102 protein-coding genes (1 of these 102 running past the window's edge) are annotated in these 115,343 nt (G+C 54.6%); 55 read left to right on the top strand and 47 right to left on the bottom strand.

The window, feature by feature from the left end; translation table 11 throughout:
• From lpxC to mutT, 4 genes are all read left to right on the top strand, one after another.
• Window positions 1–460, top strand: the 3' portion of a protein-coding gene (lpxC, locus tag L579_RS13240; RefSeq protein ID WP_021184733.1) for a UDP-3-O-acyl-N-acetylglucosamine deacetylase. It extends 458 nt beyond the left edge of the window; only the last 460 of its 918 coding nucleotides appear in the window; its start codon lies off the left edge, out of view; its stop codon occupies window positions 458–460.
• Window positions 461–728: 268 nt separating this feature from the next.
• The gene (gene secM / locus L579_RS13235; protein ID WP_021184732.1) at window positions 729–1,235 is read left to right on the top strand and encodes a secA translation cis-regulator SecM; all 507 of its coding nucleotides are present in this window, start codon (window positions 729–731) and stop codon (window positions 1,233–1,235) included.
• Between the two features lie 69 nt (window positions 1,236–1,304).
• Window positions 1,305–4,010: a preprotein translocase subunit SecA gene (gene secA, locus L579_RS13230; protein WP_021184731.1), complete on the top strand. Its 2,706-nt coding sequence runs from the start codon at window positions 1,305–1,307 to the stop codon at window positions 4,008–4,010.
• Window positions 4,011–4,107: 97 nt separating this feature from the next.
• Complete coding sequence (mutT, locus tag L579_RS13225) at window positions 4,108–4,503, top strand: 8-oxo-dGTP diphosphatase MutT (RefSeq protein WP_021184730.1); 396 nt, start codon at window positions 4,108–4,110, stop codon at window positions 4,501–4,503.
• Window positions 4,504–4,527: 24 nt separating this feature from the next.
• Here the strand turns inward: mutT and yacG are convergent, their stop codons facing one another.
• Genes yacG through coaE form a run of 3 tightly spaced genes read right to left on the bottom strand, consistent with a single transcriptional unit; the run spans window position 4,528 to window position 6,090 of the window.
• Window positions 4,528–4,725, bottom strand: a complete 198-nt coding sequence (gene yacG, locus L579_RS13220) for a DNA gyrase inhibitor YacG (protein ID WP_021184729.1) — start codon at window positions 4,723–4,725, stop codon at window positions 4,528–4,530.
• Between the two features lie 8 nt (window positions 4,726–4,733).
• Window positions 4,734–5,477, bottom strand: a complete 744-nt coding sequence (zapD, locus tag L579_RS13215; RefSeq protein WP_021184728.1) for a cell division protein ZapD — start codon at window positions 5,475–5,477, stop codon at window positions 4,734–4,736.
• Window positions 5,478–5,481: 4 nt separating this feature from the next.
• On the bottom strand, window positions 5,482–6,090 hold the full coding sequence (coaE, locus tag L579_RS13210; RefSeq protein WP_021184727.1) for a dephospho-CoA kinase: 609 nt from the start codon (window positions 6,088–6,090) through the stop codon (window positions 5,482–5,484).
• A gap of 229 nt (window positions 6,091–6,319) precedes the next feature.
• Between coaE and L579_RS13205 the strand changes: the two genes are divergently transcribed.
• Window positions 6,320–7,360 carry a GMP reductase gene (locus L579_RS13205; RefSeq protein ID WP_021184726.1) on the top strand — a complete coding sequence of 347 codons (1,041 nt, stop codon included), beginning with the start codon at window positions 6,320–6,322 and terminating at the stop codon, window positions 7,358–7,360.
• 98 nt (window positions 7,361–7,458) lie between these two features.
• Here L579_RS13205 and hofC read toward each other — a convergent pair whose 3' ends face one another.
• The 4 genes from hofC to nadC all read right to left on the bottom strand — a co-directional run bounded on the left by hofC (window position 7,459) and on the right by nadC (window position 11,552).
• Window positions 7,459–8,658 carry a protein transport protein HofC gene (gene hofC, locus L579_RS13200; RefSeq protein ID WP_021184725.1) on the bottom strand — a complete coding sequence of 400 codons (1,200 nt, stop codon included), beginning with the start codon at window positions 8,656–8,658 and terminating at the stop codon, window positions 7,459–7,461.
• Entirely contained in the window at window positions 8,651–10,039 is a 1,389-nt protein-coding gene (gene gspE / locus L579_RS13195; RefSeq protein WP_021184724.1) for a type II secretion system protein GspE, read from the bottom strand. The genes hofC and gspE overlap by 8 nt, the downstream gene beginning before the upstream one ends.
• The gene (ppdD, locus tag L579_RS13190) at window positions 10,026–10,481 is read right to left on the bottom strand and encodes a prepilin peptidase-dependent pilin (RefSeq protein ID WP_021184723.1); all 456 of its coding nucleotides are present in this window, start codon (window positions 10,479–10,481) and stop codon (window positions 10,026–10,028) included. Before ppdD ends, gspE begins: the two co-directional genes overlap by 14 nt.
• Before the next feature lie 174 nt (window positions 10,482–10,655).
• The gene (nadC, locus tag L579_RS13185) at window positions 10,656–11,552 is read right to left on the bottom strand and encodes a carboxylating nicotinate-nucleotide diphosphorylase (protein ID WP_021184722.1); all 897 of its coding nucleotides are present in this window, start codon (window positions 11,550–11,552) and stop codon (window positions 10,656–10,658) included.
• 182 nt (window positions 11,553–11,734) lie between these two features.
• On the opposite strand from nadC, the gene ampD reads away from it, so the two are divergent.
• Window positions 11,735–12,286: a 1,6-anhydro-N-acetylmuramyl-L-alanine amidase AmpD gene (gene ampD / locus L579_RS13180; protein WP_021184721.1), complete on the top strand. Its 552-nt coding sequence runs from the start codon at window positions 11,735–11,737 to the stop codon at window positions 12,284–12,286.
• 16 nt (window positions 12,287–12,302) lie between these two features.
• Window positions 12,303–13,157 carry a beta-lactamase regulator AmpE gene (ampE, locus tag L579_RS13175; RefSeq protein ID WP_021184720.1) on the top strand — a complete coding sequence of 285 codons (855 nt, stop codon included), beginning with the start codon at window positions 12,303–12,305 and terminating at the stop codon, window positions 13,155–13,157.
• Here ampE and L579_RS13170 read toward each other — a convergent pair.
• The 3 genes from L579_RS13170 to aroP form a co-directional block, all read right to left on the bottom strand.
• Entirely contained in the window at window positions 13,139–14,098 is a 960-nt protein-coding gene (locus tag L579_RS13170; RefSeq protein ID WP_021184719.1) for a glycoside hydrolase family 43 protein, read from the bottom strand. The two genes, ampE and L579_RS13170, sit on opposite strands and share 19 nt — an antisense overlap.
• Window positions 14,095–15,507: a glycoside-pentoside-hexuronide (GPH):cation symporter gene (locus L579_RS13165; RefSeq protein WP_021184718.1), complete on the bottom strand. Its 1,413-nt coding sequence runs from the start codon at window positions 15,505–15,507 to the stop codon at window positions 14,095–14,097. The genes L579_RS13170 and L579_RS13165 overlap by 4 nt, the downstream gene beginning before the upstream one ends.
• 172 nt (window positions 15,508–15,679) lie before the next feature.
• Window positions 15,680–17,035: an aromatic amino acid transporter AroP gene (aroP, locus tag L579_RS13160; RefSeq protein WP_021184717.1), complete on the bottom strand. Its 1,356-nt coding sequence runs from the start codon at window positions 17,033–17,035 to the stop codon at window positions 15,680–15,682.
• 504 nt (window positions 17,036–17,539) lie between these two features.
• On the opposite strand from aroP, the gene pdhR reads away from it, so the two are divergent.
• The 4 genes from pdhR to lpdA all read left to right on the top strand — a co-directional run bounded on the left by pdhR (window position 17,540) and on the right by lpdA (window position 24,604).
• Window positions 17,540–18,304 (top strand): pyruvate dehydrogenase complex transcriptional repressor PdhR, encoded by a 765-nt coding sequence (pdhR, locus tag L579_RS13155; protein WP_021184716.1) that lies wholly within the window; start codon window positions 17,540–17,542, stop codon window positions 18,302–18,304.
• 127 nt (window positions 18,305–18,431) lie between these two features.
• Complete coding sequence (gene aceE, locus L579_RS13150) at window positions 18,432–21,098, top strand: pyruvate dehydrogenase (acetyl-transferring), homodimeric type (protein ID WP_021184715.1); 2,667 nt, start codon at window positions 18,432–18,434, stop codon at window positions 21,096–21,098.
• Between the two features lie 14 nt (window positions 21,099–21,112).
• Window positions 21,113–23,005, top strand: a complete 1,893-nt coding sequence (gene aceF, locus L579_RS13145; RefSeq protein WP_021184714.1) for a pyruvate dehydrogenase complex dihydrolipoyllysine-residue acetyltransferase — start codon at window positions 21,113–21,115, stop codon at window positions 23,003–23,005.
• A 174-nt stretch (window positions 23,006–23,179) separates the two neighbouring features.
• Window positions 23,180–24,604 carry a dihydrolipoyl dehydrogenase gene (gene lpdA / locus L579_RS13140; RefSeq protein ID WP_036626678.1) on the top strand — a complete coding sequence of 475 codons (1,425 nt, stop codon included), beginning with the start codon at window positions 23,180–23,182 and terminating at the stop codon, window positions 24,602–24,604.
• A gap of 84 nt (window positions 24,605–24,688) precedes the next feature.
• On the opposite strand, the gene L579_RS13135 is transcribed toward lpdA, so the two are convergent.
• Complete coding sequence (locus L579_RS13135; protein WP_021184712.1) at window positions 24,689–25,585, bottom strand: LysR family transcriptional regulator; 897 nt, start codon at window positions 25,583–25,585, stop codon at window positions 24,689–24,691.
• A gap of 98 nt (window positions 25,586–25,683) precedes the next feature.
• On the opposite strand from L579_RS13135, the gene L579_RS13130 reads away from it, so the two are divergent.
• The 3 genes from L579_RS13130 to yacL all read left to right on the top strand — a co-directional run bounded on the left by L579_RS13130 (window position 25,684) and on the right by yacL (window position 30,152).
• Window positions 25,684–26,679 carry an aldo/keto reductase gene (locus tag L579_RS13130; RefSeq protein WP_021184711.1) on the top strand — a complete coding sequence of 332 codons (996 nt, stop codon included), beginning with the start codon at window positions 25,684–25,686 and terminating at the stop codon, window positions 26,677–26,679.
• Window positions 26,680–27,019: 340 nt separating this feature from the next.
• A complete protein-coding gene (acnB, locus tag L579_RS13125; RefSeq protein WP_021184710.1) occupies window positions 27,020–29,617 on the top strand; it encodes a bifunctional aconitate hydratase 2/2-methylisocitrate dehydratase in 2,598 nt (865 codons plus the stop codon).
• Window positions 29,618–29,789: 172 nt separating this feature from the next.
• Window positions 29,790–30,152, top strand: a complete 363-nt coding sequence (yacL, locus tag L579_RS13120) for a protein YacL (protein ID WP_021184709.1) — start codon at window positions 29,790–29,792, stop codon at window positions 30,150–30,152.
• An 84-nt stretch (window positions 30,153–30,236) separates the two neighbouring features.
• On the opposite strand, the gene L579_RS13115 is transcribed toward yacL, so the two are convergent.
• The 6 genes from L579_RS13115 to L579_RS13090 all read right to left on the bottom strand — a co-directional run bounded on the left by L579_RS13115 (window position 30,237) and on the right by L579_RS13090 (window position 37,095).
• Window positions 30,237–31,280, bottom strand: a complete 1,044-nt coding sequence (locus L579_RS13115; RefSeq protein WP_021184708.1) for a cyclase family protein — start codon at window positions 31,278–31,280, stop codon at window positions 30,237–30,239.
• A complete protein-coding gene (locus tag L579_RS13110) occupies window positions 31,277–32,608 on the bottom strand; it encodes an MFS transporter (RefSeq protein ID WP_021184707.1) in 1,332 nt (443 codons plus the stop codon). Before L579_RS13110 ends, L579_RS13115 begins: the two co-directional genes overlap by 4 nt.
• A 73-nt stretch (window positions 32,609–32,681) precedes the next feature.
• Window positions 32,682–34,001: an MFS transporter gene (locus tag L579_RS13105; RefSeq protein ID WP_021184706.1), complete on the bottom strand. Its 1,320-nt coding sequence runs from the start codon at window positions 33,999–34,001 to the stop codon at window positions 32,682–32,684.
• Window positions 34,002–34,030: 29 nt separating this feature from the next.
• On the bottom strand, window positions 34,031–34,984 hold the full coding sequence (locus L579_RS13100; protein ID WP_021184705.1) for a phosphoglycerate dehydrogenase: 954 nt from the start codon (window positions 34,982–34,984) through the stop codon (window positions 34,031–34,033).
• 60 nt (window positions 34,985–35,044) lie between these two features.
• Window positions 35,045–35,929: a dihydrodipicolinate synthase family protein gene (locus L579_RS13095; protein WP_021184704.1), complete on the bottom strand. Its 885-nt coding sequence runs from the start codon at window positions 35,927–35,929 to the stop codon at window positions 35,045–35,047.
• Between the two features lie 17 nt (window positions 35,930–35,946).
• Window positions 35,947–37,095 carry an iron-containing alcohol dehydrogenase gene (locus tag L579_RS13090; RefSeq protein WP_021184703.1) on the bottom strand — a complete coding sequence of 383 codons (1,149 nt, stop codon included), beginning with the start codon at window positions 37,093–37,095 and terminating at the stop codon, window positions 35,947–35,949.
• 192 nt (window positions 37,096–37,287) lie between these two features.
• On the opposite strand from L579_RS13090, the gene L579_RS13085 reads away from it, so the two are divergent.
• The 3 genes from L579_RS13085 to L579_RS13075 are packed head-to-tail and all read left to right on the top strand — an operon-like array spanning window position 37,288 to window position 40,300.
• Window positions 37,288–38,559 (top strand): D-threonate kinase, encoded by a 1,272-nt coding sequence (locus L579_RS13085; RefSeq protein ID WP_021184702.1) that lies wholly within the window; start codon window positions 37,288–37,290, stop codon window positions 38,557–38,559.
• The gene (locus L579_RS13080) at window positions 38,552–39,532 is read left to right on the top strand and encodes a D-threonate 4-phosphate dehydrogenase (protein WP_021184701.1); all 981 of its coding nucleotides are present in this window, start codon (window positions 38,552–38,554) and stop codon (window positions 39,530–39,532) included. The genes L579_RS13085 and L579_RS13080 overlap by 8 nt, the downstream gene beginning before the upstream one ends.
• A 6-nt stretch (window positions 39,533–39,538) precedes the next feature.
• Entirely contained in the window at window positions 39,539–40,300 is a 762-nt protein-coding gene (locus tag L579_RS13075; protein ID WP_021184700.1) for a DeoR/GlpR family DNA-binding transcription regulator, read from the top strand.
• Between the two features lie 254 nt (window positions 40,301–40,554).
• On the opposite strand, the gene L579_RS13070 is transcribed toward L579_RS13075, so the two are convergent.
• The 4 genes from L579_RS13070 to L579_RS13055 form a co-directional block, all read right to left on the bottom strand.
• Window positions 40,555–41,871, bottom strand: coding sequence for a ferredoxin reductase family protein (locus tag L579_RS13070; RefSeq protein ID WP_021184699.1), 1,317 nt, complete (start codon window positions 41,869–41,871; stop codon window positions 40,555–40,557).
• 282 nt (window positions 41,872–42,153) lie between these two features.
• On the bottom strand, window positions 42,154–42,969 hold the full coding sequence (gene speD / locus L579_RS13065) for an adenosylmethionine decarboxylase (protein WP_021184698.1): 816 nt from the start codon (window positions 42,967–42,969) through the stop codon (window positions 42,154–42,156).
• 28 nt (window positions 42,970–42,997) lie between these two features.
• Window positions 42,998–43,861, bottom strand: coding sequence for a polyamine aminopropyltransferase (gene speE / locus L579_RS13060; protein ID WP_021184697.1), 864 nt, complete (start codon window positions 43,859–43,861; stop codon window positions 42,998–43,000).
• A 109-nt stretch (window positions 43,862–43,970) separates the two neighbouring features.
• A complete protein-coding gene (locus L579_RS13055) occupies window positions 43,971–44,318 on the bottom strand; it encodes a YacC family pilotin-like protein (RefSeq protein ID WP_013507908.1) in 348 nt (115 codons plus the stop codon).
• A 175-nt stretch (window positions 44,319–44,493) separates the two neighbouring features.
• Between L579_RS13055 and cueO the strand changes: the two genes are divergently transcribed.
• Complete coding sequence (gene cueO / locus L579_RS13050; RefSeq protein ID WP_036626623.1) at window positions 44,494–46,107, top strand: multicopper oxidase CueO; 1,614 nt, start codon at window positions 44,494–44,496, stop codon at window positions 46,105–46,107.
• On the opposite strand, the gene L579_RS13045 is transcribed toward cueO, so the two are convergent.
• Window positions 46,104–47,384, bottom strand: coding sequence for a cystathionine gamma-synthase family protein (locus L579_RS13045; protein ID WP_021184694.1), 1,281 nt, complete (start codon window positions 47,382–47,384; stop codon window positions 46,104–46,106). The two genes, cueO and L579_RS13045, sit on opposite strands and share 4 nt — an antisense overlap.
• Window positions 47,385–47,539: 155 nt before the next feature.
• On the opposite strand from L579_RS13045, the gene hpt reads away from it, so the two are divergent.
• From hpt to L579_RS13030, 3 genes are all read left to right on the top strand, one after another.
• Complete coding sequence (hpt, locus tag L579_RS13040) at window positions 47,540–48,076, top strand: hypoxanthine phosphoribosyltransferase (RefSeq protein WP_021184693.1); 537 nt, start codon at window positions 47,540–47,542, stop codon at window positions 48,074–48,076.
• Window positions 48,077–48,274: 198 nt separating this feature from the next.
• The gene (locus L579_RS13035; RefSeq protein WP_013507912.1) at window positions 48,275–49,201 is read left to right on the top strand and encodes an ABC transporter ATP-binding protein; all 927 of its coding nucleotides are present in this window, start codon (window positions 48,275–48,277) and stop codon (window positions 49,199–49,201) included.
• A complete protein-coding gene (locus tag L579_RS13030; protein ID WP_021184692.1) occupies window positions 49,198–49,968 on the top strand; it encodes an ABC transporter permease in 771 nt (256 codons plus the stop codon). Before L579_RS13035 ends, L579_RS13030 begins: the two co-directional genes overlap by 4 nt.
• Before the next feature lie 93 nt (window positions 49,969–50,061).
• On the opposite strand, the gene panD is transcribed toward L579_RS13030, so the two are convergent.
• The 9 genes from panD to thpR all read right to left on the bottom strand — a co-directional run bounded on the left by panD (window position 50,062) and on the right by thpR (window position 57,097).
• Window positions 50,062–50,442, bottom strand: a complete 381-nt coding sequence (gene panD / locus L579_RS13025; RefSeq protein WP_013507914.1) for an aspartate 1-decarboxylase — start codon at window positions 50,440–50,442, stop codon at window positions 50,062–50,064.
• 28 nt (window positions 50,443–50,470) lie between these two features.
• A complete protein-coding gene (gene panC, locus L579_RS13020; RefSeq protein WP_021184691.1) occupies window positions 50,471–51,325 on the bottom strand; it encodes a pantoate--beta-alanine ligase in 855 nt (284 codons plus the stop codon).
• 15 nt (window positions 51,326–51,340) lie between these two features.
• Window positions 51,341–52,135, bottom strand: coding sequence for a 3-methyl-2-oxobutanoate hydroxymethyltransferase (panB, locus tag L579_RS13015; RefSeq protein WP_021184690.1), 795 nt, complete (start codon window positions 52,133–52,135; stop codon window positions 51,341–51,343).
• A 75-nt stretch (window positions 52,136–52,210) separates the two neighbouring features.
• Window positions 52,211–52,690: a 2-amino-4-hydroxy-6-hydroxymethyldihydropteridine diphosphokinase gene (gene folK, locus L579_RS13010; RefSeq protein ID WP_021184689.1), complete on the bottom strand. Its 480-nt coding sequence runs from the start codon at window positions 52,688–52,690 to the stop codon at window positions 52,211–52,213.
• A complete protein-coding gene (gene pcnB / locus L579_RS13005) occupies window positions 52,687–54,096 on the bottom strand; it encodes a polynucleotide adenylyltransferase PcnB (protein WP_235056594.1) in 1,410 nt (469 codons plus the stop codon). Before pcnB ends, folK begins: the two co-directional genes overlap by 4 nt.
• Window positions 54,097–54,134: 38 nt before the next feature.
• Entirely contained in the window at window positions 54,135–55,064 is a 930-nt protein-coding gene (gene gluQRS, locus L579_RS13000; RefSeq protein WP_021184687.1) for a tRNA glutamyl-Q(34) synthetase GluQRS, read from the bottom strand.
• A 72-nt stretch (window positions 55,065–55,136) separates the two neighbouring features.
• The gene (gene dksA / locus L579_RS12995; RefSeq protein WP_013507920.1) at window positions 55,137–55,592 is read right to left on the bottom strand and encodes an RNA polymerase-binding protein DksA; all 456 of its coding nucleotides are present in this window, start codon (window positions 55,590–55,592) and stop codon (window positions 55,137–55,139) included.
• A 260-nt stretch (window positions 55,593–55,852) separates the two neighbouring features.
• Window positions 55,853–56,557: a DNA/RNA nuclease SfsA gene (gene sfsA / locus L579_RS12990; RefSeq protein WP_021184686.1), complete on the bottom strand. Its 705-nt coding sequence runs from the start codon at window positions 56,555–56,557 to the stop codon at window positions 55,853–55,855.
• On the bottom strand, window positions 56,558–57,097 hold the full coding sequence (gene thpR, locus L579_RS12985) for an RNA 2',3'-cyclic phosphodiesterase (RefSeq protein ID WP_021184685.1): 540 nt from the start codon (window positions 57,095–57,097) through the stop codon (window positions 56,558–56,560).
• Window positions 57,098–57,130: 33 nt separating this feature from the next.
• Here thpR and hrpB point away from each other — a divergent pair, with 33 nt between their 5' ends.
• The 6 genes from hrpB to fhuB all read left to right on the top strand — a co-directional run bounded on the left by hrpB (window position 57,131) and on the right by fhuB (window position 68,296).
• Window positions 57,131–59,608 carry an ATP-dependent helicase HrpB gene (gene hrpB, locus L579_RS12980; RefSeq protein ID WP_036626620.1) on the top strand — a complete coding sequence of 826 codons (2,478 nt, stop codon included), beginning with the start codon at window positions 57,131–57,133 and terminating at the stop codon, window positions 59,606–59,608.
• Between the two features lie 94 nt (window positions 59,609–59,702).
• Window positions 59,703–62,204, top strand: coding sequence for a bifunctional glycosyl transferase/transpeptidase (gene mrcB / locus L579_RS12975; protein ID WP_021184683.1), 2,502 nt, complete (start codon window positions 59,703–59,705; stop codon window positions 62,202–62,204).
• Window positions 62,205–62,400: 196 nt separating this feature from the next.
• Entirely contained in the window at window positions 62,401–64,596 is a 2,196-nt protein-coding gene (gene fhuA, locus L579_RS12970) for a ferrichrome porin FhuA (RefSeq protein ID WP_021184682.1), read from the top strand.
• A gap of 42 nt (window positions 64,597–64,638) precedes the next feature.
• Window positions 64,639–65,433 carry a Fe3+-hydroxamate ABC transporter ATP-binding protein FhuC gene (fhuC, locus tag L579_RS12965; RefSeq protein WP_021184681.1) on the top strand — a complete coding sequence of 265 codons (795 nt, stop codon included), beginning with the start codon at window positions 64,639–64,641 and terminating at the stop codon, window positions 65,431–65,433.
• A gap of 8 nt (window positions 65,434–65,441) precedes the next feature.
• Window positions 65,442–66,320, top strand: a complete 879-nt coding sequence (gene fhuD / locus L579_RS12960) for a Fe(3+)-hydroxamate ABC transporter substrate-binding protein FhuD (RefSeq protein WP_021184680.1) — start codon at window positions 65,442–65,444, stop codon at window positions 66,318–66,320.
• A complete protein-coding gene (gene fhuB / locus L579_RS12955) occupies window positions 66,320–68,296 on the top strand; it encodes a Fe(3+)-hydroxamate ABC transporter permease FhuB (RefSeq protein ID WP_021184679.1) in 1,977 nt (658 codons plus the stop codon). Before fhuD ends, fhuB begins: the two co-directional genes overlap by 1 nt.
• A gap of 65 nt (window positions 68,297–68,361) precedes the next feature.
• Here the strand turns inward: fhuB and hemL are convergent, their stop codons facing one another.
• Window positions 68,362–69,642 carry a glutamate-1-semialdehyde 2,1-aminomutase gene (gene hemL / locus L579_RS12950; protein ID WP_021184678.1) on the bottom strand — a complete coding sequence of 427 codons (1,281 nt, stop codon included), beginning with the start codon at window positions 69,640–69,642 and terminating at the stop codon, window positions 68,362–68,364.
• A gap of 221 nt (window positions 69,643–69,863) precedes the next feature.
• Here hemL and erpA point away from each other — a divergent pair, with 221 nt between their 5' ends.
• Window positions 69,864–70,211, top strand: coding sequence for an iron-sulfur cluster insertion protein ErpA (gene erpA / locus L579_RS12945; protein WP_013507930.1), 348 nt, complete (start codon window positions 69,864–69,866; stop codon window positions 70,209–70,211).
• Between the two features lie 28 nt (window positions 70,212–70,239).
• Here erpA and L579_RS12940 read toward each other — a convergent pair whose 3' ends face one another.
• The 3 genes from L579_RS12940 to mtnN all read right to left on the bottom strand — a co-directional run bounded on the left by L579_RS12940 (window position 70,240) and on the right by mtnN (window position 72,089).
• Window positions 70,240–70,479, bottom strand: coding sequence for a hypothetical protein (locus L579_RS12940; protein WP_036626618.1), 240 nt, complete (start codon window positions 70,477–70,479; stop codon window positions 70,240–70,242).
• Between the two features lie 106 nt (window positions 70,480–70,585).
• Window positions 70,586–71,398, bottom strand: a complete 813-nt coding sequence (gene btuF / locus L579_RS12935; protein ID WP_021184676.1) for a vitamin B12 ABC transporter substrate-binding protein BtuF — start codon at window positions 71,396–71,398, stop codon at window positions 70,586–70,588.
• The gene (gene mtnN, locus L579_RS12930; RefSeq protein ID WP_021184675.1) at window positions 71,391–72,089 is read right to left on the bottom strand and encodes a 5'-methylthioadenosine/S-adenosylhomocysteine nucleosidase; all 699 of its coding nucleotides are present in this window, start codon (window positions 72,087–72,089) and stop codon (window positions 71,391–71,393) included. The genes btuF and mtnN overlap by 8 nt, the downstream gene beginning before the upstream one ends.
• 99 nt (window positions 72,090–72,188) lie before the next feature.
• Here mtnN and dgt point away from each other — a divergent pair, with 99 nt between their 5' ends.
• The 4 genes from dgt (at window position 72,189) to L579_RS12910 (ending at window position 77,921) form a co-directional block, all read left to right on the top strand.
• Window positions 72,189–73,682, top strand: a complete 1,494-nt coding sequence (gene dgt, locus L579_RS12925) for a dGTPase (RefSeq protein ID WP_021184674.1) — start codon at window positions 72,189–72,191, stop codon at window positions 73,680–73,682.
• Between the two features lie 137 nt (window positions 73,683–73,819).
• A complete protein-coding gene (degP, locus tag L579_RS12920; RefSeq protein ID WP_036626616.1) occupies window positions 73,820–75,259 on the top strand; it encodes a serine endoprotease DegP in 1,440 nt (479 codons plus the stop codon).
• A gap of 248 nt (window positions 75,260–75,507) precedes the next feature.
• Complete coding sequence (locus L579_RS12915; protein ID WP_021184673.1) at window positions 75,508–76,668, top strand: CdaR family transcriptional regulator; 1,161 nt, start codon at window positions 75,508–75,510, stop codon at window positions 76,666–76,668.
• Window positions 76,665–77,921, top strand: coding sequence for an alginate lyase family protein (locus L579_RS12910; protein WP_021184672.1), 1,257 nt, complete (start codon window positions 76,665–76,667; stop codon window positions 77,919–77,921). The genes L579_RS12915 and L579_RS12910 overlap by 4 nt, the downstream gene beginning before the upstream one ends.
• Window positions 77,922–77,948: 27 nt before the next feature.
• Here L579_RS12910 and L579_RS12905 read toward each other — a convergent pair whose 3' ends face one another.
• The 4 genes from L579_RS12905 to map all read right to left on the bottom strand — a co-directional run bounded on the left by L579_RS12905 (window position 77,949) and on the right by map (window position 83,129).
• A complete protein-coding gene (locus L579_RS12905; RefSeq protein ID WP_021184671.1) occupies window positions 77,949–78,341 on the bottom strand; it encodes a DUF3461 family protein in 393 nt (130 codons plus the stop codon).
• Window positions 78,342–78,615: 274 nt separating this feature from the next.
• Window positions 78,616–79,440 carry a 2,3,4,5-tetrahydropyridine-2,6-dicarboxylate N-succinyltransferase gene (gene dapD / locus L579_RS12900; protein ID WP_013507939.1) on the bottom strand — a complete coding sequence of 275 codons (825 nt, stop codon included), beginning with the start codon at window positions 79,438–79,440 and terminating at the stop codon, window positions 78,616–78,618.
• A 164-nt stretch (window positions 79,441–79,604) separates the two neighbouring features.
• On the bottom strand, window positions 79,605–82,259 hold the full coding sequence (gene glnD / locus L579_RS12895) for a bifunctional uridylyltransferase/uridylyl-removing protein GlnD (RefSeq protein WP_036626670.1): 2,655 nt from the start codon (window positions 82,257–82,259) through the stop codon (window positions 79,605–79,607).
• A 75-nt stretch (window positions 82,260–82,334) separates the two neighbouring features.
• Window positions 82,335–83,129 (bottom strand): type I methionyl aminopeptidase, encoded by a 795-nt coding sequence (gene map, locus L579_RS12890; protein ID WP_021184669.1) that lies wholly within the window; start codon window positions 83,127–83,129, stop codon window positions 82,335–82,337.
• Between the two features lie 316 nt (window positions 83,130–83,445).
• On the opposite strand from map, the gene rpsB reads away from it, so the two are divergent.
• The 21 genes from rpsB (at window position 83,446) to L579_RS12785 (ending at window position 107,678) form a co-directional block, all read left to right on the top strand.
• Window positions 83,446–84,171 (top strand): 30S ribosomal protein S2, encoded by a 726-nt coding sequence (gene rpsB / locus L579_RS12885; protein ID WP_013507942.1) that lies wholly within the window; start codon window positions 83,446–83,448, stop codon window positions 84,169–84,171.
• A 181-nt stretch (window positions 84,172–84,352) separates the two neighbouring features.
• The gene (gene tsf, locus L579_RS12880; RefSeq protein WP_021184668.1) at window positions 84,353–85,204 is read left to right on the top strand and encodes a translation elongation factor Ts; all 852 of its coding nucleotides are present in this window, start codon (window positions 84,353–84,355) and stop codon (window positions 85,202–85,204) included.
• A 158-nt stretch (window positions 85,205–85,362) separates the two neighbouring features.
• Window positions 85,363–86,088, top strand: coding sequence for a UMP kinase (gene pyrH, locus L579_RS12875; RefSeq protein WP_013507944.1), 726 nt, complete (start codon window positions 85,363–85,365; stop codon window positions 86,086–86,088).
• A gap of 188 nt (window positions 86,089–86,276) precedes the next feature.
• Entirely contained in the window at window positions 86,277–86,834 is a 558-nt protein-coding gene (gene frr / locus L579_RS12870; RefSeq protein ID WP_021184667.1) for a ribosome recycling factor, read from the top strand.
• 258 nt (window positions 86,835–87,092) lie between these two features.
• On the top strand, window positions 87,093–88,295 hold the full coding sequence (gene ispC / locus L579_RS12865) for a 1-deoxy-D-xylulose-5-phosphate reductoisomerase (RefSeq protein WP_021184666.1): 1,203 nt from the start codon (window positions 87,093–87,095) through the stop codon (window positions 88,293–88,295).
• Window positions 88,296–88,461: 166 nt separating this feature from the next.
• The gene (gene ispU, locus L579_RS12860; protein WP_021184665.1) at window positions 88,462–89,214 is read left to right on the top strand and encodes a (2E,6E)-farnesyl-diphosphate-specific ditrans,polycis-undecaprenyl-diphosphate synthase; all 753 of its coding nucleotides are present in this window, start codon (window positions 88,462–88,464) and stop codon (window positions 89,212–89,214) included.
• A gap of 18 nt (window positions 89,215–89,232) precedes the next feature.
• The gene (cdsA, locus tag L579_RS12855; protein ID WP_021184664.1) at window positions 89,233–90,090 is read left to right on the top strand and encodes a phosphatidate cytidylyltransferase; all 858 of its coding nucleotides are present in this window, start codon (window positions 89,233–89,235) and stop codon (window positions 90,088–90,090) included.
• A gap of 12 nt (window positions 90,091–90,102) precedes the next feature.
• Window positions 90,103–91,452 (top strand): sigma E protease regulator RseP, encoded by a 1,350-nt coding sequence (rseP, locus tag L579_RS12850; RefSeq protein ID WP_021184663.1) that lies wholly within the window; start codon window positions 90,103–90,105, stop codon window positions 91,450–91,452.
• Window positions 91,453–91,503: 51 nt separating this feature from the next.
• Window positions 91,504–93,915: an outer membrane protein assembly factor BamA gene (gene bamA / locus L579_RS12845; protein WP_036626612.1), complete on the top strand. Its 2,412-nt coding sequence runs from the start codon at window positions 91,504–91,506 to the stop codon at window positions 93,913–93,915.
• 105 nt (window positions 93,916–94,020) lie between these two features.
• On the top strand, window positions 94,021–94,521 hold the full coding sequence (locus L579_RS12840) for an OmpH family outer membrane protein (RefSeq protein ID WP_013507951.1): 501 nt from the start codon (window positions 94,021–94,023) through the stop codon (window positions 94,519–94,521).
• A 3-nt stretch (window positions 94,522–94,524) separates the two neighbouring features.
• The gene (gene lpxD / locus L579_RS12835) at window positions 94,525–95,550 is read left to right on the top strand and encodes a UDP-3-O-(3-hydroxymyristoyl)glucosamine N-acyltransferase (protein WP_021184661.1); all 1,026 of its coding nucleotides are present in this window, start codon (window positions 94,525–94,527) and stop codon (window positions 95,548–95,550) included.
• 195 nt (window positions 95,551–95,745) lie between these two features.
• Window positions 95,746–96,201 (top strand): 3-hydroxyacyl-ACP dehydratase FabZ, encoded by a 456-nt coding sequence (gene fabZ, locus L579_RS12830; protein WP_013507953.1) that lies wholly within the window; start codon window positions 95,746–95,748, stop codon window positions 96,199–96,201.
• Window positions 96,202–96,204: 3 nt separating this feature from the next.
• Window positions 96,205–96,993 carry an acyl-ACP--UDP-N-acetylglucosamine O-acyltransferase gene (gene lpxA / locus L579_RS12825; protein WP_021184660.1) on the top strand — a complete coding sequence of 263 codons (789 nt, stop codon included), beginning with the start codon at window positions 96,205–96,207 and terminating at the stop codon, window positions 96,991–96,993.
• A 3-nt stretch (window positions 96,994–96,996) separates the two neighbouring features.
• The gene (lpxB, locus tag L579_RS12820) at window positions 96,997–98,145 is read left to right on the top strand and encodes a lipid-A-disaccharide synthase (RefSeq protein WP_021184659.1); all 1,149 of its coding nucleotides are present in this window, start codon (window positions 96,997–96,999) and stop codon (window positions 98,143–98,145) included.
• Entirely contained in the window at window positions 98,138–98,764 is a 627-nt protein-coding gene (gene rnhB / locus L579_RS12815) for a ribonuclease HII (RefSeq protein WP_021184658.1), read from the top strand. The genes lpxB and rnhB overlap by 8 nt, the downstream gene beginning before the upstream one ends.
• A gap of 31 nt (window positions 98,765–98,795) precedes the next feature.
• Window positions 98,796–102,278: a DNA polymerase III subunit alpha gene (gene dnaE, locus L579_RS12810; protein WP_021184657.1), complete on the top strand. Its 3,483-nt coding sequence runs from the start codon at window positions 98,796–98,798 to the stop codon at window positions 102,276–102,278.
• 12 nt (window positions 102,279–102,290) lie between these two features.
• Entirely contained in the window at window positions 102,291–103,250 is a 960-nt protein-coding gene (gene accA / locus L579_RS12805; protein WP_021184656.1) for an acetyl-CoA carboxylase carboxyl transferase subunit alpha, read from the top strand.
• 134 nt (window positions 103,251–103,384) lie between these two features.
• The gene (locus L579_RS12800) at window positions 103,385–105,535 is read left to right on the top strand and encodes a lysine decarboxylase LdcC (RefSeq protein ID WP_021184655.1); all 2,151 of its coding nucleotides are present in this window, start codon (window positions 103,385–103,387) and stop codon (window positions 105,533–105,535) included.
• 75 nt (window positions 105,536–105,610) lie between these two features.
• Window positions 105,611–106,000 (top strand): VOC family protein, encoded by a 390-nt coding sequence (locus tag L579_RS12795; protein WP_021184654.1) that lies wholly within the window; start codon window positions 105,611–105,613, stop codon window positions 105,998–106,000.
• 53 nt (window positions 106,001–106,053) lie between these two features.
• On the top strand, window positions 106,054–107,355 hold the full coding sequence (gene tilS / locus L579_RS12790) for a tRNA lysidine(34) synthetase TilS (protein WP_021184653.1): 1,302 nt from the start codon (window positions 106,054–106,056) through the stop codon (window positions 107,353–107,355).
• 14 nt (window positions 107,356–107,369) lie between these two features.
• Window positions 107,370–107,678 (top strand): c-type cytochrome, encoded by a 309-nt coding sequence (locus L579_RS12785; protein ID WP_036626609.1) that lies wholly within the window; start codon window positions 107,370–107,372, stop codon window positions 107,676–107,678.
• A gap of 40 nt (window positions 107,679–107,718) precedes the next feature.
• Here L579_RS12785 and rof read toward each other — a convergent pair whose 3' ends face one another.
• Window positions 107,719–107,982, bottom strand: a complete 264-nt coding sequence (rof, locus tag L579_RS12780; RefSeq protein ID WP_013507963.1) for a Rho-binding antiterminator — start codon at window positions 107,980–107,982, stop codon at window positions 107,719–107,721.
• Window positions 107,969–108,169, bottom strand: coding sequence for a YaeP family protein (locus L579_RS12775; protein WP_013507964.1), 201 nt, complete (start codon window positions 108,167–108,169; stop codon window positions 107,969–107,971). Before L579_RS12775 ends, rof begins: the two co-directional genes overlap by 14 nt.
• Before the next feature lie 216 nt (window positions 108,170–108,385).
• Here L579_RS12775 and arfB point away from each other — a divergent pair, with 216 nt between their 5' ends.
• Window positions 108,386–108,796, top strand: coding sequence for an alternative ribosome rescue aminoacyl-tRNA hydrolase ArfB (arfB, locus tag L579_RS12770; protein WP_021184650.1), 411 nt, complete (start codon window positions 108,386–108,388; stop codon window positions 108,794–108,796).
• A 35-nt stretch (window positions 108,797–108,831) separates the two neighbouring features.
• On the opposite strand, the gene proS is transcribed toward arfB, so the two are convergent.
• From proS to metN, 6 genes are all read right to left on the bottom strand, one after another.
• The gene (gene proS / locus L579_RS12765; protein WP_021184649.1) at window positions 108,832–110,550 is read right to left on the bottom strand and encodes a proline--tRNA ligase; all 1,719 of its coding nucleotides are present in this window, start codon (window positions 110,548–110,550) and stop codon (window positions 108,832–108,834) included.
• Between the two features lie 91 nt (window positions 110,551–110,641).
• On the bottom strand, window positions 110,642–111,349 hold the full coding sequence (gene tsaA, locus L579_RS12760; protein WP_021184648.1) for a tRNA (N6-threonylcarbamoyladenosine(37)-N6)-methyltransferase TrmO: 708 nt from the start codon (window positions 111,347–111,349) through the stop codon (window positions 110,642–110,644).
• Window positions 111,346–111,747 carry an Rcs stress response system protein RcsF gene (gene rcsF, locus L579_RS12755; protein WP_021184647.1) on the bottom strand — a complete coding sequence of 134 codons (402 nt, stop codon included), beginning with the start codon at window positions 111,745–111,747 and terminating at the stop codon, window positions 111,346–111,348. Before rcsF ends, tsaA begins: the two co-directional genes overlap by 4 nt.
• Before the next feature lie 128 nt (window positions 111,748–111,875).
• Complete coding sequence (locus L579_RS12750; protein ID WP_013507969.1) at window positions 111,876–112,691, bottom strand: MetQ/NlpA family lipoprotein; 816 nt, start codon at window positions 112,689–112,691, stop codon at window positions 111,876–111,878.
• A gap of 36 nt (window positions 112,692–112,727) precedes the next feature.
• Complete coding sequence (locus L579_RS12745) at window positions 112,728–113,381, bottom strand: methionine ABC transporter permease MetI (RefSeq protein WP_021184646.1); 654 nt, start codon at window positions 113,379–113,381, stop codon at window positions 112,728–112,730.
• The gene (gene metN, locus L579_RS12740) at window positions 113,374–114,405 is read right to left on the bottom strand and encodes a methionine ABC transporter ATP-binding protein MetN (RefSeq protein ID WP_021184645.1); all 1,032 of its coding nucleotides are present in this window, start codon (window positions 114,403–114,405) and stop codon (window positions 113,374–113,376) included. The genes L579_RS12745 and metN overlap by 8 nt, the downstream gene beginning before the upstream one ends.
• 188 nt (window positions 114,406–114,593) lie before the next feature.
• Here metN and gmhB point away from each other — a divergent pair, with 188 nt between their 5' ends.
• Window positions 114,594–115,154 (top strand): D-glycero-beta-D-manno-heptose 1,7-bisphosphate 7-phosphatase, encoded by a 561-nt coding sequence (gene gmhB / locus L579_RS12735; protein ID WP_021184644.1) that lies wholly within the window; start codon window positions 114,594–114,596, stop codon window positions 115,152–115,154.
• Window positions 115,155–115,343: the final 189 nt, after the last annotated feature.

Below are 115,343 nucleotides of genomic sequence, written 5' to 3'. Positions count from 1 at the left end.
CTCACTCGACTTCACCATCGATTTCAAACATCCGGCAATTGATTCAAGTTCGCAGCGCTATCAGCTGAACTTCTCGGCCGAGGCGTTTGTTCGCCAGATCAGCCGTGCGCGTACTTTCGGCTTTATGCGTGAAATCGAATATCTGCAGTCTAAAGGCCTGTGCCTGGGCGGTAGTTTAGATTGTGCGATTGGCCTCGATGATTTCCGCGTACTGAACGAAGAAGGTCTGCGCTTTGAGGATGAGTTCGTTCGTCACAAAATGCTGGACGCGATCGGCGACCTGTTTATGTGCGGCCACAACGTTATTGGCGCGTTTACCGCCTTTAAATCAGGCCATGCATTGAACAACAAGCTGCTGCAAGCGGTACTGGCGAAGCAGGAAGCCTGGGAATGGGCAACCTTCGAAGACGAAGCTGAACTGCCGCTGGCATTCAAAGCACCCAATCTGGTTCTGGCGTAAGTCAGACATAAAACGGCGGGTCTCCCTGACACTCTCTCCGGTCAGTGGAACCTGCCGTTTTTTTATTCTCTATCCTTTCTGCGTAACGACTCGCATTTCACTGCCAACACGGGTTAGTTCTTGTACGAAAAAGCGTGAATTCGCCCGACGACCATTGAATCACTGGTGTGGAAGCCACACATAAATGCTATTATCAGGCGCCTGAATTGGCAGGGTAAGTACCGCCGCAGGCGGGAATACTATTTTACTGAAGCATTGTGGACGGGTTGTGATCGGGATTTTCTCACGCTGGCGACAATTTGGCAGACGCTACTTCTGGCCGCATCTCCTGTTGGGGATGGTTGCAGCCAGTTTTGGCTTGCCCGCGTGTGCGCAAACCTCCGAACCTACTTCCGCTGATACGCCTGTCAGCAGCCTGTTTGTCGGTAATATCGTCCGTTTCGACCACCTGATCCGTCTCCAGGAAACGGCACGCCGCCCAAGTTTTAATGTCGATTACTGGCATCAACATGCCATTCGCACCGTTATTCGCCATCTCTCTTTCAGCATGACGCCACCGGCGCAGGCGCAGAGTGATCAGGCGGCTCCGCTGGCAGCACAAAAGCTGGCGCTCATCGATTCATTACAAGCATTGCTGACTTCACCGGCGATGCCACAGATGGTTGCCGAACCGCAACGTGCTGTTCGCGTCTCAGAACCGCAAATTAATACCCCCGCTTTCTGGTTGTCTGCTCTTCAGGGCATTCGCGCCGGACCTTCATTGCTCAACTGCTAACCTTTTTCACTCACTTTGTTTAGATTGCGCAGTTCGTGGTGTCACGACTGAATTGAGAAAATAATTATCATGTTAATCAAATTATTAACTAAAGTTTTTGGTAGTAGCAATGATCGTACTCTGCGCCGCATGCGCAAAGTCGTGGATGTCATCAATAAGATGGAGCCGGATTTTGAAAAGCTCTCCGATGACGAACTGAAAGCGAAAACGGGTTTATTCCGCGAGCGTCTGGAAAAAGGTGAAAGCCTGGAAAGCTTGATCCCGGAAGCCTTCGCCACCGTACGTGAGGCAAGTAAGCGTGTGTTTGGCATGCGCCACTTCGACGTGCAGTTGATTGGCGGCATGGTACTCAACGAACGTTGCATCGCTGAGATGCGTACCGGTGAAGGTAAAACCCTGACAGCTACGCTGCCTGCTTACCTGAATGCCCTGAGTGGCAAAGGCGTCCACGTCGTAACCGTGAACGATTACCTTGCTCAACGTGACGCCGAAAATAACCGTCCGCTGTTTGAATTCCTTGGTCTGACCGTGGGTATCAACCTGCCAGGTATGCCGTCAATTGCCAAACGCGCTGCCTATGCTGCCGATATCACCTACGGTACCAACAACGAGTATGGTTTCGACTATCTGCGTGACAACATGGCTTTCAGCCCGGAAGAGCGCGTGCAGCGTAAACTGCATTATGCGCTGGTGGATGAGGTCGACTCCATCCTGATCGATGAAGCGCGTACGCCGCTGATCATCTCTGGCCCGGCTGAAGACAGCTCTGACCTGTATATCAAGGTCAACAAAATCATCCCGCACCTGATCCGTCAGGAAAAAGAAGATTCCGATACTTTCCAGGGCGAAGGTGACTTCTGGGTGGATGAAAAAGCGCGTCAGGCACATATGACTGAGCGCGGTCTGGTTAAAGTCGAAGAACTGCTGGTTAGCCAGAACATTATGGATGAGGGTGAATCTCTCTATTCACCGACCAACATTATGCTGATGCACCATGTCACTGCGGCTCTGCGTGCGCATGCGTTGTTCACCCGTGACGTTGACTACATCGTTAAAGATGGTGAGGTTGTGATCGTTGATGAACACACCGGTCGTACGATGCAGGGTCGTCGTTGGTCAGATGGTCTGCATCAGGCGGTTGAAGCCAAAGAAGGCGTGGAGATCCAGAACGAAAACCAGACGCTGGCGTCCATCACTTTCCAGAACTATTTCCGTATCTACGAAAAACTGGCCGGTATGACCGGTACAGCGGATACCGAAGCTTTTGAATTTAGCTCGATCTACAAACTCGATACCATCGTGGTGCCAACCAACCGTCCGATGGTGCGTAAAGATATGGCCGATCTGGTCTACATGACCGAGAAAGAGAAGATTGATGCCATCATTGAAGATATTCGTGCCTGTACTGCCAATGGGCAGCCGGTGCTGGTGGGTACTATTTCAATTGAAAAATCTGAAGTGGTATCCAACGAACTGACGCGTGCCGGCATCAAACACAGCGTACTGAACGCCAAATTCCACGCCCGCGAAGCAGATATCGTGGCACAGGCTGGTCAGCCTGGTGCTGTGACCATCGCCACAAACATGGCGGGTCGTGGTACTGACATTATGCTGGGTGGTAACTGGCATGCGGAAGTGGCGGAGCTGGAAGCGCCAACCGACGCACAGATTGAAGAAATCAAAGCCGCCTGGCAGCAGCGTCATGAAGCAGTTCTGGCCGCCGGTGGTTTACATATCATCGGTACTGAGCGCCATGAATCCCGTCGTATCGATAACCAGCTGCGTGGCCGTGCGGGCCGTCAGGGTGACGCCGGTTCTTCACGTTTCTACCTGTCAATGGAAGATGCATTGATGCGTATCTTCGCCTCTGATCGTGTCTCTAACATGATGCGTAAGCTGGGGATGAAGCCAGGTGAAGCGATTGAACACCCGTGGGTAACCAAAGCGATTGCCAATGCGCAGCGTAAAGTAGAAAGCCGTAACTTCGACATCCGTAAGCAGCTGCTTGAGTATGATGATGTTGCTAACGATCAGCGCCGCGCGATCTACAGCCAGCGTAACGAGCTGCTGGATGTGTCTGACGTATCAGAAACCATCAACAGCATCCGTGAGGATGTGTTTAAAGCAACCATCGACACCTATATTCCGCCGCAGTCGCTGGAGGAAATGTGGGATGTGCCTGGCCTTGAAGAGCGTCTGCGTACTGATTTCGACCTGGATCTGCCGATTGCGGAATGGCTGGATAAAGAACCTGACCTGCATGAAGAGACGCTGCGCGAGCGCATCATGAAGCATGCGACAGAAAGCTACGCTGCCAAAGAAGAAGTGGTGGGCGTGGAAATGATGCGTAACTTTGAAAAAGGCGTGATGCTGCAAACGCTGGACTCACTGTGGAAAGAGCATCTGGCGGCGATGGATTATCTGCGTCAGGGTATTCATCTGCGTGGTTACGCGCAGAAAGATCCGAAGCAGGAATACAAGCGCGAATCTTTCTCCATGTTTGCCGCCATGCTGGAATCGCTGAAATACGAAGTGATCAGCACCCTGAGCAAAGTTCAGGTGCGTATGCCGGAAGAAGTTGAAGCGATGGAGCAACAGCGTCGTGAAGAAGCTGAGCGTCTGGCACAGCAGCAGCAGTTGAGTCATGTGGATGATGAGACCGCAGCGGCTGCCGCGCTGGCGGCGCAGGGCGGCGAACGCAAGGTCGGTCGTAACGATCCTTGCCCGTGTGGTTCAGGTAAAAAATATAAGCAGTGCCACGGCCGTCTGGCCTGATAAAGAAAGGAGCCGATTGGCTCCTTTTTTTATGCGTTTTCACGGTGACTGCTTTAGAATCAGCGACTCATTTTATTCTTTTAGCGGAATTCAGCTTATGAAACACCTGCAAGTCGCGGTGGGCATCATTCGCAATGCCAGTCACCAGATCTTCCTTGCTCAACGTGCAGCAAGTTCCCACATGGCTAACAAATGGGAGTTTCCTGGCGGCAAAATCGAACAGGACGAAACCGCTGAACAGGCGTTGAAGCGTGAGCTAATGGAAGAGACGGGTATTGAAGTGACGGCAGCTCAGCCAATTGGGCAGGCTGATCACAGCTATGAAGATTTGCGTGTCACGCTGCATTTCTTTCTGGTGGAAGGTTGGCATGGCGAGCCCTGGGGTAAGGAAGGGCAGCCGCAACGCTGGGTCGAACAAACAGCCTTGGTTGCAGAAGAATTCCCACCCGCAAACCATGCATTGATTGCACGCCTGGTGGCGGGCGAAATCTGATATCAGGGGCCAGGCCCCTGATAGTTACTGTTGTTCTTCGCTCCAGTCGTCGCTGTCGGTCATATCACCGCTGCTCGCAATACGTTTTTCTTCTGCTGCCCATTCGCCTAAATCAATCAGCTGGCAACGTTTGCTACAAAATGGGCGCCAGGGACTCAGTTCGTCCCACATCACGTCTTTACCGCAATTGGGGCAAGGTACAACAATCATCTCTTCCTGCATAACATCCTCTAACAACAGGCCAGTTCAAAGTTAAGTCGTTCGGGTACTTCACCACGTTCACTGTCAAGCGGCAGGAAGCGAATGGCATAACGGCTCTTATGGCCGGAGACTTGCGGATATAAGGCATCTTCCAGTGTGAGTTGCAGCCGCAACAAATCAGCACCTTCGGCGTTATCCTGATAAAACCCGTTCAGGCTGGTTTGATTGCGAAACACACCCGATTGGCGAACTAAATCAAGGATCATCGCAAGGCTGTTACGCAGTGGATTAAGCGATTCCAGCCAGGCGTTGACCTGTGCATCACGCATCGTTTGTTCGAGATGCAACCAAATATGCAGGCCGGGCAAATCAAAACTACAGCAACCACCAGGAATGCTCAGGCGCTGACGAACCAGCCCAATCAGACGATCTTCACGTAATTGCTGGCCCATACGGGGTGCCTGCAACAGCTCGCTCGATTGCTGTTTTAGCTGTTTGCTTAACGTCTGCACTCGTTGCAGATCCACTCCCGGGACATCGAGCCAGGCGCGCAATTTTTGTTGCTGGCGTTCCTGTTCTTTCAGCAGTTCAGTGCGCATGTCACCCCGTTCAAAGATGTCCAGCAAATCGGCAAGAATGCGGAAGACACCCAGTGCGGAAACGGAACTGGTGACGGGGATGGTTTCGTGCAATTGGTTAAGCAGAAATTCGACGCGTAACCAGGTACGCATTTTCTCATTCAGGGGATGTTCAAACAGAACGACTGTACTCATGATGTTAATCCTGTTCTGCTGCGGCCAGACGCAAGTAGCACTGGTGAAGTTCAGCAACACGCGGCAGCGCATCATCAGGCGTGCCGCTATTATCGATGATGTCATCCGCGACGGCCAGGCGCTGTTGTCGGCTGGCCTGCGCGGCAAGAATATTTTGGGCTTGCGCGAGGGATATCCCGTCGCGTTGTTGCGTACGCTGCAATTGGGTTGCCTCATCCACATCCACCACCAGCACGCGATTTGCCTGATGTTGCAGGCCGTTTTCCACCAGCAACGGCACCACCCACAGCACATAAGGTGAGGTAGTGAGTGCCTTTAACTGCTGAGTTCGCGCATTAATTAATGGATGCAACAATTGGTTCAGCCAGTTTTTTTCCTGCGGCTGCTGAAAAATAATTTCGCGCAACCGTGCACGATAAAGCGTGCCTTCTGCCGTCAGGATCGATTCGCCATGACGTTTAACGATCGCCTGCAATGCTGGCGTACCCGGTTCAACTACTTCTCTGGCAATGGAGTCGGCGTCGATGATCTCGGCACCCAGCGCCGCGAAGGCATTGGCGATGGTGGATTTACCACTGCCAATGCCACCCGTTAGCGCAACGGTAAAAGGCATAGCGTTTTCCTGGAATCTGCACCGTCATGCTGCCACAACCTGCGTAAAACTTAAGGCAAGATGAGAGCAGGATCACAATCGATTTTCTCAGCTAAATTTAACGGATTGTAGCTTAAATAAAGTGAAATTCGCAGTCTTGTCGCAGAACGAATGGCGCGTATGATAACGACACTGGAGCCGTGAGCGCTACCCGAACTGAGGTTCGATGCCACTAACCAGGACACCCGTTATGCGTATTGAAGAAGATGTAAAACTGGGATTTAAAGACGTACTGATCCGCCCTAAACGTTCCACTCTCAAAAGCCGTTCAGATGTTGAACTCGAGCGTACTTTTACCTTTAAACACTCTGCTCTAAGCTGGACTGGCGTACCGGTTATCGCCGCTAATATGGATACGGTCGGTACTTTCACTATGGCAGAAGCGCTGGCAGGATTTGGCGTGCTGACCGCCGTGCACAAACACTACAGCGTCGAAGACTGGCAGGCGTTTATTCAGCGCGTGCCCGCATCGGTGCTGGGGCATGTAATGGTGTCTACCGGTACGTCAGAAGCAGACTTCAGCAAACTCAGTGCCGTTCTGGCGCTTTCACCTCAACTTAACTTTATCTGCATCGATGTTGCTAATGGTTATTCCGAGCACTTTGTCGCGTTCCTGCAACGTGCGCGCGAGAGTTTCCCGGATAAAACGATTTGTGCCGGTAATGTGGTCACCGGAGAAATGGTGGAAGAACTGATTTTGTCTGGTGCGGATATCGTGAAAGTGGGTATTGGTCCCGGCTCAGTCTGCACCACACGCGTGAAAACTGGGGTGGGTTATCCGCAGCTTTCAGCCGTGATTGAATGTGCAGATGCTGCTCATGGGCTGGGGGGGCAGATCGTCAGTGATGGCGGTTGTGCCGTACCGGGTGATATCGCCAAAGCCTTTGGTGGCGGAGCCGATTTTGTCATGCTTGGCGGTATGCTGGCGGCACATGATGAGTGTGAAGGCACTATCGTTGAGGAGCAGGGTGAGCAATTTATGCTGTTTTATGGCATGAGTTCAGAATCAGCCATGAAGCGCCATGTTGGTGGTGTTGCGCAGTACCGTGCGGCAGAGGGCAAAACCGTTCGGCTGCCGCTGCGTGGTCCGGTTGACGACACGATTAAAGATATCCTCGGTGGCCTGCGATCGGCATGTACTTATGTTGGGGCGGAAAGACTCAAAGAGCTGACCAAACGCACCACTTTTATTCGTGTGGCGGAACAGGAAAATCGGGTATTTACTCGCTGATTCACCGGTAGCGGCGCGATTTATCGCGCGGCCTTTTCTGACTTCGTGTACGAAATTGCGCGAATAATCACGCCGCTACGAATAAAAATGCACGCCCATCAGCGAATAGCATCACCCAGGCCAAATACCGGCAGATACATCGCAATTACCAGTGTCCCCACGATGCCGCCAATCACGACCATCATCATGGGTTCAAGTGCTGCGGCCAGAGACTCTGCGCGGCTCAGCGTATTCTGCCGATGCCATTCCGCCAGGCGTGACAGCATGACATCTAAAGCACCTACCTCTTCACCCACTTTAATGAGTTGGGCACATAGGGGAGTGAACAATTGATGTTGTAGCAGAGCCTGGTGCAAGGGTGCGCCAGCGGCAATATGTTGCTGCAATTCCCTGATAGCCTCACGCCAGAGTCGGGCAGCCAGTGTGACTTCCACCGCTTGCAAACTTTGCAGTAAGGTCAGGCCGGCCCGCTGTGTCAGTTGCAGAATGTCATAAATTTGCGTGAGCTGGCTGCCGCGCCATAACGGTGCCAGCAATGGCAGCCGCAATAGCCAAAGTTGGCATTGACGCTGCCAGCGGGGAGATCGTCGATAAAATTGTTGAACCAGAATGGCAACGGCTCCGCAGGTCAACAGTAACGGTAAAGCAACCGCCTGTAGCAAGGCTGATAATGCCATCACACCGGCAGTGAGTGCCGGGAGTGGTGCATCGAAGCTGGCGTACACCGAGACAAATTCCGGCAAGACAAATAGCAGCATGCCAGCACTCACTGCTATCGCGACCAGCATAATGAACAATGGATAGCGCAGTGCCTTGACCACTTTCTGACGCAAAAGCTGTTGGCCGGTTTGCTGTTGCGCCAGTTGGCGGCAACATTCGTCTAATTGCCCGGTAAGTTCTCCTACCTGCATTAATGCCGGAAACAACGGCGGGAAAATTTGCGGCCAGTCGCGTAATGCCTGGGAAAAGGGTACTCCGGCAAGCACCCGTTGCTGCAACCCTCTGAGTAATGTACGCCAGCCGATATCGGGATGTCCTTCGGCAAGCAGAGCCAGGCTTTCTGCCAGAGGAAGTCCTGCCTTGAGCAGCGTGGCAAGTTGTTGGATGAGGTTGCTTTTTTGCTGCCACTTCCAGTCGCGTGCACGCCAGCACTTCCCCCGTTTCCAACTCACGGCCATCATTCCACGATCCGCCAACTGGTGCAGCAGTGCATCCGGGGTGGAGATTAATGATTCACCGTTTTGCAGTAAACCCGCGCTATCCAGTGCCTGCCAGCGAAAATGATAGAGATTAGCCATTGCCCAATCCAACCACGCGTTGCATCTCTTCCAGTGAGGTTTCCCCTCGACTGACCGCTTCCAGTCCGGCGGCGACCAGCGTTTTCATTCCCTGCTGATTTGCCAGTGAGAGCAGATGCTCCAATGGCATATCAGCAGAGATGGCGTTCTGCAATTTGGCGGTCATGGGCAGGAGTTCGAAAAGTGCCAACCGCCCATAGTAGCCAGAAAAACAGTGGTCGCACCCCGGAGCCCGCCAGGTCTGAAGCGTTCCCGGCCATAATTCGGGGGGCAGGTGAGCAATTGCCTGCCCCGGTTGGCGGCAATGTATACACAGGCGTCTTACCAGCCGTTGTGCAACAATCAGTTGCAGCGCCGGACCTAGCAGATAGCCGGGGATCCCCATTTGCCGTAGCCGCGTCAGGGTTTCAGCGGTTGAGTTGGTATGCAGCGTAGAGAGGACCAGATGACCGGTTTGCGCGGCTTTGACGGCAATCCCCGCCGTCTCCGCATCACGTATTTCACCCACCATGATGATGTCCGGGTCCTGGCGCAATAAGGCGCGCAACACCAGATTAAAATCCAGCCCACTGCGGGGCTGAATTTGTGTCTGGTTGATACCTTCAAGCGGAATTTCCACCGGATCTTCAACACTACAGACGTTTTTTTCCGGCACATTGAGTGCACTCAATCCGCTGTAAAGGGTGAAGGTTTTGCCGCTACCGGTTGGGCCGGTTACCAGAATCAACCCCTGTGGTTTCGCCAGTGCCGTGCTGAACTGACGCAACTGGCTGGTCGGCATGCCGAGTTTATCCAGCGCAATCGCGCTATTTTCGCTCTGCATTAAACGTACAACCGCTTTCTCTCCGTGGCTGATGGGTAAGGTGGAGAGACGAAAGGCGGCCTGCTTCCCTTCCAGTTCCAGGGTAAATTGCCCATCCTGCGGCAATCGTCGTTCAGCAATATCCAGCCCGCCGAGAATTTTCAACCGGGCCAGCACCGCAGCGGGTTGAGCATCGGGTAATTGCGCCAGCTTGTGCAGGACACCATCAATACGCAGCCGAACACGCAACGCGTGATGCTGTGGCTCAAAATGGACATCGGATGCACGACGTTGTAATGCCTGGCGCAGAATATACTCCACTGCGTTGATGGCAGACTCCACCGCAGCCTGTTCTTTGGGCATCTCAGAACGCCCCGGCTCGTGGAGTTGCTGCTCGATTCGGGCGGCTGGCCAGCACTCCACCTCGACTTTGCACTGACTGGCAAATTGCAGTGCCTCCAGCAGCGCCGGTTCAGGTGTACCGGACACAGCCACGCGCAGCAAAGTGTCATCATGATGCAGGATTATAGCGTTATGACGCCGACACAGCGTCTTGAGCATGTCATCAGGCTTCTCCATGACGTCCACCTTTGTCAGCAAAGCGGAACTGTTCCAGGCAGTTTTCGCGCAGGGTGCTGTTGTCGCTGTTACAGCTACGTTGCCAGTCAAGCGTGCCATCGGTGCTGTTCCACACCGGTTGCATCTCCACCGTTAATCCTGACAGGCTTTCCTGCCCGGTCAGCGTGATGACGCCGTTGATGACGGCAAGTGTCGCGACATAACGCGAACCTTTGGCTGCCGGTATCCCCCGATCACCTGCCTGGCATTGAGCTGGGCCGCCACGTTCAATGGCACAAAGTTCCACCGCCGTCTTGTAAGGCACCATCGTCTGTAACATATCCGTCAGAGCGGCGCGTTGTAGATAATTTTGATAAGCCGGAACACCGATTGCGCTGAGGATGGCCACAATGCCGATCACAATCATTAATTCGATGAGGGTAAAACCACGTTGTCGTTCCATAAGCAGGCTCCTTGTTGTGGAGCCGTCACGGTAAAAAAGGGGGCAGGAAAGAAAAAGCGATGAAATCAAACGGCTGGAAACGTTACGCAGAAAAGATCCGCATTTGCAGTCTGCTGAACAGGGAACTGGAAGCAACCTCGCAGATTCGCGGTGCAGCGCACCGCGACGGGACTATCAGATTTCGCGAAAACGCATGGAGAGATCAAGTGCGCGTACGTGTTTGGTTAACGCTCCTACCGAGACATAATCCACCCCGGTTTGCGCAATTTGCGGCAGTGTCGTTTCTGTCACGTTGCCGGACACTTCGAGTAATGCGCGTTTTTGTGTCAGCACCACGGCGTCACGCATCATCTCGAGACTGAAGTTATCGAGCATCACGATGTCGGCACCCGCATCCAGCGCATCCCGCAGCTCATTCAGCGTTTCAACTTCGACCTCGACCGGCACATCAGGGTGCAGCCACAACGCTTTCTCCACGGCCTGGCGCACCGAGCCACTGGCGATAATATGGTTCTCTTTAATCAGAAAGGCGTCAGACAGACCGAGACGATGATTACTACCGCCCCCGCAGAGCACGGCATATTTAAGGGCGGTTCGCAGCCCCGGTAAGGTTTTTCGTGTATCCAGTAACTGCGTATTGCTGCCTGCCAGCAAGGCCACATAATGACTGACTTCGGTTGCCACACCAGAGAGCGTTTGTACAAAATTCAGCGCGGTGCGTTCCGCCGTCAACAGCAGACGTGCCGGGCCCTGGAGTTCAAACAACAACTGGTCAGCGGTCAGGGTTTGCCCATCTTCAACATGCCAGGTGATGGTGACTTTATTACCCAGTTGGATGAAGACCTCTTCCACCCAGCGTTTACCACAGAAAACACCGGCTTCGCGTGTGATGATTTTGGCTTCGGCTTGTTTGTCTGCCGGGAGCAATAGCGCTGTGATGTCACGATCGGCATCCACTTCGCCGCCTAAGTCTTCCCGAAGTGCAGCGGCAACGGCTTCCGGGATGTCCTGCTCAATGCGCCTGATCAATGCCTGACGACGATGATCGGGATCGTAACGACGCGATGCCATACTATTTCTGCTCCAGATGACGAGAGAATGAGCGCACACCTTAGCCTGATTTTTGCGTCAATGCCAGTTCATGGCGATGAAATGTTTAGTATCCTTAACTTCCTCTGCCTTTCGCATTAACTCACAAGCTCCCGGAAAGAATCATGTTATTCTCAGCCTGACCTCAACGTAGGGAAAACGGCATGAAACTGGAAGATGGCTGGATTAGCAGTGCGCGTAAGGTGCTTTCACCGCACTTCAATCAGCGGCCGGAAAATGAAATACCTTCGGTGCTGATTATTCACAATATCAGTTTGCCGCCCGGCGAATTTGGCGGCCCGTGGATTGATCGTCTGTTCACGGGGACTCTGCCTGCGGATGCGCATCCTTATTTTGCCGATATTGCCCATTTACGTGTGGCTGCGCACTGTCTGATCCGGCGCGACGGTGAACTGGTGCAGTATGTTTCCTTTGACCAGCGAGCCTGGCATGCGGGGGCATCGCAGTTTGACGGTCGGGAAAATTGTAATGATTTTTCGATGGGGATAGAGCTGGAAGGCACCGATACTCTGCCCTATACCGATGCACAGTATGCGACGCTGGCACAGGTAACCGAGCTATTGATGCAACACTATCCGCTGACAGCGGAACGTATCACCGGACACAGTGATATTGCGCCGGAACGTAAAACCGATCCGGGACCGGCATTTGACTGGGTACGCTATAAACATGCCTTAAAGCGGGAGAATCCCTGAATCAGCAGGAGCAGGTATGACGTTGTTTAGCTTGTTATTGGTTTTAGGTTGGGAACGATTGTTTAAGCTGGGTGAGCACTGGCAGCTGGATCATCGGCTGGAGCCATTGTTTCGTGGTCGTCGGCATTTTTCGCTGCTTCGCACTCTGGTGATGACGATTATCGCCATGCTGATTGTCTGGCTGCTGGTCTGGAGCCTGAAAGGGTTGCTTTTTGGTGTAGTGCAGCTGTTGTTCTGGATTGTCGTGGGATTGCTGTGTATTGGCGCAGGTTCGGTACGCCTGCATTATCACACTTATCTGAAAGCGGCGAGTCACGATGACCAGGCGGCGCATCAGGCGATGGCGGCAGAGCTGACGCTGATTCACGGGGTGCCGGTTGAGTGCAGCGAGCGCGAATTTCTGCGTGAGCTTCAGAACGCGCTGATCTGGATTAACTTCCGCTTTTATCTGGCTCCGCTGTTCTGGTTCGTGGTGGGCGGTCCTTACGGGCCAGTGCTGCTGGTGGGCTACGCCTTTCTGCGAGCCTGGCAAAGCTGGCTGGCAAAGCATCATACTCCGCTGGAACGCGCGCAATCAGGTGTTGACCGCATTCTACATCTGCTGGACTGGATTCCGGTGCGTCTTGCAGGCGTTGCCTACGCGTTACTGGGGCATGGTGAGCGAGCGTTGCCAGCCTGGTTCGCCTCGCTGACTGACTGGCATCGCTCGCAATATCAGGTGTTGACCAGTCTGGCGCAGTTCTCCCTGGCGCGGGATCCCCATGTTGATAAAGTGGAAACCCCGCGCGTGGCTGTTGCGCTGGCAAAACGCATTTCCCTGGTGCTGGTGGTGGTGGTCGCGCTGCTGACCATCTACGGTACGCTGGTGTGATCGGCGGGCGGCACACCAAAATCCGGTGTGCCGTCCTCACGCCAGGCAAAGTATTTCAACCGCGTATGGCGATTAGGATCCCATAACGGATCGCCCTCAATTTCCGTGTAGTTACGCGCGTGATAAACCAGTACATCCTTCCCTTGTTCGTCGACGGTAAAGCTATTGTGGCCTGGTCCGTATTGATGATTGTCCCAACTGGTGTTGAAGACCGGGCGCGCTGATTTTTGCCACGCGGCTGCTTGCAGTGGGTCGGCATCCGCATCAATGCTGAGAATTCCCAGACAATAGTTTTCATCCGTCGCGCTGGCGGAGTAGGTGACAAACAACCGCTTACCATGACGAATCACCGCCGGACCTTCGTTCACGCTAAATCCGGCGCATTCCCATTCATACTCCGGGCGGCTCAGCATCTGTGGCGTGCCTTTCAGCGTCCAGGGATTAAGCAATTCAGCGAGATAAAGATTCGAGTTACCTGGGATAGCGGGATCTTTCTGCGCCCACAGATACCAGTTTCTTCCCTGATGAACAAAATGCGTGGCGTCGAGTGAGAAGCTGTCTAACGGCGTATGCACCCGACGCACCGGCTGCCAGTGGCCGGTCAGCGGGTCAATATCGCTACAAACCAACGCGTACATGCGGTGCTGGAACAAGCCATCTTTAATTTCACGCGTGGGGGCAGCAGCAAAATAGATCACCCACTGGCCGTTGATATGATGCAGCTCGGGTGCCCAGATCAGTGCGCTAAACGGTCCCGTGTCCGGTTTGTGCCAAACCACAACCGGTTCAGCCTCGGGCAGTTCTGCCAGCGTGGCTGCATAACGTATTTCCAGACGATCATATTCAGGCACTGACGCGACAAAGTAATACCCGTTGTCATGACGGAGAATAAAAGGATCAGCACGTTGCGTGATAAAGGGATTAGGCCAGGAATGACTCATTTAATTTCTCCGGGTTCGATAACGGCGGCAGAGGAGGGACGTGATGTTTGCAGATCGCGAAAGTCCGCGCGGCGCAACGCCAGATCGTCCTGAATGGTACGCATCAATTTTCGATCCACTTTCAGCAGACGGACGACACCGGCGGTGATCAGATAACCAACGCCAGGAATAATGGTGAATAGCAGCATAATGCCGTTGATTGCCTGGTCTGATTGTTGTTTCGCCCCGGCATCATAGCCATAGATGGAGAGCAGGAAACCGACCATCGCCCCGGCGACGGCCAGTCCGACTTTGAGGAAAAACAGGTTGCCAGAGAAGCTCATGCCGGTAATGCGTTTGCCGGTTTTCCACTCGCCATAATCATCAACATCGGCCATCAGCGACCAGTGCAGCGGTGAAGGAATTTGATGCAGGATATTCAGCAGGAAGTAGGCGATCACCACGCTCAGAGTGGCATGCGGGTTGATCCAGTAGAAACCAGAGGAAAACAGCGCCAGGGCGATGTTCGTCCAGAAAAACACTTTTAATTTGCACCAGCGATCGGTCAGCACTTTTGCCAGCGTGCTGCCCAGCATCATGCCAATGACGCCCAGGCTGATAAATAAGGTGGCAAAATGGGTCGACTGACCCATTACCCAGGTGACGTAATACATGGTAGCGGCCATGCGGATAAAACCCGGGCAGACGTTGCAGAATGTCAGCAGCAGAATGCGTACCCACTGGTCATTTTTCCACACGTCACGCAGGTCGTTTTTCAAATCATCATTGGTGGGTACCGCCGGGCGAATACGCTCACGTACCGTGGCAAAGCAGAACAGAAACATCGCCAGGCCAATCAGTGCCAGCACGCTCATCGCCATCTGATAACCACGCGCTTTGTTGTCGCCGCCAAACCACTCGGCCATTGGCAACAGCGACAGGGACAAAATCAATGTGGCAACCCCGACCATGACAAAACGGTATGACTGGCAGGAGACACGTTCACCCGGATCATTCGTGATGACACCACCCAGCGAGCAGTAAGGAATATTGATGGCGGTGTAGGTTAATGACATCAAAAAGTAAGTAACAAAGGCCCAGATGACCTTGTTTTCATAGCTCCAGTCCGGAGTGGTGAACATCAACACGCTAAACAGAACATAAGGGACGGAGATCCACAGCAGCCAGGGGCGGAAACGGCCCCAGCGGCTTTGCGTGCGATCGGCAATGGCACCCATAATCGGGTCTGTCACCGCATCCAGTACCCGCACGGAAAGCAATAAGGTGCCGACCAGCGCCGGTGCGAGGCCAAAAACATCGGTATAGAAATAGTTAAGGAAGAGCATGATGGCACCGCCAATCATGTTACATCCGGCATCGCCCATGCCGTATCCCAGCTTTTCCCGAAATGAGAGCGCGGTTCCTTTCATTGTTGTTCTCCAGTAATAACCAGTGGGAAAATTATTAGCGGAAAATCAGCAATCTGGCGGGGACCATTTGGTCAGGATGATGGACAAAACACCTGGGCGGAAAAAAGTGTGAGGAAGATCTAAAGAAGGAAGATCTCTGCCCGCCGATCAAGGGCGGGCAGAGTGGGCAGATTTACGCTTGCTGCGCTTTGTTTTTAATCGCGTAGCCGATAGCCAGTACTACCAGCCAAACCGGAATCAGCCAGACCGAAATCGCCATGCCGGGAGTAATCGCCATAATCACCAGAATACCGGCGAGGAACACCAGGCAGATCCAGTTACCCAGCGGGTAAAGGATGGCGCGGAAACGCGTGGTAACGCCCTGCTGGTCTTTCTTCTTACGGAATTTCAGGTGAGCGAGGCTTATCATCGCCCAGTTAATCACCAGCGCCGAAACCACCAGGGACATCAACAGGCCGAAGGCTTCGCCAGGCATCAGGTAGTTAATCAGTACGCAGAGGGCAGTTGCTACCGCAGACACCAGAATGGTTGCCACCGGTACACCGCGTTTATCGACTTTCAACAGGGCTTTCGGGGCATTGCCCTGCTGCGCCAGGCCGAACAACATGCGGCTGTTACAGTAAACGCAGCTGTTATACACCGACAGTGCCGCCGTCAGGATCACCACGTTGAGTGCATTCGCCACCAGCGCATCACCCAGTTCGTGGAAAATCAGTACAAACGGGCTGGTGTCAGCGGTGACGCGGGTCCACGGCAGCAGCGACAGCAGCACCGCCAGTGAGCCGATATAGAAAATCAGGATACGCCACAGCACCTGGTTGGTCGCTTTAGGGATGCTTTGCTCCGGGTTGTCGGCTTCCGCAGCGGTGATCCCCACCAGCTCCAGACCGCCAAACGAGAACATAATGATCGCCATCATCATCACCAACCCACCAAAGCCATTCGGCAGGAAGCCGCCCTGGTTCCACAGGTTGCTGACGGTCGCCTGCGGCCCGCCATTGCCGCTGAACAGCAGCCAACCGCCAAACAGGATCATACCAATGACCGCAACGACTTTGATGATGGCAAACCAGAACTCCATCTCACCAAACACTTTCACGTTGGTCAGGTTGATGGCGTTGATCACGACAAAGAAGATGGCGGCGGTTGCCCAGGTAGGGAAGTCTGGCCACCAGAACTGGATATATTTACCCACGGCGGTTAACTCGGCCATGGCAACCAGTACATACAACACCCAGTAGTTCCAGCCAGAGGCGAAACCGGCGAAGTTGCCCCAATATTTGTAGGCAAAATGGCTGAAGCTACCGGCAACCGGCTCTTCCACTACCATTTCGCCCAATTGGCGCATAATCAGAAAGGCAATAAATCCGGCAATTGCATAGCCCAGAATAACGGCCGGGCCGGCAGATTTGATGACTGAAGCGCTACCCAGAAACAGACCAGTACCTACGGCACCACCCAGCGCAATCAGCTGAATATGGCGATTTTTCAAGCCGCGGTGCAGCGTGTCGCCATGCTGTTGTTCCATACGAACCTCGTGATGTTGTTATTTTTCGCCCAATGTAAGGCTATTTTTACATAACGTACTCATTTATTTACGGTATCTGGCGTGCTGTGTGCATACGTGAGCTACCTTGGCGACCAGAATAGTGATAAGCGCGACGCTTTGCACCTGCTTTTGCTTTTTGTGCTAAGAGACGCCTGGAAAAGCAGCAGCATCCACTGCCGCGCTGACGCGGTATTTCTGACATGAATTGGTAATAAACACGAATAGCTTTCCCTTATGGTGAGTGTGGAAGGGATACGCTAAGCCTGTGTAAGGTTTGGTAAAAGCGGATTCTGTTAACAATTCACCCCGCAGCTCTATTTCTGTCTTTATCCCAGCCGTTTAGCGCATTTAACCAATGATAATCCCCTGAAGTGTGACGGCTGCCATATAGACACAAGGTGAATACTTTGTTACTTTACCGGCAACTTTTGGCAATTGGTATTACCAATTTACTCCGGACGTCAGTCACAATAAGAAGGGACGATGGCTTACAGTAAGATTCGCCAACCAAAGCTCTCCGATGCCATTGAGCAGCAGCTGGAATCCCTGATTATGGAAGGGACGCTGCGGCCAGGAGAGAAGCTGCTACCCGAGCGCGAACTCGCCAAACAATTCGATGTATCACGTCCTTCTCTTCGTGAAGCGATCCAGCGCCTTGAGGCGAAAGGGTTGCTGCTGCGCCGTCAGGGTGGCGGCACCTTCGTTCAAAAGCATCTCTGGCAAAGCCTGAGCGACCCACTGGTCAGCCTGCTTGCCCAACATCCGGAATCTCAGTTTGACCTGCTGGAAACCCGCCACGCGTTGGAAGGCATTGCTGCGTATTACGCGGCGTTGCGTGGTACGGATGAGGATCTGCAACGCATTCGCGACTGCCATGTTCAAATCCAGCAGGCCCAGGACAGCGGCGATCTCGACGCTGAAGCCGACGCCGTGATGCAGTATCAGATCGCTGTCACAGAAGCGGCCCATAATGTGGTGCTTTTGCATTTGCTGCGTTCTATGGGCCCTATGCTGGAACAAAACGTCCGTCAGAATTTTGAATTGCTCTACGCTCGCCGGGAAATGCTGGCGAAAGTGAGCGGTCACCGCGCCAGTATTTTTGAGGCGATTGTGGCTCGTGAGCCAGAACAAGCACGCGAGGCATCACACCGTCACCTGGCGTTCATTGAGGAAATCTTGCTGGATAGAAGTCGGGAGCAGAGTCGTCGTGAACGCTCCCTGCGTCGTTTACAGCAACGTAAGGAATAACGCGCGGCAACGAACGTGCGGATAAAAAGCGACGGGCCTGTCTTCTTGTGCTGTGAACTGAAGCAAAGCACAAGCAGACAGGCTCCTGACAATTCAACGTATTAGACACAGATAAGGAATACACCCCATGTCAGAACGTTTACACAATGACGTGGATCCGATCGAAACTCGTGACTGGCTACAGGCGATCGAATCGGTCATCCGTGAAGAAGGTGTTGAGCGTGCGCAGTATCTGATTGACCAGGTATTAAGTGCTGCACGCAAGGGCGGCGTAAAAGTTGCTGCAGGTTCTTCTGCCGTGAGCAACTACATCAACTCTATTGCCGTTGAAGATGAACCGGACTATCCGGGCAACACCTCGCTTGAACGTCGTATCCGTTCCGCAATCCGCTGGAACGCCATCATGTCGGTGCTGCGTGCGTCGAAGAAAGATCTGGAGTTGGGTGGTCACCTCTCATCCTTCCAGTCTTCCGCGACTATCTATGAAGTGTGCTTCAACCACTTCTTCCGTGCGCGTAGCGAGAAAGATGGCGGCGATCTGGTTTACTTCCAGGGCCATATCTCTCCGGGTATCTACTCTCGTGCGTTCCTTGAAGGCCGTCTGACCGAAGAGCAGATGAACAACTTCCGTCAGGAAGTGCATGGCAACGGTCTTTCTTCTTATCCGCACCCGAAACTGATGCCGGAATTCTGGCAGTTCCCGACCGTATCCATGGGCCTTGGCCCACTGAATGCGATCTACCAGGCGAAATTCCTGAAATATCTGGATCATCGTGGTCTGAAAGACACCTCTGCTCAGACCGTTTACGCCTTCCTGGGTGACGGTGAGATGGATGAGCCGGAATCCAAAGGTGCGATCACCATTGCTGTCCGCGAAAAACTGGACAACCTGGTGTTCATCATCAACTGTAACCTGCAACGTCTGGATGGCCCGGTCACCGGTAACGGTAAGATCATCAACGAGCTGGAAGGCATCTTTGCCGGTGCTGGCTGGAACGTGATCAAAGTGATCTGGGGCGCACGTTGGGATGAGCTGCTGAAGAAAGATACCAGCGGTAAACTGATCCAGCTGATGAACGAAACCGTTGACGGTGACTATCAGACCTTCAAATCACGCGACGGTGCCTACGTGCGTGAGCACTTCTTCGGTAAATACCCGGAGACTGCTGCGCTGGTGAAAGACTGGTCAGACGAAGAGATCTTCGCCCTGAACCGTGGTGGTCACGATCCGAAGAAAATCTACGCGGCACTGAAAAAAGCGCAGGACACCAAAGGCCAGCCGACGCTGATTCTGGCACATACCATCAAAGGTTATGGTATGGGTGACACCGCCGAAGGTAAAAACATCGCTCACCAGGTGAAGAAGATGAACATGGATGGCGTTCGCTACATCCGCGATCGCTTCAATGTGCCGGTAGCTGATGAAAACATCGAAAAACTGCCGTACGTGACCTTCGAAAAAGGCTCAGAAGAGTACAACTACCTGCACGGTCAGCGTGAGAAGCTGGGCGGCTACCTGCCGACTCGCCAGCCACACTTCACCGAGAAGCTGGAAATGCCGGCACTGGAAGAGTTCAGCGCGCTGCTGGAAGAGCAGAGCAAAGAGATCTCTACCACCATCGCTTTCGTGCGTGCGCTGAACGTGATGCTGAAGAACAAGTCGATCAAAGATCGTCTGGTGCCGATCCTCGCGGACGAAGCCCGTACCTTTGGTATGGAAGGTCTGTTCCGTCAGATTGGTATCTACAGCCCGAACGGCCAGCAGTACACCCCGCAGGACCGTGAGCAGGTTGCTTACTATAAAGAAGATGAAAAAGGCCAGATTTTGCAGGAAGGGATCAACGAGCTGGGCGCAGGTTCATCCTGGCTGGCGGCGGCGACCTCTTACAGCACCAACAATCTGCCAATGATTCCGTTCTACATCTATTACTCGATGTTCGGCTTCCAGCGTATTGGTGATCTGATGTGGCTGGCAGGCGACCAACAGGCGCGCGGCTTCCTCGTCGGCGGCACCTCCGGTCGTACCACCCTGAACGGTGAAGGCTTGCAGCATGAAGATGGTCACAGCCATATTCAGTCGCTGACTATCCCGAACTGTATCTCTTACGATCCGTCTTATGCCTACGAAGTGGCTGTCATCATGCATGATGGTCTGGTGCGTATGTACGGCGAAGCGCAGGAAAACATTTACTACTACATCACCACGCTGAACGAAAACTACCACATGCCTGCGATGCCGCAGGGTGCGGAAGAGGGTATCCGTAAGGGTATCTACAAGCTGGAAGCGGTTGAAGGTAGCAAAGGTAAAGTGCAGCTGCTTGGCTCTGGTTCTATCCTGCGTCACGTCCGTGAAGCGGCTCAGATCCTGGCGAAAGACTACGGTATCGGTTCTGACGTCTACAGCGTGACCTCGTTCACTGAACTGGCGCGTGATGGTCAGGATTGCGAGCGCTGGAACATGCTGCATCCGACTGAAACCCCGCGTGTGCCTTACATCGCTCAGGTGATGAATGACGCGCCGGCCGTTGCGTCAACTGACTACATGAAACTGTTCGCAGAACAGGTTCGTAGCTACGTACCGGCGAGCGATTACCGTGTGCTGGGTACTGATGGCTTCGGTCGTTCAGACAGCCGTGAAAACCTGCGTCACCACTTCGAAGTGGATGCATCGTATGTCGTGGTTGCAGCACTGGGTGAACTGGCTAAACGCGGCGAAATCGATAAGAAAGTGGTGGCGGAAGCGATCACCAAATTCAACATCGATGCCGATAAAGTTAACCCGCGTCTGGCTTAAGAGGTAAGAGAGTAATGGCTATCGAAATTAAAGTGCCGGATATCGGGGCAGATGAAGTTGAAGTCACCGAGATCCTGGTCAAGGTAGGTGACAAGGTTGAAGCCGAACAGTCACTGATCACCGTGGAAGGCGACAAAGCCTCGATGGAAGTGCCATCACCGCAGGCTGGCGTAGTCAAAGAGATCAAAATTGCCACCGGCGACAAAGTCGAAACCGGCAAACTGATCATGATCTTTGACGCAGAAGGCGCAGCGGCTGCTGCACCGGCGGCAGAAGAGAAGAAAGCAGAAGCCGCGCCGGCACCTGCGGCTGCCGCTGCTGTCAGCAAAGACGTCAACGTGCCGGATATCGGTGGTGATGAAGTCGAAGTCACCGAGATTCTGGTTAAAGTGGGCGACACCGTTGCGGCTGAGCAGTCCCTGATCACCGTTGAAGGCGACAAAGCCTCAATGGAAGTCCCGGCACCGTTCGCGGGCGTAGTGAAAGAGATCAAAATCGCCACCGGCGATAAAGTGAACACCGGTTCACTTATCATGGTATTCGAAGCGCAAGGCGCTGCTGCTCCGGCAGCCCCTGCGGCGGCGGCACAACCTGCTGCGGCCCCGGCACCGGCCGCTGCTGCTGGCGCGAAAGATGTCAACGTACCGGATATCGGTGGTGATGAAGTTGAAGTCACTGAAGTGCTGGTCAAAGTGGGCGACAAAGTTACCGCTGAACAGTCACTGATTGTGGTTGAAGGCGATAAAGCCTCAATGGAAGTCCCGGCGCCGTTCGCGGGCACCGTGAAAGAGCTGAAAGTTTCCACCGGTGACAAAGTGAAAACCGGCTCGCTGATTATGGTGTTTGAAGTCGAAGGCGCTGCGCCTGCTGCTGCTGCTGCACCGGCGAAACAGGAAGCTGCTCCGGCACCTGCTGCTCAGGCCGCTCCGGCACCCGCTGCCGCCAAAGCGGATGCGAAGAGTGATTTTGCTGAGAACGACGCTTACGTGCATGCTACCCCGGTGATTCGTCGCCTGGCGCGCGAGTTCGGTGTCAACCTGGCGAAAGTCAAAGGCACTGGCCGTAAAGGTCGCATCCTGAAAGAAGACGTTCAGGCGTATGTGAAAGACGCGGTGAAACGCGCTGAAGCAGCTCCGGCTGCGGCGGCGAGTGGCGGCGGTCTGCCTGGCATGTTGCCGTGGCCGAAAGTGGACTTCAGCAAGTTTGGTGAAATCGAAGAAGTCGAGCTGGGTCGTATCCAGAAAATCTCCGGTGCTAACCTGAGCCGTAACTGGGTCATGATCCCGCATGTGACTCACTTCGATAAAACCGATATCACCGATCTGGAAGCGTTCCGTAAGCAGCAGAACAGCGAAGCAGAGAAACGTAAGCTGGATGTGAAATTCACCCCGGTGGTGTTTATCATGAAAGCCGTAGCCGCTGCGCTGGAGCAGATGCCGCGTTTCAACAGCTCACTGTCCGAAGATGGTCAGAAACTGACGCTGAAGAAATACATCAACATCGGTGTGGCCGTGGATACGCCAAACGGTCTGGTGGTTCCGGTGTTCAAAGATGTGAACAAAAAAGGCATCACCGAGCTGTCCCGTGAACTGATGGCGATCTCGAAAAAAGCGCGTGACGGTAAGCTGACTGCGGGCGATATGCAGGGTGGATGTTTCACCATCTCCAGCCTGGGTGGCCTGGGCACCACGCACTTTGCGCCAATCGTGAACGCGCCGGAAGTGGCTATCCTCGGTGTCTCCAAATCGGCGATGGAGCCGGTATGGAATGGTAAAGAGTTTGCTCCGCGTCTGATGATGCCAATCTCTCTTTCCTTCGACCACCGCGTGATTGACGGTGCTGATGGTGCGCGCTTTATCACCATCATCAACAACATGTTGTCAGACATTCGCCGTCTGGTGATGTGAAGTTAATCAAGGCCGGCGAATGCCGGCCTTGTTGTACGCATTCAGAGTCACCGCGGTTGGCAGTTTATTAACAATTCTGTAAACTCTTGCGGTGAAATGTGCCGGTGGAATAAGGGCATCCAGAGCCTGGGACAGGTTCGCGTCTGACCGCCGGAAATCTAATAAGAGGTCATGATGAGTACAGAGATTAAAACTCAAGTCGTGGTACTTGGGGCAGGTCCTGCAGGTTACTCTGCAGCCTTCCGTTGCGCTGATTTAGGTCTGGAAACCGTACTGGTAGAGCGCTACAGCACCCTCGGTGGTGTCTGTCTGAACGTTGGCTGTATCCCGTCAAAAGCGCTGCTGCACGTAGCGAAAGTCATTGAAGAAGCGAAAGCACTGGAAGAACACGGCATCGTGTTTGGCCAGCCTTCAACTGACATCAACAAAATTCGTACCTGGAAAGAGAAAGTCATCACACAACTGACCGGTGGCCTGGCGGGTATGGCCAAAGGCCGTAAAGTCAAAGTGGTGAACGGTCTGGGTAAATTCACCGGTGCTAACACCCTGGTGGTTGAAGGTGAAGGTGGGGCGACCACCATTAACTTCGACAACGCTATCATCGCTGCCGGTTCTCGTCCGATTGAACTGCCGTTCATTCCGCACGAAGATCCGCGCGTGTGGGATTCAACAGATGCGCTGGAACTGAAAGAAGTTCCGAAGCGTCTGCTGGTTATGGGTGGCGGTATCATCGGTCTGGAGATGGGTACCGTTTACCATGCGCTGGGTTCAGAGATCGACGTGGTTGAGATGTTTGACCAGGTTATCCCGGCGGCCGATAAAGACGTGGTGAAAGTGTTCACCAAACGCATCAGCAAGAAATTCAACCTGATGCTGGAAACTAAAGTCACCGCCGTTGTCGCGAAAGAAGATGGCATTTACGTTTCCATGGAAGGCAAAAAAGCGCCGTCTGAAGCACAGCGTTACGATGCCGTACTGGTGGCGATTGGCCGTGTGCCGAATGGTAAAGGTCTGGATGCCGGTAAAGCGGGCGTAGAAGTGGACGATCGTGGTTTTATCCGCGTCGACAAACAAATGCGCACCAACGTGCCACACATCTATGCGATCGGTGACATCGTTGGTCAGCCGATGCTGGCGCACAAAGGCGTGCACGAAGGTCACGTTGCGGCTGAAGTTATCGCCGGTATGAAGCATTACTTCGACCCGAAAGTGATTCCGTCAATTGCTTACACCGAGCCAGAAGTGGCATGGGTAGGTCTGACCGAGAAAGAAGCGAAAGAGAAAGGCATCAGCTACGAAGTTTCCACCTTCCCGTGGGCTGCTTCAGGCCGTGCTATCGCCTCTGACTGTGCTGACGGTATGACCAAACTGATTTTCGACAAAGAAACGCACCGTGTGATTGGTGGCGCCATTGTCGGCACCAACGGCGGCGAGCTGCTGGGTGAAATCGGTCTGGCGATTGAGATGGGTTGTGATGCCGAAGATATCGCGCTGACCATCCATGCGCACCCGACGTTGCACGAGTCTGTGGGCCTGGCAGCGGAAGTGTTCGAAGGTAGCATCACCGACCTGCCGAACGCGAAAGCGAAAAAGAAATAAGCGCTGAAAAATAAAAAAGCGGCTCCCTGAGTGAGCCGTTTTTTTTGGCATATTTCGTAACGGCGCGACTTTTTTGATAATCCGTTACCGATTTTCCTTAAGCCAATCAATGAAATAACGCAATGGCGTAGACAGATATTTACGACTTGGATAATAAAGCCAGAACCCTTCTTCCACCTGAGTAAAATCAGATAAAATTTCCACCAGATCACCACGCTGGATCGCCTCCATCACCGTCCCCTGATGTAGGAAGGCAATACCTGCTCCCGCCAGTGCCGCTTGCAAAATACGTTCATTATTGTCGAGTACCAACGAGCCGTTTACCGCCACTTCCTGTTTTTGTCCGTCTTGCCAGAACTCCCAACGATAGCGACGCCCACTGGGAAAGCGGCGTTCGATACAGGAAAAATTCAGCAGTTCAGCGGGGGTACTCGGCACGCCATAGCGTGCAATGAATTCGGGGGTGGCAACGGCCAATGCGCGCATTGGGATGCCGAAGGGGACCGCCACCATATCCTGTGCCAGCACTGCACCATAGCGCACGCCGGCATCGAAACCGGCGGCCACAATATCCAGCAGCGTATCGTTGCTGTCGATCTCCAGCGTGATGTCTGGATAGCGCTGCATAAACGGCAGGATCAGGGACTGGAAAAACAGCGCTTCTGCTGAACGTGGCATGCTGATCCGCAGGCTACCACGCGGGTCGCTGCGCCAGTCGTTTAGTTCATCAACCGCCTGCGCCAGGTCCTGCAATGCGGGTTGAATACGCTGGAGAAAACGATCTCCGGCTTCAGTCAGGGCCACTTTGCGCGTAGTGCGATTCAACAATCGTACTCCGAGGCGCTCTTCAAAATTACGCATCGCATGGCTGAGCGCCGAGGGGGTGATATTGCGTTCACTGGCGGCTTTGCGAAAGCTCAGATGCTGCGCGATAGCGGCAAACATCTCCAGTTCCTGTAGCGTGGCGCGATAAGGGTTCATTACTGAATTTTACTCACTAAATCGACAAGAATGCCTCAATTGTTGCCGCGATTGTTGAGGGTTATAACAATAACACTGACAGCAACGAGGATGAAACAATGCAACTACGTCAATTAGGCAATCAGGGATTACAGGTTTCAGCACTGGGATTAGGCTGCATGGGCATGTCATTTGCCTACGGCCAGAATGATGAGCAGCAAGCGCTGAACACTCTGGCGCGGGCGTTTGAACTGGGTGTCGATTTTCTCGATACCGCCGAGGTTTACGGCCCCTTCACCAACGAAAGGTTGCTGGCAAAAGCGTTAAAAGGGCGCAAAGACATTAAAATTGCCACCAAATTTGGTTTCCGTATCAACGAACAGGGGGAAGGCTGGGAGCGCGTTACTGGCGTGAACAGCGACCCGGCGCATATTCGCCGTGCGGTAGAAGGCTCGCTGCAACGTCTCGGTGTAGAGAGCATCGATCTTCTCTATCAACATCGTCTTGATCCTGCGGTACCGATTGAAGACGTGGTGGGCGTGATGGCCGATCTGGTACGTGAAGGTAAAGTCCAATACCTCGGCTTGTCGGAAGTCTCCTCCGCCACCTTGTGGCGCGCCTGTGCGATACACCCCATCTCGGCGTTGCAAAGTGAATACTCCCTGTGGACTCGCGACCCGGAGCAAGAAATCCTCGCGACCTGCCGCGAGCTGAATATAGGCTTTGTGCCTTACAGCCCATTAGGTCGGGGGTTCCTGACAGGAAAATTCCCAGCGGGGGAAACGCTGGCAGAGGATGATTTCCGGCGTAACCTGCCACGCTTCCAGCAGGATGCTCAGGCGCATAACCAGAAGTTAGTGAATCAGCTGACAGAGATGGCTACAGGTTATGATGCCGCGCCTGCACAGCTGGCGCTGGCCTGGGTGCTGGCAAAAGGGGAGTTTATTGTCCCGATTCCTGGTGCCAGCAAAATCGTGCATCTGGAACAAAACTGTGCCGCCGCCACGCTGCCATTGCGCAGCGCCGATATCAGCACCCTGGATGCGCTGTTCGATCCGCAACATATCCAGGGGGAGCGTTATAACGCCACAGAATTTGTGCTGGTTGATCGCTAAGGGGTCCTGAAAAATGCTCAACTTAACAGGTGCTTGCTGCCTGTTAAGGCCCCATTCGTAGCGGCGCGATTTATCGCGCGAGTTTTCCCGGCATCGCTGCTGTTATTGCGCGATAAATCGCGCCGCTACGGAGCAATACGTTTGCCTGCTTTTTTGTGATGTGTCCCCTGCGCAGCGAAATCTGCTGCTTAACGAAAGGATGTTGCTTTTTTGTAAACAGATTAACAATCAGCCGAAATGCTGCTATGCTGGCCGACGCGGAACCGGGCACCTCACCCTACTGTTGGACTGCGTTAAAGGGTGCACCGGAAAGCTATACAATGAGAGCGAGGAGAACGTCGTGCTAGAAGAATACCGTAAGCACGTTGCCGAGCGTGCTGCCCAGGGAATCGTACCTAAGCCGTTAGATGCTTCCCAAATGGCCGCGCTGGTTGAACTGCTGAAAAACCCGCCAGCGGGTGAAGAAGAATTCCTTACTGACCTGTTGGTCAATCGTGTCCCACCGGGTGTTGATGAAGCGGCGTATGTAAAAGCCGGTTTCCTGGCAGCTGTCGCGAAGGGCGAAGCCCACTCTCCTCTGGTTACTCCTGAAAAAGCAGTCGAACTGCTGGGCACCATGCAAGGTGGCTACAACATCCATGCGCTGATTGAATCGCTTGATGATGAAGCACTGGCACCGATTGCCGCAGAAGCCCTGTCTCACACGCTGCTGATGTTCGATAACTTCTACGATGTCGAAGAGAAAGCCAAAGCGGGTAACCCACACGCGAAAAAAATCATCCAGTCCTGGGCCGATGCAGAATGGTTCCTGAAGCGTCCTAAACTGGCAGAAAAAATCACCACCACCGTGTTCAAAGTGACCGGCGAAACCAACACCGATGACCTCTCTCCGGCACCGGATGCATGGTCTCGCCCGGATATTCCACTGCACGCACTGGCGATGCTGAAGAACGCCCGTGAAGGCATCGAACCCGATGATGCCGGTAACATTGGTCCGATCAAACAAATCGAAGCATTACAGAAAAAAGGTTTCCCGCTGACGTACGTTGGCGACGTGGTCGGAACCGGTTCTTCCCGTAAGTCAGCCACCAACTCGGTGTTGTGGTTTATGGGTGAAGACATTCCGTATGTGCCGAACAAGAAGGGTGGCGGTTTGTGCCTTGGCGGCAAAATTGCCCCGATCTTCTTCAACACTATGGAAGATGCCGGCGCGCTGCCGATCGAAGTGGACGTTGATCGTCTGAATATGGGCGATGTGATTGATGTCTACCCGTATAAAGGTGAAGTGCGTAATCACGACACCGACGAACTGCTGGCAAAATTCGAGCTGAAAACCGAAGTCCTGCTGGATGAAGTTCGTGCGGGTGGCCGTATTCCGCTGATTATCGGTCGTGGCCTGACAGCCAAAGCCCGTGAATCTCTGGGTCTGCCGCACAGCGATGTGTTCCTGCAAGCCAAAGACGTTGCTGCCAGCACCCGTGGTTTCTCACTGGCGCAGAAAATGGTTGGCCGTGCCTGTGGTGTTGAAGGTATCCGTCCTGGCGCGTACTGCGAGCCGAAGATGACTTCAGTAGGTTCTCAGGACACCACCGGTCCAATGACCCGTGATGAGCTGAAGGACCTGGCGTGTCTCGGCTTCTCTGCTGACCTGGTGATGCAATCCTTCTGTCATACTGCCGCTTACCCGAAACCGGTAGACGTGACCACGCACCATACTCTGCCAGACTTCATTATGAACCGTGGCGGTGTGTCGCTGCGTCCAGGTGACGGCGTAATTCACAGCTGGCTGAACCGTATGCTGCTGCCGGATACCGTTGGCACCGGTGGTGACTCCCATACCCGTTTCCCGATTGGTATTTCGTTCCCGGCGGGTTCTGGTCTGGTCGCGTTTGCTGCGGCAACAGGTGTTATGCCGCTGGATATGCCGGAATCGGTACTGGTGCGTTTCAAAGGCGAAATGCAGCCGGGCATCACCCTGCGTGATTTGGTACACGCGATTCCGCTGTACGCTATCAAACAGGGCCTGCTGACCGTTGAGAAGAAAGGTAAGAAAAACATCTTCTCTGGCCGCGTGCTGGAAATCGAAGGTCTGCCAAAACTGAAAGTGGAGCAGGCGTTTGAACTGACCGATGCCTCTGCTGAGCGTTCTGCTGCCGGTTGTACCATCAAACTGGATAAAGAGCCGATCATCGAGTATCTCAACTCCAACATCGTGCTGCTGAAGTGGATGATCTCCGAAGGTTACGGCGACCGTCGTACGCTGGAGCGCCGCGTTGAAGGTATGGAGAAATGGCTGGCCGATCCGCAACTGCTGGAAGGCGATGCGGATGCAGAATACGCTGCGGTGATCGACATCGATCTGGCGGAAATCAAAGAGCCGATTCTGTGCGCGCCAAACGATCCGGATGATGCGCGTCTGCTGTCTGATGTACAGGGTGAGAAGATCGATGAAGTATTTATCGGTTCTTGCATGACCAACATCGGCCACTTCCGTGCGGCGGGTAAACTGCTGGACAGCCACAAAGGTCAGCTGCCGACCCGTCTGTGGGTGGCTCCGCCAACCAAGATGGATGCGGCACAGCTCACCGAAGAAGGCTACTACAGCGTATTCGGCAAGAGCGGTGCGCGTATTGAGATCCCGGGTTGCTCGTTGTGCATGGGTAACCAGGCGCGTGTAGCTGACGGTGCGACGGTGGTTTCCACCTCGACCCGTAACTTCCCGAACCGTCTCGGTACTGGCGCGAACGTTTATCTGGCCTCTGCGGAGTTGGCGGCTGTCGCCTCATTGCTGGGTAAACTGCCTACGCCGGATGAGTATCAGCAGTTTATGACTCAGGTTGATAAGACCGCGGCGGATACCTACCGCTACCTCAACTTTGATCAGCTGCATCAGTACACCGATAAAGCCGACAACGTGATCTTCCAGACCGCGCTGTAATTGGGAAAAGGTGTTATCAGGGGGCGATGAGAATCGCCCCTTTTTTTGTGTGCTTTTTTCCTCTGACGCGGCCTGGCATAATGCGAGCACGATCCCACTTTATTCAGCGTGTTGCGCACAAAATGCTCTCAGGGAGTGCCTCGTGGCGCGCTATCAGTAAGAGGTAAAACTCATGGAATATGAATTTTTGCGCGATCTGACCGGTAAGGTCAAAGTGCGTATGTCGATGGACCACGAAGCGGTGGGGCACTGGTTCAACGAAGAGGTGGATGAGAATCTTACCCTGCTGGATGAAGTCGAAGCTGCCGTGCAGCAGGTGAAAGGCACCCATCATCAGTGGCAACGTGTCGGGCATGAATATACGCTGTGGCTGGATGAAGAAGAGGTGATGATTCGCGCCAACCAGCTGGCACTCGAGGATGATGGGCTGGAAGAGGGGATGACCTATTACGATGAAGAGAGCCTGGCGTTTTGCGGTGTGGAGGATTTTCTGGCGGTGATTACCGCGTATCGGCAGTTTTTAGCGGGAAAATAATGACCTGTAGCGGCGCGATTTATCGCGCTCTTTTGACCCCGGGGTTACAAAATGCGCGATAAATCGCGCCGCTACAGAAATGGATTATACGGTAGCCACCGGCGTAGCAGGAGATCCCACTGCGCCAGGTAGCCGCAGTGGCGGGGCCGTCAGCAGAAATGCGTGCCGCTGGTGGTGCGCCAGCCAGTCTGCTAACGGACTCAGCAACCACAACTCACCGAGATACACCCCCAGGCGGAACAGGCAGAGATCATGCAGCGGATGCGACGGATAAAAATCATCGTTCAACGGTCGTGCCGGTAGCATCTCCACCGCCGGATTGTCGGCAATCAGCGCCACAACACCGCTTTCTACAATCCACTGCCGCAATTGCGCATCGCTGCCGTCCAGCCCGGCAAAGTGGCTGTTAAGGAAAGTCATATCTGGCTCGCCTTGCATCGACAGAATGGCCTCATCCATGCCGGTACGAAAACACACCAGATCGCCAGGGCGCACTTCGATGCCGTCTGCCTGTAAGATCTGTTGCAGATGGGTATAGCCAAAGGCAAAACGCTCGGTACCAAAGTGGCGCTTGATATCGATCATCACCGCACGTCCCTGAATACCGTGCTGCGCCATATTTTCGATGCCCAGCGCTTTGGCTCCCAGATGGCTACCGTGGTGGCAGCCACACCCGGCGCGGTAGTCGGTTTCGCCGACGATATCGACATTCGCTTTATAGCCGTTGTAGAACACCATCTCCGGCTCGCCGTTCGCGTTCACGTCAAACCATTGTCCCATATGTGCGAGGCTGTCCCACTGGGTGGAATATTGCAGCGCCAGCGTCACGGTGTCGTCGCAAATCACATCACTCAACTGTGGATTATCACGCGACAGCGGATAGGTCATATTGGCGTGTTCACCACGCCTTGTGGCGTTGAGCTGCGGCGGTGGACGACGTGGGTTCATCGCCGTGCCGCCCGGTAAATCGAGCGGCAAACTCAGGCAAAAGGTTTCTCCGGTCTGCACTTCCGCCACACCTTCCCGCACTTTTTGTGGCGTGAGTAGATTGAGGCGACCTAACTGGTCATCGGGGCCAAAATCACCCCAGGTGGAGTGGGGCGGGCGTTGTTTCCAACGGCTATTCATACTTCTCTCCTCAACGCGCCATTCGGCGCAGCGTTGTCGGCCACGCCCATCGGCTGCACGCGCGGCAGCCAGAAGGCATACACCAGCGCGCCGACCACACCGATGACGCCAGCGATTTCCAGCGGAATCACGAACGAATGGGTGAACTGCATGATCACACCGATCAGAATCGGCGAAATGATGCCAGCAAGGTTGGCCGCCATATTCTGGATACCCCCAATGGTGGCGACATTGGCGCGGTTGGGTGCCACGTCTGACGGCAGCGCCCACAAAGCCGCCGAAGCAAAGGTTGCGGCAAAGTTAGCGAAGCACAGCGCAGACAGCGCCAGACCTACCGTCGGGGAAAAGGCCGCCAGGCCGATAGTCGCGCTGCCAAGCATCCCACCGACCAGCGGGATTTTTCGCGCCACGCTGAGTGAATAACCTCGGCGCACCAGCGAATCCGACAGCAAACCGCCACACCAGCCACCGACAATCGCGGCGATACCCGGCAGCATCCCCAGCAGGCCGAACTTCATCAGAGAAAGATGGAAGGTTTCCACCAGATAGGTTGGGAACCAGGTGAAGAAGAAATAGGAAACGAAGTTGATGCAGAAGAAACCCGCCATCATCGCCTGCACGGTGCGCTGCGCCAGCAACTGACGTACGCTCATCGGTTCGCCGTTTTGCGGGTCCTGATTGGCCTCAATAAACGCCACTTCCTCTGCGGAGACGGCCTTGTGTTCGCGCGGATCGCGATACCACAGATACCATGCCAGCGCCCAGACCACCGCCACCAGACCGGAGATGACAAAGGTCATACGCCAGCCAACCAGCGCAATTAAAAACGAGATGATCGGAATCGCCAGGGTGCCGCCAATTTTGCTGCCGTTGTTAAAGGTGGCGGCGGCGAAACTGCGTTCCTGGCGCGGGAACCAGCGTGTCACGGTCGAGGAACTGGCGGGATAGCTGGGGGCTTCGACCGCACCGAGGACGAAGCGGAAACCCACCAGCGCCGCGATACTGCTGGCCAGGCCGCAGGCCGCCGTTGCCAGTCCCCAGCCGAGGCTACTGAGGGCAAAAGTGATGCGTGGGCCGAGTTTATCCACCAGCCAACCGCCTGGTAACTGGAACAGCACATAACTCCAGAAAAAGGCGGAGAGCAGCAACCCGCTGTCGGTGGGCGAGAAGTGTAACTCCTGGCTCATAAACGGGATGGCGACGCTCATTGCGGCGCGGTCGATGTAGTTGATGGCGATGCTGACAGACAGCACCGTCAGAATGATGAAACGAAATTTCCCTTTTCTTGCCGAAACAGCAGCAGATGCTCCATTGGAATTCAGCGACATCATCGCCTCCAATTGTTTTTTATAGTGAGTTGTAGGGAACGCCGCATCAGGACGATGCGGCGGGTCAGGGCGCTTACGCGCCGCTGGTCAGGGTTTGTGAATGATGAACCTGTTCCTCATCCACGATAGGTTCTACTTTGCCCATCAGGAACAGGTAATTAAGGATGCCAATCACCACCAGTACGGCAGAGAACACCAGCGCCCAGGTGAAATGGCCGGTGGCACCCACGATAGCACCGGTAATGATCGGGCCAACCGCGCCGCCCATATTGGAAACGGTGTTCTGCAATCCGGCGACAATTGACACGCTGTTTTTCGGTGCCACGTCACCCGGCAACGCCCACACCTGGGAAGCCGCTACGGTGGTACCCGATTTGGCGATGCACAGCAGCAGCACCGTCATAAATACCGAGTCAGTGAAGGGCGCAAAACCGATACACAGCGCCATCACCAGGCCAATGGTCAGGAACAGTTTACGTGTCGCGGTCAGCGACAGGACTTTGTTGTGCACCATCCGGTCGGATGCCCAACCAGCCAGCACTTCAATCACCATGCCGCAAATCAACGGCAGTGCTGCCACCATCCCCATTTTCAGGAAGTCCATGCCTTTATCTTTCACCAGGTAGGTCGGCAGCCAGGTGATAAAGAAATAGGAGGTGTAGTTGATGGTGAAGAAGCCAATGCACATTGCCCAGATATTGCGATAGCGCAGCAGCTTGTACCACTTCATCGGCAGCACGCTTTTATCACCGTGCTTGTTAGCCTGGCCATCACGGATCAGGTGCACTTCATCGCGGCTGATCGACTTATGATCTTCCGGGTTCTCGGCATAGATAAAGTACCAGGCAATTACCCAGAACAGACCGACCGCACCGATGGCGAGGAAGGTGATGCGCCAGTCAAACATGGCGATCATCCATACAATCAGCGGCATGGCGATAGCACCACCAAATTTGGAGGCGCTGTCAAACAAGCCAGAGACGGTGGCGCGTTCGCGGTCCGGGAACCAGCGGGCTGCGATCCCGGCGTTGCTCGGGTAGGCCGCCGCTTCACCGACACCCAGCGCCAGACGCAGCGCCAGTAGCGATTTAAAGCCCGTTGCCAGGCCCATTGCCATAGTGGCGATTGACCACCAGCCAACGGCAATTCCCAGCCCTTTTTTCTGACCGAAACGGTCAGCAAACCAGCCAGCCGGAATTTGCAGTAGTGCGTACGACCAGAAAAACGCGGCCATGATTACGCCCATCATCTCTGGATTGATTTCCAGTTCTTTGATCAGATGCGGGGCAGCAGCAGAGAGTACAGTACGGTCAATATAGTTAATGGCGACAGCCAGCCACATCAGGCCAGCGATCCACCAGCGAATACGGGTCGAGCGTGAGGGTGTATTCATAATAATCACTCGATTCAGGGGGGCGGCCCTCAGGCCAGCCCGTTCATCACGTTAACCGGGCGTTCGCCCTGTTTAATGCACTGCACAATTTGCGTCACGCAACGTTCGCCAATGGCGCTGATTGCCCCGTCGGTGTAGCCCGCAATATGTGAGGTCGGAATAAAGTTGCTCAGGGTGAACAGCGGATGTTCGGCCAGAGGTTCCTGCTCAAAGACATCCGCAGCCGCTCCGGCGATCACGTTGTCCTGCAACGCCTGGAACAGATCCTGTTCATTCACCACGCCACCGCGCGATACATTGATCAGGAACGCACTTTTCTTCATCCGTTTGATACGAGCTGCATCAAACAGGTTGCGCGTTTCATTGGTCAGCGGGGTATGCAGGGTGATGAAGTCACTCGCTTCGGTCAGTTGATCCATGCTGACGAATTCGATGCCATGTTCCGCAGCGAATTTCTCATCCGGGTAGAAATCGAAGGCGATCACGCGCATGTTGAAGCCCTTGGCGCGCAGTGCGACCTGCTTACCAATGTTGCCCAGCCCAACGATGCCAAGCGTTTTGCCGTAAACGTCGGTGGCAAAAATACGCGGCCAGTTGCCGGCGCGGGTTTCCACCGCCGCCTGGGTGACCTGACGGGCGCTGTTGAGGATCAAAGCAAAAGCGAAGTCAGCCACGGCATGCTTGTTGGCATCCGGCACGTTGGTCACGTAAATACCGCGTGCGCGGGTGGCTTCCAGATTGATGTTGTCGACGCCTACGCCGTGCTTACAGACAATCTTCAGCTGTGGCGCTTTGCTCAATAGTTCTTCATTGACGTCGGTAAAGGCGACAATCATCGCCACGGTGTCGGGCAGATGCGGCTCCAGCGCGCTTAGCGGGGCATCGGCGGGCAGGGTGATCAGTTCAAAACCCTGCTGTTGCAACGTGGTGATTGGCGTTGCGTCATATTTAGCGAATGATGGTGAGGTACAGATAACTTTCATAACGCTTCCCGGTGTAAAAAGTGGAACAGGCAAGGGCAGCACACGCTGCCCTGACGGCCATTACTGCAAATACTGGTTCACGATCTGACGGATCTTCTGCTCTTCTTCGGCAGTGAAACGCACCGCATAGCGGCTGTCACCGACGTTATAACCGAGCAGAGAAACCGCCTTTTTCACCGCTGCCGGTGAGAAGCCGACGCTGTACAGGTCGGTGCGTAAGCCGGTGACATTTTCCTGTGCCAGGCGCGAACCTTCGATATCGCCGGCGTGGAAGCGTGCCCAGATGGCGTTGATCTCTTTCGGTGCCACGTTGGCAAGGCCGGAGATGCAGGCTGAGCAGCCATCAACAAAGCCCTGATGAATCAACGAGTCCGGGCCATTCAGCACGTCAAAATTATCGATACCTTTGGCGGCTTGCAGGAAACCGCTCAGGCTTTCGTAGCTGCCCGCGCTGTCCTTGATACCGATGATGTTGGGATGTGACGCCAGCGTGCGCACGGTTTCCGGTTGCAAGGTATTGCCGGTACGCGCCGGGATGTTGTAGAGGAACAGCGGCACGTTCAGCGCATCCGCCACCGTCTGATAGTGGTAAATCAACTCATCCTGCTTCAACGGCACGAAGTACGGGGTGATCACCGATACCGCATCAACACCCAGTTTCTCAATCTGCTTACCGAGACGGATGGTTTCACGGGTGGAGATCTCGCCAATATGTGCCACTACGGGCGCGCTGGCGTTCACTTCATCCACGCAGGTTTCAGTGACCGCCAGTTTCTCCTGCTCATTCAGCACGAAGAATTCACCGTTGGTGCCGCCGCAGAAAATACCGTTACCGGCGCTCAGTTGACGCTTCACCTGCTCACGTTGTGTGGCAGGGTTAAAGGCACCGTCGCGGTCGAAGGTGGTGACAATGGCGGTCAGTACGCCCTGAATTTTGTTGCTCATGATTTCCTCGATAGTCCTTAGTGATTCAATGCCGGAAACAGCGTCAGGTAGACGTTTCGCACGTCATCGGCGCTCACTTTCATCGGTACATTCTTCATCAGGCGTTGCACGTCGAGCGCGGCTTCTACCAGATAGGGCAGGTGATCCGGGCCGATACCCAGCTCTTCCAGGCTGGCTGGCAGTTTCAGGCGCTGTACCAGCGCGGCGAAGTACTCAACCAGCGCGTGCGATTTCGCTTCTTCATCCAGAGTCTGGTCGGCGTCAGGCAGCAGGTCATAAGCCTGAGCAAATTTACTCACTGCTGCCGGGCGTACGAAACGCATACAGGGTGCCAACAGGATGGCGTTCGCCACGCCGTGCGGAATGTGATATTTGCCGCCCAGCGGATAAGACATCGCGTGCACCAGATGCGTACCGGCGTGGGCAATCGATGCGCCGCCGTAATATGACGCCCACAGCATATTCAGACGCGCTTCAAGATTACCCGGCTCGGCAACGGCGGTTTCCAGGCTGGCAAACAGCTTTTTCATGCCAATCATCGCGTAGTTATCACTCACCGGGTTGGCGACTGTGGCGGTGAAGCACTCAATCAGGTGGCACAGCGCATCAATGCCGGTAGAAGAGGCGATGTGTGGTGGCATGCTGGTGGTCAGCTCCGGCACCAGCGCGACATAGTCCGGCAGCATCACCGGAGTAATAATGCCAACTTTGGTTTCTTTCTCCGGGATCGCCAGGATGGCGTTCGGCGTGGCTTCTGAACCGGTGCCTGCGGTGGTCGGGATCAGCAGCGAAGTGGTGCGGGTCAGCGGTTTTTCCCCGGCCAGCAGGGCCTCAAGGGTAGGCGCGCCTTTCACGCACAGAATAGAGAGCAGTTTGGCAACGTCCAGTACGCTACCGCCGCCTACACCAATCACCAGATCGACATCGGTCGTCGGCAGGGCAGCAACAATCGCCGCCACATCATGCTGGCTGGGTTCTGGCGGCACGCTGTTGACCACACTGAGGCTGGCAATGTGCTGCTTCAGTTGGGCAATCAACGTCTGGACTGCCGGGATGCCCTCTATATTCTTATCAGTGACCAGCAGCGCTTTCTGCCGACCTTTCAGCAGGTAGCTGAGGTCATTGAGTGCCTGATAGCCGCTAATCACGGTGCTGTTGATATTCATTTCGTACCCTTTTCCCGATGTTATCGCGCTGATTGATTGGTTTTGCTCATCAGTCTGCGATATCTGTCACTAACTGTGCCTGAATTTATAGGGCATATTGATTTCAATTAATTTGATCTTGCTCACATATAATCAATCGTGATTGAATATAATCAATCTCAACACGGCAAGCTGCCCGTTACAGGAGAGAGGATGCGTTCACAACCTTGGAAAACGCCGGTTCTGGTGATTGCCGATGATTTTACCGGCGCTAACGATGCCGGAAGCGGTCTGGCCCGGGCAGGGGCGCGCGTGCATGTGCTGTTTAATAGCGATACGCCGCATGATGCCAATGCCGCCGATGTACTGGTGATTAGCACCGACAGCCGGGCAGTCAGTGCCACTGAGGCCGCGCAACGCACTGAACGCGCGGTACAGCAGCATCAGGCGATTGCGCAGGATGGCTGGTTGTTTAAGAAGATGGATTCCACGTTACGTGGCAACCCCGGTGCGGAAATCGCCGCAGCGATGGCGGCCAGTGGCAAAGCGCTGGCGCTGGTCGTGCCTGCGGTACCAAAGCTGGGGCGCACCACGCGAGGGGGCGAGGTGTGGATCAATCAGCAGCGCCTGACTGACACCGAATTTGCCAGCGACCCGAAAACGCCCGTTACCAGCAGCAATGTGCTGACGCGCTTGCAGATGCAGAGCGATTTGCCAGGTGAAGTGATCAACATCGACACGCTACGCAGCGGCAAGCTGGCGCAGGTGCTGGCAGGGAAGCAGGGGCTGGTGGTGATTGATATTGAGCAGGACGCCGATTTACGCGTTTTGATGCAGGCGGCAGCCGCGCTGTCAACGCGTCCACTGTTGGCCGGGGCATCTGGTCTGGGTGACGCGCTGGGTGAGTATCTGGCAGGCCGGGAGGCGCGGCCGGTGCTGGCGGTGGTGGGCTCGATGAGCGCCATTGCCCAACAGCAGATTGATCGTCTCAATAGCCAGCGGGCGATTCGCATTATCGATATTGATATCCGTCAGTTGTTTGCCCAGCCAGCATGGCCGCAGGCCAGCAACTGGCAGCAGGCGATGGAGCAGGCATTGCGCATGGGTGAACACTGCGTGGTGCGCACCACTCAACATGCCGCACAGCGTCATGAGATTGACAGGCTGTGCCAGCAGCAACAGGTTTCCCGCCAGCAACTGGGCGAGCGTATCTGCCAGTTTTTGGCCCAACTGACCGAAGCGGTGTGCCGCAACGTCCAGCCTGCCGGGCTGTATCTCTCCGGTGGGGATGTGGCGATTGCCGTGGCACAGGCGCTGGGGGCCAGCGGTTTTCAAATTCAGGGTCTGGTGGCGGGCTGTGTGCCGCACGGGGTTCTGCTTAATAGTGATTTACACCTGCCGGTGATGACCAAAGCGGGTGGCTTTGGCGACGAAAACACCCTGGTAGAAGCCATTCGTTTTATTGAGGAGATGTCGAGTGAATAAAATTATTGCGGTGACCATGGGCGATCCGGCGGGCATCAGCCCTGAGATCATCATTAAAGCGCTGGCGGAAGGCGAGCTGGCCGGTGTTCCGGCGGTGGTGGTGGGCTGTGCCGCAACGCTGCGTCGGGTGATGGGATTGAACATTACGCCGCAGGCTGAGCTGCGCGTGCTGGACCAGGTAAAAGACGCGCATTTTGCGCCGGGTATCATCAACGTGATTGACGAGCCGCTGGCGAACCCGGAAGCGCTGCAACCCGGTGTGGTGCAGAAAGAAGCGGGCGATCTGGCATGGCGCTGCGTGAAACGTGCCACCGAACTGGCTCTGGCTGGGGAAGTGCAGGCGATTGCGACTGCGCCGCTGAACAAAGAAGCCCTGCATTCGGCGGGGCATATCTATCCCGGCCACACCGAACTGCTGGCGCAACTGACCAACACCAAAGATTACGCGATGGTGCTGTACACCGATCATCTGAAGGTGATTCACGTTACGACGCATATCGCGCTGCGTAAATTCCTCGACACCCTCAATCGTCCGCGTATTGAGACGGTGATCGGCATGGCAGATACCTTCCTGCGCCGCGTCGGATTCGACAAACCGCGTATTGCGGTTGCCGGGGTTAACCCGCATGCCGGTGAGAATGGTTTGTTTGGTGATGAAGAGATCACTACCGTGGCACCGGCCATCAAAGCGATGAAGGAAAAAGGCATCGATGTTTATGGCCCGTGCCCGCCGGATACGGTGTTCCTGCAATGCCAGCAAGGCCAGTATGATATGGTGGTGGCGATGTACCACGATCAGGGGCATATCCCGCTGAAATTGCTTGGTTTTTATGATGGCGTCAATATTACAGCCGGTTTGCCGTTTATCCGTACTTCTGCGGACCACGGCACCGCCTTTGATATCGCCTGGACAGGTAAGGCGAACTCTGCGAGCATGGCGATCTCCATCAAACTCGCGATGCAACTTGCATAGGGAAATATGAAGGGACAAAGTCGCCTCGACCAGATTATGGACTATCTGAAAAGCCATAATCTGGTTACTGTTGAACAGCTGGTGAGCGCTATTTCTGCCTCACCGGCCACTATTCGCCGCGATCTGATCAAGCTGGATAAAGAAGGCGTGATTAGCCGTAGTCACGGCGGCGTTACCCTTAATCGCTTTATCCCCGCCCAGCCAACCACTCTGGAAAAGATGCAGCGTAACCTGGCGGAAAAACAGGCGATCGCTCATTTTGCAGCCGGTTTTGTACAGTCCGGAGATGCGGTGGTACTGGATGCTGGCACCACCATGCTGGAGCTGGCGCGTCAATTGACCCATTTACCGCTGCGGGTGATCACTGCCGACCTGCACATCGCGCTGTTTTTGTCTGAATTTAAACAGATTGAAGTCACCATCATTGGCGGGCGGATCGATGATTCCAGCCAGTCATGCATCGGTGAACATGGTCGCCGCCTGCTGCGTAGCATCAACCCGGATGTGGCCTTTGTCAGCTGTAACTCGTGGAGTATCGAACGCGGCATAACTACGCCAACCGAAGAGAAGGCCGGGCTGAAGATGGATTTGCTGGCGAATGCGCGTCGCCGGATTCTGCTGGCCGACAGCAGCAAATACGGTTCATGGTCACTGTTCTGTGCCGCACCCATTGAGAGTCTGACCGATATCGTGACCGATGCGCGCCTGGATGACGAAGTGTGTCGCAATCTACGGGAACGTGGAATTGCGCTGCAACTGACAGAATAAATCGATATCCTCACCCTGTCGTGGCTCAAGAGTTCAGGCGCAAATGCGCCGACTCGCTCTTGAGCACGATCACGTACTCTTTTCTGAATTCAGTTTGGCATGATGTTAATTCTACCGGCGATGAGTGGTTATTATTTCAGGAACCGGATCAAAAATAGACTCTGCTATATGCAAAGAATATTATCAATGCCAGTATTATCACTGCCGTGATAAAAACCAGAAGATCGGCAAATAATTTACGCATTTTCGCCTCTTTATACAAAGTGATAGCGTTCTGAGTGATATTTCGCTAGCGGAACCTGTAAAGCTGCCAGCGTTTTTTCAATCTCATCCATCATTCTGTTTGGGCCACAGATAAAGTATTCATGTTGTTCATATGGCGCTGGAATATAACGTTGTATCAGTTCACTGCTAATGATACCCGTTTCTCCCGTCCAGTCTTTCGGGGGTTGTTCAAGAACATGTATGACCTGTAGATTAATTCTGTCTGACAAGGCTTCCAGTTCTTCTCTAAAAGTAATGCCATCCCAATTTTTATTACCATAGATTAGTATTATCGGACGTTTATCACCGAGATCGGCAAAAGTTCGGATGATACTCATCATCGGGGTAATACCAATCCCCCCGGCAATTAACACATGCATATCCGCCGGATTACCCACAGTGAATGCACCATAGGGACCATCAATATAAACACGCTTACCCGCCGTCACATTTCTGATCTTCCGGGTGTAATCGCCAGCATCTTGTATGGTCATTTCAATCGTCTCTTTCGCCATTTCCGCGCTGGATGAAAAAGAGAAGGGATGAGACGTTAATTTGAAAGGACTTCCCCAGACATTCAGCCAGCCAAATTGACCGGGGACAAATGGAAACCCTGAATGACCAACAGGTTGCATCACCAGCGTGGTACTGCCTCCTCGTTCATGGCGCGTTGCAATGACCTGGTAGGGTTTTCGCAACATCAGGAAAGGACGGACGATGCGTGTATAAATCAGCAGGCAGCACCAGAGTATGGCTAATCCTGTCCACAAGGCACGTTTTAATGGCGCATCTAAATAGAACCCCCAGGCAACCGTATGAAGTAGCCCCGCGCCAATGACTAAAACTGCCAAAATAATATGAGTATAGTGCCAGACTTCGTAGCTAATTTTTAGTTTCACACGCCACAGTGCCATCACCATTAAGGCAATAAGAGAATAGGTAGATATTGCCGCAAAGCGTGCCCGCCACGGTGCTTCAATGAAATTAAGCAGTGCCAGTCTTTCTGGTCGCAAAATAAAAAGGATGACAGGATGGGCAATAATCAGGACCAGGGCAATAAAAGACATTTGTTTATGGAAATGATAAATAGTATCTTCGCCCCACGGGCTTGTCACCGCACGAAAGCGGGCGGTAAGACCAACCTGCAATCCTAAAATGGCCAGGCCAGCATAGCCTGCCGCAGCAGAGAATTCTGTCCAAAAATCCCTGGAGGGGGGGAGTGGACCTATCAGAAGAACAAATAACGGACCGGCAGTGAAAAATAGATAGAACAATACCCAGAGAGTATTTCGTGTGAAAATGTTCATGTCCACAACCCCGTGCAGAGTTATTACGGATTATAAATCATTTATTCTGCCATCAGCCTTATGTTGGTGAAATAATGGTCAATCTATTGTACATACGAAGCGTAGACGAACATTTCTGTTTATACCAAATAATAACTGATACCACACGGGCGTGTGTTTATTAATGGGTGGTATTAAAGTGCATCTGAATAATGAATTTATTGATAAATTTTCGCGGCATCCACGAAGTGGCGGGTTGTTGCCCGCCATAAAGAATTGGCTGGATCACTTTCGTGAACCGTATCAGAACGCTCCGGGTTTCAGGCCCACAGACGGAATATTGCGGCCATAGTAGATCTCCCGCATCTCTTTCCACAGCAAGCCGGTAATGCGCTGGTGTTCTTCCGGGCTAAGATCTTCCGGTTTGGTGTTGAACAGGTAATGCTTCAGATCGAACTCTTTCAGCAACATTTTGGTGTGAAAGATATTTTCCTGATAAACGTTCACATCCAGCATGTCATACATCGACTTCATATCATCCGACATAAAGTTCTGAATCGAGTTGATCGCATGGTCGATAAAGTGCTTCACGCCATTGACATCACGGGTAAAACCGCGCACGCGATAGTCGATGGTGACGATGTCAGATTCCAGCTGGTGAATCAGGTAATTCAACGCTTTCAACGGTGAAATCACGCCGCAGGTTGAGACTTCAATATCGGCGCGGAAGGTGCATAATCCGCCTTCCGGGTGGCTCTCCGGATAGGTATGCACGCAAATATGGCTTTTATCGAGGTGCGCGACGACGGAGTTGGGCAGCGGGCCGGGATGTTCTGAGTTATCGATGTCTTTCGGATCGATCGGCTCCTCGCTGACCAGAATGGTCACGCTTGCTCCCTGTGGTTCATAGTCCTGGCGTGCGATGTTGAGCACGTTGGCACCGATGATCGAGCAGGTCTCCGTCAGAATTTCCGTCAGACGGTTGGCGTTGTATTGCTCATCAATATAGGCGATGTAACCATCACGCTCGGCTTCAGTATTTGCATAGCAAATATCGTAAATACAAAAACTCAGGCTCTTTGTCAGGTTATTGAAGCCATGTAGTTTTAGCTTTTGCAATTTCGTTCACCCCCTTATAAATATCCGGTCAGCGCACGTCTGACAGGGCATTCAGCAGATATTGCGGCAGGGCAAAGCTGCCAGTGTGGATTGCCGGATTGTAGTAACGGCAGTGCAGGCCAGCGGCCGCAAAACGCGACTGCAAGGTGGCGCTATCAAGTTGACGTAGCGCCGGATTGTCGCTAGCCCAGGCAAAGGTCATGATGCCACCGTAATAGGTCGGAATCGCTGCCTGGTAAAAGCTGACATCGGAAAAGTAGTGGCTGAGTTTGCGATGGCTGTTAATCGCCTCGTCTTGCTGTAAAAAGCAGACGCCGTTCTGTGCGACAAAAATACCGCCCGGGTTGAGGGCGTTTTTGCAGCCGGCATAAAATTCTGAGGTGAACAGGCTCTCTCCCGGACCGATCGGATCGGTGCAGTCAGAGATGATCACATCGAATTTCTCCGACGTCTGGTTGACGAAATTGACGCCATCATCAATCACCAGCTGCAAACGCGCATCATCATAGGCACCCGCGCTGTGGTTGGGCAGATACTGTTTGCAGAAGTTCACCACCCCGGCATCGATCTCCACCATAGTGATCTGTTCAATACTGGCATGGCGTGATACTTCGCGCAGCATGGCACCGTCGCCACCGCCGATAATCAGCACACGCTTTGCCGCCCCGTGCGCCAGAATCGGCACATGGGTCATCATTTCATGATAGATAAATTCATCGCGCTCGGTGGTTTGTACCACGCCGTCCAGCGCCATAACGCGACCGAAAGCCGCATTTTCAAAGATGACTAAATCCTGGTGCGCAGTTTTCTCGCGGTAAAGTTCCTTATCCACCGTGAAATACTGTCCGAAACCGGCATGAAGGGTTTCATACCACATTTCATTTTGGGCCATGATTGAGGCTCTCCTGTGATGACATCGCCATGAAAATGGGCGGCAAATCATAGCGAATTATGACCGTGGTTGCACGGTCAAATGTTCAGCAGCAGAGCGGGGCGGCGGGTTATTTCACGTAGGCGAGCAGGCTTAACGAGTCGCGTGCCAGTGACTTACATTTTTTGTCATTGGTGATGGCGATGCCGCTCAAATCTTTGTAGCTGTCTTCGCCGAGCGCTTTCATGTTGAAGGTACTGTAGTTGCTCAGATCCCAGCGGTTCTGCTGGGCGAAGAACACCAGTGCTTTGCGAATCTGCGCATCGGGTAAGTCCTGATAGCCGCAATCATTCTTCAGATAAACAAATACTGCGGTGAGATCAGCCAGATCTTCCGCTTCGGATTCGCTCAGGGCAAAGCTGGTGGAGGAGAAGCCAAGGAGTCCCGCCAGCAGCAGGATCTTGATGCTTTTCGTCATAATCATTCTCAACAAGGGACAATAAACTGACGTTAGCACAGATACTGGCAGGATTCCGATAAATTTGCCGTCGTGCCGCACATCGCAATTTTTTCGCTGCATTATACAGCAGGGCTTGACCCTCCCGCAGGGGCAAGGTTTACGCTGAGGCCTTATGCACAATAAGGATATGAATATGCAACGTCGTCATTTTCTGAAGCTGACTGCTGCTCTCAGCGCGGCAGGTGCCCTGCCCCTGTGGAGCCGCTCATTGATGGCTGCCACGCGCCCTTTATTGCCGATCCCCGCGCTGCTGGAAGCGGATGCGCACGGCACCTATAACCTTATCGCTCAGGCAGGCACCAGCCAGTGGAACGGCAAAGCGGTGCCAACCTGGGGCTACAATGGTAGCCTGCTCGGCCCCGCCATTGCCTTGCAGCGCGGTAAACCGGTGAATGTCAATATCCATAACCGTCTGCCGGAAGCGACGACCGTCCACTGGCACGGGCTGGAAGTACCCGGTGCGGTGGATGGGGGGCCACAGGCGGTCATCGCGCCCGGAGCAACCCGGCAGGTGAGTTTTACCCCGGATCAACCCGCAGCGACCTGCTGGTTTCATCCCCACCAGCATGGCAAAACCGGCCATCAGGTCGCTCAGGGGCTGGCTGGACTGGTGCTGCTTCAGGATGATGCATCCGGCAAATTGCGCCTGCCCATCCAGTGGGGCGTTGACGATGTCCCCCTGATTTTCCAGGACAAGCAGCTAACGAAAGATGGCAGCCGCATCGATTATCAACTGGATATTATGCGCGCGGCAGTGGGTTGGTTCGGCGATATGATGCTGACCAACGGCGCGCAATATCCACAACATGCGGTGCCTCGCGGCTGGTTGCGCCTGCGTCTGCTGAATGGATGTAACGCCCGTTCACTGCATATCGCCACCAGCGATAAACGTCCGTTATATGTGATTGGCAGCGACGGTGGTTTGCTGGCGGAACCGGTGAAGGTGGAGAGCCTGCCGCTACTGCCAGGCGAACGTTTTGAAGTGATAGTCGATACTTCCGACGGTAACGCCTTTGATATGGTTACGCTGCCAGTGACACAGATGGGTATGATGCTGGCCCCGTTCGATCAGCCGCTGCCGTTGGTGAACATCCTGCCGCTGCGTGTCATGGCGAGCGGCGCGTTGCCGGATAAGCTGGTGGATCTGCCGCCAGTACCCGCGACTGAGGGGCTGCAAACCCGTTGGTTGCAACTGATGATGGACCCGCAGCTCGACAGCCAGGGGATGCAGGCGTTGATGGATCGCTACGGGGCAAAAGCGATGGGTAATCATCACGGCATGGCCATGCCAGCCGACAAAAAGCCGATGGACATGAAGATGGACATGGGCGGCATGCAGATGGATCACGGCAACATGGCGATGGATCACAGCGGTCATGCTAAGGCTGCGCCGGGTTACGATTTTCATAATGGGAACAAAATCAATGGCGTTGCTTTTGATATGGCGAAGCCGATGTTCGGTGCGAAACTTGGCAGCATGGAGAAATGGACCATCTCCGGCGAAGGCGACAGCATGCTGCACCCGTTCCATATCCACGGCACCCAGTTCCGTATTCTGTCAGAAAATGGCAAGCCGCCGGCTCCACACCGCCAGGGCTGGAAAGATATGGTCAGCGTCGATGGCTGGCGCAGTGAGGTGTTGGTGCGCTTCAACTATGTTGCCAGCGCTGAACATGCCTACATGGCGCACTGTCACCTGCTGGAACATGAAGACACCGGCATGATGCTGGGCTTTACCGTGACTTAACTGGCTAACGCCTGCCGGATATCTTCAATTAAATCATCGGCATGTTCGATGCCGATGGATAATCGCACGGTGGCGTCAGTGATACCAATACGCTGACGTACTTCGGCGGCGACACCGGAATGGGTGGTGCTGGCCGGATGGCTGGCGAGTGATTCGGTGCCGCCGAGGCTCACCGCCAGTTTGAACAACTTCAGGGCGTTGAGGAAACGGAAAGCGGCAGGCTGACCGCCGCGAATATCAAAAGAGAAGGTGGAACCTGCGCCAAAGCACTGACGACGATAGGTTTCCCCGGCGCTGCTGTTTTTATCGAGGAAGGGGAGCCAGTACAACTTCTCCACCTGCGGTTGATCGCGCAGAAACGCCGCCACTAACGCTGCGTTGTGCGCGGCTTTCTCCATCCGCAACGACAATGTTTCCAGCGAACGGCCAATCATCCAACTGGAGTGAGGATCAAGCTGGGTACCAATGGCGCTGCGCAGCGACCGTACCTGCTCAATCAACGCTTTTCTACCCAGTACCGCACCGGCAATCAGGTCAGAGTGGCCGCCGACATATTTGGTCAGGGAATAGAGCGACAGGTCAGCACCCTGTTCCAGCGGGCGCTGAAAAATCGGGCCGAGCAGGGTGTTATCACAGGCAATAATCGGACGGGAACCCTGGTGCTGAGCAATCACCTCGGCGACTTCCACCATCAATTCAATATCCACCAGACTGTTGGTGGGGTTGGCGGGGGTTTCAATCAAAATCAACGCCACGCGTCCACGTTGCCAGGCCAGTTTAGCGGCTTCGTGGACTTTCTCTTCATCGGTGCCATCGCTGAAACCAACGGCTTTAATTTCGAGATTATGTAGCGTCTTGCTGAGCAGGGTTTCGGTGCCGCCGTACAGCGGCTGTGAATGCAAAATCACCTCACCTGGCCGGGCAAAGGTTAGCAAGGTGGTGGCAATCGCCGCCATGCCGGAAGAGAACAGGGCGGCGCGTTCTGCCCCTTCGTAAATTGCCAGCCGATCTTCAACAATTTCGCTATTGGGATGATTAAAGCGTGAATAGACCAGGCCGCCGCTTTGGCCCTCGGGCGGTTCCCGGCGACCGGCGACGAAATCAAAAAAATCCTTCCCTTCTTCGGCGCTGTTAAACACAAAGGTAGAGGTGAGGAATACCGGCGGCTTAACTGCCCCTTCCGACAGGCGTGGATCGTAACCGTAATTCAGCATTTGTGTTTCGGGATGGAGCGAAGAGGTATCAGGCGGCGATTTTTTGCTGGATGAAGAGGTCATAACGTCTCCGGTTGGCTGGGTGCTTTTTATACAGTTAACGTCAGAGCAATATTTTTCGCCACGGTAACGTTTGCGTTGTGTGCGCGGCGTCAGCGCTTAATTGGACTATGATAGACTGCGTGGCTTTCTTAAGACACCTAACCGGGCTGAATGCAATGAAACACACCGTCGACGTGATGATCTCTGAGCAGGAGATCGCAACCCGTATTGCCGAGCTGGGCAAACAGATTAGCGACCATTACCGTAACAGCGGCCGTGAAATGGTGCTGGTCGGGCTGTTACGCGGTTCCTTTATGTTTATGGCCGATCTGTGCCGCACCATTGAGGTGCCGCACGAAGTCGACTTTATGACCGCCTCCAGCTACGGCAGCGGCATGTCCAGTACCCGTGATGTGAAGATCCTGAAAGATCTCGATGAAGATATTCGCGGTAAAGACGTGCTGATCGTCGAAGACATCATCGATTCCGGCAACACCCTGAGCAAAGTGCGCGAGATCCTGCGTCTGCGTGAGCCGCACTCGCTGGCGATCTGTACCCTGCTGGACAAGCCGGAACGTCGTGAAGTGGATGTCACCGTTGAATATGTTGGCTTCGCCATCCCGGACGAATTTGTGGTGGGTTTTGGTATCGACTACGCCCAGCGCTATCGTCATCTGCCGTACATCGGCAAAGTGGTGCTGCTCGACGAGTAACCGCACAATCTTCCAAGGCTAACCTTTCCCGCCTGCGATAAGATGCGCAGCCCGTCGGCCAGTGGCTGACGGGTGGCGCTGCACGCGTTTCCCCCGCGCTGCGCTGAGTGGTAACATAATCTCTGCTAAACTCCTTTAAATTCACGACTTTTATCACCTGGTCACTCATTTCTGATTACAACAAGGTATGGATTCGCAATGACTTATGCACTGGAACTTTCCGGGCTGACCAAGACCTATCCCGGCGGCGTACAGGCGCTGAAAGGGATCGATCTCAGCGTGGAAGCAGGTGATTTTTATGCCTTACTGGGGCCGAACGGTGCCGGTAAGTCCACCACCATCGGCATTATCAGCTCGCTGGTGAATAAATCAGGCGGCAGCGTGCGGGTGTTCGGCTATGACCTGGAAAAGGATGTGGTCAATGCCAAGCGCCAGCTGGGACTGGTGCCGCAGGAATTTAACTTCAACCCGTTTGAAACCGTATTACAGATTGTGGTTAATCAGGCCGGTTATTACGGTGTGGAACGTCGTGAAGCGAATATCCGCGCCGAAAAATACCTGAAACAACTCGATCTGTGGGGCAAGCGTAACGAACGTGCGCGCATGTTGTCAGGTGGGATGAAACGCCGCCTGATGATTGCCCGCGCGCTGATGCACGAACCCAAGCTGCTGATCCTCGATGAGCCAACCGCGGGTGTCGATATCGAACTGCGTCGCTCCATGTGGGTGTTCCTGAAGGAGCTGAATGCGCAGGGCACCACCATCATTCTGACCACCCATTACCTGGAAGAGGCGGAAATGCTGTGCCGTAATATCGGCATTATCCAGAGCGGTGAGCTGGTGGAAAACACCTCGATGAAAGGTTTGCTCTCTAAGCTGCAATCCGAAACCTTTATCCTCGATTTAGCGCCGCGCAGTCCACTGCCGAAGTTGGAAGGTTTCCAGTATCGTCTCGTCGATACCTCGACGCTGGAAGTTGAGGTGATGCGTGAGCAGGGGCTGAACAGCGTTTTCAGTCAGCTCAGCGCTCAGGGTGTTCAGGTATTGAGTATGCGAAACAAAGCTAACCGCCTTGAGGAGCTGTTTGTCAGCCTGGTGCAGGGAAAAACAGGAGCCAAAGCATGACGCATTTATATTGGGTGGCGCTCAAGAGCATCTGGACCAAAGAGATCAACCGTTTTGCCCGCATCTGGATTCAGACGCTGGTGCCACCGGTGATCACCATGACGCTGTATTTCATCATCTTCGGCAACCTGATTGGATCGCGCATCGGTGATATGCATGGTTTTAGTTACATGCAATTTATCGTGCCGGGTCTGATCATGATGGCGGTAATCACCAACGCCTACGCTAACGTGGCCTCCTCGTTTTTCAGCGCCAAGTTTCAGCGCAACATTGAAGAATTGCTGGTGGCACCGGTGCCGACGCACATTATCATCGCCGGGTATGTCGGTGGTGGCGTGGCGCGTGGTGTCTGTGTCGGGATCCTGGTGACAGCGATATCGTTGTTCTTCGTGCCTTTCCAGGTCTATTCGTGGACGATGGTGGCGGTTACGCTGCTGCTGACGGCGATTCTGTTCTCGCTGGCCGGTTTGCTGAACGCGGTATTTGCCCGCACCTTTGACGATATCAGCCTGATTCCGACCTTCGTGTTGACGCCGTTGACCTATCTTGGTGGGGTGTTCTATTCGCTGGCGCTGCTGCCGCCATTCTGGCAGGCGGTGTCTAAGCTGAATCCGATCGTGTATATGATCAGTGGCTTCCGCTACGGTTTCCTTGGCATCCATGATGTACCGCTGGAGCTGACCCTGTCAGTGCTGGTGGCGTTTATCGTGGTGTTTTACGCGCTGGTGTATGTATTGATACAGCGTGGGCGGGGACTGCGAAGCTAAGGCAGAACTGTGACGTAGCGGCGCGATTTATCGCGCGATTTTTTCCGGCAGCCCGCGCGGAATCGCACGATAAATCGCGCCGCTACAATGCTATCAGGCGACCTGCACCGGCAGCGCTTTTGCGATGCGCTTCATCTCGTTATCGCCCTCAAAATAGGCTACTTTGGGCTGCCAGCTACGGGCAACTTCATCCTCCACCTGCACATAAGAACAGATGATCATGATGTCGCCTTCACAGGCGCAGCGTGCGGCAGCACCGTTGACGGAGATAATCTTTGAACCACGCTCAGCGGCAATGGCGTAGGTGGAAAAACGCTGGCCGTTGGTGACGTTGTAGATGTCGATGGCTTCATATTGCAGAATGCCAGAGGCATCCAGAAAGTCCTGGTCAATGGCGCAGGAACCTTCGTAATTCAAGTCTGCCTGGGTCACTTTGACGCGATGCAGCTTGCCCTGTAATACGGTACGAATCATAGCGGTATAACCTTATAAAAATGATCCCTTACTGGGTCAGATCCACTTGCTGATTATCAATCAGACGGGCGTTGCCCAGCCAGGCAGCCATCAGAATCACGGCTCGTTGGCTATCGACGGTCAGCGGCTGGAGCGTTTCGGCATCGCAAATCGCCAGACCATCCGGGCGGAAACCTTTCTCACGCAGCGCCTGTTCGGCAGTCTCGATAATCTCTTCGACATGGCGCTCGCCATTGCTGAGACGCTCGGCCATAGCGTTCATCACCTGGCTTAAACCGGGTGCCAGTTTACGCTCATCGGCGGTGAGATAACCATTGCGCGAACTGAGCGCCAGGCCATCTTTGGCACGTACCGTTGGCACACCGACAATCTCGATGTCGAAGCCCATATCCGCCACCATTTTGCGGATGATAGCCAATTGCTGAAAATCCTTTTCACCGAAACAGGCGATATTGGGTTGCACCAGGTTGAACAGCTTGCTGACGATGGTAGAGACGCCACGGAAGTGGCCCGGACGGCTGGCGCCTTCCAGCAGCGATGACAGTCCCGGCACTTCAACAAAGGTTTGGGTGTCCAGGCCTTTGGGATAGACATCAGCCGGTGCAGGAGCGAATACCAGGTCCACGCTGTGGCGATTCAGTTTTTCGCAGTCGTCCTGCAAAGTACGCGGATAGCGCGCTAAATCGTCGGGACGATCGAATTGCATCGGATTCACAAAAATCGACACCACCACGATATCGGCGCGCTCACGCGCAGCATCGACCAGCGTTAAGTGTCCGTCGTGCAGGTTGCCCATGGTAGGCACCAGCGCGATACGTTTGCCTTCCTGCCGCCAGCGACGAATCTCGCGACGCAGCATCGGCAGTGTTTCAATGATCAGCACTGCACATCTCCTGATTTACTGGAAACTGTGTTCGGCGGCCGGATAGCTGCCCGCCTCAACTTCGGCAATATAGTGGCGAATCGCCGCGCGAATGTCGCCGGTTTCCGCGAGGAAATTTTTGGCAAACTTCGGGATATGGCCGCCGGTAATGCCAAAGGCATCGTGCATCACCAGAATTTGTCCATCGGTGACATTGCCTGCGCCGATACCGATGACCGGAATCGCCAGCGCTTTGGTGACGCGTTCTGCCAGCGCCACCGGCACGCACTCCAGCACCAGTAACTGCGCACCAGCCGCTTCCAGCGCCAGCGCATCTGCCAGCAGACGTTCTGCACCCGCTTCGTCGCGGCCCTGAACTTTATAACCGCCGAAGATGTTCACCGACTGCGGCGTTAAGCCAAGATGACCACATACCGGCACCGCGCGCTCGGTCAGCATCTGCACGGTTTCTGCCAGCCAGGCACCGCCTTCCAGTTTGACCATGTTGGCCCCGGCACGCATCAACTGTGCCGCGTTGTCAAAGGTCTGTGCGGGCGTGGCATAACTCATAAACGGCAGGTCAGCCATCACCAGCGCCTGTGGCGCACCACGACGCACTGCGGCGGTATGATAAGCGATATCGGCGACCGTCACCGGCAGGGTCGATTCATGGCCCTGTACCGTCATGCCGAGCGAATCACCAATCAGCAGCACCTGAATACCTTCGTCGGCAAACAGGCGGGCAAAACTGAAGTCATAGGCCGTCAGCGTGGCAAATTTGCGGCCACTGGCTTTCCACTGGCGCAAATGGGAGATGGTTGTGGGTTTCATCGCACTCTCTCAGTATTTTCTGATGGGCGCAGTGTAAAGGATTGGCGGTGCAGGTGATATGACTGGCGTGCGATTTTACCAGAAACGAATCGCGCTTTGGTCGAGCGCTGCCAGCACAGGAGCGAGTGGGGTGCCATCGGGTAACGTCAACTGAGGGGCGATCTCCAGCAGCGGCAGCAGCATAAACGCGCGGTTGTGCATGTCATAATGCGGCACCGTCAGGCGCGGCGTGTTAATCACCGTATCGCCAAACAGCAGGATATCCAGATCGAGGGTGCGGGGTCCCCAACGCTCGGCTTTGCGCACCCGGCCATGTTCCAGCTCAATGCGCTGGGTATGGTCGAGCAAGGTTTCTGCGGGCAAATCTGTCTCCAGCGCCACCACCGCGTTGAGGTAATCCGGTTGATCCGGTGGGCCGTAGGGCGGGGTGCGGTACAGCGACGACGTAGCAACGCGGGTGGTGTGCGGCAGTGCATCCAGCGCCGCCAGCGCTGCATCAACCTGATGCAGCGGGTCGGCGAGGTTACTGCCTAAAGCGAGATAGACGCGGGTCATGGCGCGCTGTTGCTGCGTGGGGCAGCAGGACGGCGACGAGGACGACGTGGTTTACGGCGCGGTGCCGGATCGTCGCCCAGCGTATTCAGCATGTTTTTCTGCGTCGTCGGGGCGGCGGCCTGGAATTCCCCCCACCACTGCGTCAGACGTTGCAGCTCCGGGTTGTTTTCCACTTCGGCACGCAGCGCCAGCAGGTCATAGGCCGCGCGGAACTTGGGATGTTCCATCAGCTTCCACGCACGTTTGCCGTGGCGACGCGACATACGCAGTTGTAACTGCCAGATATCACGAATCAGCGTGGTGATGCGCTTCGGAATCGCCAGCGCGCGGCAGGCTTCATCCAGCGTTTCGTTCATCGCCAGAGCAAAGGCATCGTAATAGGTCAGGCCGCTTTCCTGGGCGATTTGTTCGGCAGATTCCAGCTGCGGATACCAGAACATCGCGGCAAACAGGAACGCCGGATTGACGCGCATATCATTCTGTAGGCGGGTATCGGTGTTTTTCAGCACCTGTGCCAGCATGCGCTCCATCGGGCTGTCGCTGTGTTCGGTGAAGCCACGCGTCAACGTCGGGAACAGCGGCTGGAACAGTTGATACTCACGCATCATCTGATAGGTGCGGTAGCCATAACCGGCTTGCAGCAGCTTGAGCGACTCTTCGAACAGGCGTGCGGGCGGAATGTCATGCAGCAGGGTGGCAAGATGCGGAATCGGCTCGGCAGTCTCCGGCGCAATACGCATATCCAGTTTGGCGGCAAAACGCACCACGCGCAGCATACGCACCGGGTCTTCGCGATAGCGCGTTTCCGGATCGCCAATCAGGCGAATGATGCCTTGCTGCAAATCCTGCAAACCGCCGACATAATCGCGCACCGTAAAATCGGCCACGCTGTAGTACAGGCTGTTGATGGTGAGGTCACGACGCTGGGCATCATCTTCGATGCTGCCGAAGATGTTATCGCGCAGCAGCATACCGTTTTGCCCGCGCTGTGAGCTGTTGCGATCTTCTTCGCCTTCATCCATCTGATGATGGCCACGGAAAGTGGCAACTTCGATCACTTCCGGCCCGAACATGACATGGGCCAGGCGGAAACGGCGTCCCACCAGACGGCAGTTGCGGAACAATTTGCGCATCTGCTCCGGGGTCGCGTTAGTGGTGACATCGAAATCTTTTGGTTTCTTACCCAACAGTAAATCGCGCACACCGCCGCCTACCAGGTAGGCTTCGTAACCGGCTTTGTTCAGGCGATAGAGCACTTTGAGGGCATTTTCGCTGATATCTTTGCGTGAGATGTTGTGGCTTTCACGGGGAATGACGGTCATCAGACTTTCGGTTTCCACCTCTTCAGGCACCTCCTCGTCACGCTTGAGGACTCTCCGGCAAAAATTAGCGACTCGGGTAAAAATGGGACACCTCGACAGTGACATTAATGGTGTTGGTAAAATCAGCGGCTAATCATAGCTTGTTGCGAACCATTTGAGAATGGCGTTGTCGTTTCATCCGGCTTCAGGGCGTTTTCCTGTGGGATCAGACGGATATTCCACCGGGCGACCGCCTGTTTTAACAGGGTTTCCAGCGATTCATCCTGCCATCCTTCTGATACCGGTTGACCCAAAAAGTTTAACGCCTGAACCAGCAACGGTCGCGCATCGCCCGCGGGTAGCGCGGGGGCATGGTTCTGCTTGGACAGTTTGTTGCCATCGGTATTCACCGCCAGCGGCAAATGCAGATACGCAGGGACTGGCCAGCCAAACTGTTGATACAGGGCTACCTGGCGCACCGTTGGTTCAATCAAATCCGCGCCGCGAACAATCTCGCTGACACCCTGAAAATGGTCATCTACCACCACCGCCAGGTTATAGGCAAACAGGCCATCACGGCGGTGAATAATAAAATCTTCCTCTGCCAGCCGGGTATCAGCAACCAGATGACCGCGCAGACGATCGTCAAAGCCATACACCGGCGTATGCTGGCGCAGGCGTAGCGCGGCATGGTGTGATCCGAGCTGCAAATCGCGGCAATGACCATCATAAAAACCGCCCAACTGCTGAATACGGCTGCGCGTACAGGTGCAAAAATAGCTCTGGCGCTGCTCGCGTAGCCAGTTTAAGGCTTCACGGTATGCTTCATGGCGCTGCGACTGCCACAACACTTCGCCATCCCAATGCAATCCATACTGCTCCAGCTGCTGCAAAATGCGGCTGGCGGCACCGGGCACTTCACGCGGTGGATCGATATCTTCGATACGCACCAGCCAACGCCCTTGTTGTGCACGCGCACTCAGGTAGCTGCCTGTTGCAGCAATCAGCGAGCCAAAATGAAGTTCACCAGAGGGAGAGGGGGCGAAACGCCCAATGCAGGGAAGATTAGACATTTTTTAATGTGCACCGCACGGCGGGAAAACAGTGGTTTTCCCTGCTGTGCGGCGACAGTCTGTTCACGGCCATTAGCCAGCCATCTGCTTCTCGCGGATTTCTGCCAGCGTCTTGCAGTCAATGCAGAGATCGGCGGTCGGACGCGCTTCCAGACGACGAATACCAATTTCAACACCGCAGGATTCGCAGTAGCCGAAATCGTCATCTTCCACTTTCTTCAGCGTCTTCTCGATCTTTTTGATCAGCTTACGCTCGCGATCGCGGTTACGCAGTTCCAGACTGAATTCCTCTTCCTGCGCGGCACGGTCAACCGGATCCGGGAAGTTGGCAGCTTCGTCCTGCATATGCGACACAGTACGGTCGACTTCATCCCTGAGTTGATTGCGCCAGGCTTCCAGAATCTTGCGGAAATGGCTCAGCTGGGCTTCGTTCATATACTCTTCGCCCGGTTTCTCCTGATACGGCTCCACCCCAGCGATGGCGAGGATACTCAGGGACGATGTTTTACGGTTTTGCCCTTCTTGCATGTTGTTTCTCCTGGATAACACGCACCACCCGTCATATGTCAAGTTCCAGCATGTTGGCTGCGGTGATACTGGCGACCGGTCTGCAACTTGCATTACTTAGGGTATATCGATTCCCAACAGGGAAAAAAACAGGCCGCTATAAATAGCAGAAGCAATCAAGGTTGGCAATTATTCATGATCACACCTTGACAAGCCTGTGAGGAACAGCGTATTCAGCGCACCGCTCAGAACATTCCTATCACAACAAATTGCTAAGAATATTACAACTCTACCCTTATCGGCTGTGTCAGTAACATTTTTAGCGGTGATATGTGAGCCTGATACGCCAATACTTCCACGCCACACCGTTGCGCCTGTACCAGTAGTTCTGCGTATTGCGCGTCGATATGGCGCGCCGGGGAAACGTCCTCAATCCCCGTGTGCAAAACGGCAAACAACAAAACGGCCCGATGGCCCTCTGCCACGATATGTCGCAGTTCGCGCAGATGCTTTTGCCCGCGGGCCGTCACCGCATCCGGAAAATAGCCTTTACCATGCTGTAAAAGGGTGACGGACTTGACTTCAATATAGCAGTTCGATCTGCCCTTCGCTTGTAGCAGGAAGTCAATTCGGCTTTTTTCCGTGCCATATTTCACTTCAGACTGGCAGTGGTCATAAGAGGAAAATTCTGGAATTACACCGAGATTTATCGCTTCTTTCACCAGTTGATTGGCGCGCAGCGTATTGACGCAGATCCAGTGCCCCTGCTGGGTTTCGGTCAGTTCCCAACTGTGAGGATATTTACGTGTGGGGCTGTCGGACGTGGAATACCACACGGTATCGCCTGGCGTAGCGCAACCGGTCATCGCGCCAGTGTTGGCACAGTGGATGGTCAGCGTCTCACCTTCCGGGGTGATGACATCCGCTAAGAAACGCTTATATCGGGCGATTAAACGGGCCGGTTTGAGTGGCGGGGAGAAATGCATTCAGTCTCCTGTCGGGGTGGATAACGGCCAGCGGGCCAGCACCTGATAGCGGGTTTGGCCCTTTTCGAAGCGCGAGGAGCATAAGACGAAATGGCTCACATCCAGACGCCAGTGAAAACCGCGCGGCGGAAGGGCGACTTTATGGGCCGCGTTGCGTAGCAAGGTGACATGCGGGTGAAACGATGGCGCGCTTTGCGCACAGCCATGTCGTGCCGCCTGGGCGCGCAGCAGGTTGGCCAGTTGCAGTAAACCGCGTGGCGGGCGCTGGCAACCCAGCCACACTACGCCAGGACGGGGCCAGTGTCCGGCATCATCCAGATCGATAGCAAAACCCGGCTGGCTAATCCGTCCGGCGAGTTGTTGCAGGCGCAGCGAGGTTTCATCGCTGACTTCACCGAGGAACGCCAGCGTCAGGTGCAGATTGGCTGCCGCTATCGGGCGTCCGGCGTCTTCGGCAAAGTTTTCGGCTCGCCAGCGCACCAGCTCCTGCTGCAAAGGCGCAGGCAGTTCGAGAGCAAAAAACAGACGTTGGGTGGTCATCGTAGCCTCCGATAATCCGCGCTGGGTGGTACAATGCGCGCCATCTTAGCACAGGCAGAAAGGGAGTTGAGTTTGAGTGAATTACCGGTAAGCGAGGTACTGCCTGAGCTGCTGACCGCGCTGGCGCAAGCGCCACAGGTATTACTGGCAGCACCGACCGGCGCAGGCAAATCCACCTGGTTACCGTTGCAGTTGCTGCAACAGGCGCAACTGCCCGGTCGCATCATTATGCTGGAGCCACGGCGGCTTGCCGCGCGCAACGTGGCGCAGCGGCTGGCGGAGCTGCTCGGTGAACAACCGGGCGGCACGGTGGGGTACCGGATGCGGGGTGAAAACTGCTGCGGGGCGGACACCCGGCTGGAGGTGGTCACCGAAGGTATCCTGACGCGCATGTTGCAGCGCGATCCGATGCTGGACGGTGTTTCGCTGGTGATCCTCGATGAATTCCACGAACGCAGTTTGCAGGCCGATCTGGCGTTAGCGCTGTTGCTGGATGTGCAACAGGGACTGCGCGAGGATCTGAAGATTCTGCTGATGTCGGCGACGCTGGATAATGATCGCCTGCGTGCGCTGCTACCGGACGCCCCCTTTATTGCTTCGGAAGGTCGTAGCTTTCCAGTGACGCGCCGTTTTGCTTCCCTGAATAATCAGCTGCGCTTTGAAGAGGCGGTGGCGCGTGAAGTGGCGCAGCTGTTACGTGAAGAAACAGGTTCATTGTTGCTGTTCCTGCCTGGCGTGGCGGAGATTGAACGGGTGAAACGTGAACTGGAAGCGCGTGTCAGTGAGGATGTCGATCTTTCTCCTTTATATGGTGCGTTGTCACTCGACGCGCAGCGGCGAGCGATCCTGCCGTCCCCGCCTGGGCGTCGCAAAGTGGTGTTGGCGACCAATATCGCGGAAACCAGCCTGACCATTGAGGGCATCCGCCTGGTGGTGGACAGCGCGCTGGAACGCACTGCGCAGTTTGAGGTGCGCAGCGGTGTCACGCGGCTGCAAACCCAACGCATCAGCCAGGCCTCGATGACGCAACGTGCCGGGCGTGCGGGCAGGCTGGAACCGGGGATCTGTCTGCATTTGCTAGCGCAGGAGCAGGCGCTCCGGGCGGCGGCACAAAGTGAGCCGGAAATCCTGCATAGCGATCTGGCGGCCCTGCAAATGGATTTGCTGCAATGGGGCTGCCCGGATGTGGCGCAACTTCGTTGGCTGGATATGCCACCGGCACGTCATCTGCGTGCGGCGCGAACGTTGCTGACCCGCCTGGCGGCGCTGGATGACGCCGGACGCCTGACCGCCGTTGGGCGCAAAATGGCTGAGCTGGGTAACGATCCGCGTCTGTGCGCCATGCTGTGTGCAGCCGGGCAGAATAAGGATGCAATCGCCAGCGCGGCCTTATTGGTGGCTATTCTCGAGGAGCCGCCGCGCAGCGGCAGCGCCGACCTGCGTGACGCGCTGCATCGTCCTCAATCCAGCTGGCAACGGCGCGCCCGTCAGTGGCAACAGCGCCTCAATGCCAGCGGTGGCAACGTTGATGCCGATCTTTTCCCGGCACTGCTGGCCGCCGGGTTTGCCGACCGCCTGGCCCAGCGCCGTGGCAACAGCGCGCGTTATCAACTGGCGAACGGTATTGGGGCGATGCTGGATGAGCAGGATGGCCTGAGCCGCAGCGAATGGCTGATCGCCCCGTCGCTGTTACAAGGGGCCAGCGCTGCCGATGCGCGTATCTTGCTGGCACTGCCGGTGGATATTGAGGCGTTGCGTCAGCAGCGCCCACAACTGGTCGAGCAGCGTACCGATGTGGAGTGGGATGAAGAGAAAGGCACGTTGCGTGCCTGGCGGCGTGAAGTCTCGGGTGCGCTGGTCCTGAAAGCACAGCCGATGTCACGCCCGGAACCGGAGGTATTGCACGCGGCGATGCTGCGTTGGATCCGTGAGAAAGGTCTGTCGGTGCTGGGCTGGACGCCGGAAGCCGAACAGCTGCGCCTGCGTCTGCACTGCGCCGCACAGTGGCTGCCGGACGAGGCGTGGCCCGCTTTTGATGACGAGACGCTGTTGGAGTCGCTGGAAGCATGGCTGTTGCCGGAGATGGGTGGGGTGCGCGACCTGAAGGGGTTGCAGAACGTCAATCTTGTCAGTGCATTATTACATTTGCTGACATGGTCACAACGTCAGCGGCTGGATACTGTGCTGCCAACTCATTACACTGTGCCGACCGGAAGCCGCCTGCCGATTCGCTATGATGCGGAGAAGCCCCCGGCGCTGGCGGTGCGTATTCAGGAGATGTTTGGTGAAGCCAGCAATCCTGCGGTGGCTGAAGGCCGGATACCGTTGGTACTGGAGTTGTTGTCACCGGCGCACCGGCCGTTGCAGATCACCCGTGACCTGGCAGCGTTCTGGCGTGGGGCATATCCTGAAGTGCAGAAAGAGATGAAAGGGCGTTATCCCAAACATCCCTGGCCGGACGATCCGGCCAACGCCTTACCCACGAGGCGGACCAAGAAATTTTCATCGTGACCTCTGGTGACAATTCAGAGGGTTCTGCCATGCGCGGCACGAGAAAGCAGTTAGAGTAACGGCGCAGCCGTAGCTATACCTGGAGAATAACAGCATGTCTGGGAATGATCGCGAACCGATTGGGCGCAAAGGAAAACAGCCCAAACCGCCGCGCAACACCGCGCGTCGGGGTCGCCGCAGGGAACTTGATGATGATATCGATCAGGACGATTTTGATGATGACGAGGAGAGTGAGCCAGTGCCACGCAAAGGTAAAGGAAAGCGCCCGCCGCGCGCGAAACGTCGCTGGTTAGGCTGGTTCATTAAGCTATTTTTGGTTTTTGTCGTGGTGATGGCCGCCTGGGGCGTCTATCTCGACTCGGAAATCCGCAGCCGTATTGACGGTAAAGTGTGGCAACTGCCTGCTGCCGTTTATGGTCGCATGGTCAGTCTTGAGCCGGGCATGGCGTATGACAAAAAAGAGATGATTGCGCTGCTGGAAGGCACGCAGTATCGCGAAGTGTCGCGCATTACCCGCCCTGGTGAGTTCAGCGTCAAAGGCAACACCATCGACCTGCTGCGCCGTCCGTTTGATTTCCCGGACAGCAAAGAAGGCCAGATCCGTGCGCGTATGACGTTCAACGGTGACGAACTGAGCGAGATTAAAAACCTCGAAACCGGACGCGATTTTGGCTTCTTCCGCCTCGATCCGCGCCTGATCACCATGTTGCAATCGCCGAACGGCGAGCAACGTTTGTTCGTGCCGCGTGCCGGTTTCCCGGATCTGCTGGTCGATACGTTGATCGCCACCGAAGACCGCCATTTCTACGAGCATGATGGCATCAGCCCTTACTCGATTGGTCGTGCCTTCCTTGCCAACATTACGGCCGGCAAAGCGGTGCAGGGCGGCAGTACCCTGACGCAGCAGCTGGTCAAAAACCTGTTCCTCACCAACGAGCGTTCGCTGTGGCGTAAAGCGCGTGAAGCCTATATGGCAGTGATCATGGATGCGCGCTACAGCAAAGATCGCATTCTGGAGCTGTACCTCAACGAAGTGTACCTCGGTCAGGCGGGTAACGATCAGATCCGTGGCTTCCCGCTGGCGAGTTTGTACTACTTTGGCCGCCCGGTTGATGAGCTGAGCCTCGATCAACAGGCGATGCTGGTGGGGATGGTGAAAGGCGCATCGCTGTACAATCCGTGGCGTAATCCGCAGCTGGCATTGGAACGTCGTAATCTGGTGCTGCGTTTGCTGCAACAGCAGAAGATCATCGATGAAGATCTGTACAACATGCTGTCGGCGCGCCCATTAGGCGTGCAGCCGAAGGGGGGGGTGATTACCCCGCAGCCCGCCTTTATGCAGATGGTGCGTAACGAGTTGCAGGCGAAACTCGGCGATAAAGTGAAAGATCTCTCCGGCGTGAAGATCTTCACCACACTCGATCCGATTTCGCAGGATGCGGCAGAAAAAGCGGTTGAAGATGGCATTCCGACGCTGAAAAAACAGCGTGGCCTGAAAGATCTGGAAACCGCGATGGTGGTGGTTGACCGCTTCAGCGGTGAAGTGCGGGCGATGGTGGGCGGTTCCGATCCGCAGTTCGCCGGTTACAACCGTGCGTTGCAGGCACGCCGCTCCATCGGTTCGTTGGCTAAACCGGCCACTTACCTGACCGCGTTAAGCCAGCCGAACAGCTACCGTCTGAATAGCTGGATTGCTGATGAACCGATCGCCCTGAAACAACCGAATGGCACGGTGTGGAAGCCGCTCAACGATGATCTTCGCTTCAGTGGCAAAGTGATGCTGGTGGACGCACTGACCAACTCGATGAACGTGCCGACAGTAAACCTGGGTATGACGCTGGGGCTGAACTCGGTGGTCGATACCTGGACCAAGCTTGGCGTGCCGAAAGACCAGCTCCATCCGGTTCCGGCGATGCTGCTGGGTGCGCTTAACCTGACGCCGATTGAAGTGGCGCAGGCGTTCCAGTCCATCGCCAGTGGCGGTAATCGTGCTGAGCTGTCGGCGGTGCGTTCGGTGATTGCCGAAGATGGCACCGTGCTGTACCAGAGCTTCCCACAGGCGCAGCGTGTGGAACCGGCGCAGGCGGCATATCTGACGTTGTACAGCATGCAGCAGGTGGCGGATCACGGTACGGCGCGTGCGCTGGGTGCGCGTTTCCCGAATGCGCATCTGGCGGGTAAAACCGGTACCACGAATGACCTGATCGATAGCTGGTTCGCCGGTATTGACGGCAAAGAAGTGGCGATCACCTGGGTTGGACGCGATAACAACCAGACGACGAAACTGTACGGTGCCAGTGGCGCAATGCAGCTGTATCGCCGCTATCTGGATAACCAGGCTCCGATGCCGCTGGTGTTGACGCCGCCGGAAGATATCACTCAGATGAACATCGATTCGGCCGGTAACTTTGTCTGTGGTTCGGGCAGCAGTACCTGGCGCTCACTGCCGGTCTGGACGCTTGATCCTAACTCGCTGTGCCAGCAACAGCAGCAGCAGGTTCAGCAGCAGCAACAGTTGCAACAGCAGCAACAGGAAGAGCAGAAAGACAGCAACGGCGTGGCTGGCTGGATCAAAGAGATGTTTGGCAACAACTAAGTTGCTGAATCTTAAAAAAAGGGTGCTTCGGCACCCTTTTTTATAGATGTGAAAATGAGCGAACGTGCGGCAAACGCACCGCTATCAGGCTTTAAATCTTGCGGATCTTGCGCGATATCGCCTAAAATCCAACCTTTCTAATAATCATTCTCGTTTACATTCGCCTGCGTCGATTACTTTTCGAGAGATTCCTGATATGAATGCGCGTTTTCCCTTTGTTGATCCGCGCGGAGCGTCTACCAAACGCCCGATCGCGTTACTGATTTCAATAGCCCTTGGCACTCTGAGCGCGCAAGCGCTGGCTGAAGATACCGTAGTCGTCACCGCTGATGGTGGTTCTGCGGCACCTCAGGAGAGTGCGTGGGGACCGGCCCCGACCATCGCTGCAAAACGCAGTGCCACGGCCACCAAAACCGACACGCCTATCGAGAAGACCCCGCAGTCGGTTTCGGTGGTGACGCAGGAAGAGATGGCGATGCACAATGTCCAGTCGGTCAAACGTGCTTTCAGTTACACCCCAGGGATCAGCGATAACCGTGGCAGCTCGGATGTGATCGATGCTTTCTCGATTCGCGGCTTTAGTGAAGTCAATACCAACCAGTACCTCGATGGCCTGAAATTGCAGGCTGATAACTACTCTGAGTTCGCTATTGATCCTTACTTCCTTGAGCGCGCTGAATTGCTGCGTGGCCCGGCGTCGGTGCTGTACGGCAAAAGCAACCCCGGTGGTGTGGTGTCATTGGTGAGTAAGCGCCCGACCCAGGAAACGCTGCGTGAAGTGCAGTTCCAGATGGGCACCGATAACCGTTTCTCTACCGGTTTTGATTTCGGTGGCGCGCTGGATGACAGTGGCGTCTACAGCTATCGACTGACCGGCCTGGCGCGCAGCCAGGATGCGCAGCAGGAGATGAACAAAGAGAAGCGCTACACTATCGCACCTTCCTTTAGCTGGCGTCCTGATGCCAATACCCGTTTTGACCTGTTGACCTATTTCCAGAACGAACCGGAAACCGGCTACTACGGCTGGCTGCCGCGTGAAGGTACGGTGGTACCGATCACCCGTGCCGACGGCAGCCAGTTCAAACTGCCGACCAATTTTGATGAAGGCGAACCGAGCAACAAGATTGCGCGCAACACCAAAATGGTGGGTTACAGCTTTGAGCACAGCTTCAACGATACCTGGACGGTGCGCCAGAATCTGCGCTATGCCGACCTGCGTACCGATTATCGCAGCATCTACGGTAGCGGTTACGATCCTTCGACTGAGATGATTAACCGTGGGTATGCGCGTTCCAATGAGAAGCTCAATCAGTTCGCGGTCGACACACAGGCGCAGGCGAAATTCCTGACTGGTGCTGTGGATCATACCCTGTTGATGGGCGTGGATTATCAGCGTACCCGTAACGATATTGATGCGGTATATGCCGGTGCCGAGCCGATTAGCCCGTTCAATCCGCAATACGGCAATGATGCGATGGTGGGGACGCCGTTCCCTTATCAGTACCTGAACCGCCAGGAGCAGACCGGCCTCTACACCCAGGATCAGATGGAGTGGAACCGCTGGGTGCTGACATTGGGTGGCCGCTACGATTACGCCATGACCTCAGCGCTGAACCGTAATGGCAACAGCGAAGAGAAAAACCACGATCAGGCGTTTACCTGGCGTGGGGGGCTGAACTACGTATTTGATAACGGTATCGCCCCGTACTTCAGCTATAGCGAATCCTTTATCCCGACACCGGGCACCACCGCAGACGGGCAGCCGTTTGATCCTTCGCGCGCCAAACAGTATGAAGCCGGGGTGAAATACGTACCGAAAGATCGTCCGATTGTTATCACCGCCGCAGTGTATCAGCTGACCAAAAGCAAGAACCTGACTGCCGATCCGAATAACCTCAACTTCAGCGTGCAGAGCGGTGAGATCCGTTCGCGTGGGGTGGAGCTGGAAGCCAAGGCGGCTCTGACCGCCAATATCAACCTGACGGCGGGCTATAGCTATACCGATGCGGAATACACCCATGATACCGATTTGCAGGGCAAAACCCCGGTACAGGTGCCGAAACAGACCGCTTCATTGTGGAGTGATTACACTTTCCACGAAACCGCACTTTCTGGTCTGACACTGGGGGCCGGCGTGCGCTATACCGGTGCCAGCAAAGGGCTATACAGCAGCGGTGCTAACGAAAACCAAAACTTCGATGTGAAGGGCTATACCGTGGTTGATGCCGCAGTGAAATATGATCTCGCGCGCTTTGGCCTGCCGGGTTCATCACTGGGTATCAACGTCAACAACCTGTTTGATCGCGAATATGTTGCCAGCTGCTATCGCGAATATGCCTGCTACTGGGGCAGCGATCGCCAGATTGTTGGTACTGCAACCTTCCGTTTCTGATAGAAAAGGGCGCATTGTGCGCCCGTAACGCCAGGGATTACCATGCAGCATCCGCACCACGAAGAAACCACCTTTACGCTGGATAACGTCAGTTTTCGCGTGCCGGGACGCACGCTGCTTCATCCGCTCTCATTGACCTTCACGCCGGGTAAAGTCACGGCTTTGATTGGACATAACGGTTCGGGAAAATCCACGCTGCTGAAAATGCTGGGACGCCATCAGGCGGCAAGTGCTGGTCGCGTGTTACTGAACGGCGAAGCGGTAGATCAGTGGGGCAGCAAGGATTTTGCCCGTCAGGTGGCGTATCTGCCGCAGCAGTTACCGGCGGCAGAAGGCATGACGGTGCGCGAGCTGGTGGCGATTGGGCGTTATCCGTGGCACGGGGCGCTGGGGCGTTATGGTCAGGAAGATCGTGACCGTGTAGAAGAAGCGATAGCGCTGGTCGGGCTGAAGCCGTTCGCCGGACGACTGGTGGATAGCCTGTCTGGCGGTGAACGTCAGCGCGCCTGGCTGGCGATGCTGGTAGCGCAAAACAGCCGCTGCCTGCTGTTGGATGAACCCACCTCAGCGCTGGATATTGCCCATCAGGTTGAAGTGCTGGCTTTGATCCAGCGTCTCAGCCAGGAGCGGGGCTTAACGGTGATTGCGGTGCTGCATGATATCAATATGGCGGCGCGTTATTGCGACCGGCTGGTGGCGTTGCGCGGTGGTGAAATGATTGCCGAAGGGGGACCAGAGGTGATCATGCAGGCCGATGTGCTGGGCAGCATTTATGGCATCCCGATGGGGATTCTGCCGCATCCGCAGGGCGGTGCGCCCGTCAGTTTCGTTTACTGAGGCCCGTGATGCTGGATATTTCTCGCCGTCGTTTGCTGGCGGCGCTGGCGTTGTCGCCGCTGATGAAGCTCGCGCCGCTGCACGCGGCGTTGCCGGATACCCAACGCATTCTGGCGCTGGAGTGGTTACCCACGGAGTTGTTGATGGCGCTGGGCGTCGTACCGCTTGGCGTGGCAGACATGGTTAACTATCGGGTGTGGGTGGGGGAGCCGGAACTGCCTGCCACCACCATCGATCTTGGTCTGCGCACCGAACCCAATCTGGAGTTGATGACCCAGCTTAATCCCTCTTTGATTCTGCATTCCAATGGCTATGGTCCCTCTGCCGAAACCTTGTCACGCATCGCGCCCACTATGGGGTTTGATCTGAACAGCGGCGATGGCAAACCGTTAAGTACCGCCAGAAAATCTTTGCATGAATTGGGCGCGCGCATTGGTCGTCAAGCGCAGGCGGTGCAACATTTGCAGTATGTCGATAGCGTGCTGGCGGCAGCGCGTGAGCGGCTAAAACCCTGGGCGGGACGGCCGATTCTGCTGATGTCATTGCTGGACAGCCGTCATGCCATTACCTTCGGCAAAGGCAGCCTGTTCCTGGAAGTGATGGACAATCTTGGTTTGCAAAGCGCCTGGCAGGGTGAAACCAATTTTTGGGGCAGCGCCGTTATCGGGCTGGAGCGTCTGGCGGCGGTAGGGGATGTGCCGGTGATCTGCTTCGACCACGATAATGAGTTGCAGATGCAGGAAGTGATGCGCACGGCATTATGGCAGGCGCTGCCGTTTATCCGTGCCGGGCATTTTCAGCGGGTGCCTGCCGTCTGGTATTACGGTGCCACTTACTCGGCACTGAAATTTATCCGCGTGCTGGAACACGCGCTGGAGTCGCACTGATGCGCAATCGTCTGTTTTCCGTCGCGCTATTGAGTGCGTTGTTCCTGCTGGCGTTGACCTTAACCCTGATCAATTTTCGCCAGGCCTTGCCGATGGCGCAGTGGGCGCAGGCGTTTGTTGCGCCGGACGTCAACAATATCCAACAGGTGGTGTTTCATCACAGCCTGTTGTCACGTCTGGCGCTGGCGTTGTTGGTCGGGGCTGGATTGGGGCTGGCGGGTTTGCTGTTTCAGCAGGTGCTGCGCAACCCTCTGGCAGAACCTACCACGCTGGGAGTTTCGTCCGGCGCCCAACTGGGCCTGACGGTCGCAACCTTGTGGCAACTGCCTGGCGGTGCCGTGACGCAGCAGTTCGCTGCAATGGGCGGTGCAGTGGTGGTTGGTATTCTGGTCTTCGGGGTTGCCTGGGGTAAACGGCTTTCGCCAGTGACCTTGATTCTCGCCGGATTGGTGCTCAGCCTGTACGTTGGTGCGGTCAATCAAATCTTTGCCATCTTTAATCATGACCAGTTGCAGAACATGTTCCTGTGGAGCACGGGCGCGCTCAACCAACTGGATGGTCACAACGTTGCGTTACTGTGGCCGCGTCTGCTGCTGGCCTTTGTGTTGGCGCTGGCGTTGCTGCGTCCACTGACCCTGATGGGCCTGGATGATGGTGTCGCGAAAAACCTCGGGCTGGCACTCTCGCTGGCGCGCGTAGCGGCGCTGGCACTGGCGATTTTGCTGAGCGCGCAACTGGTTAATGTCGCCGGTATCATCGGCTTCATTGGTTTGTTTGCCCCTCTGCTGGCGAAGATGCTCGGTGGCCGTCGTTTAATCAGCCGGATGCTGCTGTCCCCGCTGATCGGTGCGCTGCTGCTGTGGCTGGCGGACCAATGCGTGTTGTGGCTGACCAACCATTGGCGCGAAGTCTCTACCGGTACGGCAACGGCACTGATCGGCGTGCCGATTCTACTGTGGCTGTTGCCGCGTCTGCGTACCGGTTCGGTGCCGCCACCCCTTAATCAGGGCGATAAAGTGCCTGCCGAACGCCAGGCCGTATTGCGTTGGTGCCTGTGCGGCGTCGTGGTGTTGGCGCTGCTGGGCCTGGTGGGTGTGGCCTTTGGCCGTGATGCGCACGGCTGGGCGTGGGTCAGCGGTGATATGCTGCATCAATTGCTGCCGTGGCGTGCACCGCGCGTGTTGGCCGCCATAATGGTCGGACTGATGCTTGGCGTGGCAGGGGCGTTGATTCAGCGTTTAACCGGTAACCCGATGGCCAGCCCGGAAGTGTTAGGCATCAGTTCTGGTGCCGCCTGTGGCGTGGTGGTGATGCTGTTTTTCGTGCCCGGCAATGCGGTGGCCTGGCTGTTACCGGCAGGTGCGTTGGGCGCAGCGTTGACGCTGTTGACCATTATGCTGGTCGCCAGCCGCGGCGGTTTTTCGCCGGAACGCATGCTACTGGCGGGCATGGCCCTCAATAGTGCCTTTGTGACCTTGCTGATGCTGCTGATGGCGAGCGGTGATCCGCGTATGGGTGGGTTACTCAGTTGGATCTCTGGTTCGACCTACAACATCACCCTGCATCAGGCATTACAAAGCGCGGTGTGTGCCGTGGTACTGGTGGCATTAGCCCCGTTGGCGAGCCGCTGGTTAACGCTGCTGCCGCTGGGGAGTGCGACGGCGCGTTCGGCAGGGATGGCGCTGACCACTTCGCGGCTCGCCCTGTTGCTGCTGGCGGCCGCATTAACCGCTACCGCGACCTTAACCATTGGACCGTTAAGTTTTGTCGGGTTGATGGCACCGCATATCGTGCGCATGCTGGGCTTCCGCCGTGCCTTACCACAGGTGTTGATGGCCGGTTTGCTCGGCGCGGTGTTGATGGTGTTTGCTGACTGGTGTGGCCGTATGCTGGCATTCCCGGATCAAATCCCGGCGGGCCTGATGGCCACTTTCTTTGGCGCGCCATACTTTATCTGGCTGCTGAGGCGGGCGTAGCGGCGCGATTTATCGCGCGGGTTTTCGACAGAGCAAATCAGGGCACCTTGCGGTGCCCTGATGCATTACAGCTGCGCGAAGCAGCGGCGTGCGGCATCGATGGTGCGCTGAATATCTTCCTGGCTGTGCGCCAGTGACATAAAGCCCGCCTCGAAGGCGGAAGGGGCCAGATAGACGCCTTCCTGCAACATCAGATGGAAGAAACGCTTGAAGCGTTCGACATCGCACCTGGTCACGTCCTGATAGCAGGTCACGCTGTCGGCATCGGTGAAGAAAAGGCCAAACATGCCACCAACGTGGTTGATTACCAACGGGATGTTTTCTGCTTGCGCTGCTGCCAGCAAGCCTTCCGCCAGTTGCGTGGTCAGGTCAGTCAGGGTTTGATGGGTGCCGGGCTGGGCAATCTGCGTCAGGCAGGCAAAACCGGCAGCCATCGCAATTGGGTTACCGGACAAGGTTCCTGCCTGGTAGACCGGACCAGTCGGTGCCAGCGCTTCCATGACATCACGACGCCCACCAAATGCGCCCACTGGCATACCGCCACCGATGATTTTACCCAGGCAGGTCAGATCCGGCGTCACCTCGTAGTACGCTTGCGCGCCACCGAGGGCCACACGGAAACCGGTCATCACCTCATCGATAATCAGCAGCGCGCCAAACTCATCACACAATGCGCGCAGGCCCGGCAGGAAGTCCGGTTGCGGCGGAATGCAGTTCATATTACCCGCTACCGGCTCGACGATGATGCAGGCGATATCTGTCGGATACTGTTCAAACGCGCTGCGCACCGAGGCCAGATCGTTATAGTTACAGGTCAGGGTATGTTTGGCGAAATCTGCCGGAACACCCGGCGAGTTCGGCTGACCGAGGGTCAATGCACCGGAACCGGCTTTCACCAGCAGGCAGTCAGCATGGCCGTGGTAGCAGCCTTCAAATTTGATGATTTTGTCGCGATGGGTAAAACCACGCGCCAGACGAATGGCGCTCATGGTGGCTTCAGTGCCGGAGTTGACCATGCGCACCATGTCCATGCTCGGCACCAGTTCGCAGACCAGCTGCGCCATTTTGACTTCCATCTCGGTCGGTGCACCGAAGCTCAGGCCACGAGAGGCGGCTTCAATCACCGCGTTGCGGATGGTGGCGTTGTTATGGCCGAGTACCATCGGACCCCAGGATCCGACATAGTCGATATAGGCTTTGCCGTCGGCATCGTACAGATAAGCGCCATCGGCGTGTTCAATGAACAGCGGCACACCGCCTACACCGGTAAATGCGCGTACCGGGGAGTTCACACCGCCAGGGATCAGGCGTTGCGCTTCGGCAAACAGGTTTTCTGACTTACTCATTCTACGGCTCCTGCTGTGTCTTAAAAAAACTCGCGCCATTCTACGGGAAGATAGGCATGAGGTGAAAGGCAGCCGCGCGCTAAAGGCGTATCATCGCTATACTTTAGGGCATAACAGGCGGCACGCAGTGCGAAGGGCAACACTTGATTGCACTGTGCGGCTGGCAGATAATAGCGTGATTGAGGTCGTTTTCTGACCTGGACGTTTACCCGGAGTAAAAGATGAGTGACGATGTAGCAGCACTGCCTTTGCAATTCACCGATGCAGCAGCGAAAAAAGTGAAGAATCTGATCGCGGATGAAGAAAATCCGGAGCTGAAATTGCGTGTTTACATCACCGGTGGTGGCTGTAGCGGCTTCCAGTACGGTTTTACTTTCGACGATCAAATGAACGACGGCGACATGACCATTGAAAAACAGGGCGTGGCGCTGGTGGTGGATCCGATGAGCCTGCAATATCTGGTGGGTGGGTCGGTTGATTACACCGAAGGGCTGGAAGGCTCACGTTTCATCGTGACCAACCCGAACGCCAAAACCACCTGCGGCTGTGGTTCTTCTTTCAGTATCTGATTGCACTGGCCGCCGTTCTGGCGGCCGGTTACCACTCTACCGTCACTAACTGTGACCCCTCGTTGTGCTCCAATGCGCTGTGCATCACCCGTGGTTGGGCGCTGGCCTGGCGGCCGCAATCAATCGCGGGTAGGGATTGCGTATTGGGACGTGAGATATCACAGCGAGAGAAAATCGTCAGCGAAACGGCAATAGAGCCGGTGGTGGAGGCCGCACCAATCGGTGCAGCGATCACAAGCCCTATGGCCAGTAGCAAAGCTCTGGTCATGTTGAATTCCTGGTGTAGTCAAAATTGCGCTTTGCGCAAAAAGGGCACAGAGCATACGTGGCTGCCGTGCCTTGTTACTTGATTAACGACAATTTTTGCTGATTCTTTAATCAATTTTGGTACTGTTTTTCGCCGGATGAAGCACCGCACAGAGCTGCTGAGCTGCCAGCAACAGGCGTGGTCCTGGTCGACTCAGCCAGTCATCATTAATGGCAATCACCGGAACCGCCAACTGCGGTTGCCAGAACTGCGCGATACTGGCGGCCTGTGCGGCTTTGCCGCCGATCACTATCGCCTGTGGGTGCCGTGCCAGCACCTGCTCGCGGCTGACCTGCGGCCAGCTCACCGTGCTATCGGCAAAGATATTGCGGCCTCCACACAGTTCAATCACTGCATTTTGCAGTGTATTGCGTGAGGCGGTAAACAACGGTTGTTGTCCAAACTGCAAAAAAATGCGGACCGGCGGTTGCTGCTGGTATTGCTGGCGCAGCTGCATTTCCTGCGCGCGTAACGCCTGAGCCGCATCTTCTGCCTGTTGTGGATGCGGGCTCCAGCGTCGCAGATCCGCCAATGCATCGATCATCTGATCAAGGGTCTGCGGATCGATCCACTCCACCTTAATGCCCAGCCGTTGCAGTTGTTCGACCTGGCGCTGAGGATTGCCACCGCGCCACGCCAGCACCACATCCGGTTTAAGCTGCACAATCCGCTCGATCCTGATGCCTTGCCAGTTTGCCACTTGCTCCAGCGATGCGGCACTGGCGGGATAATCTGACCAGGCGCTGACCGCCACTGGCGTGATACCGGCGGCGAACGCCAACTCGGTCAGGTGCGGCGCTAAGGTGATAACGCGTGGGGTTGCGGCAAGCAGGCTGCTGCAAAACAGCAGCAGCCCGACAAGCCAGGTCGATTTAACCACGGGCCAGTTGTGCCAGCAGGTTTTCCACCATCAGAGAGGATTGCTTCGCTGCAACGCTGAGGAACTCATCGAAGCTGAGATGCGATTCCTGGTCGGCGACATCAGAGATGGCGCGCACCACCACAAAAGGCACCTTGAATTGATGGCATACATGACCAATCGCAGTGGCTTCCATTTCGACGGCAATCGCCTGTGGGAAGGTGTGGCGAATGCGCGCCAGCGGCTCGGCACCATTAATAAAGGCATCACCGCTCACCACCAAGCCACGCACTGCGTTGAGATCCAGCTGCTTGATCACCTGCTCAGCGGCGGCAATCAGTTTATCATCGGCAATGAACGCCGCCGGGCAACCGGCCATCTGGCCCGGTTCGTAACCGAAAGCGGTAACGTCTGCATCGTGGTAACGCACTTCGTCGGATACTACGATATCGCCGACTTTCAGCGTTGGTGCCAGACCGCCAGCAGAACCGGTGTTGATGACGACATCCGGCTTGCACAGTTCCAGCAGTAACGTTGTACCCAGTGCTGCTGCGGTTTTACCAATGCCCGATTTCAGCAGGGCAACCTCAACGCCATTCAGCGTGCCAGTGTAAATTTCGCACCCGGCCAGCGTCAGCGTCTGACGGTTTTCAATTTTGTCACGCAGCAGGGTAACTTCCTGCTCCATCGCGCCAATAATGCCTGCTTTCATAAAAGAGTCTCGCTAATGTTGTGGATGTAAACCGCAAAAGTGAGGCATAGTCTATCATGGCTGTCAGAGGAAGAATTCACGAAAAAATAAGGGGTAATTATGGCGACGATCAATTTCAGGAAGAAGATCAGCTTCACCCGCCCCTATACCAGCCGTAAAGATCCCGAAGGGGAATACTTTATTACCCGCCATTTTGAAAGCGATCGTGGGCGTATCATTAATTCGGCCGCGATTCGTCGTCTGCAACAAAAAACCCAGGTCTTTCCGCTGGAGCGGAATGCCGCGGTGCGTTCACGTCTGACCCATTCTCTCGAAGTGCAACAAACCGGACGTTATATCGCGAAAGAAGTGCTGCAAACCCTGAAAACCCAGGGGGGAGGGCTGGCGAAATATGGCCTTGATGAGCTGGAAGGTGCCTTTGAAAGCCTGATTGAGATGGCCTGTCTGCTGCATGATGTTGGCAATCCGCCCTTTGGTCACTTCGGTGAGGCCGCTATCAATGACTGGTTTGATGATAATTTACCGGCTGAATTGGTGGATCCGCTGGTGGCTGGGGTAGAAAACGAGGTGCAGCGGGCCGATTTTGACCGGTTAAATGCAATGATTCGTCAGGATTTGTGCCACTTCGAAGGCAATGCGCAGGCGATTCGCATGGTCCATACCTTGCTACAACTGAACCTCAGTTATGCTCAGGTGGCCTGTATTTTAAAATATACCGCCCCCGCCTGGTGGCAAGGCGATAAACCGGCTGAGTTCAGCGTATTAATGAAAAAGCCGGGTTTTTATTTATCCGAAAGGGAATATGTCGCCGATCTTCGTGCGGCTACCGATATTCCTGAACATCATCGCTATCCCCTTACCTGGATAATGGAAGCCGCTGACGATATTTCTTATTGCATTGCCGATCTCGATGATGCGGTAGAAAAAGACATCTTTAATGTCGACACGCTGTACGATTATTTGCTCAAAGCCTGGGGGCCGGTAAAACCTGGTGATGCATTCAGCCGCACCATTGGTGAAGCGTGGAAAGAAGCCTGCCAGAAGAAATGGCGCACCAAAGGCGACCAGTTTTTTATGGCGCTACGTGTTAACGTGCAAAACGTGTTAGTCAGTCATGCCGTACGGCGCTTTATCGATAACTTACCGGCTATTTTTACAGGGAATTTTAATCATGCTCTGCTGGAGGATGATGGTGAGGAAGGGCGTCTGTTGATGTTATTTAAAACGGTTGCGCGCCAGCAGGTGTTTAATCATCCCGAAGTCGAACAACTGGAATTGCAAGGCTATCGTGTCATTAAAGGGTTACTGGAAATTTATCAGTCATTAATGTTGCTCGATTATGAGCAGTTTACCACCCTGATGAATGATGATTTCTTAGCCAAACATCCGATTGAGACCCGTCTGTTTCATAAACTATCCGGGAAACATCGCAAAGCTTATCAGCAAAAAATGCGAACCTTAATTGTGGCGCATAAATATGAACGCCTGCTGTGGGAACGCTATTATCGTTCACGCCTGATTCAGGACTATATCAGCGGAATGACGGATCTTTATGCCTGGGATGAGTACCGCCGTTTGATGGCGGTAGAATAAGAGAAGTTTTGTAAAGACGAAGAATAATTTTTTACTTTTACCCAAAACTTTATCAGGAACTTCGCGCTTACAATTTAATCTCATCATCACGACCACAGCAATGGTCCGGACGTAAATCTTATATGAGACACAGATGAATGAAAAAAAGCACATTAATGTTAAGTGCACTGGCACTTAGTCTTGGCATGGCGTTAAGCCCTGTCAGTGTTTTCGCGGCGGAGACAGCTTCTTCCTCCAGCCAACAGCTGCCCAGCCTGGCACCGATGCTGGAAAAAGTGATGCCTTCCGTGGTGAGTATCAGCGTGGAAGGGAGCACCACGGTGAAGACCCCGCGTATGTCACAGCAATTCCAGCAGTTCTTTGGTGATAACTCACCGTTCTGCCAGGATGGTTCGCCGTTCCAAAGCTCACCGATGTGCCAGGGGGGTGGTGGTGATAACAGCGGCGGCGGTGATAACACTCAGCAGGAGAAATTCCGCGCGTTGGGTTCAGGCGTGGTGATCAATGCTGATAAAGGCTACGTGGTGACTAACAACCATGTGGTTGAAAATGCGACAAAAATCCAGGTGCAGTTGAGTGATGGCCGCCGTTATGATGCGAAAGTCATTGGTAAAGATCCGCAGTCGGATATTGCGCTGATCCAGCTGAAAGATGCGAAAAACCTGACGGCGATTAAGATTGCCGATTCAGATAACCTGCGCGTGGGCGATTACACCGTAGCGATCGGTAACCCCTATGGTCTGGGCGAAACCGTGACTTCGGGTATCGTTTCAGCACTGGGTCGCAGCGGCCTGAACGTTGAGAACTATGAAAACTTTATCCAGACCGATGCTGCGATCAACCGTGGTAACTCGGGTGGTGCGTTGGTGAACCTTAACGGTGAACTGATTGGTATCAACACCGCGATCCTGGCTCCGGACGGCGGTAACATCGGTATTGGTTTTGCCATCCCGAGTAATATGGTGAAAAACCTCAGTGCGCAGATGGTCGAGTATGGCCAGGTGAAACGCGGTGAGCTGGGGATCATGGGTACCGAGCTGAACTCCGAGCTGGCGAAAGCGATGAAAGTCGATGCGCAGCGTGGTGCCTTTGTAAGCCAGGTTCTGCCGAATTCCGCTGCCGCGAAAGCGGGCATTAAAGCCGGTGATGTGGTGGTGTCGATGAATGGCAAACCGCTGACCAGCTTCTCAGCACTGCGTGCTGAAGTCGGTTCACTGCCGGTTGGCACCAAGCTGCAACTCGGTCTGCTGCGTGACGGCAAACCAGTAAGCGTCACTGTGGAGTTGCAGCAGAGCACTCAGGATAAAGTACAGTCCGCTACGATCTATACCGGCATTGAAGGTGCAGATCTGAGTAATGTCGACAGCAACGGCCAGAAAGGCGTGCGAGTTGATAGCGTGAAACCGGGCAGTGCCGCGGCGCGCATCGGCCTGAAAAAAGGCGATGTGATTCTCGGTGTGAACCAGCAGTCGGTGGCGAATCTGGGCGAACTGCGCAAGATCCTCGACACCAAACCTTCGGTACTGGCGTTGAATGTCCAGCGCGGCGACAACAGCCTGTACCTGCTGATGCAGTAATCTCTTGTAGCTAAGCAAAGGCGGACTTCGGTCCGCCTTTTTTATGCAGAAAATGTAACGACGCGATTTAACGCGCGGTTTTGCACCTGGTGCCAAAATTCGCACGATAAATCGTGCCGCCACAAGCATCACAGATGTGACCTCCCCCGCAATTCCCGCAATCTCTATCCGGCTATGTGCAGTTGCACAATGCCAGCCGTTAAGCGGGCGCGTATTCTGTCGGCAGTTCCTTTTATCTGGAGTGATTAATGGCCACCTATCATCTTGATGCGCGACTGGCTCAGGACATTGTTGCCCGCACCATGAAAATTATTGACAGCAATGTCAACGTGATGGATGCCCGTGGCCGCATCATTGGCAGTGGCGACCGCGAGCGTATTGGCGAATTGCACGAAGGTGCGCTGCTGGTACTGTCGCAGGGTAGGGTTGTAGACATCGATGAAGCGGTGGCTAAGCATCTGCATGGTGTACGCCCGGGGATTAACTTGCCGCTGCGTATTGATGGTGAAATCGTAGGTGTAATCGGTCTGACCGGGCAACCCGTAGCGTTACGGCATTACGGTGAACTGGTTTGCATGACCGCAGAGATGATGCTGGAACAGGCACGGCTGCTGCATATGCTGGCCCAGGATAGCCGCCTGCGCGAGGAGTTGGTTCTCAACCTGGTACGCAGCGAAACCCTGTCACCGGCGTTGAGCGAATGGGCGCAACGGCTGGGTATCGATCTTAATCAACCGCGTGTGGTTGCGGTGGTCGAGGTGGACAGCGGGCAACTTGGTGTCGATAGCGCCATGTCGGAATTGCAGCAACTGCAAACGCTGCTGACCACCCCCGAGCGCGATAACCTGATTGCCATTGTCTCGCTCACCGAAATGGTGGTACTGAAACCGGCACTGAATGCGCACGGTGGCTATGATCAGGACGATCATCGGCGTCGGGTTGAGCAGTTATTACAACGTATGAAAGAGAGCGGGCATCTGCGCATGCGTATTGCGCTGGGGAACTATTTTACCGGTCCCGGCAGCATCGCACGTTCCTATCGTACCGCCCGTACCACCATGATGGTCGGCAAACAGCGTATGCCGGAACAACGCAGCTATTTCTATCAGGATTTGGTGTTGCCGGTACTGCTCGATAGCTTACGCGGTGGCTGGCAGGCCAATGAGTTGGCCCGACCGCTGGCGAAACTGAAAAATATGGATAGCAATGGTTTGCTGCGGCGTACCTTAATCGCCTGGTTCAGCCATAACGTACAACCCAGCGCTACGGCGCGTGCGCTGTTTATCCATCGTAATACGCTGGAATATCGTCTGAATCGTATCTCGGAACTCACCGGGTTGAATCTCGGCAACTTTGACGATCGCCTGTTATTGTACGTGGCATTGCAACTTGATGAGCAGGGCGGATGAAACGGGCTGGGATACTGGCGTTCGCGCTATGGTTATGTAGTGGTTTTGGCCAGGCGACTGAGCTGGCTTTTCTCTCGCTGAGTGATTTACAGCAGGTTAAGCAACAACTGGCGCAGCACCGGGCTGCGTCGCCAACGCTGGCGGCGTGGCAACAATTACAGCGGGAAGCGCAACAGGCGTTGAAGCATCCTGATCCCAGCGTCATTGATAAAGGGCTGTTACCGCCAGGCGGTTCGAAGCATGACTATCTCAGTCTGAGCGCCTATTGGTGGCCAGACGCGTCGCAACCCGCTGGCCTGCCGTGGCTGCGACGCGACGGTGTGGTGAATCCAGCCAGCAAAAATGATCAGAGCGATGGTGTCCGGTTGGCACGCTTTAGCGCCGATGTGCAGGCACTGACGCTTGCCTGGTACTTCTCCGGTGAGCAGCGTTATGCCGATAAAGCACAGTCGCTGGTGCGTCACTGGTTTATCGATCCTGCCAGTCGAATGAATCCCAACCTTAACTTTGCGCAGGGTGTCCCTGGGATAGCGGATGGACGTCATACCGGGGTGCTCGACGGGCGCTATTTTGCAACCCGAGTAGTGGATGCCTTGCAGTTACTGAGAACCTCTCCAGGTTGGCAAGCGGCCGATCAGCAGGGGGTAGAACGCTGGTTTCGCGACTATCTGCATTGGTTACAGCATAGCCCGCTCGCACAACAGGAAGCGGCAGCGCCCAATAATCACGGTAGCTGGTACTGTACCCAGCTGGCGGGCATCGCCTGGTATCTTGGGGATAATGCTGCGGTGCGGGCGATGGTGACCCTGGCGCGTGGTAAAATTGATCAACAGATCCGGGCCGATGGCAGTCAACCCTATGAACTGGCGCGCACCCGATCTTTTCATTACAGCTATTTTAATTTGCAGGCGCTGACCGCCCTCGCGCAGCTGGCACAAAAAAGTGGCAACGGTGATCTCTGGCATTACCAGAACGCGCAGGGCGGATCGTTACTCGCCGCGTTGGCGGCGCTCGCCCCTTATAGCGATCCGGTTAAACCCTGGCCGTGGAAAAACCGCGATCGTGTCAGCCAGAGGATCATTCCTTTGTTGTCGTTGGCGGATAACAGTCTGCACCAAACGCGCTGGGAATCCGCCATCGCCCGCACTGACTGGACCGCCTTTAGCGGTTCAGCGCGCGGGGCTGTAGAGCAGGCGCAGCGTGATACCTGGTTGATTTCGTTGCCTTATGGGCAGAAAAAAGGCCAGCAATAGCTGGCCTGAGAAAAGCGTGAGGCGAAATTAACGACCGTTGCGAGTCAGTTTATCGAGGTCGGATTCAATCTCAGCGATCTTATTAGACACCACGTTTTCCAGATGACGCAGATCGGCCAGGATTTTGCGTTTCAGATCGACTTCAACCTGATCACGCTGGCAAATCTGATCCAGCTCATCAATCACATAACGCAGGTTAGGGCTGATTTCCTGAACTTCTTTGTAACCCTGGCTGCTGTGGTCGGCAACCACGGTTTTGCGCTGACGTGGGTATTTGAACTTCACGCTTTTCGCGAAGAACTCACCTTTATCTTTGCGGAAATAGATTTTCAGGATGTCGTTATTGGCTTCCTGACGCAGGCTGTAACGGTCAATGTCTTCAGGGGTGCTGATACCTAAGCTTTTCAGGTTGTCATACATAGCTTTATATTCCATCAAAAGTGTGGGGAGCGCGCAGGACTATCATCATTCGGGATGCGGCTAAAACGCAGCAACCAGCTTAATCAACTGTAGACAAAAATCGGGATGAATATCGCGCGGCCTGAGTTAACTGGCGCGGATTATGACCTGTTTGAAAAATAAACGCACTTGTTAATTCGCGGTGAGAAACAGGTTGTTTGGCAGGCAGTGTAAAGAAAAAATTACGGGCCTGATTACAGACCCGTCGGATTAGTTAATTTAAGGCAAATTCGCCTTAGTCGATGGTGCGCAGCAGCTCGTTAATACCGACTTTGCCACGGGTTTTCGCATCAACTTTCTTCACGATGACCGCGCAGTACAGGCTGTAGCTGCCATCTTTAGAAGGCAAGTTGCCTGAAACTACGACTGAGCCAGCCGGTACGCGACCGTAATGCACTTCGCCAGTTTCGCGGTCATAGATTTTGGTGCTCTGGCCGATGTAGACGCCCATTGAAATCACGGAACCTTCTTCCACGATTACGCCTTCAACGATTTCTGAACGCGCACCGATAAAGCAGTTGTCTTCGATGATGGTCGGGTTAGCCTGGAGCGGCTCCAGAACACCGCCGATACCGACGCCGCCAGACAGGTGAACGTTTTTACCGATCTGCGCGCAGGAACCTACGGTTGCCCAGGTATCAACCATTGAACCTTCGTCAACGTAAGCACCGATGTTCACGTAAGAAGGCATCAGCACGGTATTGCGGGCGATAAATGCGCCCTGACGCACCGCTGCCGGAGGAACAACGCGGAAACCTTCTTTCTTGAAGCGCGCTTCGTCCCAGTTGGCGAATTTCATCGGGACTTTGTCGTAGAAACGGGTTTCTGCGCCTTCCATTACCTGGTTGTCATTGATGCGGAACGACAGCAGAACTGCTTTCTTCAGCCACTGATGCGTTACCCACTCACCGTTGATCTTTTCCGATACGCGCAGTTCACCGCTGTCCAGCAGACCGATGACCTGGTTGATGGCTTCACGAGTGACGCTGTCCACGCTGGTTGGCGTGATATCGGCGCGGCGCTCAAAGGCAGATTCAATAACGCTCTGTAACTGTTGCATGATTAATTCCTGATTCTGTCATACTAAATTGATTGTTTAAGGCAGATTCCGTAGCGGCGCGATTTATCGCGCAGGTTTATCCAAACCTGAAAATGCCTGAGAACAGCGCGATAAATCGCGCCGCTACAAATTCGTGCAAGCACGCGATAATAAATCGATTGCGGTCACACTTTATCGTTTGGATTAAGGGCCTCTGTCAACCGTTGTTGCAATACATTGCGCATTTCGGCATCAAGTGCGCGGCGCTCGCTGTTCGCGAGGATGAAAAGATCCTCAACCCGTTCGCCAATTGTACTGATACGTGCGCCATGAAGCGAGACACCTAAATCTGCAAAAACTTCACCGACGCGCGCCAGCAGGCCTGGCTGATCGAGGGCGATCAATTCCAGATAGCTGCGGCGATCGGTATGCGTGGGCAGGAAGTTGACTTCGGTTTCCACGCTGAAGTGCTTCAGTCGCGATGACTGACGGCGCACGCGCGGCGGCACCCATTGTGTTTGGGTGATCGCCTGCTCCAGCGCCTGAATGATCATCGGGTGACGATCGGATGCCAACGGGCTGCCATCCGGCTCCAGCACAATAAAGGTATCCATTGCCATACCGTCACGGCTGGTAAAGATCTGCGCGTCATGCACGCTGAGATTGCGGCGATCGAGTTCACCCGCCACAGCAGCAAACAGATATGGACGATCGGGACTCCAGATAAAAATCTCAGTTCCGCCGCGCGTTGCCTGCGGGCTGACCAGCACCAGCGGTTTGCTCAAATCGTGGTTGATCAGATGTCGCGCATGCCATGCCAGCTGATTAGGGGTGTGGCGCAGGAAATAGTCGGAACGGCAGCGGCTCCAGATATGTTGCAGTCGCTCTTCGTCGAGGTTCTCCATTCGCAGCAGCGCCAGCGCCTGCAAGCGATGATGACGGACACGCTCGCGCAGATCCGGGCTGTTTTCCATGCCGCGACGCAGCTGTTTTTCTGTGGCGAAGAACAGTTCGCGCAGCAGGCTCTGCTTCCAGCTGTTCCACAAGCTTTCGTTGGTGGCGCAGATGTCTGATACCGTTAAGCACGCCAGGTAGCGCAGGCGGTTTTCGTTCTGCATTACCTCTGCGAATTGCTGAATGACGGTAGGATCCTGAATATCGCGGCGCTGGGCGGTGACCGACATCAGCAGGTGATGACGCACCAGCCAGGCAACCAACTGCGTTTCCCGTGAGTTCAGACCATGTAATTCAGCGAAATCGAGGGCATCCTGCGCACCTAAAATCGAGTGATCGCCGCCACGCCCTTTGGCGATGTCATGCAACAGCGCCGCCATCAGCAGCAGTTCCGGCTGTGGCAGACGCGGCCAGAGTTCTACGCACAGCGGGTGCATCGGGCGTGTCGCTTCGTCAGCAAAGCTCTCCAGTTTCTGCAACACGCGGATGGTATGTTCATCCACCGTGTAGGCATGGAACAGGTCAAACTGCATCTGACCGACGATATTGCCCCACAGCGGCGTATAAGCCCAAAGCACGCTGTGACGATGCATCGGCACTAACGCACGGCTCACCGCGCCGGGATGGCGCAGAATCGCCATGAAGGTCTGACGCGCCTCGGCGATCTGGCACAATGGTTGTTTGAGATGGCGGCGGGCGAAACGTAACTGACGTAAGGTGGTGGAGTAAATGCCTTTGATGTTTTCGTTGCGTACCATCACGTAAAACATACGCATAATTGCCTGAGGCTCACGTTCAAATAACGTGGGATCACGCAGGTCGATCAACTCGCCACGCAGCTGGAAGTCGTCATCGATGTTACGCGGCTTTTCGGTGGCGGAAAGGCCGAGGATCGCCTCATCAAACAGTTGCAGCAGCATCTGATTTAACTCGCCAATGCGGCGCGTGACCCGGTAAAAATCTTTCATCATGCGCTCAACCGGTTCGTTACCTTCGCCGAGATAGTTGAGACGCTGCGCCACATTCAGCTGGCGATCAAACAGCAGGCGGTTATCGTAACGCGTCAGCGTCAGATGCAACGCGAAGCGGATGCGCCAGAGAAACTCCTGACATTCATTAAGTTCATTACGCTCGGCTTCAGTGAGAAAGCCGAAGCCAACCATCTCATCAAGGGTGGTGGCACCAAAGTGGCGGCGAGCCACCCATTGCAGCGTATGAATATCCCGCAGACCGCCGGGGCTGCTTTTGATATCCGGCTCGAGGTTATAGCTGGTGCCGTGGTAGCGTTTATGGCGCTCTTGCTGCTCTTCAATTTTGGCGGCGAAGAAGCGTGACGAAGGCCAGAAACCATCGCTAAAGATGTTTTTTTGCAGCTCAAGAAATAATGCGACGTCGCCGGTCAGCATGCGCGATTCAATCAGGTTGGTGGCGACGGTCAAATCCGACAGCCCCTCCAGCAGACACTCCTCGAGCGTACGCACGCTGTGGCCGACTTCGAGTTTGAGATCCCACATCAGCGTGAGCAACTCACTGGTGCGTTGTGCGGCATGCTCGTCCAGCGGGCGGCGGCTCAGGATCAGCACATCAATGTCCGACAGCGGGTGCAGCTCGCCACGGCCATACCCGCCCACCGCCAGCAGGGCGATCTCTTTCATCTGATCAAAGCCAAAGAAGCGCCATAAGCGGCGCAGCAGCCGATCAATAAACAGGGTACGCGCATCAATCAGGGATTCGACATCGGTACCGGCATCAAACGCCGTCCCCATATGCTGCTGAAATTGTTCGAGATAGAGTTTGAGTTTCTCGCGGGTTAGGGCTTCATCAGGCCAGTCGGCTGGGGAATCGGTCAGGCCTTTGTGTACTGCTTCGGTCACGCTACCACTCATCGACATCGTCTCTTCTTCGCGCCATTGACATAAAAAAGCCGACTCAAGGTCGGCCTGGTACTGTTGGGAAGAGATTTACGCGACGTTTTCCAGCACCGCTGGGATGGTGTCGTCTTCACGTAGCGTCAGAATCTCACAGCCGTTCTCCGTCACCACAATAGTATGCTCGTACTGCGCGGACAAGCTGCGATCTTTGGTTTTCACGGTCCAGCCATCCTTCATGGTGCGGATGCGGTAATCACCGGCGTTGACCATCGGCTCGACGGTAAAGGTCATGCCGGCCTGAAGCACCACGCCGCCGTCATCGGCATCGTAATGCAGCACCTGCGGCTCTTCGTGGAAACCTTTACCAATGCCGTGGCCGCAATATTCGCGCACCACAGAGAAATCCTGTGCTTCAACATACTTCTGAATCGCACGTCCCAGTTCACGCAGGCGGATGCCGGGTTTCACCAGACGCAGGGCCAGATACAGGCTTTCCTGGGTGACGCGACACAGGCGCTCGCCCTGAATGGTCGGCTTGCCGACGATGAACATTTTTGAGGTGTCGCCGTGATAGTCATCTTTGATCACCGTGACATCAATGTTGACGACATCGCCATCTTTCAGCAGACGATCGTCGCTCGGGATACCGTGGCAGACCACTTCATTGATGGAGATACACACCGATTTCGGGAATCCGTGGTAGCCGAGGCACGCGGAGATTGCCTGCTGTTTGTTGGTGATATGCTCGTGGCAAAGACGATCCAGTTCGCCGGTGGAGATACCGGGCACCACATGCGGTGCAATCATTTCCAACACTTCAGCTGCCAGGCGACCGGCAACACGCATTTTTTCGATTTCTTCAGGAGTTTTTATTGAAATAGCCATTAAATTAATCCGCGGCTGTCGAAAATTTCGACAATAATTGAGTTCTGTGCAGTCATGTTAGCAGCAGGCATTTGGGCTGCCAAATCGGGAAGTCTCAAGCCAATTTCTGTTAACGACTATTGGCGTATTCCTGCGCATTGTGGTATAAAGCGCGCCGACGATTCTCTGTCAGCCCCCAGGGCGAACAGGAAACGCATAAATCTCATTATGTGTACTAAAACACACATGTATCGACACGTACGCCGGGGTGCCTCGTAAGAGGTCGGTTGTATGGGATACATGGAGGCCCAACCCCAATCAAACTTTAGAGGTAATCATGGCAACTGTTTCCATGCGCGACATGCTCAAGGCTGGTGTTCACTTCGGTCACCAGACCCGTTACTGGAACCCGAAAATGAAGCCGTTCATCTTCGGTGCGCGTAACAAAGTTCACATCATCAACCTTGAGAAAACTGTACCGATGTTCAACGAAGCCCTGGCTGAGCTGAACAAAATTTCTTCCCGTAAAGGTAAGATCCTGTTCGTCGGTACTAAGCGCGCTGCTGCCGAAGCGGTAAAAGAGTCTGCACTGAGCTGCGACCAGTTCTTCGTAAACCACCGCTGGTTGGGTGGCATGCTGACCAACTGGAAAACCGTTCGTCAGTCCATCAAACGCCTGAAAGATCTGGAAACTCAGTCTCAGGACGGTACTTTCGACAAACTGACCAAAAAAGAAGCGCTGATGCGCGCTCGTGAACTGGCCAAGCTGGAAAACAGCCTGGGCGGTATCAAAGATATGGGCGGTCTGCCGGACGCACTGTTCGTTGTTGATGCTGACCACGAGCACATTGCAATCAAAGAAGCAAACAACCTGGGTATTCCGGTATTTGCTATCGTTGATACCAACTCTGATCCGGACGGCGTTGATTTCGTTATCCCGGGTAACGACGATGCAATCCGTGCTGTAAGCCTGTACCTGACTGCCGTTGCCACTACCGTGCGCGAAGGCCGTTCTCAGGATCTGGCTGAGCAAGCTGAAGACGCGTCTTTAGAGAACGCCTGATAAGGTCTGCTCTTTCACAGAGCCCTTAGACATCAGATGTAATCTGTTAAGGGGGCCGCACGGCCCCTTTATTATATCCAAGTCTGTCACGCTTCCATTAAGGCGAGCGGGGCAGAGTAAATTTTCCGCAACAAGTTTCTGGCAGTGTGCAAGCACTGAGAAACGAATCGAGGATTCTGGAATGGCTGAAATTACCGCTGCACTGGTAAAAGAACTGCGCGAGCGTACTGCCGCTGGCATGATGGACTGCAAAAAAGCACTGACTGAAGCGAATGGCGATATCGAACTGGCCATCGAAAACATGCGTAAGTCTGGCGCAATCAAAGCAGCGAAAAAAGCGGGTAACGTGGCTGCTGACGGCGTGATCAAAACCAAGATCGTTGACGGTTTCGGTGTGATCCTGGAAGTTAACTGCCAGACCGACTTCGTCGCAAAAGATGCTGGTTTCCAGGCATTTGCTGACAAAGTGATCGACGCTGCTGCCGCTGGCAAAGTGACCGACGTTGAAGTTCTGAAAGCACAGTTCGAAGAAGAGCGTGTGGCACTGGTTGCGAAAATCGGTGAGAACATCAACATCCGTCGTGTTGCTATTCTGGAAGGTGCTGAGCTGGGTAACTACCTGCACGGCGCACGTATCGGCGTTCTGGTTTCTACCAAAGGCGCTGACGAAGAGCTGATCAAGCAGGTTGCAATGCACATTGCAGCAAGCAAGCCGGAATTCGTGAAGCCGGAAGATGTGTCTGAAGACGTGGTAGCGAAAGAGTACCAGGTTCAGCTGGACATCGCGATGCAGTCTGGTAAGCCGAAAGAAATCGCAGAGAAAATGGTTGAAGGCCGTATGAAGAAATTCACCGGCGAAGTTTCTCTGACTGGTCAGGCTTTCGTTATTGACCCGAGCAAAACCGTTGGTCAGGCGCTGAAAGAGAAAGGCGCTGATGTCATTAACTTCATCCGCTTCGAAGTGGGCGAAGGCATCGAGAAAGTTGAGACTGACTTTGCAGCAGAAGTTGCTGCGATGTCCAAACAGTCTTAACTGGTCCGAAAGAACCGCCAAAAGGCGGTTCTTTTTTGCCTGCATTTTGCTGCGGGCCTATTTTCAGTCACTTCCCAATAGCTTTTCTCTCTCGCTAAGCGGATGATTGATCAGATTTAACTTCTCCTTTTCATCATATCTTCCAGGAAGAATTGACCATGGCGACCAACGCAAAACCTGTATATCAACGTATCCTGCTAAAACTGAGTGGCGAAGCACTGCAAGGTGCTGAAGGTTTTGGTATTGACGCGAGTGTGCTTGACCGCATGGCGCAAGAGGTGAAAGAGCTGGTTGAGCTGGGTATCCAGGTGGGTGTGGTTATTGGTGGCGGTAACCTGTTCCGTGGCGCAGGCCTGGCGCAGGCAGGTATGAACCGTGTGGTCGGTGACCATATGGGGATGCTGGCTACCGTGATGAACGGCCTGGCGATGCGTGATGCGTTGCACCGTGCTTATGTCAATGCGCGCCTGATGTCAGCGATCCCGCTGAACGGCGTTTGTGATAACTACAGCTGGGCAGAAGCAATCAGCCTGCTGCGTAATAACCGCGTGGTTATCTTCTCTGCCGGTACTGGCAACCCGTTCTTTACAACCGACTCTGCCGCCTGTCTGCGTGGTATTGAAATCGAAGCTGATGTGGTACTGAAAGCCACTAAAGTGGATGGCGTTTACTCCGCCGATCCGGTGAAGAACCCGGATGCCACGCTCTATGAACAGCTGACGTATGCCGAAGTGTTGGATAAAGAGCTGAAAGTGATGGATCTGGCGGCCTTTACGCTGGCACGCGACCATCAACTGCCGATCCGCGTCTTCAATATGAACAAACCTGGCGCTCTGCGTCGTGTCGTGATGGGTGAAAAAGAAGGCACCCTGATTACGCATTAATACCCGACGCAAGATAAAATAGGGTATATTCTGTTGGCGCGGCGCTTGGGCGCTGCGCTATGCCCTGAATAATCCGTGCCCGATAGGGAACTCGAATTATTTAGGGTATCAGGATGATCGATGATTATCGATACCGCTTCCGGTTAGCCCGGAAATGGCCAGGTCAAACCGAATCCAAGGGTTTCAACGTGATTAACGAAATTAAAAAAGATGCTGAAACGCGCATGGACAAATGCGTGGAAGCATTCAAAAACACTATCAGCAAAGTGCGCACTGGTCGCGCTTCACCCTCTCTGCTCGACGGCATTGTTGTTGAATATTACGGCACGCCGACGCCCCTGCGTCAGCTGGCCAGTGTTACAGTAGAAGATTCGCGCACGCTGAAAATCAACGTCTTCGATCGTTCTATGGGTCCGGCAGTTGAGAAAGCGATCATGGCATCTGATTTGGGTCTGAACCCAAGCTCTGCCGGTAGCGACATTCGTGTACCGCTGCCACCGCTGACCGAAGAGCGTCGTAAAGACCTGATCAAAATTGTTCGCGGTGAAGCGGAGCAGGGCCGTGTGTCCGTCCGTAACGTACGTCGTGACGCGAACGACAAGATCAAAGCGCTGCTGAAAGACAAAGAAATCAGCGAAGACGACGAGCGTCGCGCGCAGGACGATGTGCAGAAAATGACCGATGTGCGTATCAAAAACGTTGATGCGGCACTGGCCGAGAAAGAAAAGGAACTGATGGAATTCTGATTCCATCATTATCTTATATACCCGAAATAATTCGGATTGCAGGTTGGCGGTAAGGGAATGAATTCCCAGGAGCTTACATCAGTAAGTGACTGGGGTGAACGAGCGCAGCCAACGCATCTGCAATTTGAAGTATGACGGGTATAAACGCCGTCAAGAGAGGTATTCTTCGTGAATGCGCTGTCTTGCGGCGTTTTATTTTGGTCCTGAAGAAGTGGGAAATTATCTGTCCCCTTCCTCTGAGTACACACGGAAAGCGTCATGAAGCGATTAACTCTGCTGGGTTCCACTGGCTCGATTGGCACCAGTACACTGGCGGTAGTACGGGAAAATCCTGAGCAATATCAGGTAACAGCCTTGGTAGCCGGTCAGAATGTGGCCATGATGGCCGAGCAATGTCAGCAGTTTCAGCCTCGTTATGCGGCGATGGCGGATGAAGCCTCGGCACAAGCGCTGCGTGAGCGACTGAGAGCACTCAACATCAACACCGAAGTGCTCTCCGGCGTTCAGGCGGCCTGTGAACTGGCTGCGCTTGATGAAGTTGATCAGGTGATGGCGGCGATTGTCGGCGCATCAGGTTTGCTTCCGACGCTGGCGGCCATCCGTGCCGGAAAAACTGTCCTGCTGGCCAATAAAGAATCGCTTGTCACATGCGGCCGTCTGTTTATGGAGGCGGTACAGCGCCATCAGGCCCAGTTGCTGCCGGTCGATAGCGAGCACAACGCCATTTTTCAGAGTTTACCGGCTTCCATACAGCATCAGTTGGGGTACGCTGATCTGCGGGATAACGGCATCGAGTCGATTATTCTCACGGGATCAGGTGGTCCTTTTCGTGACACGCCATTAACCGATTTGGCCGGTATGTCACCCGATCAGGCTTGTGCGCATCCGAACTGGTCAATGGGGCGTAAAATCTCCGTTGATTCGGCCACCATGATGAATAAAGGTCTTGAATACATTGAAGCCCGCTGGCTATTTAACGCCACTGATGCGCAGATGGAGGTTATCCTGCATCCGCAGTCGGTAATCCATTCGATGGTGCGTTATTGCGATGGTAGCGTGCTGGCGCAACTGGGATCGCCGGATATGCGAACCCCGATTGCCCACAGCATGGCATGGCCAGCACGTATTCCTGCCGGCGTCACGCCGCTCGATTTCACCCGAATGAAAGCGCTGACCTTTTCTGAGCCGGATTACGCGCGCTATCCCTGCCTGAAGCTGGCAATTGACGCCTGTGCCACTGGCCAGGCCGCTACGACAACGCTAAATGCAGCGAACGAAGTGGCGGTGGCCGCATTCCTGCAGCATCAGATCCGCTTTACCGATATCGCTGCGTTAAACAGCGAAGTGTTGGCGTCGCTGAGCTGCGGTGAGCCCGACAGCGTTGAAGCAGTGATGGAGATCGATCGGTTAGCGCGGGTGTGTGCCAATGAAATGTTGCCACGCTTGCGTATAGCAGGTTGATTGTCCGCGCTATTTGTTAGCTCAGGGTGAAAATGGTATAGTCGCTCGCTCGCGTTTTTCGGCCTGGTGTTATTTTGATGCCAGCTGACCTTGAGGTTGGTACTTGCCGCAGGCGCAATGTATTCAGAAACCACAGCATTTCTGATTAAAGGAATTATTACGCGTTATGTCGTCCAACAATCACAACACATTCGATGACCGGGCTGATTGTACGCCGCGTCACGTAGCCATCATTATGGATGGTAATGGTCGCTGGGCAAAAAATCAGGGCAAACTGCGTATTTCAGGCCACAAAGCCGGGGTAAAATCAGTACGCCGGGCCGTCAGCTTTGCGGTCAGCCATAAGTTGGAAGCGCTCACGCTTTATGCGTTCAGCAGTGAAAACTGGAGCCGACCGGTTCAGGAAGTGACGGCCTTAATGGAACTGTTTGTCTGGGCGCTCGACAGTGAGGTCAAAAGCCTGCACAAACACAATGTACGTTTGCGTGTTATTGGCGATATCAGTCGTTTCAATTCCCGTATCCAGGAACGCATTCGTCGCGCCGAGGAACTGACTCAGCAAAATAATGGACTGACTCTCAACATTGCTGCTAACTACGGTGGCCGTTGGGATATTATCCAGGGTGCCAGAAAACTGGCCGAACAGGTTCAGGAAGGTCTGTTACGTCCTGACCAGATAACCGAAGAGAGCCTGGCTCCGTATCTTTGTATGAACGAGCTGGCGCCGGTGGATTTAGTGATAAGGACCGGGGGAGAGCATCGGATTAGCAACTTCCTGCTGTGGCAGATTGCCTATGCTGAGTTCTGGTTTACCGATGTTCTCTGGCCTGATTTTGATGAACACGTTTTTGAAGGTGCACTGAATGCTTTCTCTCTGCGGGAGCGTCGCTATGGCGGCGCTGCACCAGGCGGCGCCTGAGCAACCTGGGGGTAACCTTTGCTGAAGTCTCGTTTAATTACCGCGTTGATTTTAATTCCGCTGGTGATTGCTGCGCTGTTCTGGTTACCACTGTCCGGTTTTGCGATAACAACTATCATCATCTGCATGCTTGCCGCCTGGGAATGGGGGCAACTGGCGGGCATGGCGTCTCGCCAGCAACGCATCTGGCTGGCTGTGCTTTGCGGTTTATTATTGGCCGTGATGCTGTTCACCCTGCAACCTTATCAACGCGATTTGCATCAATTTCAGATGGAAAGCTCCTTGTGGGCATCGCTGGCTTGGTGGATTGTGGCGTTGGTTTTAGTGCTTTTCTATCCCGCATCTGCTGCGGTCTGGCGTCATTCTCGCCCGCTTCGTCTCCTGTTTGGCGTACTCACTGTTATCCCCTTCTTCTGGGGCATGATGGCGCTGCGCCAGTATCATTATGATACCGACCATTTCGCGGGTGCCTGGTGGCTACTGTTCGTGATGTTTCTGGTATGGGGTGCCGACTCCGGTGCCTACATGTTTGGGCGGTTGTTTGGCAAACACAAACTGGCGCCAAAAGTGTCTCCCGGTAAAACCTGGGAAGGCTTTTTGGGAGGGTTGCTCTCTTCAGCGCTGATTGCCTGGTTGTTCGCCCTGTTTGCACCGCTGACGATTGCCGCGTCCACGCTGGTTATCTGTGCCGTCATTGCCGCACTGGCTTCGGTACTGGGTGATTTGACGGAAAGTATGTTCAAACGTGAAGCCGGCATCAAAGACAGTGGTAACTTAATTCCGGGCCACGGTGGTATCCTCGATCGCATTGATAGCCTGACAGCAGCGGTGCCGGTTTTTGCCTGCCTGTTGCTGCTGGTGTTCCGCACCCTCTGAGGATTGGCGACCATGTTGAGCATACTCTGGAGTTTTGCAGCCTTTATTGTGGCGCTCGGCGTGCTGATTACCGTGCACGAGTTTGGTCATTTTTGGGTTGCGCGTCGCTGCGGTGTGAAAGTCGAACGATTTTCGATTGGTTTCGGCAAAGCGCTGTTCAGTCGCCGCGATCGTCAGGGCACTGAATACGTCATTGCCCTGATCCCTCTTGGCGGCTACGTCAAAATGCTTGATGAACGCGTTGAAAGCGTTCCGGCTGAACTGCGTCATCAAGCCTTCAACAACAAAGCGGTCTGGCAGCGGGCATCGATCATTGCCGCAGGTCCGATAGCTAACTTCATTTTTGCCATTATCGCGTATTGGGCGGTGTTTATTCACGGCGTCCCTGGCGTGCGCCCGGTGGTTGGTGAAATTCTGAACGGTTCCGTTGCGGCAGAAGCGCAAATTACCTCCGGGATGGAACTTAAAGCGGTAGATGGTATCGAAACGCCTGATTGGGATGCTGTGCGCATGGCGCTGATCGGCAAAATCGGTGATCAGAGTGCCACGCTAACCGTCTCGCAATTTGGTGAGGATGCCACGCAGCAGAAGCAGTTGGATTTGCATGACTGGCAGTTCGAACCCGATAAGCAGGACCCGGTTGTTGCGTTGGGCATCCGCCCTCGCGGACCACAAATCGAAACAACCCTGGCCGAAGTTCAGGCTAACTCTCCGGCGAGTGAAGCCGGTTTGCAAGCAGGCGACAGGATCGTTAAAGTCGATGGTCAGCCGTTAACACAATGGCAGGCTTTTGTGGTGCAGGTGCGGGATAACCCCGGCAAAAATATGGCACTTGAGGTGGAGCGAAACGGCGAATCACTGGCGTTGACGCTGACACCGGAAGCAAAACCGGGTAACAAGGCGGAAGGCTTTGCAGGGGTTATACCCCGCGTGATTCCGTTGCCTGACGAGTACAAAACGGTAAGGCAGTATGGGCCTTTTGCCGCCATCGGCGAAGCCAGTGTTAAAACCTGGCAACTGATGAAGCTGACGGTTTCCATGCTGGGCAAATTGATAACCGGGGACGTGAAGCTGAATAATCTGAGCGGGCCGATTTCGATCGCGCAGGGTGCCGGGTTATCAGCAGAATATGGGGTGATTTACTACCTGATGTTTCTGGCGCTGATCAGCGTTAACCTGGGCATCATTAACCTGTTCCCACTGCCGGTTTTAGATGGTGGACATCTGCTCTTTCTGGCGATCGAAAAGATCAAAGGTGGACCGGTGTCCGAGCGAGTTCAGGACTTCAGTTACCGCATTGGCTCAATTCTGCTGGTGCTGTTAATGGGGCTTGCACTTTTCAATGATTTCTCACGCCTGTAATAGCTGGAATGCAGACAGGCGTGGGATGTGTTAGGAAAACGCATAACAACGATGGCGATGAAAAAGTTGCTCATAGCGTCGCTGCTGTTTAGCAGCGCCACCGTTTACGGTGCAGACGATTTCGTGGTGAAGGATATTCATTTCGAAGGGCTACAGCGAGTCGCCGTCGGCGCGGCTCTGCTGAGTATGCCGGTACGTGTCGGCGATACAGTGAATGATGATGACATCAGAAATACCATTCGCTCACTGTTCGCCACCGGTAACTTCGAAGATGTTCAGGTTCTGCGCGACGGTACTACGCTGATTGTCCAGGTGAAAGAACGTCCGACCATTGCCAGCATCACTTTCTCCGGCAACAAAGCGGTGAAAGAAGATCAGCTGAAACAGAACCTTGAGGCTTCTGGTATCCGTGTCGGTGAAGCACTTGACCGCACCACGCTTTCTTCAATTGAGAAGGGCCTGGAGGATTTCTACTACAGCGTCGGTAAATACACCGCCAGCGTTAAAGCGATTGCTACTCCGCTGCCACGTAACCGTGTTGACCTGAAATTTGTCTTCCAGGAAGGTGTTTCTGCTCAGATTCAGCAGATCAACATCGTGGGCAACAAAGCCTTTAGTTCTGATGAACTGATCTCCCGTTTCCAGTTGCGTGACGAAGTGCCGTGGTGGAACGTGGTGGGCGATCGTAAATACCAGAAACAGAAACTTGCCGGGGACCTCGAAACCCTGCGCAGCTTCTATCTGGATCGCGGTTATGCGCGTTTTAATATTGATTCAACGCAGGTGAGCCTGACGCCGGACAAGAAAGGGATCTACATCACCGTCAACATTACCGAAGGCGATCAGTACAAGATCGCGGGTGTGATTGTTAACGGCAGCATGGCGGGTCACTCGGCGGAAATTGAACATCTGACGAAGATCCCATCGGGTGAGCTGTATAACGGCACCAAAGTCACTCAGATGGAAGACGACATCAAAAAACTGTTGGGTCGCTACGGTTATGCTTATCCTCGCGTGGTCACTCAGCCGGAAATTAATGATGCCGACAAGACGGTAAAACTGCATATCAACGTTGATGCCGGGAACCGTTACTACGTGCGTAAAGTCCGTTTCGAAGGTAACGATACCTCGAAGGACTCGGTACTGCGTCGTGAAATGCGTCAGATGGAAGGCGCATGGTTGGGCAGCGATCTGGTTGAGCAGGGTAAAGAACGTCTGAACCGTACCGGTTACTTCGAAACGGTAGACGTGGATACGCAGCGCGTGCCGGGCTCACCTGACCAGGTTGACGTGGTCTACAAGGTTAAGGAACGTAACACCGGTACATTCAACTTCGGTGTGGGCTACGGCACAGAAAGTGGCGTGAGCTTCCAGGTTGGCGTGACCCAGGACAACTGGCTCGGCACGGGTAACACCGTGGGTATCAGTGGGACCAAAAACGATTATCAGACCTATGCTGAATTCTCACTGACCGATCCGTATTTCACGGTGGACGGTGTCAGCCTGGGCGGTCGTATTTTCTATAACGACTTTAAAGCGGATGATGCTGACCTGTCTGACTACACCAATAAAAGTTATGGTGTTGATGGCACGCTGGGCTTCCCGATCAATGAAAACAACACCTTACGTGTTGGTTTAGGTTATGTTCATAACGACCTTTCCAATATGCAGCCGCAGGTGGCGATGTGGCGTTATCTTGATTCGGTAGGACGTCATCAGGAGCTGAATGATGATGGTGATTTCTCCGCGAATGACTTCACCTTCAACTATGGTTGGACGTACAACACCCTGGACCGCGGTTTCTTCCCGACATCCGGTAACCGTACCAACCTGAACGGTAAAGTGACCATCCCGGGTTCAGATAACAGCTTCTACAAAGCGACGCTGGATACCCAACAATACGTTCCGATCAACCGTGATCGTACCTGGGTGCTGTTAGGTCGTGGCCGTGTTGGTTATGGTGACGGACTCGGCGGTAAAGAGATGCCGTTCTATGAGAACTTCTATGCGGGTGGCTCCAGCACGGTTCGTGGCTTCCAGTCCAACACCATTGGTCCGAAAGCGGCGTACCTGAATGATGGCTCGTCAACCTGTACGCTGTCCGATCCGAATGGCATCTGTAAGTCAGATGATGCGGTCGGTGGTAACGCGATGGCGGTGGCAAGCCTTGAGCTGATCACCCCAACACCGTTCCTGAGCGAGAAGTATGCTAACTCAGTACGTACGTCGGTATTTTTCGATGCGGGTACTGTCTGGGATACCAAATGGCAGAACACCGCAGAAACGCGTGCGGCAGGGATCCCGGATTACAGCGATCCAAACAATATTCGCGTATCCAGCGGTATCGCACTACAGTGGATGTCACCGTTGGGACCGTTGGTCTTCTCGTATGCCCAACCGATCAAGAAAGTCGAGGGAGACAAGTCAGAGCAGTTCCAGTTTAACATCGGTAAAACCTGGTAAAGCTCTGAGCAGGGAAGTGTATACCCAAAAGGTATAAAGAGAGTCTGCATGCGTGTAGCCTGGCTACACGCTGCAAACACACATGTTGAGGGTAAGGAGTTTATAGTGAAAAAGTTGTTCTGTGCCGCTGCTCTGGGTGTTGCATTAGCTGCTTCTGCTGGCGCCCAGGCGGCAGACAAAATCGCCGTTGTTAACCTGAGCCAGGTTTTCCAGCAGTCTCCGCAGCGTGCTGTCGTTGCTAAGCAACTTGAGAGTGAGTTCCAGGGCCGTGCCTCTGACCTCCAGTCTCAGCAGCAGAAAATCCAGCAGGAGATTCAGGATCTGCAACGCAATGCTTCAACCATGAAAGCAAGCGACCGTACCAAGAAAGAGAAGCAGATCGCTTCTGAACGTGCTGCTTTCGAATCAAAAGCTCAGGCTTTTGAGAAAGACAACCAGACCCGTCAGATGCAGGAACGTAACAAGCTGCTGGCTAAAATCCAGACTGCTGTTCAGTCTGTAGCGAAAAGCGGAGGGTACGATCTGGTCCTGGACTCTCAGGCTGTGCTGTACACTTCTTCTGATGCTAAAGACATCACTGCTGACGTTGTAAAACAGGTTAAATAATCGATGTCATCTATTCGACTGGCTGATTTAGCCCAGCAGTTGGATGCAGAATTGCACGGAGATGGCGATATCGCCATCTCCGGCATTGCTTCTATGCAATCCGCCACAACTGGCCAAATCACTTTTCTTGCAAACAGCCGTTACCGCGAGCAACTCGCCCAGGTGCAGGCTTCGGCCGTGGTGCTGACGGAAGCGGATCTGGAGTGGTGTAATACGGCCGCGCTGGTGGTGAAAAATCCTTACCTGACCTATGCCCGCATGGCACAACTGCTGGACACCACGCCTCAGCCCGCGCAGAATATCGCGCCCAGCGCCGTGATCGACCCAACGGCCAAGCTGGGAAGCAATGTCTCGGTGGGTGCGAATGCGGTGATCGAGTCCGGTGTTGAGCTGGGCGACGACGTCGTCATCGGCGCCGGGTGTTTTGTTGGTAAGCACACGCGTATTGGTCGCGGTACACGCCTGTGGGCTAACGTGACGATTTATCACGAAATCCAGATTGGTCAGGATTGTCTGATTCAGTCAGGCACCGTCATCGGTGCGGATGGATTCGGGTATGCTAACGATCGTGGCAATTGGGTGAAAATCCCGCAGTTGGGCACGGTGGTGATTGGTGATCGGGTGGAAATTGGCGCCTGTACAACCATCGATCGCGGTGCGTTGGATAACACTCTGATCGGCAATGGTGTTATCATAGATAACCAATGTCAGATTGCACACAACGTTGTGATCGGTGATAACACCGCGGTTGCTGGTGGTGTGATCATGGCGGGTAGTCTGAAGATTGGCCGTTACTGTATGATTGGCGGCGCCAGCGTCATTAACGGACATATGGAAATCTGTGACAAAGTCACCGTGACGGGAATGGGCATGGTTATGCGCCCAATCACAGAGCCTGGGGTATACTCTTCGGGTATTCCGCTGCAACCCAACAAAACCTGGCGTAAAACGGCAGCGTTGGTGATGAATATCGATGACATGAGCAAACGCCTCAAAGCCATCGAGCGTAAAGTCGGTAAAGACGAGTAACGCCATCCCACGACACCGGCTTCATAATAAGCAGCGTACCTTCTTTACCCGCTCAGACTTTGTCTGAGCATGTGCAGCAGGTATCGCAGGGAAGCGAGACGCCACCGAACTGATTTGCGGCCTGCGGATGATCATTTTGATCGTTGCAGGCCGTGTTATTGTTGCCATCAGAATTTTTAGGACAGGAAGAGTATTTTGACTACTGAAACGCATACTCTGAAAATTGAAGAGATTTTAGAACTGCTGCCGCACCGCTATCCATTCCTGCTGGTTGACCGTGTATTGGAATTTGAAGAGCATAAATATCTGCGTGCGGTGAAGAACGTTTCTGTAAACGAACCGTTTTTCCAGGGGCACTTCCCTGGTAAACCGATTTTCCCAGGCGTTCTGATCCTGGAAGCGATGGCGCAGGCCACCGGTATTCTGGCATTCAAAAGTGTCGGCAAACTGGAGCCGGGCGAGCTTTACTACTTCGCCGGCATCGATGAAGCCCGTTTCAAGCGTCCGGTGGTACCGGGCGATCAGATGATCATGGAAGTGACATTCGAGAAAACCCGTCGTGGCCTGACGCGCTTCAAAGGCGTAGCAACCGTAGACGGTAAGATTGTCTGTGAAGCGACCATGATGTGTGCCCGTAGCCGGGAGGCATAATTAGTGATTGATTCAACCGCCAGCATCCATCCCAGTTCCGTTATTGAAGAAGGTGCCGTGATCGGCGCCAATGTTCACATCGGCCCATTTTGCTTTATTGGTGCCAACGTGGAAATTGGTGAAGGTACGGTGCTTAAATCGCATGTGGTGGTGAATGGCCATACGCGTATTGGTAAGGATAACCAGATCTACCAGTTTGCTTCGATTGGCGAAGTGAATCAGGACCTGAAGTATGCGGGTGAGCCGACGCGTGTGGAAATTGGCGATCGCAACCGTATCCGCGAAAGTGTCACGATTCATCGCGGTACGATACAGGGTGGTAGCCTGACCAAAATCGGCAGTGACAACCTGCTGATGGTGAACGCGCATATTGCACATGATTGCGTAATTGGCAATCGCTGCATTTTCGCCAATAACGCTACGCTGGGTGGCCACGTCACGGTTGATGATTTCGCTATCATCGGTGGGATGACGGCAGTACACCAGTGGTGCACCATTGGCGCTCATGTGATGGTCGGCGGTTGTTCCGGTGTCGCGCAGGACGTACCACCGTACGTCATTGCGCAGGGTAACCATGCGACACCTTTTGGTATCAACATCGAAGGTCTGAAGCGTCGTGGATTCAGCAAAGAAGCCCTGCATGCGATTCGCAATGCGTACAAGTTGCTGTATCGCAGCAGTAAAACGCTGGATGAAGTGAAGCCGGAGATTGAAGCGCTGGCAAAACAGCATAGCGAAGTTCAGCCTTTCTATGACTTCTTTGCCCGCTCAACCCGTGGATTGATTCGTTAATCCATGTCAGTGCGTCCCTTAACGATTGCCCTGGTCGCCGGAGAAACCTCCGGCGATATTCTTGGTGCCGGTCTCATTCGTGCGTTAAAAGCGCGCCATCCTGATGCTCGCTTTGTCGGCGTTGCCGGTCCGCGTATGCAGGCTGAAGGCTGTGAAGCCTGGTATGAGATGGAAGAGTTGGCGGTGATGGGCATTGTTGAAGTGCTGGAACGTCTGCCGCGGCTGCTGAAAATCCGCCGTGACCTGACGCAGCGCTTCACTGCGCTGCAACCGGATGTGTTTGTCGGCATTGATGCGCCTGATTTCAATATCACGCTCGAAGGTCGTCTGAAACGCGCCGGAATTCGCACCATTCATTATGTCAGTCCCTCAGTCTGGGCCTGGCGTCAAAAACGCGTATTCAAAATCGGCCGCAATACTAACCTCGTATTGGCATTTCTGCCGTTTGAAAAAGCGTTCTATGATCGTTTCAATGTGCCGTGCCGTTTTATCGGCCACACTATGGCCGATGCGATGCCGATGCAGCCGGATAAACTGGCAGCGCGTCGTGGTTTAGGGATTGCTGATGATGCAATCTGCCTGGGCCTGTTGCCGGGTAGCCGTGGTGCCGAAGTGGAAATGCTGAGCGCCGATTTTCTGCGTGCCGCTCAACTGCTGCGCCAGCACTATCCTCGTCTTGAAATCGTGGTGCCTCTGGTAAATGCGAAGCGTCGTGAACAGTTCGAGCACATCAAAGCAGAAGTGGCACCGGAATTACCGATGCACCTGCTGGATGGTAAAGGACGTGAAGCGATGATTGCCAGCGATGCAGCGATTCTGGCATCGGGAACCGCGGCACTGGAGTGTATGCTGGCGAAATGTCCGATGGTGGTGGGTTATCGCATGAAACCTTTCACCTTCTGGCTGGCGAAGCGGCTGGTCAAAACCCCTTACGTCTCCTTACCGAATCTGCTTGCCGGGCGCGAGTTGGTGAAGGAGTTGTTGCAGGATGAATGTCAGCCGGCAGCCTTAGCCGCTGCGCTGGAGCCGCTGTTACATGCGGGTGCCGAGCGTGATGCGTTGCTTGCGACGTTTAACGAACTACATGCACAAATTCGCTGGAATGCTGATGAGCAGGCCGCGGATGCCGTACTGGAGATTGCTCATGGCTGAGTTTATTTATCCCAATGCGCGGCTGATTGCCGGTGTTGATGAGGTCGGGCGTGGCCCGCTGGTCGGCGCGGTGGTGACGGCAGCGGTGATCCTTGACCCTGCAAAGCCGATTGTCGGTCTGGCCGATTCCAAAAAATTGTCGGAAAAACGTCGTCTGGCGTTGTATGACGAGATCAAAGAAAAAGCACTGGCCTGGAGTCTGGGGCGTGCGGAACCGGAAGAGATCGATCAGATCAACATTCTGCATGCGACCATGCTGGCGATGCAGCGTGCGGTGGCAGGTTTACCTGTGGTGCCTGATTTTGTTTTGATCGATGGCAACCGTTGCCCGGCTTTGCCGATGCCATCACAGGCGGTAGTTAAGGGTGATAGCCTGGTTGCAGAGATCAGCGCCGCGTCGATCCTGGCGAAGGTGACGCGCGATCGTGAAATGGCCGAACTGGATCTTCTCTTCCCGCAGTATGGCTTCGCTCAGCACAAGGGTTATCCGACGGCACTGCATATGGAAAAATTGACCCAGTATGGTGCTACGCCTCATCATCGCCGCAGCTTTGCGCCGGTGCGTAACGCTCTGATTGATGCCGACGTGCTGGCCGCACGCCAGCCGACTACGCTTTAATAGCCTGACGCTGTTTTAACCGGAAACTGATATGGCTGAACCCCGTTTTATACATCTGCGCGTTCACAGCGACTACTCAATGGTTGATGGCCTGGCGAAGACCGGGCCGCTGGTAAAAAAGGCTGCCTCATTAGGGATGCCTGCTATTGGCATTACTGATTTCACCAACCTGTGCGGGCTGGTGAAATTCTATGGCACCGCGCACGGTGCTGGGGTGAAGCCGATTATTGGCGCCGATTTTAACGTTGCCAGCGAGCTGATGGGCGATGAGCTGACACAGCTCACCGTGCTGGCGGCGAACAACACCGGTTATCAGAACCTGACATTACTGATTTCACGCGCTTACCAACGGGGTTACGGTATTGCCGGGCCGGTCATTGATCGTGACTGGCTGGCTGAGTATCAGGAAGGCTTGATTCTGCTTTCCGGTGGCCGTCGTGGCGATGTGGGACGCAGCTTATTGCGCGGCAACAATGCGCTGGTGGCGCAGTGCCTGGCGTTCTATCAGCAGCACTTCCCCGATCGTTACTATCTTGAATTGACGCGCACGGGTCGCCCGGATGAGGAGAGCTACCTGCACGCGGCGGTTGAGCTGGCAATTGCCGAAGGCGTGCCGGTGGTGGCAACCAATGAAGTGTGCTTCCTCAACGAAGATGATTTTGACGCGCATGAAATTCGCGTGGCAATTCATGATGGTTACACGCTCGACGATCCTAAACGTCCGCGTAACTACAGCCCTCAGCAATATATGCGCAGCGAAGCGGAGATGTGCGAGTTGTTCTCGGACATCCCGGAAGCGCTGGAAAATAGCGTAGAAATTGCTAAGCGTTGTAATGTCACCGTGCGACTGGGTGAGTACTTCCTGCCGCAGTTCCCGACCGGTGATATGACCACCGAAGATTTTCTCGTGGTGAAATCACGGGAAGGTTTGGAAGAGCGTCTGGAATTCCTGTTCCCCGATCCGGCAGTGCGTGCCGAGAAACGCCCGGAATATGATGAACGTCTGGAGATTGAACTTAACGTTATTAACCAGATGGGCTTCCCCGGCTACTTCCTGATCGTGATGGAGTTTATCCAGTGGTCGAAGGATAACGGCGTACCGGTAGGACCGGGACGTGGTTCCGGTGCCGGTTCGCTGGTCGCTTATGCGCTGAAGATTACCGATCTTGATCCGCTGGAGTTTGACCTGCTGTTCGAACGTTTCCTGAACCCGGAACGTGTGTCGATGCCTGACTTCGACGTCGACTTCTGTATGGAAAAACGTGACCAGGTGATCGACCACGTTGCTGAGATGTATGGCCGCGATGCGGTATCGCAGATCATTACCTTTGGTACGATGGCAGCAAAAGCGGTGATCCGCGACGTAGGCCGTGTGCTGGGGCATCCTTACGGCTTTGTTGATCGTATCTCCAAGCTGGTGCCGCCCGATCCGGGCATGACGCTGGAAAAAGCCTTTGCTGCCGAACCGCAGTTGCCGGAAATCTACGAGGCAGATGAAGAGGTTAAAGCGCTGATCGACATGGCGCGTAAGCTGGAAGGTGTCACGCGTAACGCCGGTAAACACGCCGGTGGCGTGGTGATCGCGCCGACCAAAATTACCGATTTTGCACCGCTGTACTGCGATGAAAACGGCAACCACCCGGTCACGCAATTCGATAAAAATGACGTGGAATATGCCGGTCTGGTGAAGTTCGACTTCCTCGGCTTGCGCACGCTCACCATTATCGACTGGGCGCTGAAGATGATTAACCCGCGCCGTGAGAAGCAGGGCCTGGAACCGATTGATATCGCAGCCATTCCGCTCGACGATAAAAAGAGTTTCGACATGCTGCAACGCGCGGAAACCACCGCCGTGTTCCAGCTTGAATCGCGCGGCATGAAGGATCTGATCAAACGTCTGAAGCCTGACTGCTTCGAAGATATGATCGCATTGGTGGCGTTGTTCCGTCCGGGCCCGTTGCAGTCCGGCATGGTAGATAACTTTATCGACCGTAAGCATGGCCGCGAAGCGATCTCTTACCCGGATATCGAGTGGCAGCATGAGTCGCTGCAACCGGTGCTGGAACCGACCTACGGCATCATCCTTTACCAGGAACAGGTGATGCAGATCGCCCAGGTGCTGTCCGGTTATACTCTTGGCGGCGCGGATATGCTGCGTCGTGCGATGGGTAAAAAGAAACCGGAAGAGATGGCGAAGCAGCGCTCCGTGTTCCAGGATGGAGCGGAGAAGATGGGCGTCAACGGCGAGCTGGCGATGAAGATCTTCGACCTGGTGGAGAAATTCGCTGGTTATGGCTTCAACAAATCGCACTCCGCTGCCTATGCGCTGGTTTCTTATCAAACGTTGTGGTTGAAAGCCCACTATCCGGCAGAATTTATGGCGGCGGTAATGACCGCGGATATGGATAACACCGAGAAAGTGGTGGGGCTGGTGGATGAGTGCTGGCGTATGGGCCTCAAGGTGCTGCCGCCAGATATCAACTCCGGGCTTTATCCGTTCCATGTGAACGATGAGGGTGAGATCGTTTACGGTATCGGTGCGATCAAAGGCGTGGGTGAAGGCCCGATTGAAGCGATCCTCGAGGCGCGTAACCGGGATGGTTACTTCAAAGAACTGTTTGATCTCTGCGCCCGTACCGACACCAAAAAGATCAACCGTCGCGTGATGGAAAAACTGATCATGTCCGGTGCGTTCGATCGTCTCGGCCCGCATCGTGCTGCGCTGATGAGCTCCCTCAGCGATGCGCTGAAAGCCGCCGATCAACATGCGAAAGCCGAGGCCATCGGCCAGGCGGATATGTTTGGCGTGCTGGCAGAAGAACCGGAGCAGGTAGAGAAATCGTACGCCAGCGTGACACCGTGGCCGGAACAGATTCAGCTGGATGGCGAACGTGAAACGCTGGGCCTGTATCTCACCGGCCATCCGATTAATCAGTATCTGAAAGAAATTGAACGTTACGTTGGCGGGATGCGTCTCAAAGACATGCATCCAACCGATCGTGGTAAAGTGACCGTCGCGGCGGGGCTGGTGATTGCTGCCCGTACGATGGTCACCAAGCGTGGCAACCGAATTGGTATCTGTACTCTGGATGACCGCTCTGGGCGTCTGGAGGTGATGTTATTTACCGATGCATTGGATAAATACCAGCAATTGCTGGAGAAGGACCGAATCCTGATCGTTAGCGGACAGGTCAGCTTTGATGACTTCAGTGGCGGCCTTAAAATGACCGCCCGCGAAGTGATGGACATTGACGAAGCGCGGGAAAAATACGCGCGTGGTCTTGCTATCTCGCTGACGGACAGGCAAATTGATGACCAGCTTTTAAACCGTCTCCGCCAGTCTCTGGAGCCTCATCGCTCCGGGACTATTCCGGTGCATCTCTATTATCAGAGAGCAGATGCGCGGGCGAAGCTGCGCTTTGGTGCAGCGTGGCGTATTTCGCCCAGCGATCGTTTACTCAACGATTTGCGGTCGTTAGTTGGGTCGGAGCAGGTGGAACTGGAGTTTGACTAAAACAGGAACATTATGAGTCTTAATTACCTGGATTTTGAACAGCCAATCGCAGAACTGGAAGCGAAAATCGACTCGCTGAAATCGATTGGCCGTCAGGATGAGAAACACGATATTAATCTGGACGAAGAAGTGCAGCGTCTGCGCGAAAAAAGCGTAGAGCTGACACGTAAAATCTTCTCCGATTTGGGTGCATGGCAGGTCGCGCAACTGGCGCGTCACCCGCTGCGTCCTTATACGCTGGACTATGTCCGCAATGCCTTTGATGATTTTGACGAGCTGGCTGGCGATCGTGCCTATGCCGACGATAAAGCGATTGTCGGTGGTATCGCCCGTCTCGATGGCCGTCCGGTGATGATCATTGGTCATCAGAAAGGCCGTGAAACCAAAGAGAAAATTCGTCGCAACTTCGGTATGCCAGCACCAGAGGGCTACCGTAAGGCGCTGCGCCTGATGGAGATGGCTGAACGCTTTAAGATGCCGTTGATCACCTTCATCGACACCCCGGGTGCATATCCGGGCGTTGGTGCAGAGGAACGTGGTCAGTCGGAAGCGATTGCCCGTAACCTGCGCGAGATGTCTGGCCTGAAAATCCCGGTAATTTGTACCGTGATCGGCGAAGGCGGCTCAGGTGGTGCACTGGCGATTGGTGTGGGCGATAAGGTCAACATGTTGCAGTACAGCACCTATTCGGTGATCTCACCGGAAGGCTGTGCCTCCATTCTGTGGAAAAGCGCTGACAAAGCACCGCTGGCGGCAGAAGCAATGGGCATCACCGCTGATCGTCTGAAAGAGTTGAAACTGATCGACTCCATCATCCCGGAACCGCTGGGTGGTGCACACCGTCAGCCGGTGGATATGGCCGAAGCACTGAAAAAGCAGCTGCTGGCTGATCTGGCCGATCTCGATGTTCTCAGCACCGAAGAGCTGCTGAACCGTCGTTATCAGCGTCTGATGAGCTACGGCTACGCCTGATAAGCTGATGATCAAAAAAAGCGGACTTCGGTCCGCTTTTTTTATGCCTGCGCAACAGCAGAGCATTCTGACGGTAATCCGCCCCCGCTTTTCGCTATCCTTATTCAGTGCCACAACACCACAGGAGGTGAGCATTGAATATTCTTGCGATCATGGGACCGCACGGGGTTTTCTACAAAGATGAACCCATGCGTGAACTGGATGCTGCACTGAAGCTGCAAGGTTTCCAGACCGTCTATCCCACCAATGCCAGCGACCTGCTGAAGCTGATTGAACATAACCCGCGCATCTGTGGCGTGGTTTTTGACTGGGACGATTACAGTCTGGCGCTGTGCAGTGAAATCAATCAGCTCAATGAATATCTGCCGCTGTACGCGTTTATCAACACCCATTCACAAATGGATGTCAGCATTAACGAGATGCGCATGGCGTTGCATTTCTTCGAATACGCGCTCAGCATGGCTGACGATATCGCGTTGCATATCCGCCAGTACACCGACGAATACATCGACAAAATCACACCGCCACTGACCAAAGCGCTGTTCACCTATGTCAATGAGGGCAAGTACACCTTCTGTACTCCAGGGCATATGGGGGGAACTGCGTTTCAGAAAAGCCCGGTGGGAAGTTTGTTCTACGACTTTTTTGGCGCGAATACGTTAAAAGCGGATATCTCGATTTCAGTGACGGAACTGGGTTCCCTGCTTGATCACACCGGCCCGCATCTGGAAGCTGAGGAGTACGTCGCGCGGACTTTTGGTGCTGAGCAAAGCTATATGGTGACCAATGGCACCTCGACCTCGAATAAGATCGTGGGCATGTATGCGGCTCCAGCGGGTAGCACGGTCTTGATTGACCGCAACTGCCATAAATCCCTGACCCATCTGTTGATGATGAGCGACATTATCCCGCTCTGGCTGAAGCCAACGCGCAACGCGCTCGGCATTCTTGGCGGTATTCCCAAGCGGGAGTTCACCCGCGACAGCATCCAGCAGAAAGTGGAAAGCACGCCGCGCGCCAGCTGGCCGGTGCATGCGGTGATCACTAACTCAACCTACGACGGCTTACTGTACAACACGCAATACATCAAACAGACGCTGGATGTGCCGTCGATCCACTTCGATTCCGCGTGGGTGCCCTATACCAATTTCCACCCGATCTATGACGGAAAAAGTGGCATGAGTGGCGATCGGGTGCCGGGTAAAGTGTTCTACGAAACGCAATCAACGCATAAACTGCTGGCGGCATTTTCCCAGGCGTCGCTTATTCACATCAAGGGTGATTACGATGAGCAGACCTTTAACGAAGCCTACATGATGCATACCACCACCTCGCCAAATTACGCCATTGTCTCGTCGATTGAGACGGCGGCGGCGATGTTGCGCGGCAATCCGGGTAAGCGCCTGATCAATCGTTCGGTAGAACGGGCGTTGCATTTCCGGCGTGAGATCCAGCGTTTGCGTGAAGAGTCAGAGGGGTGGTTCTTTGATATCTGGCAGCCGGAAAAAGTGGATGAAGCGGAATGCTGGCCGATCCAGCCGGGTGAGGAAGACTGGCACGGTTTTACCCAGGCCGACCGCGATCATATGTACCTTGATCCAATTAAGGTAACCATCCTGACGCCAGGAATGAGCGAGCTGGGGGTGATGGCGGAAGAGGGGATTCCGGCGGCGCTGGTGGCAAAATTCCTCGACCAGCGTGGCGTGGTGGTGGAAAAAACCGGTCCGTATAACCTGCTGTTCCTGTTCAGTATTGGCATCGATAAGACCAAAGCGATGAGCGTGCTGCGTGGCCTGACCGAATTTAAGCGCGCTTATGATCTCAATCTGCGGGTAAAAAACATGTTGCCGGATCTCTACGCCGAAGATCCTGATTTCTATCGCAACATGCGTATTCAGACGCTGGCCCAGGGCATCCATCAGTTGATCCTGCAACACGATCTGCCGCGCCTGATGCTCAAAGCTTTTGACGTGTTGCCAGAGATGAAGATGACCCCGCATCAGGCATTTCAACAGCAGGTAAAAGGCCTGGTGGAAACGGTCGATATCCGCGAGCTGGTGGGACGCATCTCCGCCAATATGATTTTGCCCTATCCGCCAGGTGTCCCTTTGGTGATGCCGGGAGAAATGATCACTGAGCAGAGTCGCGCGGTGCTCGATTTTCTGTTGATGCTCTGCACTATCGGGCGGCACTACCCCGGTTTCGAAACGGACATTCACGGCGCGACGTTGACCGAGGATGGGCGTTATCTGGTACGGGTGCTTAAAGGCGAGAACGACCATTAAGTTCGGACAAAAGCCTCTTTTCACCAGGCCGCCTGCCACGTAAGGTAAGCGGCTAAGCCGATAACCGGAGCCACTATGCTACAGATTAAACAGATCCACCACATTGCCATTATCGCCACCGATTATGCGCGCAGTAAGGCATTCTATTGTGATGTGCTGGGCTTTGAATTGCTGGGGGAGTTTTATCGTGCAGAGCGTGATTCGTGGAAAGGGGATCTCGGGCTGAATGGTGTCTACACTATCGAACTGTTCTCCTTCCCGTCACCGCCAGCACGCGTCAGTCAGCCGGAAGCCTGTGGCTTACGTCATCTGGCATTTTGTGTTGAGGATGTGGAACAATCGGTCGCGGCGCTGGCTGAGAAGGGGGTGGTTTGCGAACCGATTCGTATTGATGCGTTGACCGGTAAAACCTGTACCTTCTTCTCTGACCCCGATGGTTTGCCGCTGGAGCTATATCAGGCGTAAAATAGCGCCCGTCGCGAGCCGCAATCGGGCGGTTCGCCCTTACGGATTGCGCCATGTCTTTGTCCCATCTTGCTGCACTGCTGACACCCGATGCCCGCTGCGTGCTGGCGTTCAGCGGTGGGCTGGATTCCACCGTGTTGTTGCATCAACTGGTTTGCTGGCAACGACAACATCCACAGTTTCAACTGCGCGCATTGCATGTCCATCATGGTTTAAGCCCCAATGCTGATAGTTGGGCAGCACATTGCCAGCACCTTTGCCAGCAGTGGCAAGTCCCCTGTGAGGTGTTGCGAGTGCAGGTGGATGGGCATGAGCAGGGGATAGAAGCGGCAGCGCGCGATGCACGTTATCAGGCGTTGTTTCAACACCTACAACCCGGTGAGTACTTACTTACCGCCCAGCATCTTGATGATCAGTGTGAAACCCTGCTGCTGGCCCTAAAGCGTGGCAGTGGCCCGGCGGGCCTGGCCGCGATGCCATCACAACGTATCGTGGGGGAAAACACCCATCTGCGGCCATTGTTGACCTTCAGTCGTCAGCAACTTGAAAGTTGGGCGACAGAGCATCAGTTGCGTTGGATCGAAGACGAGAGCAACGCGGATTGCCGCTACGACAGAAATTTTCTGCGCCAGCAGGTACTCCCGTTATTGCATGCTCGCTGGCCGCATTTCAGCGCTGCGGTTGCACGCAGCGCCGCGTTATGTGGTGAACAGGAACAACTGCTGGACGAGTTGCTGGCGGAACAATTGGCACAACTCACGGATGAGCTGGGGCGACTTAACTTCACGCCGTTGTTGAGCATGCAGGAAGCGCGTCGTCATGCGCTGCTGCGGCGCTGGATTGCGCAGCAGGGCGGAATCATGCCCTCACGCGATGCATTGCTGCGCATCACCCGTGAAGTGATGCAGAGTCGGGAAGATGCCCAACCCTGTCTGCATTTTGGTGCTTTTGAACTGCGCCGTTATCGCCAGCACCTGTACTGGCTAGCGCCTCAGCCTTCCCTCAGTCAGCACTCACTTACCTGGCATAACCTCTCGCAACCCTTGCGTTTGCCCGAACCGCTCGGGGAGTTACAGGCAAGCCATGATAGCCCGCGGCTACGTTACCCGACCGATGATGAGCAGGTGAGCGTGCGTTTTAAGGCCCAGGGCTATTTCCACCTGATCGAACGGGCGGGGGGACGTGAAGTGAAAAAGCTGTGGCAGGAGCTGGGTGTTCCGCCCTGGCAGCGTGAACGGATCCCACTGATTTACTACAACCAGACGTTAATTTGCGCGCCGGGATTTTTTATCACCCGTGAAGGTGCGGCCAGCAATGAGCAAGGCTGGACGGCGGTCTGGTTACAACAACAATAAAACGGAGAGCAATGATGAAACACTGGATCGCGGCGGCACTTTTCGCCGTGGCACTGCCGGCGCTGGCCGACGGTGATATCAAGGCCGGGGCGCAAAAAGCGGCCAGTTGTCTGGCTTGTCATGGTGCGGAAGGAAAAAGCGCCGTGCCTTTGTATCCTAATCTGGCCGGACAGCATGCACCTTATCTGCTGCACTCGTTACAAGCCTACAAAAAAGGGGAACGCAGTGGGGGGCAGGCTGAGGTAATGAAAGCGTTTGTAGCCGGGTTAAGCGATCAGGATATGGAAGATCTGTCGGCGTATTACAGCTCGCTACAGCCATAAGCGAGGGGGGCGGGAGAGGGATTTCCCGCCCGTAGGAAGGTTACTCGTCTTCGCTGACGATAACGGTGCCCAGCTCAGGGTGGCTGAAGCTGGCGATGTGATCGAGCCGCAGCTCGCGTGTTTCGCCGGAGAGGTCGACCGCAAGATACTCGACGTTTTTGCGTGAAATCATGTCCACGGCTTTCGCCTTGAGCTGATCACCGTTTTTTAATTCGAGCGCAAGCGTCCAGTGTTTTTGGCAGGCGAGTTCCAGGTTGTCGTAGTCATCGCAGTTGATGGGTTTGTAGGCTTCATTCGTCAACATAGTCGCTCACCAATAAGTTTGCAGCGGCATAGGCTGCCTGTTCCCTGACAGAAGAGTTTAGCGCAGAATTAGCGGCAATATCATTGAGTGCATTCAGCGCGCATCCAATGGCATCTGGCACATAACCCAGGTCGCCGCTGCCAATTTCGGCATACTTCTGGCGAACTAACTCACAATACTTTTGCACATTCACCTCCTCAGCAGAGTTTCAATACTCTGGTTGATAGGAGACTATATCACAGGCAATTCACTGAAATCAGCCAGTGAACAGCGCGAAGCATTCAGAGAAAAGCAGAAAAGTGGCAAAATTCGCTGCTGTTAAGCGTCTGCACAGCGCACAAAAGGTTAAGTTAATGCACAGGTTATTACGCGGTACAGGAACCCTTCCTGCGGCAGGTGACAGATGATTGTAGTATCACGTTCGGTTTCACTGCCGGAAAATGAGGTCGAGTTGAGCGCCATCCGTGCGCAGGGTGCTGGTGGGCAGCATGTCAATAAAACCTCGACCGCCATCCACCTGCGTTTTGATATCAACGCGTCATCATTGCCGCCATTTTATAAACAGCGTCTGCTGGCCGCGCGCCACCATTTGATCACCGAGGATGGCGTGGTGATTATCAAAGCGCAGGAGTATCGCAGCCAGGAGATGAATCGCGAAGCTGCGCTACAGCGGTTGATTAATTTAATTCGGGAACTGACAACGGTGGAAAAAGTGAGGCGTGCCACACGTCCCACCCGGGCATCGAAAGAACGACGACTGGACGGCAAAGCGCGGCGAAGTAATACCAAGGCGCTGCGGGGAAAAGTGCGTTAAAAAAAGCGCCTCTGATCAGAGGCGCTCTGGGGGGATTACTTGTTCAGGGCTTTTGCCAGGAATTCGACGATTTCGCTGTGCTTAATCATCTCTTTCTCGCTGGCGGAACGCGCTTTGTACTCGATCTCTTCATTATCGAGGTTGCGATCGCCGATCACGATGGTATGCGGTACACCAATCAGTTCCATATCGGCAAACATCACGCCCGGACGCTCTTTACGGTCATCCAGAATCACGTCAATGCCTTTGGCACGCAGTGCGTTGTACAGATCATCCGCGACTTCTTTCACACGGAAAGATTTGTGCATGTTCATTGGCAGAATCGCCACTTCGAACGGTGCCAGGGCTGCCGGCCAGATGATGCCACGCTCGTCATGGTTCTGCTCAATGGCCGCCGCCACCACGCGGGTGATACCGATACCGTAGCAGCCCATGGTCATGATTTGGTTACGACCATCTTCGCCTTGCACCGCCGCTTTCAGCGCATCGGAATATTTGGTGCCGAGCTGGAAGATGTGACCAACTTCGATACCACGTTTGATCAGCAGCGTGCCTTTACCGTCCGGGCTGGGATCGCCTTCCACCACGTTGCGGATATCTTCGACACGCGGTTCCGGCAAGTCACGGCCCCAGTTAATTCCAGCGAAGTGTTTGCCATCGATGTTGGCACCGGCGCAGAAGTCGCTGGTTTTCGCCACGGTACGGTCAGCAATCACCGGCATGGTGAGACCCACCGGACCGAGGGAACCCGGACCTGCGCCCAGAACCGCACGGATTTCGGCTTCGGTCGCCATTTCCAGCGGTGCGGCAACGATATCCAGCTTCTCCGCTTTCACTTCGTTGAGCTGATGATCACCACGCAGCAGCAGGGCAACCAGCGCATGGCCGCTCTCTTCGGTGCCTTTAACAAACAGCGTTTTGACCGTTTTCTCAATCGGCAACTGATGCTGTTCAACCAACTCGGCGATGGTTTTCGCATTTGGTGTGTCGAACTGCACCATCTGTTGTGTCGGCTGTGGACGTTCGCCAGCCGGGGCCAGAGCCTCAGCTTTCTCGATGTTAGCGGCGTAATCGGATTCGCTGGAGAAGATCACATCATCTTCACCGCTCTGCGCCAGCACCTGGAATTCATGTGAAGCGCTACCACCGATGGAACCGGTATCGGCCTGTACCGCACGGAAGTCCAGCCCCATACGGCTGAAGCTCTGGCTGTAGGCGCGATACATCGCGTCATAGGTTTCCTGCAACGATTCCTGCGAAGTGTGGAACGAGTAGGCATCTTTCATGATGAACTCGCGTGAACGCATCACCCCAAAGCGTGGGCGCACTTCGTCACGGAACTTGGTCTGGATCTGATACAGGTTGAGCGGCAATTGCTTGTAAGAGCTCAACTCGTTACGGATCAGGTCAGTGACCACTTCTTCATGCGTCGGACCCAACACGAACGGGCGATCGTGACGGTCTTTAATACGCAGCAGTTCGGGACCATATTGCTCCCAACGGCCACTCTCTTCCCACAGATCGGCAGGCTGAACCACCGGCATGGAGATTTCAATCGCGCCTGCGTTGTTCATCTCTTCACGCACGATGTTTTCGACTTTTCTCAGCACGCGAACACCGGTCGGCAGCCAGGTATAAAGTCCTGAAGCCAGTTTACGGATCATCCCGGCGCGCAGCATCAGCTGGTGGCTGATAACTTCCGCATCGGAGGGCGTCTCCTTCAGAGTGGAGAGCAAATATTGAGTAGTACGCATTGATTACGATTCCAGTTATACGGAAGGTCACTGACAAAAAATTTTGCTGGCGGCTAGTGTACCAGCGAGATCCGCCACTCAAAAGCGCGTTTTAGCGCGGATCGAGAGCGATCACCTCGGTGCCTGCCTCATCAATGCGCCAGCGCACATTAAAATCGAGCAGCCAGGCAGCATATTCACGATCTTCTGCCTCACCTTTGCGATAAGCAGGGCGCGGATCCTGAGCCAGTACATCGCTGATAAAGCGTGCCAAATGGGGGTGGTTTTTTTGTTGCTGTTGAATTTGCGCCAACGCCAGTGCAGAGAAACGCACCGGCATTGCTGCCTCGGGAGCCTGCTGGGCAAATCCGGCGCGTGCATCCGGTAAGGCTTCGGCAAACGGCAGATAAGGTTTGATATCGACCACCGGGGTGCCATCCACCAGATCTAAACTGCCCAACTGCAAAATGACTTGCTGCTTTTCGCAACGGATGCCTTTGAGTTCAACCAGCGACATACCAATCGGATTGGGTCGGAAGGTTGAACGCGTCGCAAAGACGCCCATGCGCGCATTGCCACCCAGGCGTGGTGGACGTACAGTGGGGCGCCAGCCGCCAGACATGGTTTGATGAAAAACAAACAGCACCCACAGATGGCTGAACGCTTCAAGACCGCGTACCGCTTCAGCCTGGTTGTAAGGTGGCAGCAGATGCAGCTCACCGGTGCCATCCTGCACCAGACCCGGCTGGCGCGGCACGGCGAATTTCTCTTTCCACGGCGAATGAATTACGCCGATTTGCGCAAAGGCAAACTCACTCATTGATTGGCAACTTTCAGTGCAGAACCCTGACAGACGGCCTGACGATAGCAACCCGGAGTGCTGGAGACGATTTCGCACTTATGCAGCAGCACGGCGTTCGCCTTCATTCCCGCCGCTCGCAGTTGCAGGCGTTTACGGGCGGTATTGATATTTGGCGGTGAATCCTGGGTGCTGCTCTGGCAATCATCGCCAGACACTTCGCCGAGGTCACGGAAAGGTTTGCTGACCAAATCGGTCGCGTCCGTGTAAATCTTCACCGGGGCCGGACGGGGCGCAGGGCGGCGTTCCGGTTCGCTGGATTGCTGCTGCGGGTGCGATGAAGCACTGCTTATCGGGTGATATTCACGCACACACCCGGTCAGCATCAATGCCAACAAGCAGAGCGGTAAAAAACGCATGGCAACATCCTCATGTTTTAAAAAGTGGCGTTATTGAAACAAGGACAACCGTAAATAACAAGTCAGCTGCCACAACCGGCAAAAGAAAGGGCGGCCGAAGCCGCCCTGAATGGCATGAGAAGAGGGGATTACCAGCCCTTCACAGCACCACCGTTGAAGATTTTGTTCGCGGCTTCCGCGACTTCGTCAGACTGATAAGCCTGAACAAATTTCTTCACGTTTTCAGCGTCTTTGTTGTCTTCACGGCTAACGATCAGGTTCACGTACGGTGAATCTTTATCTTCAACGAAGATACCGTCTTTAGCCGGGGTCAGGCCAATCTGGCTGGCGTAAGTGGTGTTGATTACTGCCAGCGCAATCTGCTGATCGTCCAGTGAACGCGGCAACTGCGGCGCTTCCAGTTCAACAATCTTCAGGTTTTTCGGGTTCTCGGTGATATCCAGCGCGGTCGGCAGCAGGCCAACACCGTCTTTCAGTTTAATCAGACCCACTTTCTGCAACAGCAGCAGCGAACGACCAAGGTTAGTCGGGTCATTCGGGATGGCGATCTGAGCGCCGTTCTGCAACTCATCCAGAGATTTGATCTTTTTGGAGTAGCCCGCGATGGGGTAAACAAAGGTGTTACCAACCGGTACCAGCTTATAGCCACGATCTTTGATCTGCTGATCCAGATACGGTTTGTGCTGGAAGGCGTTAACATCGATATCGCCTTTGCTCAGGGCTTCGTTCGGCAGAACGTAGTCGTTGAAGGTGACCAATTCAACATCCAGGCCATACTTCTCTTTCGCGACTTTCTGTGCCGTTTCAGCAACCTGCTGCTCGGCGCCAACAATCACACCCACTTTAATGTGGTTTGGATCTTTGGCTTTCTGATCGCATCCGGCCAGCGCAATCACGCCAATCAGCGCGCCCACAGCGGCAATCTTTTTAAATGTAAAAGACATATCCTTTCCTTAATAGAGAATATTGATATTGCTTGCTTACTTATGGGACACAGCACGCACGATGCGGTCGCCACAGAATTGGATTAAATAAACCAACACCACCAACAGGACCAGAACGGTATTCATCACGGTGGCGTTATAGCCGATGTAACCATACTGATAGCCGATCTGGCCGAGTCCGCCAGCACCTACCGCACCACCCATCGCGGAGTAGCCAACCAGCGTAATCAGAGTAATTGTAGCGGCATTCACCAGCCCCGGCAGGGCTTCAGGCAACAACACCTTGCGTACGATTTGCAGCGGTGTGGCCCCCATCGCGCGTGACGCTTCGATCAACCCGGTGGGCAGTTCGAGCAAGGCGTTCTCAACCATACGGGCGATAAACGGCGCGGCCCCCACGGTCAGCGGCACAATCGCGGCCTGTAGACCGATCGACGTTCCCACGATCGCGCGGGTAAATGGAATCATCCAGACCAGCAGGATAATGAACGGGATGGAACGGAAGATATTCACCAGCGCCGAGAGTACGCGATACAACGCAGCGTTCGCCAGAATTTGGCCGGGACGGGTGACGTACAGCAACACGCCAACGGGCAGGCCAAGCACAAAGCCAAAGAAGCCGGAGACAAAGGTCATCATCAGCGTTTCCCAAATGCCACGTCCCAGTAGCCACATCATCGCTTCAGACATAACCCAGTACCTCAACTTTCACATGATTCTCTTTCAACCAGGCAATGGCGGCTTGCGTATCATTTTCGCTGCCGTCCATCTCGGCCAGCATAATGCCGAACTTCACGCCACCGGCGTAATCCATCTGCGCGCTAATAATATTGTTATTAACGTTGAAGCGACGTGCCGCTTCTGACAGCAGAGGCGCATCCACCGACTTGCCCGTGAATTCCAGGCGTAATAAAGGTACGGTGTCATTTCCTGGCTGGGCCGACATGCGTTGCTGGTAATCGTCAGGAATATCGAGATGCAGGGTTGACTGGATAAACTGCTGCGCCAACGGTGTTTTCGGATGAGAAAATACTTCGCTAACGCTGTCTTGCTCAATCAGTTCGCCATTACTGATTACGGCGACCTGATCGCAGATGCGCTTCACTACATCCATTTCATGGGTGATCAGCAGGATGGTCAGACCAAGACGGCGATTGATATCTTTAAGCAACTCGAGGATGGAACGGGTTGTTGCCGGATCCAGAGCGCTGGTGGCTTCGTCGCACAGCAGCACTTTAGGGTTGCTGGCCAGAGCACGGGCAATCGCCACACGCTGTTTTTGACCACCGGACAGATTCGCCGGCCAGGCATCGTGTTTATCCGCCAGGCCCACCAGGTCCAGCAGCTCGCTGACGCGCTGTTTGATCTGCTCGCGAGAAAGATTGCCCAGCTCAAGCGGCAGAGCGACGTTGCCGAAGACAGTGCGTGAGTTCATCAAATTAAAATGCTGGAAAATCATGCCAATCTGACGGCGTGCCTGTGTCAACTGACCTTCGGAAAGTGCGGTCAGATCCTGACCATCGACCAATACCCGGCCAGATGTAGGACGCTCCAGCAGATTGACGCAGCGAATAAGTGTACTTTTACCGGCACCGGATGCACCGATGACGCCATAAATCTGTCCGGCAGGCACATGCAGGCTGACGTTAGATAACGCCTGAATGGTGCGTGAACCTTGCTGGAACACTTTGCTAATATTTTCGAGTTTAATCATTAGGTTAATTATTATCGTGTTGCGTTGTCCGTGGTGTTTCGGGTTTCATCTGGCTACGCCGTGTGAAATCTGGATGGATGGTAAGGCATCCAGACGGCTAAATCAATGAAAGTCATTCAATCTGCCATTCTCTCAGTATGCGCAATCATGCGATACTGACCGGCAATTTTTGCAGCAGGAGTTTCTACGTGGCGAACAAAGTCCCGGCTATTTTTCTTGATCGTGATGGCACATTGAATGTCGATCACGGCTATGTCCATGAGATCGATAATTTTCAGTTTATTGATGGCACCATTGAGGCGCTACAGGCGCTGAAAAAAATGGGCTTTGCCCTGGTACTGGTCACCAATCAGTCGGGCATTGCGCGCGGCATGTTTACGGAAGACCAATTTATGCAGCTGACGGAGTGGATGGACTGGTCCCTGGCGGATCGCGATGTTGATCTCGATGGTATCTATTTCTGCCCGCATCTGCCGGATGCGACGGTTGAAGAGTATCGCCAGCAATGTGATTGCCGTAAACCGCAGCCTGGTATGCTGCTGTCGGCGCAGAAGCATCTCCATATAGATATGGCCGCTTCTTATATGGTTGGCGACAAACTGGAAGATATGCAGGCGGCGCAGGCGGCTGGTGTAGGCACGAAAGTGTTGGTGCGTACCGGTAAACCGGTGACGGCGGAAGGCGAAGCGGCGGCGGATTGGGTGATTGATAGCCTTGCTGACCTGCCGGAACGTATTAAAAAGGGCTAAAAACGGGCCTTTTGCACAAATTTCAGCCGAACAGTAAAAAAGTTGAAATTTACGCTTGCGCTTCGTCAGAGTCTCCCTATAATGCGCCTCCACTGACACGGCAAAGCGGCAACGCAGACGGTCAGCAAGGGACGAAGTGATTCATCCCGCCAGAGAAAAATCTCGAAAAAGAGATTGACTCTGAAGGAG

Origin of the sequence: Pantoea sp. AS-PWVM4 (genome assembly GCF_000468095.1) — a bacterium.
In the GTDB taxonomy this organism is placed as follows: Bacteria; Pseudomonadota; Gammaproteobacteria; order Enterobacterales; family Enterobacteriaceae; genus Pantoea; species Pantoea phytobeneficialis.
This window is presented reverse-complemented; position numbering and strand designations above follow the sequence as displayed.

Coding starts and splice junctions, on each gene's coding strand:
- mutT (WP_021184730.1), top strand. CDS start 4,108: ATGAAACACCTGCAAGTCGCGGTGGGCATCATTCGCAATGCCAGTCAC.
- hpt (WP_021184693.1), top strand. CDS start 47,540: ATGAAACACACCGTCGACGTGATGATCTCTGAGCAGGAGATCGCAACC.
- mtnN (WP_021184675.1), bottom strand. CDS start 72,089: ATGAAAGCAGGCATTATTGGCGCGATGGAGCAGGAAGTTACCCTGCTG.
- aceE (WP_021184715.1), top strand. CDS start 18,432: ATGTCAGAACGTTTACACAATGACGTGGATCCGATCGAAACTCGTGAC.
- rpsB (WP_013507942.1), top strand. CDS start 83,446: ATGGCAACTGTTTCCATGCGCGACATGCTCAAGGCTGGTGTTCACTTC.
- L579_RS13130 (WP_021184711.1), top strand. CDS start 25,684: ATGCAACTACGTCAATTAGGCAATCAGGGATTACAGGTTTCAGCACTG.
- tilS (WP_021184653.1), top strand. CDS start 106,054: ATGTCTTTGTCCCATCTTGCTGCACTGCTGACACCCGATGCCCGCTGC.
- L579_RS13095 (WP_021184704.1), bottom strand. CDS start 35,929: ATGAGCAACAAAATTCAGGGCGTACTGACCGCCATTGTCACCACCTTC.
- fhuA (WP_021184682.1), top strand. CDS start 62,401: ATGAATGCGCGTTTTCCCTTTGTTGATCCGCGCGGAGCGTCTACCAAA.
- L579_RS12905 (WP_021184671.1), bottom strand. CDS start 78,341: ATGTATGACAACCTGAAAAGCTTAGGTATCAGCACCCCTGAAGACATT.
- tsf (WP_021184668.1), top strand. CDS start 84,353: ATGGCTGAAATTACCGCTGCACTGGTAAAAGAACTGCGCGAGCGTACT.
- lpxB (WP_021184659.1), top strand. CDS start 96,997: ATGTCAGTGCGTCCCTTAACGATTGCCCTGGTCGCCGGAGAAACCTCC.
- panD (WP_013507914.1), bottom strand. CDS start 50,442: ATGATTCGTACCGTATTACAGGGCAAGCTGCATCGCGTCAAAGTGACC.
- L579_RS13030 (WP_021184692.1), top strand. CDS start 49,198: ATGACGCATTTATATTGGGTGGCGCTCAAGAGCATCTGGACCAAAGAG.
- L579_RS13085 (WP_021184702.1), top strand. CDS start 37,288: ATGCGTTCACAACCTTGGAAAACGCCGGTTCTGGTGATTGCCGATGAT.
- accA (WP_021184656.1), top strand. CDS start 102,291: ATGAGTCTTAATTACCTGGATTTTGAACAGCCAATCGCAGAACTGGAA.
- lpxD (WP_021184661.1), top strand. CDS start 94,525: ATGTCATCTATTCGACTGGCTGATTTAGCCCAGCAGTTGGATGCAGAA.
- lpdA (WP_036626678.1), top strand. CDS start 23,180: ATGAGTACAGAGATTAAAACTCAAGTCGTGGTACTTGGGGCAGGTCCT.
- yacG (WP_021184729.1), bottom strand. CDS start 4,725: ATGCAGGAAGAGATGATTGTTGTACCTTGCCCCAATTGCGGTAAAGAC.
- fhuC (WP_021184681.1), top strand. CDS start 64,639: ATGCAGCATCCGCACCACGAAGAAACCACCTTTACGCTGGATAACGTC.
- L579_RS12750 (WP_013507969.1), bottom strand. CDS start 112,691: ATGTCTTTTACATTTAAAAAGATTGCCGCTGTGGGCGCGCTGATTGGC.
- dapD (WP_013507939.1), bottom strand. CDS start 79,440: ATGCAACAGTTACAGAGCGTTATTGAATCTGCCTTTGAGCGCCGCGCC.
- L579_RS12795 (WP_021184654.1), top strand. CDS start 105,611: ATGCTACAGATTAAACAGATCCACCACATTGCCATTATCGCCACCGAT.
- rnhB (WP_021184658.1), top strand. CDS start 98,138: ATGGCTGAGTTTATTTATCCCAATGCGCGGCTGATTGCCGGTGTTGAT.
- glnD (WP_036626670.1), bottom strand. CDS start 82,259: ATGAGTGGTAGCGTGACCGAAGCAGTACACAAAGGCCTGACCGATTCC.
- L579_RS12745 (WP_021184646.1), bottom strand. CDS start 113,381: ATGTCTGAAGCGATGATGTGGCTACTGGGACGTGGCATTTGGGAAACG.
- L579_RS13165 (WP_021184718.1), bottom strand. CDS start 15,507: ATGAAAGGAACCGCGCTCTCATTTCGGGAAAAGCTGGGATACGGCATG.
- rcsF (WP_021184647.1), bottom strand. CDS start 111,747: ATGCGTTTTTTACCGCTCTGCTTGTTGGCATTGATGCTGACCGGGTGT.
- ispC (WP_021184666.1), top strand. CDS start 87,093: ATGAAGCGATTAACTCTGCTGGGTTCCACTGGCTCGATTGGCACCAGT.
- L579_RS13205 (WP_021184726.1), top strand. CDS start 6,320: ATGCGTATTGAAGAAGATGTAAAACTGGGATTTAAAGACGTACTGATC.
- L579_RS12785 (WP_036626609.1), top strand. CDS start 107,370: ATGAAACACTGGATCGCGGCGGCACTTTTCGCCGTGGCACTGCCGGCG.
- pdhR (WP_021184716.1), top strand. CDS start 17,540: ATGGCTTACAGTAAGATTCGCCAACCAAAGCTCTCCGATGCCATTGAG.
- dnaE (WP_021184657.1), top strand. CDS start 98,796: ATGGCTGAACCCCGTTTTATACATCTGCGCGTTCACAGCGACTACTCA.
- speE (WP_021184697.1), bottom strand. CDS start 43,861: ATGGCCCAAAATGAAATGTGGTATGAAACCCTTCATGCCGGTTTCGGA.
- aroP (WP_021184717.1), bottom strand. CDS start 17,035: ATGGAACAACAGCATGGCGACACGCTGCACCGCGGCTTGAAAAATCGC.
- L579_RS13045 (WP_021184694.1), bottom strand. CDS start 47,384: ATGACCTCTTCATCCAGCAAAAAATCGCCGCCTGATACCTCTTCGCTC.
- sfsA (WP_021184686.1), bottom strand. CDS start 56,557: ATGCATTTCTCCCCGCCACTCAAACCGGCCCGTTTAATCGCCCGATAT.
- folK (WP_021184689.1), bottom strand. CDS start 52,690: ATGACCCGCGTCTATCTCGCTTTAGGCAGTAACCTCGCCGACCCGCTG.
- L579_RS12915 (WP_021184673.1), top strand. CDS start 75,508: ATGGCCACCTATCATCTTGATGCGCGACTGGCTCAGGACATTGTTGCC.
- zapD (WP_021184728.1), bottom strand. CDS start 5,477: ATGAGTACAGTCGTTCTGTTTGAACATCCCCTGAATGAGAAAATGCGT.
- L579_RS13105 (WP_021184706.1), bottom strand. CDS start 34,001: ATGAATACACCCTCACGCTCGACCCGTATTCGCTGGTGGATCGCTGGC.
- bamA (WP_036626612.1), top strand. CDS start 91,504: ATGGCGATGAAAAAGTTGCTCATAGCGTCGCTGCTGTTTAGCAGCGCC.
- proS (WP_021184649.1), bottom strand. CDS start 110,550: ATGCGTACTACTCAATATTTGCTCTCCACTCTGAAGGAGACGCCCTCC.
- L579_RS13135 (WP_021184712.1), bottom strand. CDS start 25,585: ATGAACCCTTATCGCGCCACGCTACAGGAACTGGAGATGTTTGCCGCT.
- map (WP_021184669.1), bottom strand. CDS start 83,129: ATGGCTATTTCAATAAAAACTCCTGAAGAAATCGAAAAAATGCGTGTT.
- L579_RS13100 (WP_021184705.1), bottom strand. CDS start 34,984: ATGAAAGTTATCTGTACCTCACCATCATTCGCTAAATATGACGCAACG.
- L579_RS13110 (WP_021184707.1), bottom strand. CDS start 32,608: ATGTCGCTGAATTCCAATGGAGCATCTGCTGCTGTTTCGGCAAGAAAA.
- arfB (WP_021184650.1), top strand. CDS start 108,386: ATGATTGTAGTATCACGTTCGGTTTCACTGCCGGAAAATGAGGTCGAG.
- aceF (WP_021184714.1), top strand. CDS start 21,113: ATGGCTATCGAAATTAAAGTGCCGGATATCGGGGCAGATGAAGTTGAA.
- ampE (WP_021184720.1), top strand. CDS start 12,303: ATGACGTTGTTTAGCTTGTTATTGGTTTTAGGTTGGGAACGATTGTTT.
- dgt (WP_021184674.1), top strand. CDS start 72,189: ATGGCGACGATCAATTTCAGGAAGAAGATCAGCTTCACCCGCCCCTAT.
- dksA (WP_013507920.1), bottom strand. CDS start 55,592: ATGCAAGAAGGGCAAAACCGTAAAACATCGTCCCTGAGTATCCTCGCC.
- thpR (WP_021184685.1), bottom strand. CDS start 57,097: ATGACCACCCAACGTCTGTTTTTTGCTCTCGAACTGCCTGCGCCTTTG.
- metN (WP_021184645.1), bottom strand. CDS start 114,405: ATGATTAAACTCGAAAATATTAGCAAAGTGTTCCAGCAAGGTTCACGC.
- cueO (WP_036626623.1), top strand. CDS start 44,494: ATGCAACGTCGTCATTTTCTGAAGCTGACTGCTGCTCTCAGCGCGGCA.
- L579_RS12910 (WP_021184672.1), top strand. CDS start 76,665: ATGAAACGGGCTGGGATACTGGCGTTCGCGCTATGGTTATGTAGTGGT.
- L579_RS13170 (WP_021184719.1), bottom strand. CDS start 14,098: ATGAGTCATTCCTGGCCTAATCCCTTTATCACGCAACGTGCTGATCCT.
- yacL (WP_021184709.1), top strand. CDS start 29,790: ATGGAATATGAATTTTTGCGCGATCTGACCGGTAAGGTCAAAGTGCGT.
- L579_RS13075 (WP_021184700.1), top strand. CDS start 39,539: ATGAAGGGACAAAGTCGCCTCGACCAGATTATGGACTATCTGAAAAGC.
- mrcB (WP_021184683.1), top strand. CDS start 59,703: ATGTCTGGGAATGATCGCGAACCGATTGGGCGCAAAGGAAAACAGCCC.
- gluQRS (WP_021184687.1), bottom strand. CDS start 55,064: ATGTCTAATCTTCCCTGCATTGGGCGTTTCGCCCCCTCTCCCTCTGGT.
- coaE (WP_021184727.1), bottom strand. CDS start 6,090: ATGCCTTTTACCGTTGCGCTAACGGGTGGCATTGGCAGTGGTAAATCC.
- rof (WP_013507963.1), bottom strand. CDS start 107,982: ATGTTGACGAATGAAGCCTACAAACCCATCAACTGCGATGACTACGAC.
- pyrH (WP_013507944.1), top strand. CDS start 85,363: ATGGCGACCAACGCAAAACCTGTATATCAACGTATCCTGCTAAAACTG.
- ppdD (WP_021184723.1), bottom strand. CDS start 10,481: ATGGAACGACAACGTGGTTTTACCCTCATCGAATTAATGATTGTGATC.
- L579_RS13070 (WP_021184699.1), bottom strand. CDS start 41,871: ATGAACATTTTCACACGAAATACTCTCTGGGTATTGTTCTATCTATTT.
- nadC (WP_021184722.1), bottom strand. CDS start 11,552: ATGGCATCGCGTCGTTACGATCCCGATCATCGTCGTCAGGCATTGATC.
- gspE (WP_021184724.1), bottom strand. CDS start 10,039: ATGGAGAAGCCTGATGACATGCTCAAGACGCTGTGTCGGCGTCATAAC.
- L579_RS13035 (WP_013507912.1), top strand. CDS start 48,275: ATGACTTATGCACTGGAACTTTCCGGGCTGACCAAGACCTATCCCGGC.
- tsaA (WP_021184648.1), bottom strand. CDS start 111,349: ATGAGTGAGTTTGCCTTTGCGCAAATCGGCGTAATTCATTCGCCGTGG.
- panB (WP_021184690.1), bottom strand. CDS start 52,135: ATGAAACCCACAACCATCTCCCATTTGCGCCAGTGGAAAGCCAGTGGC.
- L579_RS13115 (WP_021184708.1), bottom strand. CDS start 31,280: ATGAATAGCCGTTGGAAACAACGCCCGCCCCACTCCACCTGGGGTGAT.
- hofC (WP_021184725.1), bottom strand. CDS start 8,658: ATGGCTAATCTCTATCATTTTCGCTGGCAGGCACTGGATAGCGCGGGT.
- rseP (WP_021184663.1), top strand. CDS start 90,103: ATGTTGAGCATACTCTGGAGTTTTGCAGCCTTTATTGTGGCGCTCGGC.
- ampD (WP_021184721.1), top strand. CDS start 11,735: ATGAAACTGGAAGATGGCTGGATTAGCAGTGCGCGTAAGGTGCTTTCA.
- secA (WP_021184731.1), top strand. CDS start 1,305: ATGTTAATCAAATTATTAACTAAAGTTTTTGGTAGTAGCAATGATCGT.
- hrpB (WP_036626620.1), top strand. CDS start 57,131: ATGCGCGCCATCTTAGCACAGGCAGAAAGGGAGTTGAGTTTGAGTGAA.
- hemL (WP_021184678.1), bottom strand. CDS start 69,642: ATGAGTAAGTCAGAAAACCTGTTTGCCGAAGCGCAACGCCTGATCCCT.
- erpA (WP_013507930.1), top strand. CDS start 69,864: ATGAGTGACGATGTAGCAGCACTGCCTTTGCAATTCACCGATGCAGCA.
- fhuD (WP_021184680.1), top strand. CDS start 65,442: ATGCTGGATATTTCTCGCCGTCGTTTGCTGGCGGCGCTGGCGTTGTCG.
- L579_RS13090 (WP_021184703.1), bottom strand. CDS start 37,095: ATGAATATCAACAGCACCGTGATTAGCGGCTATCAGGCACTCAATGAC.
- fhuB (WP_021184679.1), top strand. CDS start 66,320: ATGCGCAATCGTCTGTTTTCCGTCGCGCTATTGAGTGCGTTGTTCCTG.
- degP (WP_036626616.1), top strand. CDS start 73,820: ATGAAAAAAAGCACATTAATGTTAAGTGCACTGGCACTTAGTCTTGGC.
- L579_RS13055 (WP_013507908.1), bottom strand. CDS start 44,318: ATGACGAAAAGCATCAAGATCCTGCTGCTGGCGGGACTCCTTGGCTTC.
- L579_RS12940 (WP_036626618.1), bottom strand. CDS start 70,479: ATGACCAGAGCTTTGCTACTGGCCATAGGGCTTGTGATCGCTGCACCG.
- ispU (WP_021184665.1), top strand. CDS start 88,462: ATGTCGTCCAACAATCACAACACATTCGATGACCGGGCTGATTGTACG.